Annotated in this window: 94 protein-coding genes (1 of these 94 only partly in view); 53 read left to right on the top strand and 41 right to left on the bottom strand. The window is 69.4% G+C overall.

Going from position 1 to position 115343, the window contains the following annotated elements; translation table 11 throughout:
* Positions 1 to 1290 carry the 5' portion of an FAD-dependent monooxygenase gene (locus tag J9315_RS11385; protein ID WP_198498342.1) on the bottom strand. Its footprint begins 537 nt before the window's first position, so the window shows 1290 of its 1827 coding nt (coding positions 1-1290); its start codon is at positions 1288 to 1290; its stop codon lies off the left edge, out of view.
* A 196-nt stretch (positions 1291 to 1486) separates the two neighbouring features.
* On the opposite strand from J9315_RS11385, the gene J9315_RS11380 reads away from it, so the two are divergent.
* The 6 genes from J9315_RS11380 (at position 1487) to J9315_RS11355 (ending at position 8398) form a co-directional block, all read left to right on the top strand.
* Positions 1487 to 2173, top strand: a complete 687-nt coding sequence (locus J9315_RS11380) for an FCD domain-containing protein (protein ID WP_198498343.1) — start codon at positions 1487 to 1489, stop codon at positions 2171 to 2173.
* A 69-nt stretch (positions 2174 to 2242) separates the two neighbouring features.
* On the top strand, positions 2243 to 3562 hold the full coding sequence (locus J9315_RS11375) for an amidohydrolase (protein ID WP_198498344.1): 1320 nt from the start codon (positions 2243 to 2245) through the stop codon (positions 3560 to 3562).
* 55 nt (positions 3563 to 3617) lie between these two features.
* Positions 3618 to 5123 carry a succinate CoA transferase gene (locus tag J9315_RS11370; RefSeq protein WP_198498345.1) on the top strand — a complete coding sequence of 502 codons (1506 nt, stop codon included), beginning with the start codon at positions 3618 to 3620 and terminating at the stop codon, positions 5121 to 5123.
* Between the two features lie 175 nt (positions 5124 to 5298).
* The gene (locus J9315_RS11365; protein WP_198498346.1) at positions 5299 to 6273 is read left to right on the top strand and encodes an alpha/beta hydrolase fold domain-containing protein; all 975 of its coding nucleotides are present in this window, start codon (positions 5299 to 5301) and stop codon (positions 6271 to 6273) included.
* A gap of 51 nt (positions 6274 to 6324) precedes the next feature.
* Positions 6325 to 7317: a hypothetical protein gene (locus J9315_RS11360; protein ID WP_198498347.1), complete on the top strand. Its 993-nt coding sequence runs from the start codon at positions 6325 to 6327 to the stop codon at positions 7315 to 7317.
* Between the two features lie 145 nt (positions 7318 to 7462).
* The gene (locus J9315_RS11355) at positions 7463 to 8398 is read left to right on the top strand and encodes an SDR family oxidoreductase (protein WP_198498348.1); all 936 of its coding nucleotides are present in this window, start codon (positions 7463 to 7465) and stop codon (positions 8396 to 8398) included.
* On the opposite strand, the gene J9315_RS11350 is transcribed toward J9315_RS11355, so the two are convergent.
* On the bottom strand, positions 8395 to 9702 hold the full coding sequence (locus J9315_RS11350) for an ArgE/DapE family deacylase (protein WP_198498349.1): 1308 nt from the start codon (positions 9700 to 9702) through the stop codon (positions 8395 to 8397). The genes J9315_RS11355 and J9315_RS11350 overlap by 4 nt on opposite strands.
* Positions 9703 to 10025: 323 nt before the next feature.
* Between J9315_RS11350 and J9315_RS11345 the strand changes: the two genes are divergently transcribed.
* The 3 genes from J9315_RS11345 to J9315_RS11335 all read left to right on the top strand — a co-directional run bounded on the left by J9315_RS11345 (position 10026) and on the right by J9315_RS11335 (position 14806).
* The gene (locus J9315_RS11345; protein WP_232623543.1) at positions 10026 to 10508 is read left to right on the top strand and encodes a nuclear transport factor 2 family protein; all 483 of its coding nucleotides are present in this window, start codon (positions 10026 to 10028) and stop codon (positions 10506 to 10508) included.
* Positions 10505 to 11893, top strand: a complete 1389-nt coding sequence (locus J9315_RS11340; RefSeq protein WP_332839520.1) for a cytosine permease — start codon at positions 10505 to 10507, stop codon at positions 11891 to 11893. The genes J9315_RS11345 and J9315_RS11340 overlap by 4 nt, the downstream gene beginning before the upstream one ends.
* Positions 11894 to 12553: 660 nt before the next feature.
* The gene (locus tag J9315_RS11335) at positions 12554 to 14806 is read left to right on the top strand and encodes an HNH endonuclease signature motif containing protein (RefSeq protein ID WP_211977886.1); all 2253 of its coding nucleotides are present in this window, start codon (positions 12554 to 12556) and stop codon (positions 14804 to 14806) included.
* A 26-nt stretch (positions 14807 to 14832) separates the two neighbouring features.
* On the opposite strand, the gene J9315_RS11330 is transcribed toward J9315_RS11335, so the two are convergent.
* Together J9315_RS11330 and J9315_RS11325 are read right to left on the bottom strand one after the other, a co-directional pair.
* Positions 14833 to 15534 carry a hydrolase gene (locus J9315_RS11330; protein ID WP_198498352.1) on the bottom strand — a complete coding sequence of 234 codons (702 nt, stop codon included), beginning with the start codon at positions 15532 to 15534 and terminating at the stop codon, positions 14833 to 14835.
* 473 nt (positions 15535 to 16007) lie between these two features.
* Positions 16008 to 17330, bottom strand: a complete 1323-nt coding sequence (locus tag J9315_RS11325) for an ABC transporter permease (protein ID WP_232623544.1) — start codon at positions 17328 to 17330, stop codon at positions 16008 to 16010.
* A gap of 123 nt (positions 17331 to 17453) precedes the next feature.
* Between J9315_RS11325 and J9315_RS11320 the strand changes: the two genes are divergently transcribed.
* The 4 genes from J9315_RS11320 (at position 17454) to J9315_RS11305 (ending at position 21512) form a co-directional block, all read left to right on the top strand.
* Positions 17454 to 18023, top strand: a complete 570-nt coding sequence (locus J9315_RS11320) for a TetR/AcrR family transcriptional regulator (protein ID WP_198498353.1) — start codon at positions 17454 to 17456, stop codon at positions 18021 to 18023.
* Between the two features lie 76 nt (positions 18024 to 18099).
* On the top strand, positions 18100 to 18696 hold the full coding sequence (locus J9315_RS11315; RefSeq protein ID WP_198498354.1) for a TetR/AcrR family transcriptional regulator: 597 nt from the start codon (positions 18100 to 18102) through the stop codon (positions 18694 to 18696).
* 112 nt (positions 18697 to 18808) lie between these two features.
* Positions 18809 to 20209, top strand: coding sequence for an amidohydrolase family protein (locus tag J9315_RS11310; protein ID WP_198498355.1), 1401 nt, complete (start codon positions 18809 to 18811; stop codon positions 20207 to 20209).
* A gap of 112 nt (positions 20210 to 20321) precedes the next feature.
* Positions 20322 to 21512 (top strand): M20 family metallopeptidase, encoded by a 1191-nt coding sequence (locus J9315_RS11305; protein WP_198498356.1) that lies wholly within the window; start codon positions 20322 to 20324, stop codon positions 21510 to 21512.
* Between the two features lie 43 nt (positions 21513 to 21555).
* On the opposite strand, the gene J9315_RS11300 is transcribed toward J9315_RS11305, so the two are convergent.
* The 4 genes from J9315_RS11300 to J9315_RS11285 form a co-directional block, all read right to left on the bottom strand.
* Entirely contained in the window at positions 21556 to 22293 is a 738-nt protein-coding gene (locus J9315_RS11300) for an MgtC/SapB family protein (RefSeq protein WP_198498357.1), read from the bottom strand.
* Between the two features lie 168 nt (positions 22294 to 22461).
* Positions 22462 to 23040: an NADPH-dependent FMN reductase gene (locus J9315_RS11295; RefSeq protein WP_198498358.1), complete on the bottom strand. Its 579-nt coding sequence runs from the start codon at positions 23038 to 23040 to the stop codon at positions 22462 to 22464.
* A gap of 49 nt (positions 23041 to 23089) precedes the next feature.
* Positions 23090 to 23812, bottom strand: a complete 723-nt coding sequence (locus tag J9315_RS11290) for a DsbA family oxidoreductase (RefSeq protein ID WP_198498359.1) — start codon at positions 23810 to 23812, stop codon at positions 23090 to 23092.
* Between the two features lie 191 nt (positions 23813 to 24003).
* Positions 24004 to 25056: an Rv2578c family radical SAM protein gene (locus tag J9315_RS11285; RefSeq protein ID WP_232623545.1), complete on the bottom strand. Its 1053-nt coding sequence runs from the start codon at positions 25054 to 25056 to the stop codon at positions 24004 to 24006.
* A 368-nt stretch (positions 25057 to 25424) separates the two neighbouring features.
* On the opposite strand from J9315_RS11285, the gene J9315_RS11280 reads away from it, so the two are divergent.
* Together J9315_RS11280 and J9315_RS11275 are read left to right on the top strand one after the other, a co-directional pair.
* Positions 25425 to 26912 (top strand): NCS1 family nucleobase:cation symporter-1, encoded by a 1488-nt coding sequence (locus J9315_RS11280; protein WP_249121081.1) that lies wholly within the window; start codon positions 25425 to 25427, stop codon positions 26910 to 26912.
* A 67-nt stretch (positions 26913 to 26979) separates the two neighbouring features.
* Positions 26980 to 27768, top strand: coding sequence for an aspartate/glutamate racemase family protein (locus J9315_RS11275; RefSeq protein ID WP_198498361.1), 789 nt, complete (start codon positions 26980 to 26982; stop codon positions 27766 to 27768).
* A gap of 7 nt (positions 27769 to 27775) precedes the next feature.
* On the opposite strand, the gene J9315_RS11270 is transcribed toward J9315_RS11275, so the two are convergent.
* Complete coding sequence (locus J9315_RS11270) at positions 27776 to 28471, bottom strand: GntR family transcriptional regulator (RefSeq protein WP_198498362.1); 696 nt, start codon at positions 28469 to 28471, stop codon at positions 27776 to 27778.
* A 93-nt stretch (positions 28472 to 28564) separates the two neighbouring features.
* Positions 28565 to 30244 (bottom strand): DUF885 domain-containing protein, encoded by a 1680-nt coding sequence (locus J9315_RS11265; RefSeq protein ID WP_198498363.1) that lies wholly within the window; start codon positions 30242 to 30244, stop codon positions 28565 to 28567.
* A 161-nt stretch (positions 30245 to 30405) separates the two neighbouring features.
* Here J9315_RS11265 and J9315_RS11260 point away from each other — a divergent pair, with 161 nt between their 5' ends.
* The 3 genes from J9315_RS11260 (at position 30406) to J9315_RS11250 (ending at position 33388) form a co-directional block, all read left to right on the top strand.
* The gene (locus J9315_RS11260) at positions 30406 to 31602 is read left to right on the top strand and encodes an MFS transporter (protein ID WP_198498364.1); all 1197 of its coding nucleotides are present in this window, start codon (positions 30406 to 30408) and stop codon (positions 31600 to 31602) included.
* 60 nt (positions 31603 to 31662) lie between these two features.
* Complete coding sequence (locus J9315_RS11255; protein ID WP_198498365.1) at positions 31663 to 32460, top strand: carbon-nitrogen hydrolase family protein; 798 nt, start codon at positions 31663 to 31665, stop codon at positions 32458 to 32460.
* A 151-nt stretch (positions 32461 to 32611) separates the two neighbouring features.
* Entirely contained in the window at positions 32612 to 33388 is a 777-nt protein-coding gene (locus J9315_RS11250) for a TetR/AcrR family transcriptional regulator (RefSeq protein WP_232623546.1), read from the top strand.
* 121 nt (positions 33389 to 33509) lie between these two features.
* Here J9315_RS11250 and J9315_RS11245 read toward each other — a convergent pair whose 3' ends face one another.
* On the bottom strand, positions 33510 to 33851 hold the full coding sequence (locus J9315_RS11245) for a hypothetical protein (RefSeq protein ID WP_232623547.1): 342 nt from the start codon (positions 33849 to 33851) through the stop codon (positions 33510 to 33512).
* On the bottom strand, positions 33848 to 35428 hold the full coding sequence (locus J9315_RS11240) for an acyl-CoA carboxylase subunit beta (protein WP_198498366.1): 1581 nt from the start codon (positions 35426 to 35428) through the stop codon (positions 33848 to 33850). Before J9315_RS11240 ends, J9315_RS11245 begins: the two co-directional genes overlap by 4 nt.
* A gap of 67 nt (positions 35429 to 35495) precedes the next feature.
* Between J9315_RS11240 and J9315_RS11235 the strand changes: the two genes are divergently transcribed.
* Together J9315_RS11235 and J9315_RS11230 are read left to right on the top strand one after the other, a co-directional pair.
* A complete protein-coding gene (locus J9315_RS11235; protein WP_198498367.1) occupies positions 35496 to 36509 on the top strand; it encodes a biotin--[acetyl-CoA-carboxylase] ligase in 1014 nt (337 codons plus the stop codon).
* A gap of 458 nt (positions 36510 to 36967) precedes the next feature.
* Positions 36968 to 38698, top strand: a complete 1731-nt coding sequence (locus J9315_RS11230; protein ID WP_269780018.1) for an adenylate/guanylate cyclase domain-containing protein — start codon at positions 36968 to 36970, stop codon at positions 38696 to 38698.
* 369 nt (positions 38699 to 39067) lie between these two features.
* On the opposite strand, the gene J9315_RS11225 is transcribed toward J9315_RS11230, so the two are convergent.
* The 3 genes from J9315_RS11225 to J9315_RS11215 form a co-directional block, all read right to left on the bottom strand.
* A complete protein-coding gene (locus tag J9315_RS11225) occupies positions 39068 to 41773 on the bottom strand; it encodes a DNA topoisomerase IV subunit A (protein WP_198498368.1) in 2706 nt (901 codons plus the stop codon).
* A gap of 180 nt (positions 41774 to 41953) precedes the next feature.
* Complete coding sequence (locus J9315_RS11220) at positions 41954 to 42508, bottom strand: TetR family transcriptional regulator (RefSeq protein WP_198498369.1); 555 nt, start codon at positions 42506 to 42508, stop codon at positions 41954 to 41956.
* Between the two features lie 270 nt (positions 42509 to 42778).
* On the bottom strand, positions 42779 to 45451 hold the full coding sequence (locus tag J9315_RS11215; RefSeq protein ID WP_198498370.1) for a bifunctional GNAT family N-acetyltransferase/acetate--CoA ligase family protein: 2673 nt from the start codon (positions 45449 to 45451) through the stop codon (positions 42779 to 42781).
* Positions 45452 to 45524: 73 nt separating this feature from the next.
* Between J9315_RS11215 and J9315_RS11210 the strand changes: the two genes are divergently transcribed.
* Together J9315_RS11210 and J9315_RS11205 are read left to right on the top strand one after the other, a co-directional pair.
* The gene (locus J9315_RS11210; RefSeq protein ID WP_137824148.1) at positions 45525 to 46112 is read left to right on the top strand and encodes a DUF5998 family protein; all 588 of its coding nucleotides are present in this window, start codon (positions 45525 to 45527) and stop codon (positions 46110 to 46112) included.
* Positions 46112 to 47290 (top strand): nucleotide pyrophosphatase/phosphodiesterase family protein, encoded by a 1179-nt coding sequence (locus J9315_RS11205; RefSeq protein ID WP_198498371.1) that lies wholly within the window; start codon positions 46112 to 46114, stop codon positions 47288 to 47290. Before J9315_RS11210 ends, J9315_RS11205 begins: the two co-directional genes overlap by 1 nt.
* On the opposite strand, the gene J9315_RS11200 is transcribed toward J9315_RS11205, so the two are convergent.
* Positions 47250 to 47843: a GtrA family protein gene (locus tag J9315_RS11200; RefSeq protein WP_198498372.1), complete on the bottom strand. Its 594-nt coding sequence runs from the start codon at positions 47841 to 47843 to the stop codon at positions 47250 to 47252. The two genes, J9315_RS11205 and J9315_RS11200, sit on opposite strands and share 41 nt — an antisense overlap.
* Before the next feature lie 216 nt (positions 47844 to 48059).
* On the opposite strand from J9315_RS11200, the gene J9315_RS11195 reads away from it, so the two are divergent.
* The 6 genes from J9315_RS11195 to manA all read left to right on the top strand — a co-directional run bounded on the left by J9315_RS11195 (position 48060) and on the right by manA (position 57268).
* Positions 48060 to 49283: a 5-(carboxyamino)imidazole ribonucleotide synthase gene (locus tag J9315_RS11195; protein ID WP_332839521.1), complete on the top strand. Its 1224-nt coding sequence runs from the start codon at positions 48060 to 48062 to the stop codon at positions 49281 to 49283.
* A gap of 1 nt (position 49284) precedes the next feature.
* Positions 49285 to 49824 carry a 5-(carboxyamino)imidazole ribonucleotide mutase gene (purE, locus tag J9315_RS11190; RefSeq protein ID WP_198498374.1) on the top strand — a complete coding sequence of 180 codons (540 nt, stop codon included), beginning with the start codon at positions 49285 to 49287 and terminating at the stop codon, positions 49822 to 49824.
* Between the two features lie 36 nt (positions 49825 to 49860).
* Positions 49861 to 51009 carry an acyl-CoA dehydrogenase family protein gene (locus J9315_RS11185; RefSeq protein ID WP_198498375.1) on the top strand — a complete coding sequence of 383 codons (1149 nt, stop codon included), beginning with the start codon at positions 49861 to 49863 and terminating at the stop codon, positions 51007 to 51009.
* Between the two features lie 250 nt (positions 51010 to 51259).
* On the top strand, positions 51260 to 52759 hold the full coding sequence (locus tag J9315_RS11180; protein WP_198498376.1) for an LCP family protein: 1500 nt from the start codon (positions 51260 to 51262) through the stop codon (positions 52757 to 52759).
* Between the two features lie 367 nt (positions 52760 to 53126).
* Positions 53127 to 55730, top strand: a complete 2604-nt coding sequence (locus J9315_RS11175; protein ID WP_249120890.1) for an NlpC/P60 family protein — start codon at positions 53127 to 53129, stop codon at positions 55728 to 55730.
* A 215-nt stretch (positions 55731 to 55945) separates the two neighbouring features.
* Entirely contained in the window at positions 55946 to 57268 is a 1323-nt protein-coding gene (manA, locus tag J9315_RS11170; RefSeq protein ID WP_232623548.1) for a mannose-6-phosphate isomerase, class I, read from the top strand.
* A gap of 716 nt (positions 57269 to 57984) precedes the next feature.
* Here manA and J9315_RS11165 read toward each other — a convergent pair.
* The 4 genes from J9315_RS11165 to J9315_RS11150 are packed head-to-tail and all read right to left on the bottom strand — an operon-like array spanning position 57985 to position 61366.
* A complete protein-coding gene (locus J9315_RS11165; protein ID WP_198498378.1) occupies positions 57985 to 58650 on the bottom strand; it encodes a CoA transferase subunit B in 666 nt (221 codons plus the stop codon).
* A 12-nt stretch (positions 58651 to 58662) separates the two neighbouring features.
* Positions 58663 to 59451, bottom strand: a complete 789-nt coding sequence (locus J9315_RS11160) for a CoA transferase subunit A (RefSeq protein WP_198498379.1) — start codon at positions 59449 to 59451, stop codon at positions 58663 to 58665.
* Positions 59439 to 60191: a hypothetical protein gene (locus tag J9315_RS11155; protein WP_198498380.1), complete on the bottom strand. Its 753-nt coding sequence runs from the start codon at positions 60189 to 60191 to the stop codon at positions 59439 to 59441. The genes J9315_RS11160 and J9315_RS11155 overlap by 13 nt, the downstream gene beginning before the upstream one ends.
* A gap of 35 nt (positions 60192 to 60226) precedes the next feature.
* The gene (locus J9315_RS11150) at positions 60227 to 61366 is read right to left on the bottom strand and encodes a coenzyme F420-0:L-glutamate ligase (RefSeq protein WP_232623549.1); all 1140 of its coding nucleotides are present in this window, start codon (positions 61364 to 61366) and stop codon (positions 60227 to 60229) included.
* A gap of 499 nt (positions 61367 to 61865) precedes the next feature.
* Here J9315_RS11150 and J9315_RS17615 point away from each other — a divergent pair, with 499 nt between their 5' ends.
* From J9315_RS17615 to J9315_RS11135, 3 genes are read left to right on the top strand one after another with little or no spacing between them, the layout of a single operon-like run.
* Positions 61866 to 62126, top strand: a complete 261-nt coding sequence (locus J9315_RS17615; RefSeq protein WP_332839545.1) for a WhiB family transcriptional regulator — start codon at positions 61866 to 61868, stop codon at positions 62124 to 62126.
* Entirely contained in the window at positions 62123 to 65677 is a 3555-nt protein-coding gene (locus J9315_RS11140) for a glycosyl transferase (protein WP_198498382.1), read from the top strand. The genes J9315_RS17615 and J9315_RS11140 overlap by 4 nt, the downstream gene beginning before the upstream one ends.
* On the top strand, positions 65674 to 67131 hold the full coding sequence (locus J9315_RS11135) for a DUF5719 family protein (RefSeq protein ID WP_198498383.1): 1458 nt from the start codon (positions 65674 to 65676) through the stop codon (positions 67129 to 67131). Before J9315_RS11140 ends, J9315_RS11135 begins: the two co-directional genes overlap by 4 nt.
* A gap of 58 nt (positions 67132 to 67189) precedes the next feature.
* Here the strand turns inward: J9315_RS11135 and J9315_RS11130 are convergent, their stop codons facing one another.
* Positions 67190 to 67558, bottom strand: a complete 369-nt coding sequence (locus J9315_RS11130; protein ID WP_198498384.1) for a metallopeptidase family protein — start codon at positions 67556 to 67558, stop codon at positions 67190 to 67192.
* Positions 67559 to 67673: 115 nt separating this feature from the next.
* Here J9315_RS11130 and J9315_RS11125 point away from each other — a divergent pair, with 115 nt between their 5' ends.
* The 3 genes from J9315_RS11125 (at position 67674) to ahcY (ending at position 71033) form a co-directional block, all read left to right on the top strand.
* Positions 67674 to 68036, top strand: a complete 363-nt coding sequence (locus J9315_RS11125; protein ID WP_344251340.1) for a DUF3499 domain-containing protein — start codon at positions 67674 to 67676, stop codon at positions 68034 to 68036.
* A gap of 32 nt (positions 68037 to 68068) precedes the next feature.
* Entirely contained in the window at positions 68069 to 69502 is a 1434-nt protein-coding gene (manB, locus tag J9315_RS11120) for a phosphomannomutase/phosphoglucomutase (protein ID WP_198498386.1), read from the top strand.
* A gap of 70 nt (positions 69503 to 69572) precedes the next feature.
* Positions 69573 to 71033: an adenosylhomocysteinase gene (gene ahcY / locus J9315_RS11115; RefSeq protein ID WP_198498387.1), complete on the top strand. Its 1461-nt coding sequence runs from the start codon at positions 69573 to 69575 to the stop codon at positions 71031 to 71033.
* Positions 71034 to 71113: 80 nt separating this feature from the next.
* Here the strand turns inward: ahcY and J9315_RS11110 are convergent, their stop codons facing one another.
* Entirely contained in the window at positions 71114 to 71962 is an 849-nt protein-coding gene (locus J9315_RS11110; RefSeq protein ID WP_198498388.1) for an RDD family protein, read from the bottom strand.
* A 75-nt stretch (positions 71963 to 72037) separates the two neighbouring features.
* On the opposite strand from J9315_RS11110, the gene J9315_RS11105 reads away from it, so the two are divergent.
* Positions 72038 to 73036, top strand: coding sequence for a stage II sporulation protein M (locus tag J9315_RS11105; RefSeq protein WP_198498389.1), 999 nt, complete (start codon positions 72038 to 72040; stop codon positions 73034 to 73036).
* A gap of 108 nt (positions 73037 to 73144) precedes the next feature.
* Here the strand turns inward: J9315_RS11105 and J9315_RS11100 are convergent, their stop codons facing one another.
* From J9315_RS11100 to J9315_RS11080, 5 genes are read right to left on the bottom strand one after another with little or no spacing between them, the layout of a single operon-like run.
* Positions 73145 to 74431 (bottom strand): DUF58 domain-containing protein, encoded by a 1287-nt coding sequence (locus J9315_RS11100; RefSeq protein WP_198498390.1) that lies wholly within the window; start codon positions 74429 to 74431, stop codon positions 73145 to 73147.
* Entirely contained in the window at positions 74432 to 75544 is a 1113-nt protein-coding gene (locus tag J9315_RS11095; protein ID WP_198498391.1) for a MoxR family ATPase, read from the bottom strand. It abuts the gene before it with no gap.
* Positions 75541 to 76776: a DUF4350 domain-containing protein gene (locus J9315_RS11090; RefSeq protein WP_198498392.1), complete on the bottom strand. Its 1236-nt coding sequence runs from the start codon at positions 76774 to 76776 to the stop codon at positions 75541 to 75543. Before J9315_RS11090 ends, J9315_RS11095 begins: the two co-directional genes overlap by 4 nt.
* Positions 76773 to 77480: a DUF4129 domain-containing protein gene (locus J9315_RS11085; protein WP_198498393.1), complete on the bottom strand. Its 708-nt coding sequence runs from the start codon at positions 77478 to 77480 to the stop codon at positions 76773 to 76775. The genes J9315_RS11090 and J9315_RS11085 overlap by 4 nt, the downstream gene beginning before the upstream one ends.
* Positions 77477 to 78532 carry a hypothetical protein gene (locus J9315_RS11080; RefSeq protein WP_198498394.1) on the bottom strand — a complete coding sequence of 352 codons (1056 nt, stop codon included), beginning with the start codon at positions 78530 to 78532 and terminating at the stop codon, positions 77477 to 77479. The genes J9315_RS11085 and J9315_RS11080 overlap by 4 nt, the downstream gene beginning before the upstream one ends.
* Positions 78533 to 78611: 79 nt before the next feature.
* On the opposite strand from J9315_RS11080, the gene mtrA reads away from it, so the two are divergent.
* The 5 genes from mtrA (at position 78612) to raiA (ending at position 84250) form a co-directional block, all read left to right on the top strand.
* Entirely contained in the window at positions 78612 to 79292 is a 681-nt protein-coding gene (gene mtrA, locus J9315_RS11075) for an MtrAB system response regulator MtrA (RefSeq protein WP_198498395.1), read from the top strand.
* The gene (gene mtrB, locus J9315_RS11070; RefSeq protein WP_249120889.1) at positions 79289 to 81061 is read left to right on the top strand and encodes an MtrAB system histidine kinase MtrB; all 1773 of its coding nucleotides are present in this window, start codon (positions 79289 to 79291) and stop codon (positions 81059 to 81061) included. The genes mtrA and mtrB overlap by 4 nt, the downstream gene beginning before the upstream one ends.
* The gene (locus tag J9315_RS11065) at positions 81058 to 82782 is read left to right on the top strand and encodes an LpqB family beta-propeller domain-containing protein (RefSeq protein ID WP_198498396.1); all 1725 of its coding nucleotides are present in this window, start codon (positions 81058 to 81060) and stop codon (positions 82780 to 82782) included. The genes mtrB and J9315_RS11065 overlap by 4 nt, the downstream gene beginning before the upstream one ends.
* Before the next feature lie 9 nt (positions 82783 to 82791).
* A complete protein-coding gene (locus tag J9315_RS11060; RefSeq protein WP_198498397.1) occupies positions 82792 to 83502 on the top strand; it encodes a ComF family protein in 711 nt (236 codons plus the stop codon).
* A 67-nt stretch (positions 83503 to 83569) separates the two neighbouring features.
* Positions 83570 to 84250, top strand: coding sequence for a ribosome-associated translation inhibitor RaiA (raiA, locus tag J9315_RS11055; protein ID WP_198498398.1), 681 nt, complete (start codon positions 83570 to 83572; stop codon positions 84248 to 84250).
* Positions 84251 to 84357: 107 nt separating this feature from the next.
* Here raiA and J9315_RS11050 read toward each other — a convergent pair whose 3' ends face one another.
* From J9315_RS11050 to J9315_RS11035, 4 genes are all read right to left on the bottom strand, one after another.
* Entirely contained in the window at positions 84358 to 85398 is a 1041-nt protein-coding gene (locus J9315_RS11050) for a DUF418 domain-containing protein (RefSeq protein ID WP_198498399.1), read from the bottom strand.
* 67 nt (positions 85399 to 85465) lie between these two features.
* The gene (locus tag J9315_RS11045; RefSeq protein ID WP_198498400.1) at positions 85466 to 86119 is read right to left on the bottom strand and encodes a response regulator transcription factor; all 654 of its coding nucleotides are present in this window, start codon (positions 86117 to 86119) and stop codon (positions 85466 to 85468) included.
* Positions 86116 to 87300: a histidine kinase gene (locus J9315_RS11040; RefSeq protein WP_198498401.1), complete on the bottom strand. Its 1185-nt coding sequence runs from the start codon at positions 87298 to 87300 to the stop codon at positions 86116 to 86118. The genes J9315_RS11045 and J9315_RS11040 overlap by 4 nt, the downstream gene beginning before the upstream one ends.
* A 36-nt stretch (positions 87301 to 87336) precedes the next feature.
* Positions 87337 to 87900: a hypothetical protein gene (locus J9315_RS11035; RefSeq protein WP_198498402.1), complete on the bottom strand. Its 564-nt coding sequence runs from the start codon at positions 87898 to 87900 to the stop codon at positions 87337 to 87339.
* A gap of 163 nt (positions 87901 to 88063) precedes the next feature.
* On the opposite strand from J9315_RS11035, the gene J9315_RS11030 reads away from it, so the two are divergent.
* The gene (locus J9315_RS11030) at positions 88064 to 89308 is read left to right on the top strand and encodes a crosslink repair DNA glycosylase YcaQ family protein (RefSeq protein WP_332839522.1); all 1245 of its coding nucleotides are present in this window, start codon (positions 88064 to 88066) and stop codon (positions 89306 to 89308) included.
* Between the two features lie 55 nt (positions 89309 to 89363).
* Positions 89364 to 92060 (top strand): preprotein translocase subunit SecA, encoded by a 2697-nt coding sequence (secA, locus tag J9315_RS11025; RefSeq protein ID WP_211977884.1) that lies wholly within the window; start codon positions 89364 to 89366, stop codon positions 92058 to 92060.
* A 6-nt stretch (positions 92061 to 92066) separates the two neighbouring features.
* Here secA and J9315_RS11020 read toward each other — a convergent pair whose 3' ends face one another.
* Together J9315_RS11020 and J9315_RS11015 are read right to left on the bottom strand one after the other, a co-directional pair.
* The gene (locus J9315_RS11020; RefSeq protein ID WP_211977883.1) at positions 92067 to 92525 is read right to left on the bottom strand and encodes an Rv3235 family protein; all 459 of its coding nucleotides are present in this window, start codon (positions 92523 to 92525) and stop codon (positions 92067 to 92069) included.
* Positions 92522 to 93361, bottom strand: a complete 840-nt coding sequence (locus J9315_RS11015; RefSeq protein ID WP_211977882.1) for a LysM domain-containing protein — start codon at positions 93359 to 93361, stop codon at positions 92522 to 92524. The genes J9315_RS11020 and J9315_RS11015 overlap by 4 nt, the downstream gene beginning before the upstream one ends.
* 138 nt (positions 93362 to 93499) lie before the next feature.
* On the opposite strand from J9315_RS11015, the gene J9315_RS11010 reads away from it, so the two are divergent.
* Complete coding sequence (locus tag J9315_RS11010; RefSeq protein ID WP_211977881.1) at positions 93500 to 94015, top strand: hypothetical protein; 516 nt, start codon at positions 93500 to 93502, stop codon at positions 94013 to 94015.
* Positions 94016 to 94031: 16 nt separating this feature from the next.
* On the opposite strand, the gene J9315_RS11005 is transcribed toward J9315_RS11010, so the two are convergent.
* Complete coding sequence (locus J9315_RS11005; RefSeq protein WP_137824735.1) at positions 94032 to 94253, bottom strand: helix-turn-helix domain-containing protein; 222 nt, start codon at positions 94251 to 94253, stop codon at positions 94032 to 94034.
* Positions 94254 to 94417: 164 nt separating this feature from the next.
* Between J9315_RS11005 and J9315_RS11000 the strand changes: the two genes are divergently transcribed.
* From J9315_RS11000 to J9315_RS10990, 3 genes are read left to right on the top strand one after another with little or no spacing between them, the layout of a single operon-like run.
* Positions 94418 to 95047 carry a hypothetical protein gene (locus J9315_RS11000; RefSeq protein WP_211977880.1) on the top strand — a complete coding sequence of 210 codons (630 nt, stop codon included), beginning with the start codon at positions 94418 to 94420 and terminating at the stop codon, positions 95045 to 95047.
* Positions 95048 to 95052: 5 nt separating this feature from the next.
* Positions 95053 to 96303 (top strand): DNA-binding response regulator, encoded by a 1251-nt coding sequence (locus tag J9315_RS10995; protein ID WP_211977879.1) that lies wholly within the window; start codon positions 95053 to 95055, stop codon positions 96301 to 96303.
* Positions 96304 to 96357: 54 nt separating this feature from the next.
* A complete protein-coding gene (locus tag J9315_RS10990; RefSeq protein WP_211977878.1) occupies positions 96358 to 96816 on the top strand; it encodes a hypothetical protein in 459 nt (152 codons plus the stop codon).
* A gap of 12 nt (positions 96817 to 96828) precedes the next feature.
* Here J9315_RS10990 and J9315_RS10985 read toward each other — a convergent pair whose 3' ends face one another.
* The gene (locus J9315_RS10985; RefSeq protein WP_211977877.1) at positions 96829 to 97293 is read right to left on the bottom strand and encodes a DUF2505 domain-containing protein; all 465 of its coding nucleotides are present in this window, start codon (positions 97291 to 97293) and stop codon (positions 96829 to 96831) included.
* A 143-nt stretch (positions 97294 to 97436) separates the two neighbouring features.
* On the opposite strand from J9315_RS10985, the gene J9315_RS10980 reads away from it, so the two are divergent.
* Both J9315_RS10980 and J9315_RS10975 read left to right on the top strand, forming a co-directional pair.
* On the top strand, positions 97437 to 102320 hold the full coding sequence (locus tag J9315_RS10980) for an NAD-glutamate dehydrogenase (RefSeq protein ID WP_211977876.1): 4884 nt from the start codon (positions 97437 to 97439) through the stop codon (positions 102318 to 102320).
* A 103-nt stretch (positions 102321 to 102423) separates the two neighbouring features.
* Positions 102424 to 103938, top strand: a complete 1515-nt coding sequence (locus J9315_RS10975; RefSeq protein WP_211977875.1) for a PAS domain-containing sensor histidine kinase — start codon at positions 102424 to 102426, stop codon at positions 103936 to 103938.
* Positions 103939 to 104481: 543 nt separating this feature from the next.
* Here the strand turns inward: J9315_RS10975 and J9315_RS10970 are convergent.
* Complete coding sequence (locus tag J9315_RS10970) at positions 104482 to 104730, bottom strand: WhiB family transcriptional regulator (protein WP_009374875.1); 249 nt, start codon at positions 104728 to 104730, stop codon at positions 104482 to 104484.
* A gap of 415 nt (positions 104731 to 105145) precedes the next feature.
* Here J9315_RS10970 and J9315_RS10965 point away from each other — a divergent pair, with 415 nt between their 5' ends.
* The 4 genes from J9315_RS10965 to J9315_RS10950 all read left to right on the top strand — a co-directional run bounded on the left by J9315_RS10965 (position 105146) and on the right by J9315_RS10950 (position 108957).
* Entirely contained in the window at positions 105146 to 105697 is a 552-nt protein-coding gene (locus J9315_RS10965) for a gamma carbonic anhydrase family protein (protein ID WP_198498413.1), read from the top strand.
* Between the two features lie 81 nt (positions 105698 to 105778).
* A complete protein-coding gene (locus J9315_RS10960) occupies positions 105779 to 107212 on the top strand; it encodes an NAD(P)H-quinone dehydrogenase (protein WP_198498414.1) in 1434 nt (477 codons plus the stop codon).
* A gap of 120 nt (positions 107213 to 107332) precedes the next feature.
* Positions 107333 to 107674: a YciI family protein gene (locus tag J9315_RS10955; RefSeq protein ID WP_198498415.1), complete on the top strand. Its 342-nt coding sequence runs from the start codon at positions 107333 to 107335 to the stop codon at positions 107672 to 107674.
* Positions 107675 to 107682: 8 nt separating this feature from the next.
* Positions 107683 to 108957 (top strand): sigma-70 family RNA polymerase sigma factor, encoded by a 1275-nt coding sequence (locus tag J9315_RS10950; RefSeq protein ID WP_198498416.1) that lies wholly within the window; start codon positions 107683 to 107685, stop codon positions 108955 to 108957.
* 27 nt (positions 108958 to 108984) lie between these two features.
* Here J9315_RS10950 and J9315_RS10945 read toward each other — a convergent pair whose 3' ends face one another.
* The 3 genes from J9315_RS10945 to J9315_RS10935 all read right to left on the bottom strand — a co-directional run bounded on the left by J9315_RS10945 (position 108985) and on the right by J9315_RS10935 (position 112560).
* On the bottom strand, positions 108985 to 110793 hold the full coding sequence (locus J9315_RS10945) for a biotin carboxylase N-terminal domain-containing protein (protein ID WP_211977874.1): 1809 nt from the start codon (positions 110791 to 110793) through the stop codon (positions 108985 to 108987).
* Positions 110794 to 110917: 124 nt separating this feature from the next.
* Positions 110918 to 111595 (bottom strand): Maf family protein, encoded by a 678-nt coding sequence (locus J9315_RS10940; RefSeq protein WP_198498418.1) that lies wholly within the window; start codon positions 111593 to 111595, stop codon positions 110918 to 110920.
* Positions 111592 to 112560 carry an SGNH/GDSL hydrolase family protein gene (locus tag J9315_RS10935; RefSeq protein WP_232623552.1) on the bottom strand — a complete coding sequence of 323 codons (969 nt, stop codon included), beginning with the start codon at positions 112558 to 112560 and terminating at the stop codon, positions 111592 to 111594. The genes J9315_RS10940 and J9315_RS10935 overlap by 4 nt, the downstream gene beginning before the upstream one ends.
* A gap of 66 nt (positions 112561 to 112626) precedes the next feature.
* Here J9315_RS10935 and J9315_RS10930 point away from each other — a divergent pair, with 66 nt between their 5' ends.
* Positions 112627 to 114042 (top strand): AI-2E family transporter, encoded by a 1416-nt coding sequence (locus J9315_RS10930; RefSeq protein ID WP_211977873.1) that lies wholly within the window; start codon positions 112627 to 112629, stop codon positions 114040 to 114042.
* Positions 114043 to 114176: 134 nt separating this feature from the next.
* On the opposite strand, the gene greA is transcribed toward J9315_RS10930, so the two are convergent.
* Both greA and J9315_RS10920 read right to left on the bottom strand, forming a co-directional pair.
* A complete protein-coding gene (greA, locus tag J9315_RS10925; protein WP_137824722.1) occupies positions 114177 to 114671 on the bottom strand; it encodes a transcription elongation factor GreA in 495 nt (164 codons plus the stop codon).
* Positions 114672 to 114913: 242 nt separating this feature from the next.
* The gene (locus J9315_RS10920) at positions 114914 to 115336 is read right to left on the bottom strand and encodes a DUF4307 domain-containing protein (protein WP_198498420.1); all 423 of its coding nucleotides are present in this window, start codon (positions 115334 to 115336) and stop codon (positions 114914 to 114916) included.
* Positions 115337 to 115343: the final 7 nt, after the last annotated feature.

Here is a 115343-nt window from a genome sequence, read left to right as displayed (position 1 = left end):
GATGCCGTGGGCGTTGAACTGGTAGTTCTGCAGCTCGATCGCCTCGGTGAGCTCCTGCCGGCGGACCGGGTCGTCGAAGAGGGACTCGAGGCTCGCCCACCCGTCCTCGGCCGACTGCCCGGGGGCGAAGCCGAGCGCCTTCGAGATCGGACCCATGTCGACGACGCTCTTCATCGCCCGGTCGACGACGCGCCTGCCCACCGGCTGCCGCTCCTGGTCGTACGTGTCGAGCAGAGCCTCGTCGGCCTCACCCCTGAGGACGGCGCTGAGCTTCCACCCGAGGTTGAAGGCGTCCTGGATCGACGTGTTCGTGCCCAAGCCGTTGGCCGGCGGGTGCCGATGCGCGGCGTCACCGGCGAGGAACGCCCGGCCCCGCCGGTAGGCGTCGGCGACGACGTGGTTGATCTGCCACTTCGAGACCTGCTTGATCGTCACCTCGACGTCGGGATCCCCGATCGTCGCGTGCGCCCGGGCGATGAGGGCCTCCGTGTCGGTGTCCGGTTCGCCCTCGGCCGGGTCGTACATCGCCAGCAGCACCCATTCGGTGAACGGCTTCACGCAGATCCACGTGCCCGACCCCACCCAGTAGTCGTTGCCCGGCTGCGCCATCCAGTAGAGCGTGCCGGGACGGTAGTCGCAGTACTTCGTGAGATCGGCCTCGAGCCAGACGTTGAGCGCGGCGCCGAGGTTGGACTCGCCGGTGAAGGTGAAGCCGAACTCCTCGGCGACGGTCGACCGGCCGCCGTCGGCGCCGACGATGTACGTTGCCAGGATCGTCGACTCCTCCCCGGTGTCCCGGTTCCGCACCGTCGCCTCGACGCCGTCGGCGGTCTCGACGGCGGAGACGAGTTCGGTGGAGAAGCGGATGTCGGCGCCGAAGTCGCGGGCCGCCTCGGCGATGACGGGTTCGAGGATGTGCTGGGGGATGTTGCACATCGCGCTGGGGCTCGCGACCTCGTAGTCGCCGGAGCGCGCGCTGCCGGTGCCCCACGTCTCGAGCCGTGCGATCTCCTGACCGGCGAAGCTCGTCGCCCACACGTTGTTGCGCATGTACGGGTTCGGGGTGGCCGCGGCGATGACGGCGTCCTCGCAGCCGAGGTCGCGGAAGACCTCCATCGTGCGCTGATTCGTGATGTGGGCCCGCGGCGAGTGCGCTGTCGTCGGGTACCGGGTGATCGTCAGCGCGTCGACGCCGTCACGGGCGAGGATCGCCGCGAGCGTCAGCCCGGTCGGGCCGGCCCCGACGACGAGGACATCGGTGCGGACGGGAGGCGTGGTACGAGTGCTCATTCGTCGTTCTCCTTCGGACGAGAATGCCGATCATGACCGTCTCAGCGCCGAGGTGCGAAAGCACGTCTCGCAATTCAGCATAATTAATCATGATTAATTGTTGGGAACCAGGATGCCGCGCGGATCGTCATGCTGTCAAGCATGGCGGTCGGGTACCCTCGGGACTGGCGGAGCACACCGGTGAGGGGAGGATGGCATGGTCACGACATCGCGGGGATCATCCTCGTCGGTCGATCGCGCCGTCGACATCGTCGCCGCCCTCGCCGAGGGTCTCGAACCCGGTCAGCGGCTGGGGACGAAGGGAGCGATCCAGGCCGAATGCGGTGTCTCGAAGGGCACCTTCAACGAGGCCCTGCGCCTGCTGCAGCTGCGCGGGATCATCACCCTGCGACCGGGACCCGGCGGCGGACTCTTCGCGGCCGCGCCGACTCCGATGGCGAAGCTCGGCAGCTCGCTCCTCGCCCTCGACGCGGACTCGTCGACGGTCGCCGATGCCATGCAGGTGCGCGACTCGCTTGAGCCCCTCATCGCCGCCGAGGCGGTCGACCACGGCTCGCTCACCGACATCCGCGAGCTCTGGCTCCTCATCGACGACATGCGCGCCGCCGTCGCCGCCGGCGACCCCCAGGAGTTCCTCGCGGCCAACTGGTGCCTGCACCGGCGCATCGCCGAGATCACCCCGAACCAGCTGCTGCGCCAGGTCTACCTCAACATCATGGCGATCATGGACGACCACACCGTCGATGTGCTGCCCGGCCCCGAGGTGCCGCTGGATGACTACATCGACGAGCGCCTCCAGCTCCACATCGACATCGTCGCGGCCATCGAAGCCCGCGACCACGCCCGAACAGCCGAGCTCATGCGCGCCCACAACGTCCACTGAACCCTGCTGACGGCCCAGACCACAGCGTCCACCGCTGACCGCCCGCCCCGATGCGAAGGAGACCTCCTGATGACACCTGCCCCGACGCTCTCCGCGGAGCTGCGGACGAATCTCACCCGCTGGCGCCGGGACTTCCACCGGCATGCGGAGACGGCGTGGACGGAGTTTCGGACCACCTCGGCGATCATCGGAGCACTCCGGGACCTCGGCTGGGCGACGATCTTCGGACCCGACCTCCACGAGGCCTCGGCCCGCCTCGGGGTGCCGACGACCGACGTCCTCGCCGGGGCCCGCGCACGGGCCGTCGACCAGGGAGCGGATGCGGAGCTCGTCGAGGCGATGGGGGAGGGCTTCACCGGGGTCCTCGGCGTCCTCGAGACGGGACGACCCGGCCCGGTCGTGTGCTTCCGCTTCGACATCGACGCCAATGACCTCAATGAGCTCGCCGACGACAGCCACCGGCCGTTCGCCGAGGGGTTCGCCTCGGTCAACGACGGCGCGATGCACGGCTGCGGGCACGACGGGCATGCGGCGATGGGGCTGGGGCTGGCGAGCGTGCTCACCGGCATGGTCGCAGACCTGACGGGCACCGTGAAGATCATCTTCCAACCCGCCGAGGAGGGGGTGAGGGGCGCGCATTCGATCGTCGCGGCCGGGTGGTTCGACGATGTCGACCTCTTCGTCGCCACTCACCTGAAGTCCGACGACGCCAAGGGCGGCGTCCTCACCGGCGTCGACGGGTACCTCGCCTCGACGAAGTTCGACGTGGAGTTCTCCGGGGTCGGCGCCCACGCCGGAGGCGACCCGGAGAAGGGACGCAACGCGCTGCTGGCGGCCGCCTCGGCGACCTTAGGGCTCCACGCGATCCCGCGCCATTCGGCGGGTGCGAGCCGGATCAACGTCGGCACGTTCACCGCCGGGGAGGGCCGCAACGTCGTGCCGCGCACCGCCCGCATCGCCGTCGAGACCCGCGGGGAGACGAGCGAGATCAACGACTTCATGGTCGCCCGCGCCGCCGACGTCGTCGCCGGTGCCGCCCTCATGCACGGCGTCGACCACAAGGTCACCGTCGTCGGACGTGCCGACACGGCGTCCCCGAGTCCGGAGCTGCTGCCATTCATCCGCGCCTCCTTCACCGGGGTGCCCGGGGTCGCCGAGATCCGGGACACCGGCGGTTTGGGCGGATCCGAGGACGCGACGGCGATGATGAAGCGGGTCACGGAGCGCGGGGGACTGGCCACGTACGTCCAGATCGGTATGGAGACCTCGTGGGGCCATCACACGGAGCGCTTCGACGTCGATGAGGACATGCTCGCCGTCGGTGTCGCGGCCGAGGCGCGGATCGCCCTCGACGCCCCGGAGTTCCTCGCCGGCCTCGGGCGGGCCTGAGCCGGCGGTCCACCCGCTCATCTCGGACGCCGGGGGCCTCGATAGACTGCCGGACATGTCGAGGATCACCTGCCCCACCCTGCGTCCCCGCGTCGTCACCGCCGCTGAGGCGGCCGCGCACATCAGGAACGGCGACCGGGTCGCCACGAGCGGCTTCACCGGGTCCGGATACCCGAAGCTCGTGCCGCCGGCGCTCGCGGCGCACGCGAAGGCCGAGCATGCCGCAGGCCGGGATTTCGCCGTCGAACTGTGGACGGGTGCCTCGACGGCTCCGGAGCTCGACGGGATCCTCGCCGAGGCGGGGGCGGTGAGCAGGCGTCTGCCGTTCCAGTCCGATCCGCGCATGCGGCAGGCGATCAACGACGGGCAGACGGAGTACATCGACACGCACCTGAGCCACTCGGCGCAGCAGGCGTGGTTCGGCTTCTACGGGAACCTCGACGTCGCGGTCGTCGAGGTCGCGGCGATCCTGCCCAACGGGCTGCTCGTGCCCGGCAGCTCGGTGGGGAACTCGAAGACGTGGCTCGACCTCGCCGACAGAGTCATCCTCGAGGTCAATGAATGGCATCCGCGGGCGTACGAGGGCTTCCACGACGTCTACTACGGGACCAGGCGGCCGCCCGAGCGGCTCCCGATCCAGCTCCTCGAGTCGATGCAGCGCATCGGCGATCCCTACCTGCGGGTCGACCCGGAGAAGGTCGTCGCGATCGTCGAGACGAACCACCCGGACCGGAACCTGCCGTTCAAACCGGCCGATGCGGATTCGCAGGCGATCGCCGCCCACCTCGTCGACTTCCTCCGCCACGAGATCCGCGTCGATCGCCTCCCGCCGTCCCTGCTGCCGCTGCAGTCGGGCGTCGGCAACGTCGCCAACGCGGTCATGGCCAACCTCGCCGACAGCGAGTTCGAGGGCCTGCGCGCCTACACCGAGGTGATCCAGGACGGCATGCTCGACCTCATCGACTCGGGCAAGCTCACCTCGGTGTCGGCGACGGCGTTCTCGCTCTCGGCCGAGCGGGCCGAGGCGTTCAACGCGAACATCGAGTCGTACAAGGGGCGGATCCTCCTGCGGACCCAGGAGATGTCGAACCATCCCGAAGCCGTCCGCCGCCTCGGCGTCGTCGCGATCAACGGGATGGTTGAGGCCGACATCTACGGCAACGTCAACTCGACCCACGTCATGGGGTCCTCGATCATCAACGGCATCGGCGGCTCCGGGGACTTCGCCCGCAACGCCTACCTCAACTTCTTCGTCTCGAACTCGCGGGCCAAGGGCGGGGCGATCTCCTCGATCGTGCCCTTCGCCAGCCACATCGACCACACCGAGCACGACACGCAGGTCCTCGTCACCGAACAGGGACTGGCGGACCTGCGCGGACTCTCACCGGTGGCCAGGGCCCGCCGGATCATCGCCAGCTGCGCCCACCCGGACTTCCGCGACCGGCTCACCGACTACCTCGACCGGGCGATCGCTGCGAACCCGCACGGTCGGCACACCCCGCACCTCCTCGCCGAGGCGCTGTCCTGGCACGAGAGGTTCCATGCGACCGGGCAGATGTGAGGCTCTGCCGTCGGGGGTGAAAGTGGTTGCGCAAGCGGCGGGGGAGCCGCGCGTCCAGGGCGGGGACCGCGCGATCGGCGGGGAGGGTCGGTCGGATCTGCCGCATCCGGCGGTTCCGGCCCGCTCCCTTCCGCGGTGAGGATGGATGAGACCACTCACTCACCGAGGAGGAACCATGACCGTGACCCGACCACCTCACGACCCCGAGCTCGATGCGGCGCTCGAGGTGATGCTCGAGTCCCTGCCCGCAGGGACGATGAATGCCGAGACCGCCGCCGCGATGCGCGATGCTGACGGGGCGCAGCTGCCCGGTCTCGACCCCGATGACCTCGCGGCCCTCGGAGTCATCAGTCGAGACGTCGTCATCCCCGTCTCCGACGGCGCCGAGCTCGCCGGGACGATCTTCTCCCGTGCCGATCACACCGGAACCGGCCCGGGGATCTACCACGTCCACGGCGGCGGGATGGTCACCGGCCACCGCCTCCTCGGCGTGCAGCAGACTCTGCCGTGGATCGTCGACCACGATGCCGTCGTCCTCACCGTCGACTACCGGCTCGCTCCCGAGCATCCCGACCCCTACCCGGTCGAGGACTCGTATGCGGGTCTCGTGTGGATGGCCGAGCACGCCGCTGACCTCGGCGTCGATCCCGATCGCATGATCATCGTCGGTGCGAGCGCCGGTGGTGGCATCGCCGCGGGCACTGCGCTGCTGGCACGCGATCGGTCGGGACCGCGGCTGGCCGGGCAGGTGCTCATCTGCCCGATGATCGACGACCGTGACGCCACAGCGTCGGCAGCGCAGATCACGGAGCGGACGACGTGGACGCGGGAGAGCAACCGCTACGGCTGGTCGAGCCTCCTCGGCGATCGGGTCGGCACCGAGGACGTCTCGATCTATGCCGCACCCGCGCGGGCGACGGACCTGTCCGGCCTGCCGCCGACGTACATCGACTGCGGCAGCGCGGAGGTCTTCCGCGATGAGGACGTCGCCTATGCGCTGCGGCTGTGGGAGGCGGGCGTCGATGCCGAACTCCACGTGTGGGCGGGTGGGTTCCACGGTTTCGAGATGCTCGCCCCGCACGCTGCGGTGAGCCAGGCGTCGCTTGCCGCGCGGGATTCCTGGGTGGCGAGGACGATCGGCGACCGTTGAGGTCCCAGCGATTCGCGCCCTACCATGGGGTCATCGGACAGCGGAGTTGATATGCGCGATCTCCTCGGAAAACTCACCGCCCTCGACCCGGAGGCGAGCGAAACGCTCAAGGTCGTCGGGTACTTCGACGCCCTGACCTCCCGTGGGGCGGGGCTCGGGAGTCTGCTGCGTGCCGCTGCGGCGCTCGCCGGCTGTCCGGCCGTCGCCGAGGTGGACGGCAGGGTGACCGCGTACGATCCCTCTGGCAGGCGCCTCGCCGAGGCGGCCGACCGTCCCCGCGGATCCGCAGTCGCCTTCCGGTCGGGTGCGGTGTGGCTGGTCCGCGAGGGCACCCCGCACGCCAACGATGCGATGATCACCGATCGTCTCGGCGTCGCCGTCGAGGGACTGACGTCCCAGCACTCACCGACGCGGGAGATCGAAGTGGTTGTCGATGCCGAACGGGCGGTGGCCGAGAGGAGGACGGCGCTCGTGCGGCTCGGGATCGATCCCGGCGCCTCTGTGAGGGTCATCCTCAGCGATGACGACCCGGGACCGCGCTGGACGAAGACCGCCCCGGTCCCGACTCCGCTCGGCGTTCTCCATGCGACCCTCGAGGTGCGCCCCGGCGGAGTCGCACCCGCTGACCATGCCTGGGACGGTCACTCCCGCGTCGGCATCGGCACGTGGACCCGAGCGGACTCGGCCCCGGACTCGTGGGAGGCTGCGCTCATCGCCCACCGCCTCCTCGGCGAGGGACCGGGAACCGTGCTCGACGCAGTAGATCTGGGGTCGATGCTCATCCTCGCCCGCGCCTATGATCCCACCACCCCTCACCCGGACGTCACAGCCCTGGAATCCCTCGACGCGGTGACCACGGAGATCCTGCGCGAACTCGTCGACGCCGACAGTCTGCGCGCGGCTGCGGGGAGGCTGGCGATGCACCATTCGACCCTGCAGGCCCGGCACGAGTCGATCACGACACGGCTCGGCTACGACCCGCGCACGACCGTCGGTCGACTGCGCTACATGAGCGCGGAGTTCCTGCGCCGCCTCGGCGGGTAGCCGGCCCCGCCCCACCGGCAGGCACCGGCTGACCCGGCGGTGCCCGCACCGGAAGGCACGCGCTGACCCAGCGGTGCCCGCACCGGCGGCCGAACAACCTGCGGCCGTCACGAAGAGAGATCACCGAGAGAAAGCGGTAAGAATCATGCCCGAAAACACGAGCAGCACAGCGACCCCCGGCACCGCGAGCGCGACCGCCCACACCGAGGAATGGCCGCGCGGGGAGGTCGCCTTCGTCACCGGCGCGGCCTCCGGCATCGGCCTCGGACTCTCCCGCGCCTTCGTCGCGGCCGGGGCCCGGGTTGGACTCGTCGACATCGACGACGCCCGCCTCGCCCAGGTGGCGGAGGAGCTGCGGGCGGCCGGAGGCACCGTGACCACGGTGCGCTTCGACGTCGGCGACCCGGATGCCTGGGAGGCCGCCGCAGATGCCGTCGAGGCCGAGCTCGGTCCGGTGACGATCCTCTGCAGCAACGCCGGTGTCAACGGCGGCAGCTCGGCGGAGGCCACCCCGTGGGAGGTGTGGCGCCGGGTGCACACGATCAACATCGACGCACAGTACCTCGGCGCCTCGACGTTCCTGCCGCGGTTCCGCCGCCTGGGCAGGCCCGCGCACATCCTCAACACCGCGTCGCTCGCGGGCATCATCCCGATGGCCGACGTCGCCGCCTACGCCTCCTCGAAGTTCGCGAGCGTCGGCTTCTCGATGGTGCTGCGCAGCGAACTCGCCGGCAGCGGCATCGGAGTCTCCGTGCTCGCACCGGGAAGCGTGTCGACCCGGATCGCCGAGACCGCGGCAGCGGGGCAGGCGGAGCTGCTCGGGGAGGAGGCGAACGCCGAGGCGGTCGCGGCGAATTCGGCGATGCTCGCTGAGGGTGCCGACCCCGACGCTGTCGGGCAACAGGTCGTTGAGGCGATGAGGGCCGGCCAGTTCCTCATCGTCACCCACGGGGAATGGCTGCCGCTCGTGCGCGCTGTCCATGCCGAAGTGGAAACCGCGTTCGCGGAGTTCGACGGGCGCCACGGCAGCGATCCGGCCGCCGCGCTCCTGGTCCAGGGCGTGAACCCGGTCAGCTCCTAGGCCTGTCGACGCTCGTCGATTCCGCACCACTGTGCGAGGAACAGGGCGATCGTCGTCGTGCAGCGGCGGATCGACTCCACGCTCACCCGTTCGTCGAAGCCGTGGATGTCCTCCGTCACCGGTCCGTAGACGAGCGCCGGCATGTTCGCGAAGTTCGCGAACACCTGGGCGTCGAGGTAACCGGGGGTGGTGAACGCGGTCAGCTCCTCGCCGGCGACCGAGGCGTGCGCTGAGGCGAGCACAGCCTCCGCATCGCTTCCGGGCTCGAGCACGTACCCCCGCGCATAGAACCCGTTCGGCGTGAGCTCCGCGGTGAACGCGGGCACCGGCGGGCCGCTCAGCGGTCGGTCGGTGCCGCGGGCCGCCTCGGTGACACAGTCGACGATCTCCGCCCATGCGTCGTCGGGATCAGTGCCGGGGTAGATGGCGACGCGGACCTGGAGTTCGCACCAGGCCGGGACGCTTGAGGGCCAGTCGCCGCCGCGGATGCCGCCGAAGTTGACGTTGATGGGATGGTCGAGGTCGGCGAAGTGCGGGTGGTCGGCCTTCCGCTCGTTCCACCTCTCCTCGAGCCCGCGCAGCGCGCCGATCACGTGGTAGGCGGCGTCGATGGCGTTGAAGCCGCTGGCCATCTCCCGCGGGTGAGTGGGTTCTCCGCTGACGAGGACCGTGAACCAGATGACGCCGACATTCGCCCGGACGAGTGCATCCTCCTCCGGTTCGGGAATGATGACGGCATCGGCGGTGTATCCGCGCAGCAGGGCCGCCAGCGAGCCGTTGCCGGTGCACTCCTCCTCGACGACGGACTCGATGTGCACCCGTCCGGTGAGGTCGAGCCCCGCATCTCGGACGGCGGTGAACGCGAAGAGATTCGCCATGAGCCCGGCCTTCATGTCGCCTGCTCCGCGCCCGTACATCCACCCGTCGCGGACCTCGGCGTCCCACGGTGACCGCGACCAACGGCCGGTCGGTCCTGCGGGGACGACGTCGATATGACCGTTGAGGATAAGGGAGCGGCCCCGGTCGCGTTCGGGGCGATAGGTTCCGACGACATTCGTCATCCGCGCGTAGTCGACCGTGGTCGGACCGAATCCGGGATGGTCGCGCAGCTCGGCCGAGTCGATCGTCCAGCGGTCGACGTCGAGGCGGAGGCCGCGCAGGGCGCGTTCGATGAGATCCTGCCCGGGTTCCTCGTCACCGCGAGTGGTCGGGAGCCCGACGAGTTCGGCCGTCACCGCCAGCTGTTCGGCGAAGTTGGCGTCGACGGCCGCTCTGATCCGGTCCGTCGCGTCGTCTGTGCCCATGTCTCCTCCGCGGTGAGTCGTGATGGGTGTCCCTTTCCAGGGTGGGCCCGGAAGCGCCTCGGCGTCGAGGGCCGAACCACCTGTCGAGACTGTGGGGAGGCGAGGAAGCCGGCGGCACCGGCGCCGCCCGGACCCACGGTCGCCTGCCGACCCCGCACCGCTGCCCCCGGCCCGACCCCGATGACCCCGCACGTATCCACGCTGGCGCGTGACCAGGAAAACTTGTCCAGGGCGGATAGTGCGTCCTGAATCTCCGTCATTAGAGTTGCTCAACAACCATCAACAGAGAGTTGCCGAGCATCATGACAGAGAAGTCGATCCCTGTGCCCTCAGACCCCTCCGCGCCCAGCGCCGAGGCCGTCGAACGCGCCGCCGCAGCCATCGTGCGCGCCTTCGCCGCCACCGACACCGCCGCGTACTTCGCCGGATTCGCCGCGGACGCCTCGTTCGTCTTCCACCCGGAGAACCACCGGCTGAACTCGCGCGCCGAGTACGAGGAGATATGGAACGGCTGGCTCGCCGACGGCTGGTCCGTCATCGACTGCGTCTCCAGCGATCCGCTCATCCAGACGTTCCCGGGCGGCGCCGTCTTCTCGCACACGGTCGACACGACCGTCGAGACCGGGGAAGGCCGGGAATCGTATCGGGAACGCGAGAGCATAGTGTTCCGCCACCTCGGCGATGGTGACCTCATCGCAATCCACGAACATCTGTCCCCGGTCCCGGACACCGCCGATATCCCTCCGGAGGGGGCCGGAGTCGCCGCCGAAACGGACACCACCACCGCCGAGGAGGTCGCACCGTGAACTGGTATCGCCGACTCGACGCCCGGTTGGCTGCGGATTCGGACGATTCGGGAGTCGTGCAGGGCAGGCTCGGCACCGGACGGATGTTCATGATCTGGCTCGCGGCCAACCTCGTCGTGACGACGATGCTCACGGGAACCCTCTTCGTGCCGGGCATCGACTACGGCACGGCGGCGCTGATGATCGCGGCGGGCACGGTGATCGGCACGATCGTCCTCGTGCTCATCGGCAACATCGGCACCCGGACGGGGCTCGCGACGATGGCCGTGACACGCGGAGCGTTCGGGGCGAAGGGCAGCTTCCTGCCGGTCGCGGCCAACGTCATCATCCTCATGGGCTGGAGCTGGGTGCAGGCGATGCTCGCCGGCATCAGCGTCAACTACGTCGTCGAGCAGACCACGGGCTTCTCCAACCCGGTCCTCTTCTCCGTCCTCTGCCAGGCGCTCGTCGTCGGTCTCGCGATCCTCGGCCATGAGGGCATCGAGAAGGCCGAGCCGTGGTTCGCACTCCTCATCCTCGTCGTCATGGCCTACATCTTCGTCACCGCGTTCATCGGCCACGCACCGAGCGAATACCTCACCATTCCCGCCGATGAGAGCCTCGGCTTCACCCCGGTCCTCGCGCTCGACATCGTCATCGCGACGGCGATCTCGTGGACCGTGCTCTCCGCCGACCTCAATCGGCTCGCCGGAAGCCAGCGCGCCGGCATCGTCGGTTCGGGGCTGGGATACATCACCTCGACGGTGCTGGCGATGCTGCTCGGGCTCACCGCCTTCAGCTTCATCCTCCTCGACGGGGGAGCGGCCGAGCCCTTCGACCCCACCGCGCTCGCCGACCGCTTCGGCTGGCCCCTCGCGATCGTCATCTTCCTCTCCGTCATGGCGACGAACACGATGGTCGTCTACGGCATGGTCAACTCCGTCATCGGCGCCAGGAAGCAGTCCCGGCTCCGCTTCCTGCCGGTGGCGCTCGTCCTCGGGGCGATCTCGATCATCGGGTCGACGTGGCTTGCGCTGCTCGACCAGTACACCGCGTTCCTCACCGTCATCGGGGCGTTCTTCGTGCCCGTCTTCGCGATCGTCATCGCCGACTACTACATCGTCAAACGGGGGTTCTACTCGAAGGACATCCTCCGTGACGAGGGCGGCATGTACGCGTACGTCCGCGGGGTGAACTGGGCGGCGGTCATCGTGTGGATCGTCGGGGCGTTCGCCTCCTACCTGCTCACCTATGTGTGGGCGAGCCCCGTGGGCGCGACGATTCCGTCGTTCGTCATCTCGTTCCTCCTCTACCTGGCCCTGTCGTGGTCGACGCGGCACCGCTTCGCCGAGGCGGCGCTGCGTGACGCACCTTCCCGCGGTTCCGTGGGTGGTCTGAGCGGCTGAGAAGGGACAGTCGAACGGGCAGATGTGGTGAAACGGGAATCATCGCAGGTCATCAGTGACGTCCGAGGTCGTGTCAGTGCCGAGTGCAACAATGGATCGCACAAGGAAATATCAGCGGGAAAGAGATCATGATCTTTTTCTCATGAATTGCAATCGGGCTATTCCATTTTATGTTCGAATAGTTTATCATTGACGTACGACGCACTATGATTCACAGATCGCTTCCCCGACGCTGTTGTCAGAGGCAGGTGAGCCAGCGTGAAAGACCTCCCCGGTGGAGACGGACGGCGGCCCGGTCGTGCCTCGGGCTCGCGGTTCGACGCAGCTGGTGCAGAAGCCGGTCCTCGGTGGCGCGACGCGCGCGATTCGGCTGCGACCACTGGGCGCGGTCCCGGTGAACGGTGCAGCACCGACGGCCTCTCTCCCGTTGATTCTGATTCCGCTCGACCGACGATTCGACTCGGGTCGAGGATCAGCGAACTCGCGGAGATCTCCGCACAATCCGATCAGATCCAGCTCCGCACGCTCGACGTCACGGCAGGCATCACGTTGGAGCGCGTCGTCCGGCATCTCGACGTCCCCCTGCCCGACGGCGACGCACCGTATCGCTTTGCCACGATCGCCGCATCCGTGCTCCGGCACGAAGTTGACGAGGCGGCTATGGATTCCGATCCCGCCACGCCGACCGACGAGACCGGCGAGGACGCAGCGGCACAGGGAACCGCAGCGAAGGGCACGTCCGCGAAGGGATCTCTCGGGCCGCGACGGAAACCGGCGCCCTCGACTCCCTTCGCCGCCGCATTCGACGCGATGGCAGCCGATGACGACGTGACCGCATCGACTGAGCTCGTGAGGGTGCCGCGCACGTCGACGACCGTGGCTCTCCGCGACCCTGCACTGCTGGCGTGGCGGCGGCGGTGCGAAGCGGCTCTCGCTCCGCCGTCGACGGAAATCGTCTCGGCCGAGACCGCGGAATCAGACGACGCGTCCGAAGCCCCCGATTTCCCGGGCTTCCGCCTCGACACCACTGTCTGCGAATGGGTGCAGGACAACGTTGCCGACGAGGACGTCATCGAAACCGCGACCATCCTCGGTCAGTCGATCGCCCGCACCTATCGGCACCTGCGCACGGCGATGACGATCATCCACGGGCTGCCGCGCTTCGCCGATCGCGTCCGTGCAGGCGAGTTCACGATCGCCCATGTCCAGGTCGTCGGCGACCTCTGCCGAACAGTGGCCCTCAGGTACCTCCCGGAGATCGACGAACACCTCGCCGAGCGCCGGGCCGATGTCACGAGCGACCGGCTCCGGACGGCCCTGCGGAAGTTCATCGCCGTGCTCGAACCGGCTGACGACCGATCGCAGACAGCCAAGGAGCGTCGCCGCGTCGATCTGCACACGTACAAGAACGGCTCGGCCTGCATGTCCCTGACAGGGCCGGCCGAGGAACTCCATGCGTGCTACCTGCGAGTCGAAGCGATGGCGCGCGCCATCCACTCGCGCAGAGGTGCGGCATTCGACCTGCCTCCCGGAGTCGAGATCATCGATGATCGCGCCTTCGACAACCTCATGTACGACATCGTCACCCGACCGCAGCCGAAGCTGAGCATCAAGGTGCGCCGCATCGACCCCGTGACCGGGGTCCAGTCGGTCGAGGAGGAACCGCTGCTCGACAACGACGGAAACCTGCTCTTCGACCTCGGACCCGACGGCACCATCATCATGAAGAACGCCACCTCGGTGAGCGACGCCTCAGCGGTCAGGGCCCCAGCGGACGGCACCGCGACGAACAGCTTCTCGGCGAACAGTGCAGGCGTGGAGGGACTGCCCCTTCCCGGGCACGGCACCGAGGCGGCCGATGCGGCCGATCGGGGAAGCGCGTTCGGCAGGGCCGGTGGCGATGAGACGCAGACCGTTGAGAGCTGGATCGCCGCGGAGATGCCGATGCACTCGTGGTGGATCGCGCTTCAGGCGACGATGGTCACCACCGTTCCCGTGATGTCCCTCCTCGGCGAATCGAACCTGCCGGGCACGCTGCCCGACGGTTCACCGATCCCCGCCGAAACCGCGCGGCGCATCGCCGGACACTGCTCCACCGTGACGAGGATCCTCACCGACCCGGCGACGGGCACCCCGATCGATGCCAAGGCCACGACGTACCGAATTCCCAATGATGTGCGCAAGACACTCATCGCCCAGTGGGAGTGCTGCAGCGTCCCCGGGTGCGCTCGCGCTGCCGTCAAGGCCGAGATCGACCATATCGTTCCGTTCTTCAAGCTCGATCCGCTCAAAGGCGGTCTCACTCGGTTCGGCAATCTCCATCCGCTGTGCAGGAAGCACCATGCCCTCAAGACCGCATGCCTGCTGCGGGTGCGGATGACGGAACCGGGCTGTGTCGAGTACGAGTTCCGACACGGAGTGACGGCGACCTCACGTGCTCCTGACCAGCCGATCGAGGTGGCCCAGGCGATGGAGCTCGCTGCGCTCAGTGGGATGAGACCCCACGTGGTGTGGAAGCCGAAGCATCCGGTCCCACCGCCGAAGTACATCATCGAGCTCGAACCGAACGAACAGCTGGTCAGACAGCGCCGCGAAGCGATGCGGAAATCCGCCGAGGAGACCGAACGCAAGCGCAGGATCCAGGAGAACTACGAACGCGCTCGTGATTTCGCCCGTCGGAAGAGGCTTGCCCAGCTGCTCAACTGGCGCAACGAGGTGTTCCCGCCGTGCCTGCCGCGAGGATCCGACCCGGTGACGATGAAGAGACTGATGCCCGGCCGCCGACTGTCGGTGAGCGATGCCCGGCGGCGTCGAGAAGACGCCGGTGATACCTGGGTGGAGCCGCTCGACCAGTTCTGGAGCGTGCCGATCACATGGCATCAGGACAACCGCGATGATCCTCCGCCGTTCTGACAGTCGTGACGTCGTCCTCTGCGAAGTCAGGTGAGATCGTCGTACTCGCCGGAGACCCACCGGGCATAACGGTCGGCCGAAGACTGCACTGCCGCGTGGGCTCCTCCGGTGATCGTCTGACCGAAGTTGCCGTACATGCGGTCGAAATCGAGATCCGACACCGAGGCGGCGATGCGCTGCACGACCGCAGCGGAGAGCGGCAGGTAGTTGGGGAAGCTGCGCATGAACGTCACCCACCCGTCGCGCACGACCGGCCCGATCGAATCGCCAGCGAGCATGACGCCGCTACCGTCTCCTCCTTCCCACAGGGCAAGCACACTGCCGGGGAAATGACCGCCGACTCGGTGCACCGAGACCTGGGGGAGCGGCTCGGTGCCGTCGTCGAAGAACTCGATGGCGGGACCTTGTCTCTGCAGCCATTCGCGATCTCGAGCGCAGACGTGCACCGAGGCATCATCGAACGCGGCGCTCCACGCGAGCTGCATGCCGAACATGTGCGGATGACTCGGGACGATCGCTGCGACTCCACCGAACGCGGCCACGGCCGCCACTGCTTCGGCGTCGATGTATGGCGGCACGTCGAAGAGAAGGTTGCCCTCCGACGTCTGGGCGAGATAGCACGTCTGCCCGATGCCGAGCCTCGGTTCGACGCGCAGAGCATGAAGCCCAGGTTCGCGCTCGTCGATGACGACACGGTGGCCCTCGGCCTCGAGGTCATCTCGGCTCACCCACTCCTGGCCCGAGCGCGGCACCCACTGGCGTTCATCGGCACAGATCGGGCACACCGCCGAGGGAGGAGGACTGGTCTCCACTCCGCAGTTGCGGCAGATCATCACGCCGGGGTCACTGGGTCCGCCGGGCGCGGGTGAGTCTCGTTCTGTTGCCTCGTCGCGTGGATCGCGTGCGTTCTCCGACGCGGGATCGGTCACTGTCTCACCCTCCTCGCTGAGTGTCTGAAGTCGCGGTTCGCTGTGGCACCAGTTCGCTGCGGAGCCGGTTCCGGTGTCGGTGCCGACCCTGCAGCGAGGTTCGCATGCCGACGACTTCGTCATTCATTCGAGCCTATGCCGTCAGTGCCCGAACCTCCTACCCCCAGCCTGCCCGGTCGCGGTGAGTCATCCCCGGAAGTGGAGTGCCGGCCCCGATGCGGTGGGTCACCGCATCCGGGCAGGCGAATGTCTGTCCCTCAAGCCGCGAGGGCTCAGCCCTTCCCGGCTTGCGCGGCGACGAGCTTCGCATGCGCACGCAGGTGGCCGATGAGGATGAGGGCGATGCCGAGGACGAACCACGCGACGAGCACCCACCACGACATCGCCATCGGCGCATCGGGGAAGTACGAGATGTCGCGGAGCAGTGTGCCCGCCGCGCCCGGCACGAAGAACTGGCCGATGTCGCCCCAGGCCCCGGCGAGGAACTCCTTCGGTTGAGTGAGCGAGGAGATCGGATTGCCGATGAACATCGTGAGCACGGCACCGATCGCGATGCCGCCCGGACCCATGAGCGACACGAAGCCGTTGATGATCGCCGCCGTCGACGCCACCGCCAGCCCGGCTGCGAGCGCATTCAGCCAGAACTCTCCCTGCAGGATGCCGAACCACGTCTGGAGGATGAGGGAGAGCGCAATTCCACCGAAGGCCCCATAGGCGACGACCGCGACGGCTCTCATCCGCCGCGAATGCACAAGAGTGCTGGTGAGAACACCACCGACGATGCCGCCGATCGACAGCGGCAGTCCCGCGATCGCCAGCCCGGCCCCTGTCGCATCGTCGTCGGAGAGCGGCACGACATCGGTGACCGTGACCTGCGGGACGTCCATCGCCGAGGCATCCGGCAGCGTGCCCGCACCCTCTCCTCCACCGGCGACGCTGGGAGCCTGACCCGGCGCCTGCGGGTTCTCGGCCGCCCGAGCAGCCGCCTCGAGTGCCTCCTGCATCTGCTCCATGCCGTCCTGCATCCCCGAGATCGCCTGGGAGTCGATGGACTGCTGCATCTGCGCGGCGAGGCCTCTCAGCTGTTGAGCCACCGCCGGCGACGCCGCCGAGGAGACGAGGATTTCCGGGTCCTCGCCACCGAGGACGAATGCCCCGTAGACCTCGCGCTCCCGGATCATCTGCTCCGCCTCGGCGCGGGTGTTCACGCGCTCGAGATCGAGCATTCCCTCCGGTGCACTGCTCGTGATCTGCTCGACCTGAGCGCTGTCGCCGACGGCGGCCATGGGCAGGTCCTTCGGGTCGGCCGTCACCGTCGGCCAGCTGAATGCCAGAAGGACGATGCTGACGATCGCCGCCGCGAACAGGGCGACGAGGATCGCGCGTCCGACACTGTGCTTCGGCAGCTCATCGCCGATCGCGCCGGGGGCGGGATCCGCTGCCTGGTCCCCGCTCGCACCAGCGGCTCTGCCTCGATCCCCGCCCTGATCAGCGGCTTGGTCCGCGGAGTCGGCGCCGAGGTGGTCGTCGTCGCCGTCGGTCCCCGGAGCACCGCTTCCGGAGTCGGAAGAGGTCCTGAGAAGTCTCGTGGTCATGGTCGTCCAATCCTCGAAAACGAATGCACGTTCATTTTTACGCCGTGGTCTACAATTAATCAAGAATGAACATTCGTTTTTGGGGGATCGGTGCCGAAGGTCACAGAGGAACACAAGGCTGCGATGCGCACGCGCATCCAGGACGCCGCGCTCGCATGCTTCGCGCGCAAGGGCTTCGCGGCGGCGTCGATGGCCGACATCGTCAAGGAGGCCGACCTGTCGGCGGGGGCCGTCTACCTCTACTACTCCTCGAAGTCCGAACTCATGGTCGCCGCCGGTCAGCGGATCATGGAGGAGCGCATCACCGTGCTCGGCGATCTCGATGACACCGAGGCGGTGCCGCCGCCCAGCGTCGTCTTCCCGCGGCTGCTCGATGCGATTCTCGACGACACCCCGTTCCCCTCTCTCGTCCTCCAAGTCTGGGGCGAAGCCGCCCGCGTGCCTGAGTTCGCGGCGATCGCCGAGAAGATCTTCGCCGAGGTGCAGGCCCGCTTCGAGACCTACCTCGCCGCCTATTTCCACCGCACTGCCGGTCTCGACGAAATGGTGGCGCAGGCGCGTGCACGCGAGACGTCACCGGCGGCACTCGCGATGGTCCAGGGCGGCATCGTCCAGACTGCCGTGCTCGGTCCGGCGGTCCGACCGCGCGTCACCGGGTCGATGGCCGCGCTCCTCGCCGAGCTCGAGAGCTGATCCCGCGGTCACCACGATCCGAGACAAACGATACGCAGTGTTGCGGAACGAGAGACCTGCGTGAAAGGCTCGGCCCATGACGCAGGCCACACCGAAGGGTCGACCGCTCGACCCCGAGCTCACCGACCGCGTGCTCGCCGCTGTGCGCGCCGAGGTCGCGGAGCACGGCTTCATGAACCTGCGCATCGAGAGCATCGCCACCACCGTCGGCTGCGGGAAGACGGCGATCTACCGCCGCTGGCCCACCAAACCCGAACTCGTCGCCGCCGCCATCCTCGACACCCTCGAACTCGGCGAGATGCCCGACACCGGCGACGTCGTCGACGATCTCGTCGCGCATGCGTGGCAGAACATCGAGAACTTCCGCCGCTCGCTCGGCGTCCGCACGCACGGAAACGGCCTCCTGCTCGCGATGTTCAACATGGACGTCATCCCCCTCATCTCCGCCGACTTCATGGAGGAGCGCCATGCCAGGGGCCGGGCGATCCTTGCCCGCGCCGTCGATCGCGGACAGATGAGCGCCGCGCTCGACCACGATCTCATCCTCGACACGCTCGCCGGACTCACCCTCTTCACGATGACACTCCGTACCGAGAGTCCACTGCCGGACGACGCTGCGCTCACGGACAGATACCGCACCCTGGCGAGATCCCTCGTCGGCGCGGAGCACTGAGACCGGCCGTGCCGGCGAGACCACCGCGCGATTGACCGCCACACGGCTGGCCGCCACACGGCTGGCCACCCGGCGATACGACCACCACTCGATACGACCCGAAAGGATCACCATGGCCGCGGCCCACCTGCCCGCCACCGTTCCGGGCACCGAGCACCTGCTGCTCACGGGGGCTCGACTCATCGACGGCACCGGACGGGACCCCGTCCTCGACGCCGAGATCGAGATCGACGGCGATCGCATCGTCTACGCGGGACCGGCACGCCGTGAACGGTCCGGACCGCGGGAGTCGGGAGCTGTGCCCGGCGAGCCTGAGCCGCAGCCGATGACCGGAGAACCGGGAACCGCCTCGGCGAGCGTCGGCCCCAGCGCCCATCGTCCCCGCACGGGCGCACGCACGATCGATCTGCGCGGGGCCACCGTTCTGCCCGGTTTCATCGACTGCCACGTCCATCTCGGTCTCTCCATCGAAGACCAGACCGCCGACGCCGACCGCTTCGCCACCGAGCGCACCCTGCGCACCGCCCTCAACGCCCGCCGCACCCTCATGGCAGGAGTGACCACGGCACGCGACCTCGGCGGCATCGACCGCGGGTTCCGCGACGCCATCGGGTACGGCCTCATCCAGGGCCCGCGCCTGCATCTGGCGATCTCCGCCCTCTCACCGACCGGCGGTCACACCGACTTCACGCTGCCCAACGGCCGCGAAGTGCCTATGCACCTGCCCGTCGACCCGATCATCGACACCGACGACGAGGTGCGGCGCACCGTCCGACTCCTCGTCCGCTCCGGTGCCGATGTCATCAAGGTCTGCACGACCGGCGGCGTCTCGAGTCCCTCCGACACTCCCGACGACCTCGGCGTCCCTGAGGAACACGTTCGTCTCATCGTCGCCGAGACCGCCAAACGTGCAGGTCAGCCCGTTGCCGCCCACGCCCAGGGCGCCGCCGGGATCAAGGCGGCGATCCGCGGGGGCGTCCGCTCGGTCGAACACGGCTACGGCATCGACGATGAGGGCATCGACCTCATGCTCACCAGCGGCACATTCCTCGTGCCTACACTCAGCAGCGCACTGCGCGTACCCGACCCCGCCGTCGTGCCCGCGTACCTCTACGAGAAGAAGGTGCGCTGGTCGGCGATCGCCCGCGAACGCGTCGCCGCCGCACTCGCCGCCGGAGTGAAGGTGGCACTCGGCACCGATGCCGGAGTCTGCCCGCACGGTGAGAACCTCCGCGAACCCGTCCACGCCGTCGAACTCGGCCTCACTCCGATGCAGGCGATCGTCGCCGGAACACAGACGGCAGCGCAGCTGCTGCGCCTCGACGACGAGGTCGGCACGATCGAAGCCGGCCGCCTCGCCGACCTCCTCGTCGTCGATGTCGATCCGCTCGCCGACATCACCCCGCTCGCCGATCCCGACAGCATCAGGGTCGTCATGCAGGGCGGGACCGTCGTCAAGGACATCGATGCGCGCCTCACCGACGCCCCCGTCCCGCCGCTGCTCGCACGCTGATCCGCCCGACCGGAAGCATTTGACCCGACCACCCACCGACCCGAGCACCGATCAACCACCGACCCGACCAATCACCGACCAGAGCACCCACCGCGAAAGGAACCACCCCACCATGACGATCGACTTCACCGCCGAGGCCGCCGCGATCGGCGCTGAACTCACCGCCCTCCGCCGGGACCTCCACCGGAATCCGGAACTCGGACTCGATCTGCCCTTCACCCAGCAGCGCATCCTCGACGCGCTCGAGGGCCTGCCGCTCGAGATCACCCTGGGCCGTGAGCTCAGCTCTGTCGTCGCCGTGCTCCGCGGCGGCCGGCCCGGTCCGACGATCCTCCTGCGCGGCGACATGGACGCCCTGCCCGTCGTCGAGGCCACCGGCCTCGACTTCGCCTCGACGAACGGGAACATGCACGCGTGCGGCCACGACCTCCACGTCTCCGGCCTCGTCGGCGCCGCCACACTCCTCGCCGCGCACCAGGACGAGCTCGCCGGCACCGTCGTCTTCATGTTCCAGCCCGGCGAAGAGGGGCAGGGCGGAGCGAAGATCATGATCGACGAGGGCATGTTCGACCTCGCCGGCCAGATGCCCGACGCCGCCTACGCGATCCACGTCGCCCCCGGCGTCCCCGGCACGTTCGTCACCCGCCCCGGCTCGATCATGGCCGGCGCCAACACCTTCCACCTGACAATGCACGGCAAGGGCGGCCACAGCTCCCGACCGCAGGACGCGGTCGATCCCGTCCGTCCCCTCCTCGAGTTCGGGCAGGCGGTGTACTCGATGATCACCGGGTCCTTCAGCGTCTTCGACCCCATCGTCGCCGAGGTGACCCTCCTTGACGCCGGCAGCGCCGTCAACATCATCCCGTCGACGGCGACGCTGGGCATGTCCGTGCGCACCCTGTCCCCGGAGACGACGCAGCGGTTCCCCGAGCTCGCGACCCGCCTGGCCGACTCGATCGCCGCAGCTCACCGATGCACCGCCGAGGTGGTGTGGAACGAGCAGTACCCCGTGACCGTCAACGACGCCGCGGAGGCCGCGTTCACCCTTGAGACGCTCACCGAGACCTTCGGCGCCGACCGCGTCGTCAACGCCCCCGACCCCGTCATGGGCTCCGAGGACTTCTCCTACGTCCTCGAGGAGGTTCCCGGCGCGTTCGTCTTCCTCTTCGTCACCCCCGAGGGCGTCGACCCCGACACCGCGGCGGTCAACCACTCACCAGAGGTCCTCTTCGACGACCGACACCTCGCCGATCAGGCCGCCGCTCTGGCCACCCTGGCCTGGAAGCGGTCGCAGCGCGGCTGAGGGGTCAGGCCGAGGAAGCAGGCTGAAGGGTCAGGCTGCGGCCTCAGACGGTGTCGCCGTCGGCATCGACGGAGTGGACGCGGTCCTCGCGCAGGGCCACCTTGTCGACCCCGTCGAGCTCCATGAGCAGCGGAACGAGGTGGTCGAGGGGGCGCTTGCCCTCGAACTTCACGTCGATGCGCACCATCTTCGCACCGTCTTCGGCCTCGAAGCGCTGGGAATCGAGGATCGTGTTCGAGAAGCCCATCGTGCTCGCCACCCCGAGGATCTCCCGCAGCACCCCGCCGCCGTCGCGGTAGACGATGCGCAGCAGTTTGCCGCGGTTGCGGTCGGGGATCCTGCGGATGAGCGGGGCGACGACGAAGAGCGTGAGCAGGTGCAGGCCGGTGAGCATCGTGGCCAGGGCGAGCATTCCCGCCCCGCACGCCATGCCGACGGCGGCGCACACCCAGATCGAGGCTGCGGTGGTCAGCCCGCGCACCATGTTCCGGCCCTTGAAGATCACTCCGGCGCCGAGGAAGCCGATGCCGGAGACGATCTGGGCTGCGATCCGCGAAGGGTCGAGCTGGACGTCGCTGTCGAGGACCCCGGCGAACCCGTAGGCGGAGACGAGGGTGAACGCGCACGTGCCGATCCCGACGAGGACGTGCGTGCGATAGCCGGCGCTCTTCTGCCGGAACTGCCGTTCGAAGCCGATGAGCGAGCAGAGCACGAAGCTCGCCAACAGCAGGGTGCCCTCGAGGAGGATGTTCGAACCGAAGATGTCGCCGAATGAGCCCATAGTCGCTCACCTTAGTCCGGTTGCCCCGTCGAGAGCACGGTTCCGGTCATCGCCGGGTGGGACAGCCGGGACAAGACGAGTGGGACAGCCGGGACACGGAGAACTCCGCGGATGATGTCATCCGCGGAGTTCGAAGAGGAAGGCTGGCCGGGCCGGAGCCCGGAGCGATCAGGACTGGGGGACGAGGCTGCGATCGAGCGCCCGCGCCGCGGTGCGGAGCTCATCGGCGTAGCCGGCGACGACCTCCTCGGCGTCGGTGAGTCGCCAGTCCGGGCCGTAGGAGTCGCGCGGCAGAGTGATCTCGACGTTGTCGCCGACGAGGTCGAGACCGATGAACTCGAGCACGGCACGCAGCTGCGCGCCGGACATCCCACCGCCGTGGCCGCCGTAGCTGATGATGAGCGACGGCTTGTCCTTCCACTCGGCGAAGAGGTAGTCGATGGCGTTCTTCAGCGACGCCGGGTAGCCGGCGTTGTACTGCGGGGTGACGAAGACGACCGCGTCGGACTCGTCGATGATCCGCGCCCATTCCTTCGTGTGCGCATTCTGGTAGTCGCCGAGCGCCGGCATCCGCGGCTCGTCGAGCAGCGGCAGGTCAAGATCGGCGAGGTCGATGATCTCGGTGCGCGCATCGGCGGCATCGGAGATGATCTCGGCGACGGCGGAGGCGATCTGGTCGCCGACGCGCACCGGTCGGACGCTGCCGACGATGATGCGGATGAGCGGGGTGGACGGGGTCTCAGTCATGGGTGGTGGTCCTTTCGACGTCTGTGGAGGTGATGGGGATGGAGCTGTGTCAGTTGCAGCCCTCGGGGCCGCAGACGGCACCCTCGGGGTAGTCGTCGGCGCCGTCGGTGCCGGTGCCGGTGAGCACGGTGAGCTTCCGGCTCTCGTCCCACGCGGTCTCGAGCGCCTGGGTGAAGACCGGCGGCTTCTGCGCGCCGGAGATTCCGTATTTGCGGTCGATGACGAAGAACGGCACCCCATTGGCGCCGAGCATCCGGGCCTGAGCGACATCGGCCTCGACAGCGTCGGTGTACGCGTCGGATTCGAGGACCCGACGGGTCTCGGCGGGATCGAGCCCGAGCGACTCACCCACCTCGGCGAGGTAGTCGATGCTTCCGATGTCACGACCGGACTCGAAATGCCCGGACATCAGCGCCTCCTCGGCGGCCGCCATGACACCGTGGCTCTTGGCGAAGTGGAGGAAGCGGTGGGCGGTGAAGCTGTTCGCGACGACGACGGAATCGAAGTCGTAGTTGAGGCCCTCGCGCGCCGCCTGCTCGCTCACCTGGGCGAACATCTGCCGCACCTGTTCGGCGGGCATGCCCTTCGACCGGCTGAGGTAATTCGCTTCCGACTCCTCGACATGGGCGGGAAGGGTGGGATCGAGCTGGAAGCTGCGCCACTCGACCTCCACGTCATCCTTGTGCGGGAAACCCTCGAGCGCGGTTTCGAAGCGACGTTTGCCGATGTAGCACCACGGACAGGCGATGTCCGACCAGATCTCAATTTTCATACACTTTTCAACTACCTGCCCATGGAGGTTATTCCCGCCGCGGGGCCGGGTGCGACCGTCGTCACATTCGACCCGGAGGCGCGACCCGCCGAGGTGTTTGTCTCGACCTGGAGGACCCGACCGTCGCGGACGATGGGGAGGCGACGCCGTCAGAACAGTGCCGTCACAGCAGCGGCGTCAGAACAGTGCTGTCAGAACAGTGCCGCCTGGGGATCGAGCAGGGCGGACTCGGCAGCGGCGTTCGGTGACGATTGCCCGCCGCCGGTGGTGCCGCGCCGGGTCCACCGCTTCGTCGCGGGATAGTCGTCGTCGCTGGTCCCGCGCAGCTCGTAGCGGTCGATGAGCGGATTGATCCGCGCCGCCAACCAGGTCCGGTACTCCTTCGAGGCATACGCCGAGTTCGCATACATGCGCCGGTAGCGGGGGAGAAGCTCGGGGTGCTCGCGGTCGAGCCAGGCGAAGAACCACTCGCGAGCGCCCGGGCGCAGGTGAAGGGCGCCGTAGACGACCCTGCTCGCACCGGCGTCCCTGATCGCCGCGAGCGCCGTTTCGAGATGCTCGCGCGAATCGGTGAGCTTGGGCAGCACCGGCATGATGAACACGGTGACTCGGAAGCCCAGTTCGGCAGCCGCGCGCACCGTCGCCAACCGCGCCGCGGTCGTCGGCGTCCCGGGTTCGATCGCCTGCTGGAGCTCGTCGTCGTACACGGCGATCGACATGCTGATCTCGACGGGCACGTCGCGGGCGGCCTCGGCGAGCAGCGGGAGGTCGCGACGCAGCAGGGTGCCCTTCGTGAGGATCGACAGCGGTGTGCCGTGTTCGGCGAGGGCGGTGATGATCCCGGGCATGAGGCGGTAGCGGCCCTCGGCTCGCTGATAGGGGTCGGTGTTCGTCCCGAGGGCGACGAGGTCGCGTGACCAGCGGGGCTTGGCGACCTCCGCGGCGAGCACCTCCGGAGTGTTGACCTTGACGATGACCTGCCGGTCGAAGTCGCCGCCGGAGTCGAGGTCGAGATACCGGTGGGTGCTCCGGGCGAAGCAGTAGACGCACGCGTGGGAGCAGCCCCGATACGGGTTGATCGTCCACGAGAACGGCATCGCACTCGATTGCGGGACACGGTTGAGCGCGGACTTCGCGAGGACCTCGTGGAACGTCATCCCCGCGAACTCCGGGGCGCGCACGGTGCGGATGAGCCCGGTGACTCCGAAGAGCCCGGCTGTCGGTTCCGTGTCATTCCATCTCACACCGGCATTCGAACACGTGTTCGAGTCGAAGTCAAGGGCGGCCCGTGCGCCGGCCGTGACCGCCGACGGTGATCCGATTAAATGGTAGGCCAAATATTCCACTACCGAGCGCCGCCGATCCGCCGGCATCATCCCAGGTCCGGCAGTCTGACTCGCGCACACCAGGCGTTGTCACTGCTGGACTGACGGCGATGACCCCATTGCGGAATCACTGTGACCCAGGTTACGCTCACGAGGTCAGCTCTCACCGCCGCGACGCCGGGAAGAACGACTTTGGTATTCCAGCGCCGCGCCCGTCTGATTCGAGAACTCCCATGGCCCACACCGTGACGTCCGACCAGTCCGTGCCCGACCCGCAGTCGAGCACCATGCCGCACCGGCTCGGACCGAGCCCGGAACAGCTCGCCGCGCACCGGATCAGCCCGCGCTTCTACAACGCCGATCTCGCGCCGAGCAGGAAGGAGGGCCGCAGCTGGACGGCGTACAGCGTCTTCTCGCTCTGGGCCAACGACGTCCACTCGCTCGGCAACTACGGGTTCGCCCTCGGCCTCTTCGCCCTCGGCCTCGGCGCGTGGCAGATCCTCGTCGCCCTCCTCGTCGGTGCGGCCCTGCTCTTCGTCCTCCTCACCCTCTCAGGGTTCATGGGTCACAAGACCGGCGTTCCCTATCCGGTGATGTGCCGCATCGCCTTCGGCATCCACGGGGCCCAGCTGGCCGCCTCGGTGCGGGGGATCGTCGCGATCGCCTGGTTCGGGATCCAGACCTACCTCGCCGCGAACGTCCTCAACGTCCTCCTCATCACCCTCATCCCCGGCCTCCAGGCGTGGACTGAGGTCGAGTTCCTCGGACTGAGCGGCCTCGGCTGGTTCTCCTTCACCCTGCTGTGGATCGTCCAGGTCATCATCGTCAGCTACGGGATGGAGATGATCCGGCGCTACGAGGCGATCGCCGGCCCGATCATCCTCGTCACCTTCCTCGCCCTGGCGATCTGGATGCTCGTCCGCGTCGACTTCCGCATCGCGTGGTCGATCGACGACCCGCTCACCGGGTGGCAGATGTGGACGAACATCCTCGGCGGAGGGGCTCTGTGGGTGGCGATCTACGGCACCTTCGTCCTCAACTTCTCCGACTTCACCCGGTCGGCGAAGAAGAAGGGCTCGATCGTCGTCGGCAACTTCTGGGGCATCCCCATCAACATGCTCGTCTTCGGCCTCGTCGTCATCTCGCTCGCCGGCGCCCAGTACTCGATCGACGGCACGGTCATCAGCTCGCCCGCCGACATCGTCCAGGCCATCGGCAATCCGGTCCTGCTCGCCGCCGCCTCGCTCTCCCTGCTCGTGCTCACGATCGCCGTCAACCTCATGGCGAACTTCGTCGCCCCGACCTACGCCCTGACGAACCTCTTCCCGCGCCATCTCAATTTCCGCCGGGCCGCGATCATCTCCGCGATCATCGGATTCGTCATCCTCCCGTGGAACCTCTACGACTCACCCGTCGTCATCGTCTACTTCCTCGGCGGCCTCGGCGCGCTGCTCGGGCCCCTGTTCGGCGTCATCATGGTCGACTACTGGCTCGTGCGGAAGACGAAGGTCAACGTCCCGCAGCTCTACACCGAGGCCCACGACGGCGAGTACTTCTACCACCACGGCGTCAACTGGCGGGCGATCGGGGCGTTCATCCCCGCCGCGATCCTCTCGCTCATCCTCGCCCTCGTCCCCGCGTTCTCCGGCGTCTCGCAGTTCTCCTGGTTCCTCGGCGCAGGGATCGCCGCGGTCATCTACTTCGTCATCGCCCGCCGGGACTTCACGTTCCGCGAGGTCGACGGCGAGGAGATCGCCGTGCCCACCGCCCACTGAGGCCCGCTCAGACGCTCACTCTGACACGCACCCCGACACCCCTCCGATCCTGCGAAGGACTTCGCCCATGAGAATCCTCGTCGTCAACGTCAACACCACTGCGGCGATGACCGCCGGCATCGCCCGGGCGGCCAGCGAGGCCGCCTCGGCGGGCACCGAGATCATCGGTCTCACGCCGACCTTCGGCGCCGAATCCTGCGAAGGCAACGTCGAGAGCCATCTCGCCGCGCTCGGCGTCATGGATGCCGTGCTCGGCTATGCCGGGGACTACGACGCCGTCATCCAGGCCGGGTACGGCGAGCACGGACGTGAGGGCCTCCAGGAGCTCCTCGACGTCCCCGTCGTCGACATCACCGAGGCGGGGGCGCAGCTGGCGATGATGCTCGGGCGCCGGTACGCCGTCGTCACCACCCTCGACCGCACCGTTCCCCTCATCGAGGACCGCCTGCTGCTCGCCGGACTCGACCGGCACTGCACGTCCGTGCGGGCGTCGGGGATGCCCGTGCTCGACCTCGAGGCCCATCCCGATCGGGCAGTGGCCGCGATCGCCGAGGCGGCCGCCGAGGCCGTCGAGACCGATCGTGCCGAGGTCATCGTCCTCGGCTGCGGCGGGATGGCCGACCTCACCGAGACGATCGTCGGCCGCTGCGCGGTGCCCGTCGTCGACGGCGTGGCCGCCGCGGTCAGGCTCGCCGAGGCGCTCGTCGGCTTGGGGCTGACGACGTCGAAGGTGCGCACGTACGCCCCGGCCCGCCCGAAGCGCCTCGACGGCTGGCCCTTCGCCGCGGCAGCGGGAGCGTCCCCGTCGGACCCGCAGACCGTGACGCGGCACGACCCCGTCACCCGGGCCTCCTGAGGCCCGGTCAGTCCGAATCCGCGGCCCCGCCGGGGTCGGAGATCTCCTGCGGTTCGTGCGCGAGACGTTCGCGGTGCTTGTCGTGCTGCTGCCGGCTCGTGTCGAGATGGTGGGCGGCCAGCGCGCGCACCCGTTCGAGGTCGCGGTGGGCGATGGCATCGAAGAGCTCGGCATGCTCAGCTGCGACGACGTCGAGCTCGTCATGCTGGCTCAGCTGCCACCGCATCCGCGAATCGAGGAGCTCGCCGACCTCGACGAGGAGCCGGTTGCCCGAGAGCTCGGTGACGATGGCGTGGAAGTCCGCGGCGGACCGATGCGCCCCCACGGCGTCTCCGGCCTCGGCCTGGCGGCGACCGGCCGTCATCGTCGCCTCGAGCCGCTCCAGCCCCTCGCGGGTGTGACGCTGAGCGGCGAGTTCGAAGGAGAGGAGATCGAAGGCCTGCCGCACCTCGGCGAGGTCGGCGACATCGCTGGGAGAGAACTCGCGCACCGTCGCCCACGTGTTCGGCCGGTGCGTCACGAGCCCTTCGGACGCGAGCTGCTTGAGCGCCTCCCGGATCGGGACCCGGCTCACCCCGAGCTCGGAGGCGAGGTTGCGTTCGACGAGGCGGCTGCCCGGCGCCCGCTGACCGTCGATGATCTCACCGCGCAGCACCTCGGTGACCCGCAGCGTCTCCGACCGGGGGGTGTCGTTGTTCTTCACGCGCTCATTCTCTCACTTCGCGGGGCACGGACACGGGTGCCCACCGTCGCGCGGACGGTGGGCACCCGATGCCGGACAGGCGGGGCCGTGACCTCAGCGCCGCATCGCCCGGCCGAGGGTGTCGAGACCGACGGATCCGAGACCCAGCGCCTTCGAATGGAAGGCCTTGAGGTCGAAGTCCTCGCCCGCCTCGGCGGCCGCCTCGTCGCGGAACTGCTCCCACAGGCGCTGGCCGATCTTGTAGCTCGGCGCCTGCCCCGGCCAGCCGAGGTAGCGGTCGAGTTCGAACGCGAGGAAGCTGCGGTCCATCGCGACGTTGTCGGTGAGGAACTGCCAGGCCTTCTCCCGATCCCACGTGCCCCCGCCGAGGCTCTCGGGGGCCTCGAGACCGAGGTGGAAGCCGATGTCGAGGACGACGCGGGCCGCCCGCAGACGCTGCGAGTCGAGCATCCCGAGGTAGTCGGCCGGGTCGTCGAGGTAGCCGAGGTCGGCCATGAGCTTCTCCGCGTAGAGCGCCCAGCCCTCGCCGTGCCCGGAGACCCAGCACATGAGCCGGCGCCAGCGGTTGAGGGTGTCGGAGACGTACGTCGCCTGCCCCACCTGGAGGTGATGACCGGGCACTCCCTCGTGGTAGACGGTCGTCTTCTCCTGCCACGTCGCGAACTCGGTGACCCCCTCGGGCACCGACCACCACATCCGTCCCGGCCGCGAGAAGTCGTCGGTCGGGCCCGTGTAGTAGATCCCGCCGGTCGACGAGGGCGCGATCATGCACTCGATCGTGCGCACGGGTTCGGGGATGTCGAAGTGGGTCTTCCCGAGTTCGGCGATCGCCTCGTCGGCGACTCCCTGCATCCACTCGCGCAGGGCCTCCTTGCCGACGAGCATCCGCTCGGGGTCCTTGTCGAGGGCCTTCATGACGTCGAAGAGGTCGACGCCGGGCATGATCTGCTCGGCGACGCGCCGCTGCTCGGCGTCGATGCGCTCGAGTTCGGCCAGACCCCACGCATACGTCTCGTCGAAGTCGATCTCGGCGCCGAGGAAGTCCCGCGAATGCAGGGCGTACGCGGCCCGGCCGGCCGCCTCGTTCTCCGGGGCGACCGGGAGGAGCTCGGAGGCGAGGAAATCGGCGAGTCCGGCGAATGCGGTGCGGGCCGCTTCGGCGTGGGAGGCCAGATCATCGCGCAGGGTCTGGGGCACCTCGGCGACGTCGTCGGCCCCGGCGATGACGGTGAGATACGGGGACTCGTCCCCGGCGATCGCCTGCACCTGGTCGATGACCTTCTCGATCTGGATGCGCGCGGCGACCTGCCCGCGGTCCTTGGCCAGAGCCAGCGACTCCTCGTACCCGGTCACCGAGGCCGGAATCGCCGCGAGCGTCTCGTCGACGGTCTCCCAGTCGGCGACGGTGGCCGTGGGCATGAGGTCGAAGATGTCGCGCATGTCCTGGACGGGGGAGGCGATGACATTGAGGCTGGCATGTATGAAGCCGGCGTCGTAGAGGTCCCGGTCGACGCCGAGGCGGTCGCGCATCGCGTCGATCGTCACCCGATCGATGTCGTCGAGGTCGGCGCTCGCCTCGACCTCGTCGAGCTTGGCCAGCGTCTCGACGGTGAGCTCGTGGTGGGCGGCGAGCCCGGCGGGGGAGAAGTCGTCGAAGCCTTTCGCCCCGTCGATCCCCAGGTAGAGGGCGAGCGAGGGGGAGAGGGCGAGGGAGCGATCGACGTACTCTTCGGCGACGGCGTCAACGGCCGACGGGGTTCTCTTCTCAGTCATGACCTCACCATATATGAGGCCGGACACACCCCGTGACCGGGCCGACAGCCTATGAGGAGAGGCACACGGCCACGGGCTGGAATGCGCCGTCTGGGAATTCGCTGAAGCTATACCCTGGTTGAGCCCGACCGCCGGACAACCGTGAATCGAGAGAAGAGAACGTGGCAAGAGCACAGCTGTGGACCAAGGACTTCATCGTGGGCATCGGCCTCAATCTCACGATGTCCATGGTCTTCTACCTGCTCATGACCTCGATGGCCGGATACGCGGTCGCGCGCTTCTCCGCCGGTCAGGCCGCAGCCGGCTTCGCCTCTTCGAGCTTCATCGTCGGCGCCGTCGTCGCCCGCATCCTCACCGGCAAGTACCTCGACTTCATCGGCCGCCGCACCCTGCTCGTCATCTCGATGGCCGTCTTCGTCCTCGCCTCCCTCGCCTACATCGCCGCCGACACCCTCACCCTCCTCATCGTCATCCGCCTCATTCACGGCATCGCCTTCGGGGCGGGGAACACGGCGATCATGACGGCCATCCAGTCGGTCATCCCGGCCTCGCGGCGCGGCGAGGGCACCGGCTACTTCGGCACCGCGACGACCCTGTCGACGGCGCTCGGGCCCTACCTCGGCGTGCTCCTGCCCGCCGAATTCGACTTCACCGTCCTCTTCATCGCCTCGGCGGTCATGTCGGCCATCTCCCTCGTCCTCTGCTTCTTCCTCGACCTGCCGAAGCAGGAGCTCACTCAGGCCCAGCGGGACACGAAATGGCATCTCCATCCGCGCACGATGGTCGATCGGGACGGACTGCGCATCGGGCTCATCATGCTCATCGCCGGTGTCGCGTTCGCTGCGGCCCTCGTCTTCCTCGCCGGCTACGCCGCCGACAACGGCGTGCCCGGCGCCGCGTCCCTCTTCTTCATCGCCTACGCCGCGGCCTCCCTCGTCGCCCGCCTCTTCATCGGGCGGATCCAGGACGCCTACGGCGACAACGTCGTCATCTACCCCGTGCTCATCCTCAACGCCCTCGGCAACGTCCTCCTCGCGCTGTGGCCGACGACGGCGGGCATCGTCATCGCCGGCATCCTCATCGGCTTCGGCTTCGGCTCCCTCATGCCGAGCGCGCAGACGATCACCGTGAAGTCCGTGCCGATGTCCCGGGTCCCGGTGGCCACGGCCTCGTTCTTCCTCCTCCTCGACGCGGGCTCGGGGATCGGTCCGATCATCCTCGGCGCGCTCATGCCGATCACCGGGGGCAGCGGGATGTTCCTGCTGTGCGCCGGTCTCGTCGTCGTCTCGATGCTCGTCTACCTCGTCGTCCACGGTCGCGGACGCGGTGGCCGGCCGGGACGCGAATTCGTCGGGTGACCTCGGCGGGTGATCCGAGTAGCCTGAGAGCACGTCACCGACTGCCCACGGAGGATGAGGATGAAGCTCGGACTCGCCCAGATCAACACGACCACCGATGTCGCCGGCAACCTCGAGAAGGTGCGCGACTACACGGGTCGGGCCGCTGCCGCCGGTGCCGAGGTCGTCATCTTCCCCGAGGCGACGATGTCGGCGTTCGGGTCGGGTCTGCGGGAGATCGCCGAACGCGAATCCGAGGGGTGGCGCGAGGCGCTCACCCTGCTCGCCGCCGACACCGACACGGCGATCGTCGTCGGGGAGTTCGCAGTCTCCGCCGGCAAGGTCGTCAACCTCCTCGCCGTCTACGCCCCGGACGGGACGCGCACCGAGTACGCGAAGATCCACCTCTACGACGCGTTCGGGTTCAAGGAGTCCGACACCGTCGAGGCAGGCGAGGACCCGGCGCTCGTCGCCCTGAGCGGAGAGGACGTCGGCATCGCCATCTGCTACGACATCCGCTTCCCCAAGCTCTTCGCCGAACTCAGCCGCCGAGGCGCGCGGCTGGCCATCGTCTCCGCATCGTGGGGTGCGGGGCCGGGGAAGGTCGAGCAGTGGGAGCTGCTGGCCCGGGCGCGGGCGGTCGACTCGAACATGTTCGTCGTCGCCGTCGGACAGGCCGATCCGCAGGTCAGCGGCGTGGCCGTGCCCCCGAAAGGACCGACGGGAGTCGGGCACAGTCTCGTGTCCGATCCGTTCGGGCACGTCATCGTCGCCCTCGGCGGCCAGGAGGCCCTCGAGATCGTCGACCTCGACCTCGGACTCGCCGATGAGGCCGCCGAGGCGCTGCCCGTCCTTGCGAATGCGAAGCTCGGGTACTAGACCCCACCGCGGACCCGCGGACCCGGGTGCGTGTGCAAGCGCCGGCGTGAGACCCGGTCGGCAGTGTGGGACCCGGGTCCTGCGTGAGACCCCGGTGTCCGTGTGAGCCGGGTGCCTGAGGGTGTGCCGCGCGAAGTGGGAGAATGAGGATATGGCGATCACCGACAGCCCTGCGCACGTCGACTCCGGAGAGGACTCCGTCGCCCCGAAGGAGGGGATGTCCCCGCGGGAGGGAGCTACTCCGCAGGAAGGCGCTGCCCCGAAGGAGGGCCTGCGCGAGCGGAAGAAGCGCGAACGCCAGCGCGCACTGCGTCGTGCCGCGATCGAACTGACCTTGGAGAAGGGGTTCTCGACCATCACGATCGAGGACATCTGCGAGCGCTGCGGGGTCTCCCGGCGGACCTTCTTCAACTACTTCGCGAGCAAGGAGGAGGCTCTCCTCGGGCGGGCCGACACGGTCTTCGACGACGAGGACGAACCGGCGATCGCCGTGTTCGAAGCCGGGGGACCGACGGGCCGGCTGCTCGAGGACCTCGAGCGGCTGCTCGCCGGCATCGTGCGCACTCGGCTCAGTCACCGGGAGGAGCGCCACCAGTACCATCAGATCCTCAAGCAGGAGCCGGCGCTCATGCAGGCGCAGATGTCGCGGATGGGCGAGAACGAACGCCTCTTCCGCGAGATGATCCAGCGACGGCTCGACAGGGTCGGTGCCGCCGAGGGGTCGGGCTGTGGGCAGAATCCGGGTGCCGTCGGCCGGTGCACGGTCGACGACGGACCGCCGGTCTCACCGAAGGCCGAGGTGCTCGCGGCGCTCGCGATGATGGCAATCAAGGCGACCTTCGTGCGTCTGCGTCGCGTCGAGGGCGATCCGGCGCCGATCATCCACGACCTCTTCGACGAACTGCGCACGATCTTCGACGACGGCTGACGACGCCCTCCGCGCAGAACAGTGACGCCCTCCGCGCCGAACAATCGTGCGGCGCAGAGGGCGGTTATCAGCGAGTGCTCAGTGGCGTCAGACGACAGCGCTCAGCGCCAGGCGGCAGCGCTCAGCGGCCGAGTGGCTGCGTCCACGTCTGCGGGAGACGCCTGCGGACGTTGCGGCGCGGAGCGTTGAAGCCCGCGCGGTCGTGCTTCTTCGTCTCCACCTCGGCGAGGGCTTCGGCCTGGTGAGCGGCATAGGCGAGGGCGACCTGGCGGATCGCGACGACAGCGGCCACCGCGGCGGCACTGGCCATCTCGTCGCTCACCGGCTGGCCGTCGTCGGCGCGCACCTGCGCGCGATCCTCGATCGAGGGCACGCTCGCAGACGCGCCCGCCTGGGCCGTCGCCGCCGGGTCGGCTCCGACCGCCTCGGCGCTCCGGGGATCTGACTGCGCATCCGTGCTCATAGGGGGATGTTACCGTGCTTGCGCGCCGGCGCGTCGACGTGCTTGTTCTTCAGGGCACGCAGTGCGCGGACGATCCGGTTGCGGGTCTCGCTCGGCTTGATGACGGCGTCGATGTAGCCCTCCTCGGCCGCGAGGTACGGGTTGAGCAGGGCGTCCTCGTAGTCCTGGATGAGGTCGGCGCGGAGTGCGTCGACGTCCTCACCAGCTTCCTCGGCGGCCTTGAGCCTGCGGCGGTAGACGATGTTCGCCGCGCCCTGGGCGCCCATGACCGCGATCTGCGCCGACGGCCACGCGAGGTTGATGTCGGCGCCGAGCTGCTTCGACCCCATGACGCAGTACGCGCCGCCGTAGGCCTTGCGGGTGATGAGCGTGATGAGCGGAACCGTCGCCTCGCCGTAGGCGTAGATGAGCTTGGCCCCGCGGCGGATGATGCCGCCGAGCTCCTGGTCGGTGCCCGGGAGGAATCCCGGCACGTCGACGAAGGTGAGGATCGGCAGGTTGAACGCGTCGCAGAGGCGGACGAACCGGGCCGCCTTCTCCGAGGCGTCGATGTCGAGGGTGCCGGCCAGCTGCATGGGCTGGTTGGCGATGACGCCGACGCTCACCCCTTCGACACGGCCGAAGCCGGTGACGACGTTCGGGGCGAAGAGCTCGGAGACCTGGAGGAATTCGCCGTCGTCGAGCACGGTGGTGACGACGTCGAGGATGTCGTAGGGCTGCGAGGGCGAGTCCGGCATGAGGGTGTCGAGCGCCTCGTCCTCAGGCGTGAGCTCGAGGTCGGACTCGAAGACGTCGGCGTCGGCCGGGTCGAGGTTGTTCTGCGGGAGGAAGGAGAGGAGGTCGCGGACGTAGTTGAGGGCGTCCTCCTCGTCGCTGGCGAGGTAGTGGGCGTTGCCGGAGACGGTGTTGTTCGTCCGCCCGCCGCCGAGCTCCTCGTGGCCGACCTCCTCACCGGTGACGGTCTTGATGACGTCGGGACCGGTGATGTACATGTGGCTGGTCTTGTCGACCATGATCGTGACATCGGTGAGGGCGGGGGAGTAGACCGCACCGCCGGCCGAGGGTCCCATGATGAGCGAGATCTGGGGGATGACGCCCGAGGAGGCGACGTTGAGGCGGAAGATCTCGGCGAACAGCGCGATCGATCCCACGCCCTCCTGGATGCGGGCGCCGCCGGAGTCGTTGATGCCGATGATCGGGCAGCCGAGCTTGAGCGCGAGCTTCTGGACCTTGACGATCTTCCGGCCGTTCGCCTCGGCGAGTGACCCGCCGAGCACGGTGAAGTCGTGCGCGAACACGGCCACGGTCTTCCCGTCGATCGTGCCCAGACCGCACACCACGCCGTCGCCGTCGGGACGGTTCTTCTCCATCCCGAACTGGGTGTTGTGGTGCCGGGCGAATTCGTCGATCTCCTGGAACGAGCCCTCGTCGAGGAGCTGGTCGATGCGTTCCCTGGCCGTCTGCTTGCCGCGCTTGTGCTGGTTCTCCACCGACTTCTCGTTGCCGGTGTGGGCCGCCTCGCGACGCGTCAGGAAGGCGTCGATGCGATCGGCGGTGGTGCGTGGAGTTTCCGTCATGCTCCCACCCTATCGAGGGGAGCCGAGTTCATTGTGCACTCCCACCAAAAGAATCTAGAGTGGTCTGGTGACCAGCCAACACGCGCCCTTCCTCGTCGATGTCGAATCGCTCCGCGCCCGTGCGGAGGCCATCGGAATCGACCTTCCGCTCGTCATCTGGGACGAGTCGTGCCCGTCGACGAACGATGCGCTCGCGGCCCTGGTCCACCATCCCGCCGAGGCGACCGCCTCCTCAGGTGTCGTCCGTGGCCTCGCCGGGGACGCCCCCGCTGCGGAGCTGGCGGAGCTGACGATCCTCGGCACCGATTTCCAGAGTGCGGGCCACGGCCGACTCGGGCGCACGTGGACCGTGCCGCCGCGCCGCTCGCTGACGTTCTCGATCCTCCTGGCCCCGACGACGCCCGTGCGCACGTGGGGCTGGATTCCGCTCATCACCGGAGAGGCGGTGCGCGCGGCGATCGCCGAGGCGGGGGTGCCCGCCGTGCTCAAGTGGCCCAACGATGTGCTCACCGCCGAGGGTAGGAAGCTGTGCGGGATCCTCGCCCGCATCGAGACGACGCCGGAGGGTCCGCGCATCGTCCTCGGGATGGGGACGAACACGCGCCTCGAGCCTGCGGACCTGCCGCGGGAGGACGCGAGCTCACTGGCGATCGAGCTCGGCGTCGCGGGTTCAGAGATCGATCATGAACGGTTGCTACTGTCGATTCTCGGCACACTTGTTCCCGGCCTGAGGGAGTTGGCAGAGTATGGAGAGGACTTCGGTCGCAGTCCGTTCGCCGCGAGAGTGCGCGCGGGAATGGTGACGCTGGGCACGCGGGTCAAGGTCGAACGACCCGACGGCAGCTTCCTCGTCGGCGAGGCCACCGGCCTCGACGCGACGGGTGACCTCGTCATCGACGATGCGGTCTCCGTGAGCGCCGGCGACGTCCACCATCTGCGCCCGGCCGCACCGGCCGAGGGGGCCGGTTCGGCGAGCGGGAATGGTTCGGATGGCGGGGCCGGTTCGGACGCAGGGGCCGCGAGTGCCTCGGACAGTGCGGCGAGTGCGACCCCGCCCGACAGTGGGACGACGCAGCGATGACCGGTGACGGCTCGGCTCGTCGGGACCGGACGGGCGGCATCGTCGAACGCGACCCGGAGTCGCGCCCCGTGGTGCGGGCGAGCAGCGGCGCGCACGTGCGCGGGGACGGCCGCGCGGACGGGTCTGTGCCACCCACCGGCACCCGACCTGAGGCCACCGGCACTCGACCCGAGGATGGTTCTGCGCAGGCATCCGGCACCCGACCCAAGGGTGACTCGCACGCCGCTGACCCGTCTCGTCGCCAGGACACGGGCGCTGCTGACAGCCGCGGCACCGCGCCTCCTGCGTCGACCGATCCGAGCCGGCCGACCGGAACCGACCCTGCAGCGGGCGAACCGAGTGCCGCACCGTCTGCGGAACGCGACGCGTCTCTCGACACCGTGAGCGAGGATCGCACACAGACACTGTCGGCTGACGCGCCGTCAGCTGCCGGGACGGCCTCGTCTGCAGCTACTCCTGTGTCGACCGATCCGAGCCGGCAGACCGGAACCGACACTGCAGCGGTCGAAGCTAGTGCCGCACAGTCATCGGCGACCGAAGCCTCTCCGACGTCGGAATCCCCGACCCCGGCCGCATCGGCGCCCCCGAAACCTGAGGTCGCGCCGGAACCGGTCACACCCGCCCCCGAACCGGTCACCCCCGCGGCCACGACCGCTGACTCCGCACCGGCGACCTCGATCGGTGATTCGACGCCGGCCCCGGTCGCGCCGGCATCAGCTGCCGACGCTGACAACTCCGCACCACGTGCCACGGCACCGAACACCGATGGCGACGCTGACGAGCCCGCGCACGGGGCCACGGCTACGGGCGACGATGACGACGTATCCTCACTCCATGTCACGGCACAGGACGCTTCGGCACAAGCCGCCGACGCTGACGAGCCCGCGCACCGGGCCGCGGCAGAGGACCACGATCACGGGCGCTCACCCCAGGCCACGGCCGATGCCGAACTGCCGGCCACCTCGGTGATGCCGGTCATCCGGTCAGCGGAGTCTGGCGAAGACGACGACGCCTCCGAGTCGAACACGACCGCACATCCGACCGGGAAGCCGAAGTCGTCCGACTTCTTCGGTGGCCTGCACGAGGATCCGCGCACCTCGGCGCTGAGCATCGTCGACGAGGACACCGACGACGATCCGATCTACGAGACCCGCAGCGCCGCCGAACGCCTCGAGGAGATCCTCCTCGACGGGAAGCGCGTGCTCGATCGTCGTGAAGCGGCGAAGCTCGGCGGCATCTCGACGGTCTCGGCGCGGAAGATGTGGCGGGCGCTCGGGATGTCGCAGACCGATGAGCATGACAAGGCGTACACGGTCAGCGATGCGCATGCGCTGCGGATGTGGGCGAAGCCGGTGGCCGACGGGCTCATCGATCAGGAGACGGCGCTGTCGCTGGCGCGCGCGATCGGGCAGACGACGGACCGCCTCGTCGTGTGGCAGATGGAGACGCTCGTCGAGTACCTCACCGAGGAGAAGGGCATGAGCGAGCCCGAGGCCCGGCGGGAGGCGCTCGAGGTCATCGAGGATCTCATCGATCCGATGCAGAAGATGCTCGTCTACTCGTGGCGGCGCAACCTCGCCGAGGTGATGGGCCGCCTCAACGTCAACGTGTCCGACGGTCTCGCGATGGACAACCGGCAGGGCTGGTACGACTCGTCGATGCCGCTGGCGCGGGCGGTCGGGTTCATCGACCTCGTCTCGTACACGCGGCTGTCGCAGAAGCTCGAGCCGAGGCAGCTGGCGAACATGGTCCAGGAGTTCCAGGGCATCTGCTACAACATCGTCGCCACCGGCGGCGGGCGGATCATCAAGACCGTCGGCGACGAGGTGTTCTTCGCCGCCGAGACCCCGATGGCCGGCGCCGAGATCGCGATGACCCTCATGGAGCGCGTGACCGCGGCCGCCGATCTGCCCCAGGCGCGGGTCGGGTTCGTGTGGGGGAGGGTGCTCTCCCGCCTCGGCGACATCTTCGGATCGAGCGTCAACCTCGCCGCCCGGCTGACGGCCGTCGCCGAACCCGGAACGATCTTCACCGACGAGGAGACCGCGCGCGTGCTGTCGACCTCCGACGCCTACGTCTTCGAACCCCGCGGATCGCTCACCTTGCAGGGTCTCGGGGAGACGGGCATCTGCCAGATGCTGCGCGGCACCGCGGCACGGATGAAGCTCGACCTCGACGACGAGAGCTGAGTTCCGGGTCCTGAGTTCCGAGGCTTGAGCCCGCAGTTGAGAGCGCGCCGCGCTCAGGTGTCCACGTCACGCGCCCCGCTCGGGTGTCCACGTCACACGCCGGGCTCGGGTGTCCACGTCACGCGCGGTGGTCGGGTGTCCACGTCACGCGCGGTGGTTGCGCTTTCACTACCGCCGTGCGCCGTCGCCATTGGCGCACGCGCCCCGCACGCGCAGCTCCATGAACAACCCGTGCACGTGGAGTGTGTCGAGCTGCGGGTGCCTCTCGCGAAGCTGCACGGTGTGCGTGAAGCTCCGGGTGCCTCTCGCGAAGCTGCGCGGTGTGCGTGACGCTGCGGGTAGTGATCAGCGCTCAGAGCGCCCTGGAACTCAGAAGAGCGCGGAGTCGCCGTCGTCGCCTGAATCGTCGTCAGCGTCGTCTTCGTCGTGGGAGACGATGACGCCGTTGTCGGTGTCGATGCGGGCGCGGGCGATCTCCTCCCGCGCGTCGTCGAGGTCGAGGTCGAAGCCGTCGAAGCTCGTCGCCAGGCCTCCCGTGCCCGGTGCCTGTGCCGCTCCGGAATCCGCCGCGGTGTCAGCGGAACCTGCACCGGCATCACCGACGCCGGCATCCCCGCCACCTGCGGAAGCGACATCATCCGGACCGCCGAGGCGGGGGAGCGTGCCGATGACATCGATCTTCGACTCGAGCGGGGAGCCCGAGCCGTCGCGCCTCGACATCTCGGTCGGCAGCGTCCGCGCACCGCCGGCGGAGGCCGCCGCCTGCGGCGAGTCGCCGACCCACGCAAGCGAGAGTTCGGTCTCGCCCTTGAGGAACTTGTGGGCCCGCACACCGGCGGTCGCCCGACCCTTCGTCGGGAACTCGACGAACTCGCTGACCTTGATCGACGACGACGGGGCACCGTAGAAGTTCTCGCCGCTGGCGATCGTCACGACCGACAGCGCCATCTCCTCATCGGGCTCGGCGGGGACGGCGCCGAAGAAGATCGCCGTCGCCTCGGCGGCGAGTTTGATGCCGGCGACGCCGGAGGCGTTCCAGCCCTGCGCCCGCAGCCCCGAGGCGTCGAAGGCGAGCAGCTGGGCGTTCGAGGTGACGAACACGGCCCGCGACGCATCGATGTCGCGCGGCTGGGCGATGCCGATGACGGCGTCCTTGCCCTTGAGGGCGATCGCATCCCAATCGGACTTGTTCGGCCGTCCGGCCACCGACACCCGCTTGACGACGCCCTCGGCGGTGCCGAGGAGGAACTCGCGGTCGAGGTCGATGAGCCCGATGACCTTCTCGGCCTTCTCCAGCGCCATGTACTCGGCGATCTTCACCCCGCCGGCGACATTGGGTCGCGCCGCCCCTGGCGGCAGCGCCGGAAGGTCGACGACATCGACCATGTGGAGCCGACCGGTCGAGGTTACCGCACCGATCCGGCCCTGCGTCGTCGTCACGATCTCCGAGACGAGCGCATCGTGGCTGGCCCGCTTGCCCGACCGGGCGAGCACCGCGGCATCGGAGGTCCGCGCGATGCGACCCGAGGTCGAGAGGAGGACCCGGGTCGGGGCGTCGGCGATCTTGAGGTTCTCCGGCGCCTTCTTGCCCTTGGCCGTGAGCTCCTTCATCGCCCCCTCGATGAGCACGGTCCGGCGCGGGGTGCCGATGATCTCAGCGGTGGCATCGAGTTCGGTGGCGACGAGCTCACGCAGCTTCGCCTCATCGGCGAGCAGACCCTCGAGGTACTCGATGCGGTTCTTGAGCTCATCGCGTTCGGCCTCGAGCTCGAGGCGCGAGAACTTCGTCAGGCGCCGCAGCTGCAGGTCGAGGATGTACGTGGCCTGGAGCTCCGAGAGATCGAAGACGTCCATCAGCCGGGTCCGCGCGGTCGCGGCGTCATCGGATGAGCGGATGAGCTGGATGACCTCGTCGATGTCGAGGATCGCGATGAGCAGACCCTCGACGAGGTGGAGGCGGTCCTTGGCCTTGCGCAGCTGGAACACCGTGCGCCGACGCACGACGTCGATGCGGTGGGAGAGGTAGACGGTGAGGAGGTCGCGCAGCCCGAGGGTGCGCGGCTGGCCCTCGACGAGGCACACGTTGTTGATGCCGAAGGACTCCTCGAGCGGCGTCTGCCGGTAGAGCTCGGCGAGCACCGCCTCGGGGTTGAACCCGTTCTTGATCCCGATGACCAGCCGCAGACCGTTCTTCCGGTCCGAGTAGTCGTCGATCGAGGCGATTCCCGTGAGCTTCTTCGCTCCGACCGCGTCCTTGACCTTCGCGACGACCTTCTCCGGGCCGACGAGATAGGGCAGCTCGGTGACGACGATGCCCTTGCGCCGGGCGTTGATGTTCTCGATCGAGACCGTCGCACGGGTGCGGAACGTCCCGCGCCCCGTCTCGTACGCCTCCCGGACGCCGTCGAGTCCGATGATCCGCCCGCCCGTGGGCAGATCGGGACCCGGGATGAAGCGCATGAGCTCGGCGAGATCGGCCTCGGGGTTGCGAATGAGGTGGCAGCACGCGGCGATGACCTCGCCGGGATTGTGCGGAGCCATGTTCGTCGCCATGCCCACCGCGATGCCCGAGGCGCCGTTGATGAGGAGGTTGGGGAACGCGCTCGGCAGGACTTCGGGCTGGGTGAGCGTGTTGTCGTAGTTGGGGACGAAGTCGACGACCTCTTCGTCGAGGCCGGCGATCATCTGCATCGACGCCGTCGTCAGCCTCGCCTCGGTGTAGCGGGGGGCCGCGGGACCGTCGTCGAGGGTGCCGAAGTTGCCGTGACCGTCGACGAGCGGGACGCGCATGATGAAGTCCTGGCTGAGCCGAACGAGGGCGTCGTAGATCGCGGTGTCACCGTGGGGATGGAGCTTGCCCATGACATCGCCGACGATGCGCGAGGACTTCACATGGCCGCGGTCGGGGCGCAGCCCCATGTCGCCCATCTGGTAGACGATGCGCCGCTGCACGGGTTTGAGTCCGTCGCGGGCGTCGGGCAGTGCGCGTGAGTAGATGACCGAGTAGGCGTACTCGAGGTACGAACTCTCCATCTCCGCCGAGACGTCGACATCGATGACTCTGCCTTCGGTCATGGAACTCCTTCGACACGTGGACCACTGCTGCGCCGCCGAGCGCTGACGGCACCCGTCGATTCTAGCGTTCGCGCGGGGTTCACCGGCTCATCTCCGCCGGTTCGTGTCGGATTCCGCCCATGACAGGCCGGCCGGACGGGCGGACCCGGGTGCGGCGAGGGCAGAGGGGCGGACCTCAGCTCAGGCGGAGGCGAATTCGGCGCGCAGCCACTTGTCGAGTTCGCTGATGAACTTCTCGACGCGCTCCCGGCTCGCGGTGCCCGAGATCAGCTCGGTAATCATCATGCCGAGCACCGAACTCGAGATCCGCTTCGCGAGCTCGGGCTCGACGCCGCTGAGCTGGGCGACGAAGGCGTCGACCTGGTCCATGTTCGCCTGCTTCGCGGCGACGGCCTCGGTCGGCAGCGCGGGATCGAGGCCGAGCATCACCGAGGTGTAAAAGCGGCTGCGGTCGGTGGTCAGCAGCTCCATGCACAGGCTGACCGCGGCATCGAGCTGGGTGGTCTCGTCGTTTCCTGCAGTGTCGAGGAGTCGCTCGAGGCGACGGGCGTTGAGTTCGCCGATCCTCTCCATGATCCCGGTGATGAGGGCGTCGCGGGTGCGGTAGACGTTGGACGTCGAACCGACCGGCAGCTCCGCCATCGCGTCGACGGCCCGATGGGTGAGTCCGCGGACTCCCTGTTCGGCGACGACGGCGATCGCGGAATCCGTGACGACATCTTTACGCGAAATCAATACTCTCAGCCTCGCTCTCATGCGGCTGTTCCCGATCAAGGGTGCCTGCTGACGGTGAAGGACGAACACTGCTCACTGCCATGTCACGTTTTCACCTTCTCGTTGAATGGCACAAAACGATAACTATTCATGGAGGAACGGAATCAGACACTACAGGTTCGGTGCCGGAATTGGTATAAGACGCGCCAAACTGCCAGTCGGTTCCCACTTATCGGGTCGAATTCGCAGGTCCGACGCGTTCTGTCCCGTTAAAGGTCCGTCTCGGCAAGGTCAGCTGAGCAGGCGCCTTGTCGTATCGATCCGCGTCGCGTCCGCCAGCAGCGAAATCCGCACGCTGAGGATGTAGCTGTCGGTCTCCGTCGCGACGATCGGGTGCATCTCGACGTCGAGGATCTGCGGATGGCGCTCGACGAGGACGGAGAGGCGCTCGAGGACGTCGATGAGCGGATCGATGTTGACCGGGGGCAGACCCCGGTAGCCGAACAGCCTCGGCGAGGATTTGATCGCGCGGATCATCTCTCCCGCGTCCTTGTCGGTGAGCGGGGAGACGCGGTGCTCGACATCGCCGAGGAGCTCGGTCGTGTCCCCGGCCAGCGAGAACGAGAGCATCGGCCCGAGCAGGCGGTCCTCGCCGGCGCGGATCACGCACGGCACCCCGGGCGGGGCCATCGCCTGGACGTCGACGAGGGGCTCCTCGTCGGTGCCGAGCGATTCGATGAGGGTCTGGAGGGCGGTGAAGTCCTCGACGAGTTCGTCGGGGGTGTCGATGTTGAGCCGCACCCCGCCGAGTTCCATGCGGTGGCGCAGGGCCTTCGTCACCGCCTTGAGCGCGACCGGGTAGCCGAGCGTCTCGGCCGCCGCGAGCCCCTCGTCCACCGAGGCGGCCGTGATGTAGGGCATCGTCTCGATCCCGTAGCAGTCGAGCAGCGCCCTGGCCTGGTCGCGCTCGAGGACGACGGGGCAGCCGGGCCGCGCATCGGTGAGCGCGGCGTCGACGATGTCGCGCACGCCCTTGTCGTCGAGGTCCTCGATCTCGAGGAAGTTGCCGTGATCGGCCGAGCGCCACCGGGCGTAGTCCGTCGCCCGCGCGAGCGCCCACACGGCGTCCTCGGGGCCGACATAGCTCGGCACGGTGTGGGTCACGCGCTTGCCGTCGGAGTCGGTGAGGAAGCTCGTGAGCTCGTCCTGGACGCCGAGGATGCCGAGGAAGCAGGCCACCGTCGTCTTCGACGACCGGGCGGCGGTCTCGGCGAGCACCGCGGCGATCTCGCTCTCCTCGGCTCCGGCCGAGGGCGTGAAGTTGACGATGACGGAATCGATGTCGTCCCGGTCGTACATCGCGGCGAGCTTCTCGCCGAAGGTCTCGGCATCGACCTCGGGGTGGAGGGAGACGGTCGCGGACTCGACGCTCAGCCCCTCGGCCCGGGCCCGCTGGACGATGAGGGTCGACAGGGCCGCGGAGTTCCCGATGACGCCGACCCGCCGCCCCGCCGGCAGCGGCTGGGTCGAGAACACCTGTGCGAGATCGAAGAGCTGGTGGACGGTGTCGGCCCTGATCACCCCGGCCTGGCCGAGCACCTGGTCGAGGGTGTGCGGGGCGAGCGAGGACGTGCGCACGACGTGGCCGGGCGGCAGCTCGCGGCCGGTGACATCGGACTTGACGACGATGACGGGTTTGACGCGGGAGACGCGCCGGGCGATGCGGGAGAACTTGCGCGGGTTGCCGATCGATTCGAGGTAGAGGCCGACGGTCTTCGTCGCCGGATCCTCCTCCCAGTACTGGAGGACGTCGTTGCCGGACATGTCGGCGCGGTTGCCGGCGGAGACGAACGTCGAGATGCCCAGGCCCCGTGTCTTCGCCGCCGCGAGCAGAGCCGTGCCGAGGGCCCCGGACTGGCTGAAGAGGCCGAGGGTGCCCGGTTCGGGGAGGAACGGGGCGAGTGAGGCGTTGAGGGAGACGTCCTCGGCCTCGTTGACGATGCCGAAGGAGTTCGGCCCGATGAGCCGCATGCCGTACGCCCGCGAGGTCGCGACGACCTGGCGCTGGAGTTCGGCACCGGCGCGGCCGGTCTCGGCGAAGCCCGAGGAGATGACGAGCACGCCCTTGGCGCCGTGGGCGGCGCACTCCTGGACCACCTCGGTGACGGATTCCGCGGGCACGGCGATGACGGCGAGGTCAGCGGTGCCCGGCAGCTCGCCGAGGCTCGGGTACGCCGGGACCCCGGCGACCTGGTCGGCCTCGGGGTGGACGACCCACAGCTCGCCCTTGAAGTCGGCGGAGACGATGTTGCGGATGAGGAGGTTGCCCGTGGAGTTGCGCTTGCGGCTGGCGCCGATGACGACCACCGAGGCGGGATGGAGGACGGTGCGCACGCTCTTGGCCTCCGCGCGGTGCTCGCGGGTGGCCTGGACCTCGAGCGAGCGCGCGGTGGGGTCGATGTCGAAGCTCACGGCCACGACCCCGTCGTCGAAGCCGCGGCTGACCTCGTAGCCGGCGGCCTGGAAGACCTGGAGCATCGAGCGGTTCTGGGGGAGCACCTCGGCGGTGAATTTGCGCAGGCCCGATTCGCGCGCGGCCGCGGCGAGGTGCTCGAGGAGGATCGAGCCGATCCCGCGGCCCTGGTGGGCGTCGGCGATGTTGAACGCGACCTCCGCGGTGCCCGGGGAGATCTTGTCGAAGCGGCCGACCCCGATGATGTCGTCGCCGATCGTCATGACGAGCGCCACCCGGTCGTGGTGGTCGACGTTGACGAAGCGGTCGAGATCGCGTTTGGGCAGCTTGGGCAGTGGCGCGAAGAAGCGGAGGTAGATCGACTCCGGCGACTGCGCCTCGTGCATCCGAGACAGCGCCTCGGCGTCGTCGGGAACGATCGGACGCAGGTGCGCGGTGCCGCCGTCGCGCAGAACGACGTCGGCCTCCCACGCGGCAGGATAGTCTTCCATACCCCAAGCATAGGTGCCCGACCGGTGCGTTCGCGGCTGGGATCGGGTGTGCGAGTACGGCACAATGGAGGGCATGTCTCTACCCGACGTCCTCGTCCGCGATCTCCAATCGGCCGGCTACTACCCGCAGCTCACCGAGGGGATCCTCGCCGACTCCCTCTACGACGAACCGGTGCTCAGCCACTTCGTCCACATCGACACCCACGTCGACATCGAATCGATCCACCGGCACGTCACGGCGTTCGTCCTCACCGAGACCCGACTCCTCCTCGCCCACGTCGACGATGATCCCGCCGTCGCCCCCGGCGGCAAGGCGCGGGCGGTGACGAGCAGCGAGGACATCGAACTCGAGCGCCTCGGCACCGTCATGGTCGGGCGCACCTTCGCCGACCCCGCCTCGTATGCGCCGGGCGATGCCCCGGTCGAGGTCTCGCTGACGCTGTCGTGGGGCGCTGCCCGGCGCATCGAGGCGTTCCCCGAGACCTGCGGTGACCCGGACTGCATGGGCGACCACGGGTACGGGGGATCGATCTTCGCCGAGGATGTCCTCCTCCGCGTCTCCGCCGAAGCCGAAGGCCAGGCCGCCGTCGACCGCATCGCCGACTTCGCCGACCGCCTGCGCGCCGCCGTCTTCCACGCCCGCCTCCGGTCGCGGCGCTGATGGCCGACCTCCCCTCGGACCAGGCCCCCACCGCGAGCCTGCTCGCTCCTCCCGACTACGGCAATCCCCTCCTCTCCGATGTCGTCCCGGCCGCGGCGCTCAGCCTCGGTGCCGGCGGCGTGCTCGATGACACCGCGGCCCTGCGCGCGCAGCGCCTCGGGTTCGACCGCGAGGTGCGCACCGCGATCGTCGTCCTCATCGACGGCCTCGGTGAGCAGCTGCTGTCCCGCGACAGCGGCTACACCCCCTTCTTCCGGTCCCTGGCCGGCCAGCGGCGGACCGTGTCGACGGGATTCCCGTCGACGACGGCGAACTCCCTGTCCTCGTTCGCCACCGGGCGGCTGCCAGGGGCCCACGGCGTCGTCGGCTACCGGCTGCTCGATCCCGCGAAGGACGCGGTGTTCAACCAGCTGACCTGGGATCTCGACGTCGATCCCGTGACCTGGGTGCCCGATGCCACGCTCTTCGAACGCCTCGAGACCGCCGACGTCGACGTCGTCAGCCTCGGTGAGGCGAAGTTCGCCGGACGCGGGCTCAACCGCGCTTCCCTGCGCGGGGGCCGGTTCCGGGCGTCGAAGACGCTCGAGGAGCGGTGTGCGCAGGCCCTCGCCGAGGTGCGGGCTCCGGGCACCCGGCTCGTCTACCTCTACTGGGGCGGCCTCGACAAGACCGGGCACGTCCACGGCTCGAACTCGGCGCAGTGGACCGAGGAGCTCGAACGCATCGACCTCGCCCTGTCCCGGCTCGCCCAGGACCTGCCGCACGATGCCGCGATGATCGTCACCGCCGACCACGGGATGGTCGACATCGACCACGACACGCGCCTCGACCTCGTCGACGCTCCCGAGCTCAAGGCCGGTCTGCGCCACCTCGGCGGGGAGCCGCGGGCCCTTCACCTCTACGCGCAGCCCGGTGCCGCCGGCGATGTCGCGGCGGCGTGGACGGAGACGCTGGGGGACCGGGCCCTCGTGCTGCCGCAGGCCGAAGCGGTGCGCCGCGACTACTTCGGTCCCGTCGATCCCCGGGTCATCGGGCGCATCGGGGACGTCGTCGTCATCTGCACCGACGGCTTCGCCGTCGTCGATTCGGAGACGGAGTCAGCCTCGGCGCTCGCGCTCATCGGCCATCACGGGGCGACTACGGCACGCGAACTCGAGATTCCGCTCCTCGTCGTCTGACGCCTGTCCGCGGGACCCGGCGGACGGTGGCGCCGGCGCTCTCGCCGTCGTTGGTCGCGGCGTTGACGTCGGTCGCGTCGTCGTCGTCGATCGCGTCGTTGTCGTCGGTCGGGACGATGGCCCGCCTCAGCGAGGCGGTGCCGGGGACGCGGTAGAGCACACGGCTGTACATGATGTAGCGGAAGATGTTGCCGAGCAGCACGCCGACGACGTTGGCGGAGATGTTGTCGGCCAGCGGCGAGGTCCAGCCCATGACGTAATGGCTGACGATGAGGCAGAGGCCGGCGATGCCGAGCCCGGCGAGATTGACGAGGAAGAAGCCGATCGCCTCGCGCCAGGGCCGGCTCGTGCGGCCGTCGCGGAACGTCCAGTGCCGGGAGCCGAGCCAGCTCACCGTCGTCGCCGCCGCCACGGACACGACCTTGGGGATGAGCGGGCCGATGTCGGTGGTGAAGAGGATGAGGTTGAAGACGCCGAGGTCGACGAGGAACGCGATCGTCCCGACGGCGGTGAACTTCGCCAGACGGGAGAGCTCGGACCGGGTGCGTCCCATGCCCCTCCTCATCTCGTGGATCGCGGTCTCGTGGATCGGGGTCCCTGACTCGTGGTCGCCGACCCGAGGTCATCCTACGACAGCCGGATCGGTGTTCCCTGCGGACAACAGAGCTCCCTGCAGACAGAGACGTTCTCTGCGGACAGGGGAGCCGACCGGAGCCGGAGGACTGCCCTCACGCACCGTTCGGAGCGGCCCCGCGATAGGATGGCAGGCGTGACTTTTCCTACCATCGGCGTCATCGGCGGCGGTCAGCTCGCCCGCATGCTCGCCCCCGCCGCCGAAGCCCTCGGCGTGAGATTCGCCGTCCTCTCCGAGTCCGCTGACGCCCCCGCCGCGCAGGTCATCCACGACGTCACGGTCGGCGACTACACCGACTTCGCGACGCTCAAGTCCTTCGCCGAGACCGTCGACGTCATCACCTTCGACCACGAGCACGTCCCGCCGGAGCACCTCGAGGCCCTCGTCGCCGCCGGGTACACCGTCCGCCCGGGACCGCGGGCGCTCATCTTCGCCCAGGACAAGATCCTCATGCGCCGGAAGATGGACGACCTCGGCCTGCCCAACCCCCGGTGGGCGGAGATCGGCAGCCTCGCCGATGCCGAGGCCTTCGCCGCCGAGGTGGGCCTGCCCTTCGTCCTCAAGACCCCGCGCGGGGGCTATGACGGCAAGGGCGTGCGCGTCATCTCCGACCTCGCCGAGGTCACCGATTGGCTCGCCGAGGTCCCCGTCCTCCTCGCCGAGGAGAAGGTCGACTTCACCCGGGAGCTCGCCGTCATGGTCGGCCGGTCCCCGATGGGCCAGACCGCCGTGTGGCCGGTCGTCGAGACGTGGCAGCAGGACGGCGTGTGCAAGGAGGCGATCGCCCCGGCCCCCGGGCTGCCCGGGCAGAAGGCGACCGCGATCACCGAGGCGGTCCTCACCGTCGCCGGTGCCCTCGACGTCACCGGGGTGATGGCGATGGAGATGTTCGAGACCCCGGACGGCTTCCTCATCAACGAATTCGCGATGCGCCCCCACAACACCGGGCACTGGACGCAGGACGGCTCGGTGACGAGCCAGTTCGAACAGCACCTGCGCGCCGTCCTCGACCTGCCGCTCGGCAGCCCTGCGGCCCGCGACGAGGTCTCGGTCATGGTCAACATCCTCGGCGCCGACCACGAGGACCTCTACCACCCCTACCTCCACGTCATGGCCCACGACCCCGATGTCAAGGTCCACCTCTACGGCAAGGACGTCAGCCCCGGGCGGAAGGTCGGCCACGTCAACGCGTACGGCGCCGATCGCGCGCTCGTCCTCGCCCGGGCCCGGCACGCCGCGGACTTCATCGCCGGCGTCGACGTCGACCCGCACCCGAGCCTGCCGACCCCGGCCGACCTCACCCCGGAGGGCGCGGAGGACACCGCGCCCCGCCAGACCTCACCCGAGGAAAGGGACTGACATGACCACCTCCACGCAGCAGACCGACGAGGCGGCCGCCTCGGCGAGCGTCCCCGTCGGGATCGTCATGGGCTCCGACTCGGACTGGCCGACGATGCGGGCCGCCGCCGAGGCGCTCACCGAACTCGGCATCGCCTCGACCGCCGAGGTGGTCTCGGCCCACCGCATGCCCGAGGACATGGTCGAGTGGGCGCGGACCGCTGCCGAGCGCGGACTGCGCGTCATCATCGCCGGGGCTGGGGGAGCGGCGCACCTGCCGGGGATGATCGCCTCGATGACGTCCCTGCCGGTCATCGGGGTGCCCGTGCCGCTGAAACACCTCGACGGAATGGACTCCCTCCTCTCGATCGTCCAGATGCCCGGCGGCGTGCCCGTCGCGACGGTCTCGATCGGGGGAGCGAAGAACGCAGGACTGCTTGCCGCACGGATCCTCGCAGCCGGCACCGACGCCGAGGCGGTCGCTCTCCGCGGCCGACTCGACGACTACCGGGCCGCCCTCCGCCAGGTCGCCCTCGACAAAGGGGCGGCACTCGGGCAATAATTATTGACTGAACGATCGATCAGTCAAAGGAGCACGATGTTCGACCTCTACCAGCCCAGTGAAGAGCACGAAGAGATCCGCGCGGCGGTGCGCGACGTCGTCGAGAAGCGGATCGCCCCCTTCGCGGCCGAGGTCGACGCCGAGTCCCGGTACCCGCAGGAAGCCCACGACGCGCTCGTCGAGACCGACTTCTTCGCCGCGCACATCCCCGAGCAGTACGGGGGAGTCGGGGCCGACGCGCTCGCGGTCGCGATCATCATCGAAGAGGTCGCGCGCGCCTGCGCCTCGTCCTCGCTCATCCCCGCGGTCAACAAGCTCGGCAGCATGCCCGTCCAGCTCGGCGGCGACGATGCGATCAAGGAGAAGTACCTCACCCCCGTCGCCCGCGGCGAGGCCGGGTTCTCCTACGGGCTCTCCGAACGCGAGGCCGGCTCCGACACCGCCTCGATGAAGACGCGGGCGACCCGTGACGGCGACGACTGGATCCTCAACGGCGTGAAGACGTGGATCACCAACGCCGGCGTCTCCGAGTACTACACGGTGATGGCCGTGACCGATCCCGACGGAGCCCGCGGACGCAACATCTCCGCGTTCGTCGTCGAGAAGTCCGACGAGGGCTTCACGTTCGGTGAGAAGGAGCGCAAGCTCGGCATCAAAGGCTCCCCGACCCGGGAGCTGCTCTTCGACAACGTCCGACTGCCCGGCGACCGCATCGTCGGCGCCCCGGGGGAGGGCCTGAAGATCGCGCTGCGCACCCTCGACCACACGCGCGTGACGATCGCCGCCCAGGCCATCGGCATCGCCCAGGGCGCCCTCGACTACGCGCTGGGCTACGTCAAGGAGCGCCAGCAGTTCGGCAAGCGCATCGCCGACTTCCAGGCCATCCAGTTCATGCTCGCCGACATGGGCATGAAGCTCGAGGCCGCACGCCAGCTCACCTACACCGCGGCGGCGAAGAGCGAGCGCGGCGACGCCGACCTCACGTACTTCGGGGCCGCCGCGAAGGCGTTCGCCTCCGATGCCGCGATGGAGATCACGACCGACGCCGTCCAGCTCCTCGGCGGGGCCGGCTACGTCGTCGACCACCCCGTCGAGCGGATGATGCGCGACGCGAAGATCACCCAGATCTACGAGGGCACGAACCAGATCCAGCGCCTCGTCATGGGTCGCCAGCTGCTCGGCTGAGACCCGGTGCGCCCGCTGTCGGCCCGACGTGTCGGCGGCGGGCGTCGGCGTGCCCGCTGGGGGCTGTCACCAGCGTGTGAGGAGTATCACTCGGCCGCCGCGACATGCGCAGATCCCAGGTGCGGGAATCCACGGCATCCACGCGACACAATGGATGAACACAGTGGACTCTGACGAAGCTTTGGCAGAGTGGTCACTGGCGCGGCCGCGAACGGCTGCTGCGAGAAGCGCGTGAGACGAAGGTGAGGCAGTGGCCGAAACGAGATACATCGACCCCATTCACTTCCCGTCGTACGCCTCGCAGCCGACGAGGGACGTCCGTGCGTGGTTGCTGCTTCTCGTCACCATCCTCCTGCCCGGCGGTGTCCAGCTGCTCTTCCGCAGCCGGCGCTGGGCGCGGATCTCGCTGTCGATCACCGCGCTCAGCTGGCTGCTCTTCATCGTCGCCGTCATCGCGATCCTCATCAACCGCACGTTCGCGTTCACGATCGGGACGAACCCGATCATCCTCACATTCCTCACGCTCTGGGTGCCCATCGTCGGGCTCAACTGGTTCGTCTGCCTCGTCGACACGATTCGCCGCATCCGGCTGGTGACGCTGTCGAAGAAGGCCCGTCCGCGCTTCCTCGCCGCCTTCTGCGCCCTCGTCCTCATCGTCGTCGGGCCGCTGGCGTGGGGCACGAACATGCTCAACAGCCAGCGCGGACTCGTCAGCGACCTCTTCGCCTCCGGGAAGGTCGCGAAGCCCGTCGACGGGCGCTACAACATCCTGCTCCTCGGCTCGGACGCCGGCAAGGGCAGGACCGGCATCCGACCCGACTCGCTGTCTCTTGTCTCGATCGATGCGGAGACCGGCAAGACCGTCATCATCGGCCTGCCGCGCAACATGCAGAACGTTCCCTTCGCCGAGGGCTCACCCCTGGCCTCGGTCTACCCGCAGGGCTTCAACTGCGGCAGCGAATGCCTGCTCAACGCCGTGTTCCAGCAGGGTGAGAAGTACAAGGACCGGTTCGAGGACCCGGAGCGGGCCGGCGAGCAGGCGACGATGGACGCCGTGTCCGCCGTCACCGGCCTTGAGGTCCAGTACTACGCGATGATCAACCTCAAGGGCTTCGAGAACCTCATCGACTCCCTCGGCGGGATCACCATCGTCTCGGGCAAACGCGTCCCGATCTCCTCGAAGGTCGACCCGACGACGGGCAAGCACGGGCCGGTCAAGGGGTGGATCGAGCCCGGGGAGCAGAAGCTCGACGGCTTCAACGCCCTCTGGTACGCCCGTTCCCGTGAGTTCTCGAGCGACTACGAGCGGATGATCCGGCAGCGGTGCGTCCAGGAGGCGATGGTCAAGCAGCTCGACCCGGCCACGGTGCTCACCCGCTACCAGGACATCGCGAAGGCGACCCCCGGAGCCCTGTCGACGGACATCCCGTCCTCACAGGTCGACTCGTTCGTCGATCTCGCGCTCAAGGTCAAGAGCCAGAAGATCGAGTCGCTTGACCTCACTCCGCCGCGCGTGACACCATCACAACCGGACTTCGCCGAAGCCCGTCGCCTGGTTGCCGAGAAGATCGATGCCGCCTCCAGGGACGCTGAGAAGCAGACCGAGGCGCTCGCGATGCCGGCAGGCGTCGGGGCGGGCGTGTCCGCGGGCATCGGCACCGGTGCCTCGGTGACGGCCTCCGGGGCCGGTGACACCACTCCTGACGAGGGCGAAGAGGCCGACGCACGGGCGATCTGCTACGTCCCGTGACGCTCCGGCGACCCGGTCGATGACGACCTGAGAACGTCCCGGCGAAAAAACTTTCGCACGGTGTGTCGCCTGCCAACACTGGGAACCACACCGGTGTAATTATCTTCATTCGTTATTTTTCCACTCTGACACGCCGGAAATGTGTAACAATTTTGAGATGTTGGGGTCGCCCACCGTATGCCGACGGTGAAGTGGACTCCCGGGCCTGAACTTCCCTGACTTCCTCGAAAAGGCTGTAACGATGAAATACATACTGCCCACAGTCGCGGGCTGCGCCTCTGTCGCACTCGTCGGCACCTTAGCGGTCACGGCGACGGACGCCTTTGCTGCCACCGTCGAACCGGAAGTGACCCAAGAAGCGCTCAATGTGAGCGAAGACGGACTCGACGTCCCCGGCGCGCGCGATTCGAGCAGCGCCGAGGCGAGCGTCTCCAACCAGAGCGCGACCAACCTTCCCGACATCTTCAAGTCCCAGTCGGCGCTGGCCGCCGCGCAGGTGCCTGAGACCGTCAACGTGAGCGCTCAGCCGGTCGCTGCGACCGTCGCCCCCACCTCGGCGGGCCTGACCTCCCCGGAGGGATCGCAGACTCCCGCACCGGCCGAGGGCACCGCCCCCGCCGAGTCCGGCGATGCCGGTGACGGCGGAGAGGCCGCCCAGGAGCCCACCGAGGGCTCGACCCCCGCCGACGACGCGCAGGACGACGAGGACATCTCCGGCACGGTGCGTCAGAAGACCGAGGACGGCGTCAACATCGCGCTCATCTCCGACGTCCTCGACGTGCCCACGAAGAACCCGAGCCTCGTCGGAGTCACCTTCGCCGATGCGCCGAGCACGATCCGCATCCAGGTGCGCGTCAAGAGCGACTCCGGGTGGGGATCCTGGCAGGATCTCGACGAGGACAAGCAGGAGGAGGCGAAGAACGAGGGCTCCGAGCCGTTCACCGTCAACGAGGCCAGCGGCGTGCAGCTGCGCATCCTCGGCGACAAGGCGCCCACGGATGCCGAACTCGTCCTCGTCGACCCCAAGTTCTCCGAAGCCGACGCGCAGGCGGTCGCGGACAACGCGCCCGTCCAGATCGATCCGGCCGCCTCGACCGACGAGTCCGGCTCGACCGCACCCGCCGTCGACGAATCCGGCACCACCGACACCGGCGCGACCGATGCCACGACGGTGTCGGCGACCGGTGCGGCCACGGTGACGACGCAGAACTACGTGCCCGGTGACGCGCAGGTCAACACCGTCGCGAAGTCGGCCAAGGTGCCCAAGCCCGACATCGCCTCGCGGAAGTCGTGGGGAGCGAAGTCGTACAAGGGCAGCCCCAGCTACGCGAGCAGCATCAAGCAGGCCGTCGTCCACCACACCTCGGGATCGAACAGCTACTCGGCTGAGGACGTTCCCGGCATCATCCGCGGCATCCAGACCTTCCACCAGAAGGGACGCGGATGGTCCGACATCGGATACAACGTCGTCGCCGACAAGTACGGTCGCCTGTGGCAGGCCCGTGACGGTGACATCTCGAAGGCCGTGGTCGGCGCTCACACCTCCGGTCACAACACCGGCACCTTCGGCATCTCGGTGCTCGGCACGTACAACAGCTCGGCTCCGCCGAAGGTCACCCGCGACGCCGTCGCCTCGGCGATCGCGTGGAAGTTCTCGATGTACGGACTGACGGCGAGCAAGTCGACGCTCGTCGGCCACCGCGACCTCGGCAGCACCGACTGCCCGGGCGATGCGTTCTACGCGAAGCTCGGCGAGGTCCGCGACACCGTCAACAACATCCTCAAGTCCGGCGATCTGCCCTCGGACAGCAGCGATGACGGCAAGAACGAGACCCCGAAGCCGGCACCGCAGACCGCGATCGAGAAGTACGCCGCGGACAACAACCTCGGCAAGGCCACCGGCAGCGAGTACGACGTCAAGGGCGTCGACGGCGCCAAGGCCCGCAACTACGAGAAGGGCGTCGTCTACTGGTCGCAGAAGACCGGCGCGTACCACGTCACCGGGGCGATCGCCTCGGCGTACAAGGGTGAGGCCATCACCCAGCTGGGGCTGCCCGTGAGCACGGAGAAGGGCGGCCTCAAGGGCGGGGGCGTCTACCAGACGTTCTCGAAGGGCTCGTTCCACTGGTCGCCCCAGACCGGGGCGGCCTACACCACCGGAACCCTGCTCAAGTACTGGAAGGACAAGGGCTACGAGCGCGGCCACCTCGGCTACCCGAAGTCCAACCCGGTGATCAAGGACGGCCGTGCCGAGCAGCTCTTCGAGGGAGCGAAGCTCGTGTGGGCCGAGGGCTACGGCACGACGGAGTTCTCCGCCAGGGGCTCGATCTCGGGCACCGCAGTCGATGAGAACGCGCCGGGCGACTCGCCCCCGCCGGGGGACAGCGCCGCCGATGGCGGTTCGGGTGCAGACTCCGGGGAAGGTGCTGCAGCCGACGGAAACGCGAACGGATCAGACAACGGCTCCGACAACGGCGGTTCGACCGATGAGCCGACGCAGGAGCCCACCCCTTCGGATCCGCCGAAGGAAGAGCCCAAGCCGACCGAGCCTCCGAAGGAGGAGCCGAAGCCCACTGAGCCGCCCAAGGAGGACAAGCCCTCGAAGGAGGAGCAGATCCAGGCGCAGCGGGACAAGGTCATCGAACAGGCGAAGAAGTACGTCGGGACCAAGTACGTCTGGGGCGGGACCACGCCGAACGGCTGGGACTGCTCGGGCTACACCCAGTACGTCTACGGCAAGGCGGGCATCGATCTGCCGCGCACGACTAGCCAGCAGCGCAATGCCGGCAAGGAGATCTCGATCAAGGACGCCAAGCCCGGCGACCTCATCTGGATCCCCGGTCACATCGGAATCATCTCCGAGACCAAGGGCCAGATGTACGACGCGGGTTCGACGCGGACGAACACGACGAAGCGCAGCTACGAGTGGATGCTCAGCCGCGGCGCCAAGGTCATCCGGGTCATCGGCTGATCATCGCGCAGTGATCACTGGGGAGTGACCACATCGGCAGCGGCCCCGAGACGCACCCGCGTCTCGGGGCCGCTGGCGTGTGTGCGGTGAACACTGTGTGACCGGGCCTGAACAGAAAGTGAAGTCACGGCGTCATCGCGGAATTCCGGCAGGCGCACACGCTACGGTTGAGGGATGGATGCGCGAGAGCGCACGGACGATTCGCAGGAGAGGTGATGCCAGTGCGTCGGCTGCACAACACCGTGAAGAACTTCGACTGGGGCACCCCGGACGCGATTCCCGCGATCCTCGGCACCGTCCCGGACGGCACGCCGTGCGCCGAACTCTGGCTGGGAGCGCACCCGCTCAGCCCCTCACGACTCGAACTCTCCGCCGCCCAGGGCACCCACGGGGCGGTCGGCTACGGACACGTCGGCTCGTCCTCGTCCGTCGATGTCCGCACCTCCGGGCGACTCGACCTCGGGCCCAACCTCATCGAATACATCGCCGGTGATCCCGAGGGACTTCTCGGACGCGACTCGCTCGAGGTCTTCGGGCCGCGTCTGCCCTTCCTCCTCAAGGTCCTCTCCGCGGAGAAGGCGCTGTCGATCCAGGTCCACCCCACCCCGGAGCAGGCCGCTGCCGGCTTCACCCGGGAGGAGGAGACGGGGCCGGATCTCGACGCTCCCGACCGCAACTACAAGGACGCCTCGGCGAAGCCCGAGCTCATCTACGCCCTCACCGAGTTCCACGCCCTCTCCGGCTTCCGCCCGCGCAAGGCCGTGCGGGCGACTTTCGAGCGGTTCCTCTCCCTGTCGCTGTCGGCGTCCTCGCTCGACCTCCTCGGCGAGATCCTCGCGTCGCTCAAGGCGCTCAGCGATGCCAAGGCGTTCGCGCGGACGGTCGAGCTCATCCTCGGCGACGACCGCGCGCCGGGACTCGTCGCGGAGATCGCGAGCCAGGACTTCGCGACCCCGCCGCGCGGGCACGCCTCCCAGCTCGGCACGGCCGTCGACCCGATGCAGACCTTCGTCGAGCTCGTCACCGACTATCCGGACGATCCCGGTGTCCTCGTCGCGCTCATGCTCTGCCGCGTCCACCTCCAGCCGGGCGAGGCGCTCGCGATGGAATCGGGGATCCTCCACGCCTACCTCGGCGGGACGGGCATCGAGATCATGGCCTCGAGCGACAACGTCCTGCGCGGGGGCCTGACGAGCAAGCACGTCGACATCCCCGAGCTCACCCGGATCGCGACGTTCACGGCCGCGCCCCCGCAGCTGCTCGAGCCCGACCGCGACGGCGTCCTCACCGGTGCGACCGAGGACTTCGCTCTCCAGGCCCTGCGGTGCCCGCGCCTGAAGCGCATCGACCGGCGCGGGGCGGCCATCGTGCTGTGCACCTCGGGGACGATCACCCTGACGTCGGTGGGGAACTCAACGACCCTGACGCGTGGGCAGAGCGTCTTCGTCGGCGCCAACGAACCCGCCGTCACGGCCGACGGTCACGGAGACCTCTTCGTCGCGACCACCGGACTCGATCGCGCGCTGCCCTTCGCCTGAGGCTGCCTCGCACCTCAGGTTTCCCCTCTACTGAGGCTGCCTCGCTCCTGAGCGGAGCGCGCGGGCGAACCCTGTCCCTGGAGCGGCTTTCACTACCCGTGCACACGGTGTGTTCGGGGCTGCGGGTGCCTCTCGGCGAGCCCAGTGTTGTGTGTGGGGCTGAGGGTTGTGCGTGACGTGCTGCGTTGTCAGGGCGGCTCCGGGTTGTGCGTGGCGAGCTGAGCGGCGCGTGATCGAGCGCGTTTCCGGCATCCCGCCTGTGGAGCGGCTTTCACTACCCGCGCACGCGGTGTGTTCGGGGCTGTGGGTGCCTCTCGGCGAGCCCAGTGTTGTGTGTAAAGCTGCGGGTTGTTCGTGACGGGTTGCGTTGTCGGTGCGGCTCCGGGTTGTACGTGACGAGCTGAGCGGCACGTGATCGAGCGCGTTTCCGGCATCCCGCCTGTGGAGCGGCTTTCACTACCCGTGCACGCGGTGTGTTCGCGGCTGCGGGTGCCTCTCGGCAAGCCCAGTGTTGTGTGTGGGGCTGCGCGTTGTGTGTAGAGCCCAGGGTTGTGCGTGAGGCCACGAGTTGCGTGTGAGGGTCGGCGTTGTCGGTGCGGATGCGGACTGCGATTTACGGGTCCGGGCTGCGCGTGGCGGGCTGCGGCGGGACAGCGCACAAGGCCGCCGCGCACCGACACTCCGAAGGAGCGTCAGTGGGCAGCGGCGCGCGCGACTCAGACGTCGGGGACGGTGATGGTTGCGACGTCGTCGGGGACGACCACCTCGGCGCCGGTCTTCTCCTTGACCTCCTCGACGGTGACTCCCGGTGCGAGCTCGACGAGGGTGAAGGCATCACCGGTGACGTCGAGGACGGCGAGGTCGGTGATGACGCGTTCGACGACGCCCTTGCCCGTCAGCGGCAGGTCGCAGGCGCCGAGCAGCTTGTGCGTGCCGTCCTTTGCGACATGGTCCATGACGACGATGACGCGCTTGGCGCCGTGGACGAGGTCCATCGCCCCGCCCATGCCCTTGACCATCTTGCCGGGGATCATCCAGTTCGCGATGTCGCCGTTGACCGCGACCTGCATCGCGCCGAGGATCGCGGCATCGATCTTGCCGCCGCGGATCATGCCGAAGCTCGCCGCCGAATCGAAGTACGAGGCGCCCGGCAGCATCGTCACGGTCTCCTTGCCCGCGTTGATGAGGTCGGGGTCGAGTTCGTCCTCGGTCGGGTACGGACCGACGCCGAGGAGGCCGTTCTCCGACTGGAGAACGAGCCGCACACCGTCGGGCACGTAGTTCGGGACGAGGGTCGGCATGCCGATGCCGAGGTTGACGTAGCTGCCGTCGGCGAGCTCCTGCGCCGCGCGCGCGGCCATCTGGTTGCGTGTCAGTGCCATGGTGGGCTCTCCTCAGGCGTTCGCGGCGGTCGGGGTCGGACGGAGGGTGCGCTTCTCGATCGGCTTGTCGGCGATCTGCTCCGCCGTCAGCGGGACGACGCGGTGGACGAAGACACCGGGCAGATGCACCTCGTCGGGATCGATGTCACCGGGTTCGACGAGCTTCTCGACCTCGGCGATCGTGATCCGACCGGCCTGCGCGGCCGGCGGATTGAAGTTGCGGGCCGAGGAGTGGAAGACGAGATTCCCGTCGCGGTCGCCGACGGCGGCGCGGACGAGGGCGTAGTCGGGGGCGAGCGACTCCTCGAGGACGTAGGTCTGCTCCTCGCCGAAGGTGTCGAAGACCCGGGTGTCCTTCGCCGGGGACTCCTTGATGACGTTGCCGTCCGCGTCGTACTTCCACGGCATGCCGCCCTCGGCGACCTGGGTGCCGGCGCCGGTGATCGTGTAGAACGCGGGGATGCCCGCACCGCCGGCGCGCAGCTTCTCCGCGAGCGTGCCCTGCGGGGTGAGCTCGACCTCGAGCTCACCGGAGAGGTACTGCCGGGCGAACTCCTTGTTCTCCCCGACATAGGACGCGATGATCCGCCGGATCCGATGGTCGGCGAGCAGCACCCCGAGCCCGCGGCCGTCGACGCCCGCGTTGTTCGAGATCACCTCGAGGTCCGTCGTCCCCTGTTCCCTGATCGCGCGGATGAGGAATTCCGGGACTCCGACGACCCCGAATCCGCCCACGGCGATCGACGATCCATCGGCAATATCGGCCACTGCTTCTGCGGGCGTGTCAACTACTTTGTCCATGTCCCCAGTCTGCCACGGACCTCACCGAGCTCCCGTGCGAGGTCCGCGATGCGAGCCTCATCGACTCCCGTGCCGAGCACGGTCTCACCCCCGCCGAGGAGGTGGCCCAGCAGGTCCGGCCACTGGTCCTCCTGCGGGGTCGAGTGGGAGACGAGGATCCCCGCGGGGGGACCCGCGGAACCGGTGGTCATCGCCGCGGTCCACGGGATCTCCGTCGTCCCCGCAGCCCCGAGGACGGCGAGGGTGCCCGAGCCGTCGAGGCGGCGCGGGGTGACGTCGGGATACGCCCGGATCGCGGAGTTGACGTCGATGAAGTCGGCATCGACCGGAGTGCTCAGCGCCAGTGCCGGGGGATTGAAGACGAAGATCTCCTCCGCCGAGGCGATCGCCGGGTCCGACTCGAACCCGACCGGGACGAGCGCGTGGAAGTCCCCGTCCGGGACGGCCGAGATGCTGCCGCCGGCTGAAGCGGTGCCACCGGCATCGCCCTGCTCGCCGAGGACGACGCGGCCACCGGCGAGGAGGACGCTGAGGATCGCGACGAGTTCGCGCCAGTGGAGACCGCCGGGCAGCGGGACGAAGAGGGTGAAGTCGGGGCCGAGATCGTAGTCGCCGAAGAGACCGACTCCCTTATTCACCCAGTTCGCGATGACCGGGCCGGTGAGGTCGAGGGTGTCGAAGTCGGGCCCGCGCCAGAAGAGCACGGGACCGCCGGTGCCAGCGAGGCGGGTGAGATCCATCTGTCCTGCTTTCTCGAGCGTGTGCTGTCGGGGGATCAGTGCGTGCTGTCGGGGGAGAGGAGTCCGATGTCGATCGTCACTCCTCGCGGGAAGCTGCCGAGGTCCCCCTCGGCCCAATGCCACTTCGTCGTCGCGGAGAGGTCCTCGGCGAAGAGCGCGGTGTGCATGCGCTCGACGAGGGAGCCGAGTCCGACCATCGCTTCGAGGATCGGAGGTCCGTCGGCCTGCGTCGTCGCCGGGGAGGTCGAGGGGCTCATGATGATCCGCGAGCCCGACCCCTCGATGCGCATCCGCCAGGCCGCATGGCCGGGGGTGCGCGCGTTGCCGCCGCGGACGACGCGGATGGCCCGGGAGACGCGCTCGAGGATGTCGTCGCCGCCGTCCCCGGCGGGAGCACGGCCGGGTACGGTATCGACGCCGAGCCCGCGCTGGATCGCCTCGACGTGACCGAAGCGGAACCAGTCTTCGCCGAGGTCCCGGCACAGTGCCTTCGCTCCGCCGCCGCCGTTGTCGAGGTAGCCGCCGGCACCGCGGATCAGCGCCATCGGCAGACCGCGGGCGGCCCCCTTGACGAGGTCGGCGGCGGCGGCGATCTCATCGCCGACGGCGCGCACGGTCACCGTCTGCACGCGCCCGTCGTCGTCGGGCAGTCCGCGCTGGTCGTCGAGGCCGGAGAACCCGGAGAGGCCGAGCGCGATGTCTCCGACCCCGACGCGCCACGGCCGCGATGTCGTATCGGAGACGACGACGCCGATGCGCACCGCGAAGGCCTCCTCGACACGGGCGCGCAGCTGAGCGGCGGAATGGTCGGCGTCGGCGGGATGGAGGACGACGTCGCCGCCGGAGTTCGACTGGTCGAGACCGGCCGCGGCCTGCACCGTGCCGGCCTGAGTCCGCACGACCTGGACCGTCGTTCCCGACGCATAGCTGCGTTCGGCCACGAGGTGGGTCGAGGACGCTCGGACGAGGTCCTCGAACTCGGCGCGGTCAGCCACCGAGGTCAGTCTCCCGTCGGCCTTCGACACGACCTTCGAGGCGATGACGAGGATGTCGCCGTCCTTGAGATCGATGCGGTTGCGCCGCAGACTGGTGATGAGGATGCCCGCGAGGTCCGAACCGGGCCGGATGTCGTCGTCGAGGGGAGGCGCGTAGACGGTCAGCAGTCTGTCGTTCATGCCTGCTCGCGGACCGTCACCCTGGCTCATTCCTCCATATTCCCATCCCAGCCGAACGAATCCGAAATTCTCACGATCCCATCAGGTGGACACCATGGATTGTGGCAGGTGCGCATGCCGGTCCCCATATCTTGTGTTGGCGGCGCGTGTGTATGTGAAGATGTGTTCGAATACGCGGTTTCTCCCCGCTTGATTACTGCACGAGGGCTTGACTCAGCGGTAATGACACGCGTGTAATTTATACCTAAGGGGAACGCGCTTAGCACGAATTCTCGGATTCGCATGGCACAACACGCTGAGCGTGAGAAAGGGGAGAACCGTGCAGAGCGCACAGAGCAAGAGACTAGAGGATGAGGAGTTCGTCTCCGTACCGGGGGTGACCTCCCGCAGCGCCGGCGACTGGTTCGTCGAACCCGGCGCCCGCACACCGGACACGCTGCCGGACCCATTGGCGATCGATCCGAACGATCTCACACCGCTGCCCGTCGACGATGCGGCAGTGTCGCCGCTCTCGCTCCTCCTCGGCGCCGCCGAGGACGGCGAGCTGTCGTGGCAGGACCAGGCGCTGTGCGCCCAGACCGACCCTGAGGCGTTCTTCCCGGAGAAGGGCGGATCGACCCGCGAGGCCAAACGCGTCTGCGAGTCCTGCGAGGTCCGCTCCGAATGCCTCGACTACGCGCTGGCCAACGATGAGCGGTTCGGGATCTGGGGCGGCATGTCCGAGCGCGAACGCCGTCGGCTCAAGAAGCGAGTCGTGTGAGACCTGCCGTCACGGTCGTCGTCATCTCCGGCGACGACTCCCGCAAGGCCGAGCTCGAAACCACCCTGAGCAGGATCCACCCCGAGATCCCCGTCGTCGATCTCGGGGGCCTTGCCGTCTCCGAGGCGCTCGCCCTGCCGGCCGTCGCCGGCAGCGACTACCTCTGGTTCCTCACTCCCGACTCCCGCCCCGCGCCGGGGTGCCTCGACGAGCTCCTCGACGCGATGAGTGCTGCGGACTCGGTCGCGGCGGTCGGGCCGAAGCTCTTCAGCGGCGAGCGGATCGTCTCCGCCGGGGTGACGACCACCTCGGCGGGGGTGCGCGTCAATCCCGTCGGATCGGGAGAGCTCGACCAGGGACAGCGGGACGGGGAGTCCGAGACGCTCGCGCTCGACCTGCCCGGGATGCTCATCGCCACCGCCGACCTCGATCGCATCGGCGCTCCCAGCCGCGGACTCGGCCCGGCCTACCGCGGCATCGAATACTCCCGTCGCCTCCGCGACCTCGGCCGGCGGGTGGCCCTGGCCCCCGGCGCTCGACTCGACATCTCCGCCGCCGAGGCGGCCCAGCTCGGCACCTCGGCCAAGCCCCCGACCGCGCGAGCGCAGGTGCGCACCGAACAGCGCTACCGGCTCAGCCTCGCCCGGCCCGGCCTCGTCCGGCTGCTCATCATCCTGGCCGCCACCCAGCTCGGCGCCGGGCTCCTCTCCCTGCTCGGCAACGACGTCCGGACCGCCGGCTGGCGCTTCGCCGCGCTTGTCGGCCTGCCCGCCGACGTCCGCGCCACCGCCCGCCTGCGCCGGGCCAACGCGCGGCGCGGTCGGCTGGCGAAGCGCGCGAACACCGCGCACCTGAACTCCCTGTTCGCCGACCCCGAGGAACTCGCCGTCCACCGGCGCAGCATGGCGGCCCGCCGGACCGGAACCGGTGCCGGCGATGGGGACCACGACACCCTCGACGAGGCCGACCTCAACCAGGTCGGTGACACCGAGGAGGCCATCGACTCGTTCTCCCGCCTCGAGGTCAGCGGCGGCGCCGGCATCTTCACGCACCCGCTCTTCTTCCTCATCCTCGCCGCCGGTCTGCTCAGCGGTCTCGTCTCCCACCGGCTGCTCGGTCCCGGCCACCTCGTCGGGGGTGCGCTGGGGTCGACCGACATCGGCTACGGCGAGCTCGTCACCCGGCTCCTCGGCGGCTTCCTCGACGCCGGCACGGGCATCGACACCCCGGCCGATCCGCTCCAGCTCGTCCTCGCGGTGCTCGGTCTGCCGTTCCTCGGCAACCTCGACGTCACGGTCCGCGTCCTCATCCTCGCTGCCCCGATCGCGGCGGCGATCGCCGCCTACGCGTGCGCCGGGATCCTCGTGTCCCGCAAGTGGGTCCGCGGGTTCGCCGGCCTCCTCTGGCTCGTCGCCCCGCTCTTCGTCATGGGGCTGTCGACCGGCCGCCTCGGCGTCATCCTCATGTGGATCGCCGCACCACTGTTCATCATCGCTCTCACCCGCAGTCTGCGCACCGGTTCGGTCTCGGCGGCCGCGGCGGCCGGGCTGCTCCTCGTCGTCATCATCGCCGGCGTCCCGCTCATGCTTGTCGTCGGCCTCGTCCTCACGATCGCCCTCGTGCTCCGCCGGCGGGGTCTGCGTCATCTCTGGCTGCTCGTCCCGACCCTCGTGCTCACGTGGCCGTGGCTCGTCGGGGTCGTCACCCACCCCGGCACCCTCTTCGTCATGCCCGGTCAGACACTGTCCCCGGGCACCGCTCCGACGTACCTCCTCGCCGTCGGGTTCCCCGCCCCGCTCGATCCCACGTGGCTGACAGGGCTGCTCGAACCTCTCGGGGTGACCGGCGTCAGCCAGCTGTGGGCGCTCTTCATCGTCCTGCCGATGCTTCTGCTCGCCTTCCTCACCCTCATCGAGGCCCGCATCCCGCTCACGGTGCTGACCTGGGCTGTCGGGCTCTACCTCACCGGCCTCGTCGTCTCGATCATCCAGGCGCACCTGCCCGCCCAGGTCGGCCCGTTCGCGCTCATCGGGTCGTATCCCGCGGCCGGAGTGACGCTGACGAGCATCGGCGCGATCGCCCTGCTCGTCCTCGGCGCCGACCGCCTCACCGCAGCCCCGCGCAGCGTGTCCCGGGTCCCCCTGCGCGTGCTCACCGGCCTCGTCGCCGTCGCCGCCGTCGGCCTCGCCGTGCTCGGCGCCGGTCCCGCCTCCGAGTCGGTGTCGACGACGGAGGACGGCACCGTTCCCGCCCTCGCCGCCGACCGGGCCGCCGGCCCCACGGAAGCCCGCACGCTGCGCCTCGACGCCGTCGACGGCGAGGTTCTCGCCACCCTGCTCTCGACCGCTGACGGCACCGTCATCGGCACCTCGACCGTGGCCTCCGCCGAGGCGGTCGGCGGTCCGCCGTGGGAGCGCCGGCCGCTGCCCATCGGTGAGGACGACGTCCTCGTCGCCCAGGCCGCGGCCGCGCTGTCGGCCGACGACGCCGGCGACGTCCGCGAGCTGCTCGGCCGCCTCGGCGTCGATTTCGTCCTCGTCGACGAGGACGACGCCGCGCTGCGCTCCTCCGTGGCCGCAGCGACCGGCCTCGTCGAGGTCGGACCGACGGAGGCGGGTGTGCTCTGGAACGTCGACAAGCCCTACAGCGGCCGCTTCCTCGTCCGCGAACCCGACGGCACGCTGTCGACGGCACCGCGCACCGGGGAGACGATCGACATCGCGCCCGGCGCGGACGGTCGCACGCTTGTCGTCGCCGAAACCGCCCACGGGATGACGGCGAAGATCGACGGAGAGGACCTCCCGCGTCCGGCCGAGCCGGATCAGGCATGGGATGAGGAGTTCACCCTCCCGGCTGCCGGCGGCACCGTCGAACTCGACGATTCGTCACCGCTGATGACGACGGGAGTCATCGCCGGCTGGGTGCTCGGACTCCTCTGCCTCATCGTCGCCCTGCCCATCGGCAGTCGCCGCCCCACCCCGAACCGGGCCGTGCGGCGCGGCGCGCCGGCGACCGCTCGAGGGGAATCCGGGACCGCGGACCAACCTGGGATCTCGGCGGACGGGTCTGACACTGCAGAGGCGTCCGCAGGCGCGGAGAACAGGGACTCCTCTGCGACCTCCGAGACCGAGACCGCTGAGACCGGGTCCGCGTCGGCGCAGCGACCGTCGGGAGGTGCCGCCGAGGCGGATGCCGCCGACACCGGGAGCGCCGCGGACACGGGGAGCGCTGCGGACACGGGGAGCGCTGCGGCGGACCCGCAGCCGGCGGCCATGACGCGGCGCGGTCGGCGGGCGAAATCCGGTCGCCGCGCTAAGTCAGGCCGCCGCGCTGAATCAGGAAACCGCGCGACGACCGCGCCGCAGCACGGGGAGTCGACACCGGACGCTGAGAGCCCCGACTCTGAGGGCACCCGCGCAGAGAACACCGCGCTACAGGACACCGAGGCACAAAGCGTCCACGCTGAGGGCACCCACCCAGACGACACCGCAGCACGGGACGGCTCGTCGGCTGACGGTGCCGCATCGGACAGGTCGGAGGAGAGAGCATGAGGCTCGGCCGCAGCACCGTGACATTCGCAGCGATCGCCGTTCCCGGCATCCTCATCGCCACGACGTCGTTCCTCACCCCGCTGCCCGCGGGCACGCTCAGTCGCAGCCCCGAACAGGTGCGCATGCCGACCGCGGACACCCAGGTGATCTGCCCCGGACCGCTGCTCACCGACCAGGCCGCCGAGGGCACCGACGCCGAGTTCGTCGACGACTCGAACGTCAGCACCCGCGTCGTCTCCGCGACCGCCCCGATCAGCGCCGCCGACGGCTCTGTGAGCGCCTCCCGCCTCCAGGTGGCCACCCTCGGCGGGTCTCCGGACTTCGACAACCCCGCATCAGGAGGATTCGTCTCCGGCGACGACCCGGTCGAGAACACGAAGATCATCACCGGCTTCGCCCGACCCGGTGCCCCCGCCCTGACCACGGCGCTCGAGACCGTCGAAGGCACCTCCGGGGACCTCACGGGGCTCGCCACGCTGACGTGCGCGGCACCGGCGGCGAACTTCCGGATCGTCGCCGGATCGGGTGAGGCGGGATCGAACTCGCAGCTGCTCCTGAGCAACCCCGGCAGCGTCCCCGTCCAGGCCCAGGTCCAGGTGATGACTCCCTCGGGATCGCGGGGCGAGCCGACCGAACTGAGCATCCGCGCGGGCTCCCAGCGGGCCGTCCGCCTCGCCGGCCTCGCCGCGGGCGCCCCCGAACTCGCCGTCGACGTCTCCGTCGACGGGGGAGTCCTCGCCGGGTCGATCCAGGAGACAAAGCTCGACGGGCTCACCCCGCAGGGCATCGACCTCGCCGCGCCGGGGGCGCCGGCCGCGAACCAGCAGGTCCTCACGGGACTCGACGGCAGGAGCGTGCGCGTGCGCGTGGCCAACCCCGGTGATGACCTCGCCGAGGTGGCCCTCAAGGCCTACGGTCCCGACGGGGAGGTCGACATCCCCCGGTCGGCGCTCACCGTCGTCGCCGGGGGCGTCGCCGAGGCCGACCTCGGCGAGCTCGCCGCCACGAGCCTCGTCCTCGATTCCGACCAGCCCGTCCAGGCCACCGCATCCGTGGCGACGAACCCCGACGGGGGAGCGGGCGACTTCGCGACGATCACCGCCACCGAAGGCCTCGCCGACGCTCAGCTCATGGCCCTGCCGCGGACCGGGACCGCGCAGCTCTTCCTCTCCCCGGGGCAGGGGCAGGTGCAGGTCAGCGGCATGCTCGACGACGGCAGCCTGACCGACCCGCGCGTCGTCGACCTCAACCCGACCGCGACGACGACCCTGGCCCCGGCCGAGGTCTCCGCCGAGGCGGTGCGCGCCCTCGTCATCAGCGGACAGGGCGCTGCCGGGGCAGCGGCCGACGGCGTCCACGCGAGCCTCCTCGTGACCTCGGATTCCGGGGTCTCCGCGGTCATGCCCGCGCCGGCCCCGGCCGGCGTCGCCTACCGCGACATCCGGCTCGACTGAGGAGCCGTCTCCGACCTGACCGAGGATCCGGCTCCGACTCCGCCGGAGACTGCGGCGCTCAGCCCTGCGCGCCGCGCAGCAGCGCGACCTGGTCGGCGATCACCTCGGCGATGAGGGTCTCCCGCGTCCCCCCGAGGCTGTGGTATTCGATGGGCCGACGGTAGAGGACGATGTGCGTGCGACGCTGCGGGGTCGCGGGGAACACCCGACCGAAGCTCGGCTCCGTCGACCCCGGCGGGGGGACGACATCGATGGCGAGGACCACCTCGGCGAGGAGATCGGGCTCCTGCTCGCGGTGCCGGGCGAACTCCTCGGCGGCGACCCGCGCGAAGGACTCCGCCCGGGTCGCGCGCGCGGGCACATCCGCGCGGAAGAGAGAGGACCGCAGGCCCCGTCCATGCCGGTCCCGGCGGCGTCTGACGTTCATGGTCGATGATTCTACCGAGACCGCTGTGAGGAAACCCGCAGAACTCGCCCGCCGCTCGGCCCGGCCACCGGGGAACGGGCAGCGGCAGCGTGTAAAGTGAACGACTGTGTCAGCCTTGCGAACGTGCTCGAAAGTCAGCTGCTCGCGCAGCGCCTCCGCGACCATGACCTACGTGCATGCGGACGCGTGTGTCGTCGTCGGTCCCCTCGCCCGCCGCGCCGAACCCGGCGCCCACGACCTCTGCGCCGATCACGCCGCCCGCCTCACCCCGCCGGTGGGCTGGGAGCTCATCCGCATCGGTGCGACCGAGGAACCGCCGGAGCGCACCCATGACGATCTCCTCGCGATCGCCGACGCGGTGCGCGAGGCAGCCGCGACCCCCGCACCCGGAAGCCGGCCGCGGGCCGTCGACGCCGATTCCGAGGCCGACACCGGACAGGGCCGCCGCCACGGACACCTGCGCATCATCGGCCCGTGAGCGCCACTGACGAACTCCACGAAGGACACCCCATGACCCTCCCCGCCTCCCGTGCCCGCGCCCTGGCCACCGCCGTCGGCGCCTACGACATCCGCGGGAGGATCCCCGACGAACTCGACGATGACATCCTCTTCGCCCTCGGCTGGGCCACGGCGACCGCGATGGCGGAGATCCACGGCAGCACCGAGGTCGTCGTCGGCCATGACATGCGCCCGAGCTCCCCGGGATTCGCCGGGGCCTTCGCCGCGGGCATCGCCGCCGCGGGCCGGTGCCCGGTCCTCCTCGGCCTCTGCTCGACCGACCAGCTCTACTACGCCTCCGGGATCTTCGACCTGCCCGGGGCGATGATCACCGCCAGCCACAATCCCGCCGACTACAACGGGATCAAGATCTGCGGACCCCGCGCCGGCGGAGTCAGCCTCGACTCCGGACTCGGACGGATCCGCGACCTCGCCCCCGACGCCCCGGCGCCCGATACGGACGCCGCCCAGGTGCCCGTCGACGAGAGCGCGGCGGCGACGATGCGGAGCAGCTATGCCCAGCGCATCCGTGAGCTCACCCACGTCGACGCGGTGCGCGGTCTGCGCGTCGTCGTCGACTGCGGCAACGGCATGGCCGGTCGTCTCCTCGACGAGGTCTTCGGCACCGCCGCGGGACTGCCCGAGCTCGACCTCGACGTCATCGGCCTCTACACCGAGCTCGACGGGACGTTCCCCAACCACGAGGCCAACCCCCTCAAACCCGAGAACCTCGTCGACGTCCAAAGGGCGGTCGTCGAGTACGACGCCGACCTCGGGCTCGCCTTCGACGGCGACGCCGACCGGTGCTTCTTCATCGACGAGACCGGGGCGACGCTGTCGGCCTCGGCCGTCGGCGCCCTCGTCGCCGAACGCGAGATCGCCCGCGCCCGGGCCGCCGGCGTCGAGACGCCCGCGGTCATCCACAACCTCATCACCTCCCGCAGCGTCCCCGAGGCGATCGCCGCCGCCGGCGGTCGTGCGATCCGCTCGAAGGTCGGCCACTCCGGCATCAAGACCCTGATGCGCGAGGAGAGCGCGGTCTTCGCATGCGAGCACTCCGCGCACTTCTACTTCGAGGAGTTCTACGGCGCGGATTCGGGCATGCTCGCCGCCTGTCACCTCATCACCGCTCTCGCCACCGCCGGCGGCCAGGCCTCGAGCCTCGTCGCCGCCTACGACACCTACCGCCAGTCGGGGGAGATCAACTTCACCGTCGCCGACCCCGATGCCGTCCTCGCCGCCTTCGCCGCGGCCGCCGCCGACTTCGGTCCCGGGCGCATCGAGGATCTCGACGGGATCAGCCTGCAGGGCGAGGACTGGTGGGTCAACCTGCGCAAGTCGAACACCGAACCGCTCGTGCGGCTCAACGTCGAAGCGCCCGACGAGGCGCGCGTGCGCGAACTCACCGACCTCGCCACCGTCATCGTCTCCGGCCGGGCCGCCTGAGCCTGCCGCACCGACCCGCAGCCGCACCGACTCTCAGCTGCACCGACACCCCACCGCACAAGGAGGCCCCGTGCTCGAACCCACCGACTTCCAGGTCGCCGATCTCAGTCTCGCCGAGGCGGGTCGCCATCAGATCCGGCTCGCCGAACGCGAGATGCCCGGCCTCATGGCCCTGCGCGAGGAGTACGCGGAACAGGCACCGCTGGCCGGGGCCCGCATCGCCGGCAGCCTCCACATGACGGTGCAGACGGCCGTGCTCATCGAAACGCTCGTCGCCCTCGGCGCGCAGGTGCGCTGGGCGAGCTGCAACATCTTCTCGACCCAGGACGAGGCCGCTGCGGCCGTCGTCGTCGGACACGGCACCCCCGAGTCCCCCGAGGGTGTGCCCGTCTTCGCGTGGAAGGGCGAGTCCCTGCCGGAGTACTGGTGGGCCGCCGACCGGATCTTCGACTTCGCCGAGGGACCCAACCTCATCCTCGACGACGGCGGGGACGCGACGATGTACGTCCTGCAGGGCGCCGCGGCCGAAGCGGCCGGGCGCGTGCCGAGCGCGGACGAGGACGACCCCGAGGAGTACAAGGCGTTCCTCGCCCAGCTCGAATCCGCGATGACCGCGGCACCCGGGCGCTTCACCGCGCTGGCCGCCGGCATCCGCGGGGTGAGCGAGGAGACGACGACCGGAGTCAACCGGCTCTACCGCCTCGCCGAGGCCGGGGAGCTGCCGTTCCCCGCGATCAACGTCAACGACTCAGTGACGAAGTCGAAGTTCGACAACCGCTACGGCATCCGCCATTCCCTGCCCGACGGGCTCAACCGCGCCACCGACGTGCTCATCGGCGGCAAGATCGCCGTCGTCGTCGGCTACGGCGACGTCGGCAAGGGCGCCGCCGAGGCGCTGCGCGGTCAGGGTGCGCGTGTCGTCGTCACGGAGATCGACCCCATCTGCGCTCTTCAGGCGACGATGGACGGCTACCAGGTCGCCCTCCTCGACGAGGTGGCCGCCGAGGCCGACATCGTCATCACGACGACCGGCAACACCCGGGTCGTCGGCGTCGAGACGCTCCAGCGGCTCAAGCCCGGGGCGATCGTCGGCAACGTCGGGCACTTCGACGACGAGATCGACCTCGCCGGCCTGCGCCGCCTGCCCGGGGTGTCGACGATCGAGATCAAGCCGCAGGTCCACCAGTGGACGGTGCCCGTGCCCGCCGAGCTCGGACTCGACCGGGAGACGACGGAGATCCTCGTCCTCTCCGAGGGCCGCCTGCTCAACCTCGGCAATGCCACGGGCCACCCGTCGTTCGTCATGAGCGCCTCGTTCAGCAACCAGGTGCTCGCCCAGATCGAACTGTGGGCCTCGGCCTCCGACTACGACAACGCGGTCCACCGGCTGGCGAAGGAGCTCGACGAGAAGGTGGCCCGCCTCCATCTGCCCGCCCTCGGTGCGCGCCTGAGCGAACTGACGAAGGAGCAGGCCGAGTACATCGGCGTCGACGTCGCCGGACCCTTCAAACCCGACCACTACCGGTACTGAGACGCCGGGCACCGGAAGGGAGCCGGGCGGCGACGACGCGGCCTCTTCAGGGGCGGACGTCAGCCGCCTTCGGGGTGTCGTCAGCCGCGGTGATCTCCCTGCGCGGTCCCGGACCGCAGCCGCAGGCCGTGCGGCAGATGGTCGATGCCGGCGCGGAACTGCTGTGCCTGGACACCTCGGCGCTGCTGTTTCGCGGCTTCGGTCAACCGCTGCCGGTGGGCGATCGCGGAGAGGAACTGCTCGGGCAGGGTGCCCTCCGGCGGGGCGGGGGCGACATGGGGATTGAGCTCCGTGGCGAGTTCGACGGCCCGCTGCCACCGTGACTCGTGCCCGAGGTTCGGGGCGATCGCGAGGAACGCGACGATGCGCCGGTGCAGTCCCGTCGGCACCGCGGAGACATCGGTCTCGCTCAGCCAGTGGGCGAGCTGCGGGGCGACGTGGGTGGTGACCGGCGGGGGCGGGCTCGTGCGCTCGCTCACCGCGAGCGTCCCGGCCAGATAGTCGCCGAGGCGCTTGGTCTGCGGCGAGACGAGACCGGAGAGCGCGGCGAGCCCGCCGCCGGTCGCGAGCACCTCGAAGGGCCACAGGAGCGCTCGGATGACGGCGTGCCGAACCCGGATCGCCCCGCCGTCGTCGCGGACGATGCGCAGACCGAGGATGAGCTTGCCGACCGACCGGCCCTTCGTGAGCACCTCGACGAGCATCGGCAGGAGGACGAAGACGCTGATGCTCATGATCGTCATCACCGATCCGAGGATGAGGGTGTTGACCTCGAGGATCCGCAGAAGCAGCCAGAACATGCCGATGAGCAGACCGATGTTGACCAGGGTGTAGAGGAGCCAGTCGATGGCGCAGCTGAGCGCCCGGGCGGCCAGGGCCGCCGGCTGGACGCTGAGTTCGACGGCTTCGCCGGTCACGAGAGTGCTCACCCCACCATCCTGGCACACCGAGGCGGTCGCCCGCGGCACAGACTCGTGCCGGGCCCGATCGTCTAGGGTGGAGGCATGGATCCGAACCTGCTGGCCGAGATGCACGGTGAGAAGTGGCGGGAGCTCGCGGATCTCGCGAAGCGCAATCGGCTCGATCCGGCGCAGGCTCAGCGCTTCCTCGACCTCTACCGGGCGGCGTCGAAGGATCTCTCCCAGATCATGACGGTCGCCCCCGACTCGCTCGAGGCGGCCCGGCTCTCGGCGATCGTCCACCGGGCGCGGAACCACCTCTCGTCGGTGCCGGCCGGCGGTCTGTCCGGTATCGCCCGCTACTTCGCCATCGCACTTCCGCTGTCGATCTACCGGCTGCGCTGGGACTTCGTCGTCATCGCCCTCGCCTTCCTCGCCGCCTCGGTGCTCGCCGGGGTGTGGGCCGGCACCCACCCGGAGGTCCTCGACACGTTCGGCGACTACGAGTACCGCCGGCAGTTCGCCGAACAGGACTTCGTCGAGTACTACAAGGAGAACCCCAACGGCTTCTTCGCCATCGGCGTGTGGACGAACAACGCGTGGATCGCCGTGCAGTTCGTCCTCCTCGGCGTCACCGGCGTCTTCGTCCTCCAGGGACTGTTCCTCAACGCCGTCAACGTCGGCTTCTCGGGGGCGATGATGTTCGAGTTCGACCGCGGCGCCGACTTCTTCCTCTACATCCTTCCCCACGGCATCCCGGAGATCAGCTGCATCCTGCTCGCCGCGGCCGCCGGCCTGCGGCTCTTCTTCGCCTGGGTGATCCCCGGTCCGCAGCTGCGCCGCACGAAGCTCGCCCGGGAGGCCCGCTCCCTCCTCGTCGTCGCCGGGGGGCTCGTCATCATGCTCTTCCTCTCGGGACTCATCGAGGGCTTCGTCACGCCCAATCCGCTGCCGCCCGCGCTGAAGATCGCGATCGGCGTCGCCTACACGGCCGCCATCGTCGTCTATGCGGGAACGCTCGGGAGGAGGGCCGCCCGGGCGGGGCTCTCGGCGGACCTCGAGGACCATGAGGCCGGCTACGCGATCGTCGCCACCGACCGGTGACCGCGCCGCAGCGGTGGGCTGGTCCCGCGCCGAGGCAGCATGGCAGTCAGTCGCCGAGGCGATGGGGCAGCCCCGCGCCGCGGCGGTGGGCAACAGTGTATCTGCGGCTCAGAGCCTGCCGGTGGCCTTGAGTCCGATGTAGAGGTCGGCGAGGGCTCCGGGCAGGTGTTCGGGGGTCGCTGCGACCGAATCGACGCCGATCCCGCGCAGCCGGGCACGCAGGGCCTCCACCGTGAGGAGCTCGGCGGCGGCCGCGGCAGCGGTGTAGACCTCGGTGGCGTCGCCGCGGCGCGCGGCGAGGTCGTTCAGGTCGGGGTCGGCGACGGAGGCGACGACGACGCGGTGACGGCTCATCAGGGTCGGGAGGACGGGGAGGATCTCCTCGGCCACGGTCGCCTCGTCGAGGGCGGTGATGACGACGACGAGGGCGTGCTGCCGCGAGGTCGCGAGCACGCTGCCGGCGATCTGCTCCCAGTCGGCGTCGTAGAGCTCGGGGTGGACGGGAGTGAGCGCGACGGAGAGGTCGTGGACCGGGTCGGAGGAGCGGTGGCTCGAGGCGGTCGCGCGCACCCGGGCATCGGCGACGATGACGTCGACGCGGTCCCCGGCCCCGGCGGCCAGCGCCGTGAGCAGGAGCGCGGATTCGAGGGCGGCGTCGAAGACCGTGCCCGCGCCGCTGCGGCGGGCCGCGAGCCGCGAGGAGTCGACGACGATGACGACCCGGCGATCGCGCTCCGGGCGCCACGTCTTGACGATGAGGTCCTGGGCGCGGGCGCTGGCCCGCCAGTCGATCGACCGGACGTCGTCGCCGTCGACGTAGTCGCGCAGGGAGTCGAACTCGGTGCCCATGCCGCGGATCATCACCGCGGACCGCCCTTCGAGCTCCCGCAGCTTCTGCATCTTCGACGGCAGCTCCCGACGGGAGACGAACGGCGGGAGGACCCGGATCGCGGCGGGGACGTCGAAGCTTCGCTGCCGCCGGACGAGGCCGAGGGCCGTCGCCGTGCGCAGCGTCACCTGATCGGCGGCGAGGGCACCGCGCCTGCGGGGCGTGAAGACGGTCGTGATCTCCCGCGTCTCACCGGGATCGAGGGTGAGCGCGGTTCGGGTGCTGTGGGCACCGGCGCTCGGGGCCCACGCGTCGCGCACCGAGAGCCGGATCCGCCGGGGCGAATCGTTGACGAGGGTGAGCGTGGCCGTGGTGTCCTCGCCGAGGCGGACCATCGGCCCCGGCGTGCGCTGGAGGCCGATGAGGCGCGGGGCGGGAGCGAGCCGCCAGTCGACGAAGGCGACGACGGCGATGACCCCGGCGACGATGAGCGCGCTCGTCCACCCCGGGACGAGCATGACCGGCACGATCCCGAGGAGGGTGAGGAGGAGCAGACGGGAGGTCATTCAGCGGGGGACCTCAGTGGTCGCGACGATCGAGTCGAGGACCTGGCCGACGCTCAGTCCGTCCATCTGCGCCTCCGGGCGGAGGATGACCCGGTGGCCCAAGGTCATCGGCACGAGGAACTTCACATCGTCGGGGGTGACGTAGTCGCGACCGGCCAGCCAGGCCAGGGCGCGAGCGGCGGCGAGCATCCGCGTCGCCCCGCGGGGTGAGACGCCGAGGGCCAGGGACGGCGCCTGCCGGGTGGCGCGGGCGAGATCGACGATGTACGTGATGATCTCCGGTGCGATGTGGACGGTCGCCACCGCCTGCCGGGCACGGGCGATCATGTCGCGGTCGAGCACGGGGCGCAGCCCCGCGACGTCGAGGCGGCCGGCGTCGAAGCCGTGGGCGTGCCGGTCGAGGATCTCGAACTCGCGGTCGCGGTCGGGCAGGGTGAGGACGAGCTTGAAGAGGAACCGGTCGAGCTGGGCCTCCGGCAGCGGGTAGGTCCCCTCGTACTCGAGGGGGTTCTGGGTGGCGGCGACGATGAACGGCTCGGGCAGGGCCCGGGAGCGGCCGCCGACGGAGACCTGATGCTCCTCCATCGCCTCGAGAAGGGCCGACTGCGTCTTCGGCGGAGTCCGGTTGATCTCATCGGCGATGAGGACGTTCGTGAAGACGGGCCCGCTGCGGAACTCGAAGTCCGAGGTGGCCGCGTCGAAGACGAGCGACCCGGTGACGTCGGAGGGCATGAGGTCGGGGGTGAACTGGATGCGCGTGTGGTCGAGGTCGACGGCCGTCGCGAAGCTGCGCACGAGCAGGGTCTTCGCCACCCCGGGCACGCCTTCGAGGAGCACATGGCCCTGGCACAGCAGGGCGAGCAGCAGACCGGTGACCGCGTCGTCCTGTCCGACGACGGCCTTGCCGATCTCACCCCGCACCGCGGCGAAGGCCGCCGCGAGCGGGTCGGCGGGAGCCTCGGACGGTGCCCGGCCGACAGGAGCGTCCGCCGGCGCCCGGCCGGCGGTGGCCTGGCCGTTGGCGGCCAGGTGGTCGTTCGGGGTGTCCGGCCCCGGCGCGGCCGGAGGCACACCCGGGGGAGTCGAGGGGCGCGCAGGGTGGCTGCTGGTCATGGGATCTCGCTTTCGATCGTGTCGATGAGGTCGACGACCTCGGTGAGTTCGCGGTCGGTGGCGGGGGCGGCGGTGGCGAACGCCCAGGTCACCTGCGTGGGATCGCGACCTGTGGCGCCGGCGACCCGGGTGAGGAGGACGTCGCGGCCGACCTCGGGACCGAGCGCGAGTCGCGCGGCGATGCGCAGCAGCGCCGCGGTGCGCAGCGCATGGAGGGCCCCGGCGCGGTCGCGACTGCGCTCAGCCAGTGCCGCCCGGCCGAAGACGGTCTCGACAGCAGGCACGACGACGGGCAGGCGTTCGACGGCGAGCGGTCCGAAGCGGCGCCCGAGGACGAGGAGGAGAACGAGGAGGCAGGGGACGAGCCAGGCTGCGCCGGCGAGGAACCAGCTGGGCACGAAGTCGATCGTCGACGGGGGAGGAGCGACATCGGTGCCCTCCCGCGGGTAGTAGACGACGAGGTTCGGAGTCTGCGACAGCGTCGAGAGGGACAGCGCCGCATTGCCGTCCTCGTCGATCTCGCCGTTGCTCAGCCAGCTGCCGTTGCCGAGGACCGTGAGGGGGACGTCGCCGCCGTCGTCGACGACGAGCTGCCCGGCGGGGTCATCCGGGTCCGCGATGATTCCGGGTCCGGTCTGCGGGTAGCAGATGCGGATCTGAGGGTCGCCGGGCTCGACGGCCGCGTAGAGGCTCTCACCCGTGCTCACGTCGCCGGCCGCCACGGCTGCGGGAATCCGACACGCAGGCGCGGACACGGGATCGGGATCGGCCAGCGGGGAATCGGAGACGGCGGTGGTGAGCCGATCGGTGAACGCGCCGAGGCTGATGCCGGGGTCGACGAGGACGAGCCGGTTGCCCTCCTCGCGCAGGGCCGAGGTCAGCCCGTCGACGTCCCCGGGACTGAGCACGTCGGCACCGGCGGGGATGAGCAGCGTCGTGTCGGGTCGGGCACTCGCCTCCCGGGCGGCATCGAGGCTCTCGGTCGTCACCACCTCGGTGCCGTGGTCGCGCAGGGTCTCGACGAGGGCCTTCATCCCCTCCCGGCCCACCCCGTCGTAGTGGAGCGGGTCCTCCGGGGCGCGGTCACTGGTCATGAGCAGCGTGGCGATGACGGTGATGAGGACGACGACGGCGCCGACGATCCACACCCCGGCCGAGCGCAGCCGGGCGCTCAACGGCACGACCGCGGTGCTCACGGTGCCGCGGGTGGCGACATCGATCGCCGCGCTCATCGTCGTCCCGCCTCGGCGGTCAGGGTCCGGGAGGGGTCGCCGCTCCGGGCGGGTGCGCCGCGGTGGGCGGGGAGGGCGTCGAGCTCGGCGTCGAGGGCGAGGAACTCGGCGTAGACGCCGGCGAGGTCGGTCGGCCCGAGCTCGTCGTCGGGTCCGAACATGAGGTCGTCGAAGACGCGTGAGACCCGCCGCAGGGCGGTCGCGTGCGCGGGCAGGGCAGTGCCGGCGACGCGGGTGATCTCATTCGCCGTCTGGGCGGCTTCGAGGTCGATGACGTGCTTGAGGCCGAGGACGGCGAAGATCGCCCGGGCCTCGTCGATGACCGCGGTCCGATGATCGCCGCGCTCGTGGGCGGCTCGGGCGCTCTCCCGCCACGGTTCGGGGCGCGGGGAGGTCACGACGGCGTCGAAGGCCGCCAAGGGCATCCGGGCCCGCCGCAGACCGAGGCGCCGCACCCGCCAGACGATGAGTCCGATGAGCACCGCGACTGCCGCGACGACGAGGAGGAGCAGCCACGGCGATTTCCCTCCCAGCGCCGCGGAGAGGAGCGCGGCCCAGACATCGCCGAGCCAGCGCCCGAGCTGTTCGAGCGGTGTGAGGTCGTTCTCCGCATACTCGCTGCGGCTGAGTTCGCGGTTGAGCCATTCGCGACCGGTGTCACGGTCGATGACCCCGGAGGCGGCGGCGACGATGGGCGGGATCATGACGCGGCCGCCTCCTCGGTGCGGATGACGACGAGGTCGAAGCCCTCGCTGCGCATCCGGGCATCGAAGTAGCTCACGCACACGAGGCAGGAGAAGTAGCCGTAGAGGACGGCGGAGGAGACCGCGGTGAGCGCGAGGACGACGGCACCTGCGGTGATCGCGATCGCCGCCATCACCGCAAGGTCCCCGCCGGAGGTCGAGAGGACCGCGGTGAGGACGATGGTGACGACGAAGACGAAGGGCGAGATGACGAGCTGGATGAGCTGATTGGCCAGCAGGTACCCGAGTCCGAGCTGGCCGAGGGTGCGCCAGAAGCCGCTGCCGGTCAGCCGCCACGAGCGGGCGAGTGCGCCGCCGATGCCTGCGTCCTCGGCGGCGATCGCCGCACCGGTGAAGGCCAGGCGCAGGTTGAGCCAGACGACGGCGAGCACCCAGACGCCGAGGAGGAGGAGTCCGATGACACCGCCGATGATCGGGGCGCCGAGGAGGCCGGCGGCCACGGCGGGGCCGGCGAGCAGCGCCAGCAGCACGGTGTCGATGCCGGTGATGAGCAGGGCCGCCCCGACGAGCCTGAGGCGGCGTCCGGTCAGGGCGCGCCAGGCCGCCGTCAGCGTCGTCCGCCGCGCCCCGAAGGAGTTCTCGGCTCCGGGGGCGAGCAGACCGGCGAGGAAGTGGACGAACCCGAGGCTGAGGAGGCCGAGGACGAACGACCCGAGCTGCGCCAGCAGCGCGAAGCCCGACATCGCCTCGTCGTCGGCCATGACGTCGGCGAGGAACGGCAGGAAGGTCAGCGTCAGCGCCGTGCCCGCCGCGGTCAGCGCCAGCGTGCCGAGGGTGACGACGATGAGGGGGGCGCCGATGGCCAGGGACGGGATGAAGCGGAGCAGGCGGAAGCCGGTGTCGAGGACCTCGAAGAACGTCAGGGGACGCTTGGGGAGGATGCCGCGGGGAAGCGGCGGTCGCCACGGCGAATGCCCCGGAGACGGACTGCGGGGCTGCCACCGGCCGGTTTGCCAGTCGACCTGCGAAGTCCATGCGTTCGTTCGTCCCATTGCAGACAATCCTGCCACGGATGGCCGACACCGGGTGTCCCGGTCGAAACTTCACATGACTTTAAGCGACAATGGAGGTATGAACGCTCGTATCCTCGTAGTTGATGATGACACGGCTCTGGCCGAGATGATCGGAATCGTGCTCAAAAGTGAGGGCTTCGAACCCTTCTTCGCCGCGACCGGCGACCAGGCCTTCGACGAGTTCCAGAAGGTGGGACCCGACCTCGTGCTCCTCGATCTCATGCTGCCCGGCAAGGACGGGCTCGAGGTCTGCCGGGAGATCCGCGACGTCTCCTCGGTGCCGATCATCATGCTCACCGCGAAGTCGGACACCGTCGACGTCGTCCTCGGTCTCGAATCCGGCGCCGACGACTACGTGCCCAAGCCGTTCAAGCCCAAGGAGCTCATCGCCCGGGTGCGGGCGCGCCTGCGCATCTCCGAGCCGCAGGCCCCCGAACTGCTCACCGTCGGCGATGTCGTCGTCGACGTCGCCGGTCACACCGTGACGAAGGGCGGGGCGCCGATCTCGCTGACCCCGCTCGAATTCGACCTTCTCGTCGCCCTCGCCCGCAAGCCCTGGCAGGTGTTCTCGCGTGAGACCCTGCTCGAAGAGGTGTGGGGCTACCGGCATGCCGCCGACACCCGGCTCGTCAACGTCCACGTCCAGCGCCTGCGATCGAAGATCGAACGCGATCCGGAGAAGCCGGACATCATCGTCACCGTCCGCGGGGTCGGGTACAAGGCGGGCCGAGCGGCGTGAACCCCACCTCCGCCGTGCGCGGAGCCCTCCGCACCACAGCGAACGGACTCACGAGCCTCTGGGCGTTCATCCGCCGGTCGTTCAGCTACTCCCTGCAGGTGCGGATCGTCGTCCTCACCGTCATCCTCACCTCGGTGGCGATCTTCGGTGTCGGCACGTACATGTCCCAGCAGATCTCCCGCGGGCTCTTCGACAACCGGCTCGACTCCCTGTCGAAGCAGGCGGCGACGATCGTCGCCGAACTGCGCAGCGTCGCCCCCGCCGACGGGCAGGCCGTGACCCAGGAGAACCTGTCCTCCCAGCTCTCCTCGATCTTCAACCGCTCGACCGGTTCGGTCTACGCGCTCACCCTGCAGCCGCGGGACCCGAACTCGTCGTTCTCGACGATCAGCGTCGGCATGGACTCCTCAGCCGAGTCGGCGGCGGAGATGCCGGTGAGCTCGGACCTGCGGGAGGCGATCGGGCAGGCGCCGACCGATGACATGCTCTACCAGTCGGTGAGCCTGCCGGGCGGGCAGGGGCCGGGCCTGCTCATCACGCAGGAGCTCACGGTCCCCGGCGCCGGGCAGTTCCAGCTCTACTACCTCGGCGATCTGACCGAACAGCAGAACACCCTCGACTTCGTCCAGCGGTCGATGCTCGTCGCCGCCCTCGTCCTCGTCGTCCTCGTCGGTGCGGTCGCGTGGATCGTCACCCGCCTCGTCGTCACCCCGGTGCGCACCGGTGCGGAGGTGGCCCGCCTCATCGCCGACGGCGACCTCGACGAGCGCATGCCCGTCCACGGCAACGACGAGATCGCGGTGCTCGGGGAGAGCTTCAACGACATGGCCGACACCCTCCAGCACCAGATCCAGCAGATGGAGCGGCTCTCGGTGCTGCAGCGGCAGTTCGTCTCCGACGTCTCCCATGAGCTGCGGACCCCGCTCGCGACGATCCGCGCCGCCGCCGACCTCATCTACGATGCGCGCGACGACCTCGATCCGGTGACTGCCCGCAGCGCCGAGCTGCTCAACTCGCAGGCCGAGCGCTTCGACGCCCTCCTCTCCGACCTCCTCGAGATCTCCCGCTACGACGCCGGGGCCGCAGCGCTGGTCGCCAAACCCGTCGACGTCGGCGCGATCGTCACCTCCGTCGTCGAGACCGTCTCGATGATCGCCGACCAGATGTCGACGCACATCGTCGTCCATGCCCCGTCCTCACCGGTCATGGCCGAGGTCGACCGGGTGCGGATCACGCGGATCATCCGCAACCTCGTCGTCAACGCCATCGAGCACGGGGAGGGCAAGCCGATCGACGTCTACGTCGCCTCGAACGCCGAGGCGGTGGCCGTGAGCGTGCGCGACCACGGCGTGGGCATGAATGAGGAGCAGGTCGAGCACGTCTTCGACCGGTTCTGGCGCGCCGACCCCGCCCGCAAGCGCACCCTCGGCGGGTCCGGCCTCGGCCTGGCGATCTCGCTCGAGGACGCCCACCTCCACAGCGGCTGGCTCCAGGTGTGGGGCAACCCGGGGGAGGGCTCGTGCTTCCGGCTGACGCTGCCGCGCCGTCCCGACCAGGAGATCACCTCGTCGCCGCTGCCGCTGCCGCCGCGGGACGCGCAGATCCGCGGCTCCGCGCTCGTCGCCGGCCCGATGTCCTCCGACGGCTCGGTGCGGATCCAGACCGGGTCGATCCCCATCGTCGTCGAAGCCGATCTCGCCGAGGCGGTCCCCGACCGCAGCGAACCCGCCGAGGCGGAGGAGAGCGAACTGCAGAAGGGAAGCTCATGAGACCGTCGACAGCCCGGATGCGCGTGGTCACGATCGTCCTCGCCGTCTGCGCGAGCCTCGCCCTGACCGCGTGCTCCTCGATTCCCACGACCTCGCCCGTCGGACACCTCCCGGCGGCATCGAACGAGGCCGCCGCCGGCAGCGCGCGGACCCCGGACGGGCCGAAGCCCGGTGACAGCGTCGGGGAGATCGTCCGCGGGTTCCTCGCCGCCGGCGCCGGGACCGGCAACAACTTCGCCGTCGCGAAGTCGTTCCTCACCGAGGCGGAGGCCCAGGAGTGGAACCCGCTCGCCTCGGTGTCCGTGCTGCCCGGCGACACCGACCTCGACTCGCTCAACTACGAGGTCACCTCCGACCAGAAGACGCTGACGATGTCAGCTCCCGTCGTCGGCATCGTCGACTCCTCGGGGATCTTCTCCTCGGCGACCCCGGACACCCGCTCGAACCTCGAGTTCTCGCTGCGCCAGGAGAACGGGGAATGGCGGATCTCCTCGGCCCCCGACGGCCTGCTCGTCACCCCGACGACGTTCCGCACGATCTTCCTCAGCTACTCGCTCGAGTTCTTCACCTCTGACTTCTCCTACCTCGTGCCCGACTCCCGGTGGTTCCTGCGCTCGTCGTCGACCCCGACGGCGATCATCAACGAACTCCTCACCGGGCCCGCGCCCTACCTCGCCGGGGCCGTCATCACGGCGGCCCCCGACGGGGCGAAGCTCAACGACTCGAACGTCGTGACGATCGAGAACGGCGTCGCCAACGTCTCCCTCGGCAATCTCACCCCGGCGCCGACGGACCGGGAGAAGGGCCTCATCCGGCAGCAGATCGCCTCGACGCTGCGGGCCATCCCCTCGGTCTCGAGCGTCGAGCTGACGATCGGCGGTCAGGTCGTGTCCGAGAGCCTGCAGCCGAAGACGGACTCCTCCGTCCAGGTCGACGGGCCGCCGGTCGTCATCGCGAACAACCGGATCTCGCGGATCTCCGGCACCACGGTGGCCCGGGCGGAGAACAGCCCCGACCTCAGCGATGCCAAGGCCAGCGACCCGGCCGTGTCCTTCGACGACTCGATCTACGCGTACCTCGAGGACGACGGGCAGCACCTCAAGCGGCTGCGCGCGGACTCCTCGGAGTCGCGCACCGTGCTCAACGGGTCGTCGCTCGTCGGGCCGAGCATCGACCGGTTCAACTCGATCTGGACGGGCGAGCGCGACAACAAGGGCGAGATCACGGCGGTCGGCCGCGACGATCAGGTCTACACCGTCGCCGCGGACTTCCTCTCCGGTCGCACCCTGCTCGATCTCGAGGTCTCCCGGGACGGCACCAGGCTGGCGGTGCTCAGCCGGCAGGGCGATCAGCCCGAGCGCATCGACGTCGTCGGCATCCCGCGCGACCGGGCGGGCAACCCCGCCGCCTCCCTCTCCGACGCCCCGCTGCAGGTCGGCTCGTACTTCTCCGGGATCCAGGACATCTCGTGGGGCGGGTCGACCTCGCTCGCGGTGCTCGCGCAGCTGCCGGGCGAGACCGTCCAGCCCTACCGGGTCCACGTCGCGGGTCCGCCCGAGCAGCTCGGCCAGCTGCCCGGCGGCGGCGACCGGATCGCGGCCGGCGAGGACGGTCGCTCGATCCTCGTGACCGGGACCGCCGGCGAGATCTACTCGTATAACTCGAACGCGTGGCAGAAGCTCATCGACGTCACGGCGAAGGATCCCGCGTATCCGGGCTGAGTCGCTGCGATGGGGCTGCTGAGCGAGTTCTCCGATCTCTTCCTGCCGCGACGGTGCGCCGGCTGCGGGCGGGAGACCGTCTCGCTGTGCACGACGTGCCTCATGCTCCTCGGCGGCGTTCCGCGCGCGATGGAGCCGCGGTACGGGACGCTGCCCGTCGTCGGGGTCTCGGAATACAACTCGCGGGTGTCCCATATGGTGGTCAATTTCAAGGACAACGGCCGTCGGGACGTCCTCGACCCGCTCGCCCTCGCTCTCGCACGGGCGATCGTCGCCGCCCTCGACCTCGTCGGTCATCCGGGCGGACCGGTGGGCGTCGTGCCCGCACCGAGTTCGCAGGCAGCTCTCCGCCGCCGCGGAGGATCGCACACCGCCGCCCTCGCCCGGCGGGCCGGGCAGCTCGCTCCGGACCTGTCGCTCGAGGTCATCGACGTCCTCGCCGCGCGCAGGCGCCACGACCAGGTCGGACTCGGGGCACACGAGCGGGCGCACAATGCGGAGAACTCGCAATTCCTCATCCCGAATCCGCCCTCCCGGCGGGTGCGGGAAATCGCTGCGGAGACCGCCACGGTCATTCTCGTCGACGATTTCTCGACCACCGGCGCGACCTTGGCCGAAAGCGCAAGAGTATTAACATCGGTGCAGGTCAGACCCGCTGTTGCCGCAGTCATCGGACTCGGTCGCGGGGGCACTCGATTTGTCTCTCCCTTTACTGTATAACGGTGTTTACCCATCCAAGGGAATGGGATCGGATTCATCCGAAGAACGAGTCGCCAAAGGACCCATCATGGACATTGTTGTCACCGGACGCCAACTGACCATCTCCGACAGCTTCCGCGCGCACATCGAAGACAAGATCGCCAAAGTCGAGCAGCTCGCGCCTCGCGCGCAGCGTGTCGAGGTCCACGTCGCTCACGATAAGAACACGAAGCAGCCCGAGACGAGCGAGCGGGTCGAACTCACGGTGGTGGCGAAGGGTCCGGTCATCCGCGCCGAGGCGATGGCGAGCGACAAGTACGCCGCCCTCGACCTCGCGTGGGCCAAGCTCGTCGAGCGCTTGAGGCGGGCCAGGGACAGGAACAAGGTGTCCCGCGTCGGCCGTCATCGCAAGGAGTCGACCGCCGAGGCGCTCGCGAAGATGCCCGTCGCCGAGCCGCTCGGAGGGACCGAGGCCGATGCCGACGCCGAGACGACCGCATCGACCCCCGACCAGACGAACGGCCGGATCAAGGCAGAGGGCGATTCGCCCGTGGTGCTGCGGGAGAAGTCGTTCGCGGCGGCGCCGATCGGCATCGAGGAGGCGCTCAACCGGATGGAGCTCGTCGGCCACGACTTCTACCTCTTCATCGACGAGGAGTCGTCGAAGCCCTCCGTCGTCTACCGCCGCAAGGGCTGGAGCTACGGTGTCATCGCCCTCGACGAGGACCTCGTCAGCGAAGAGGCGCTGCCGGAGACGGTCGCCGACTAGGCACCGCCTGACCCGACGACGCTACCGAGGCGGCACACCCCGTGAAGGGGAGTGCCGCCTCGGCGCATGTCCGGGAGGTGGGCTGTTCAGTGTTCGGCGCGGGAGGCTCAGCGCTCGGCGCGGGAGGGGCCCCACGTGACGATGCGCCACAGACGCTCGAGCGGGCCCTGCGAGAAGAACCGCAGCCACACGGCGGAGGCGATGATCTGGACGATGAGGATCGCCGTGCACACAGCCGCAGCCGCGACGTAGCCGCCCTCGCTGTCGAAGGCCGCGAGGTCGGGGACGAGGAAGCGGACGCCGACGAGGAGGAGCGTGGCGCCGATGTAGTTCGTCAGCGCCATCCGCCCCAGCGGCGCGAACACGGCCCGGAGGACCGACTCGGCGGGGGTGCGCATGAGGAGCAGGACGACGATGACATAGCACAGAGCCATCGTGATCCCCAGGCCCGCGGTGATCCACTGATCGAGCTGGCGGGTGAGGTAGTCCGTGGTGAGGAACCCGGTGACGGTGACGGCGGCGGCGAGCCCGCCGACGAGGGCGAGGCGGCCCGGGTGAGCCAGCGCCGTGCGGACGAAGTCGGTGTAGCCGATCGCGAAGCCGAGGAGGAAGAGGCCGGGAATGATCGCCATCCCGCCGCCGGTGGCCATTCCGGCGATGAGGAGGAGCGCGCCGAGACCCGAGGTGATCGCCGGGAGGACGCGGGCGGGCAGCCACGTCGAGGGCAGGAGGACGACGAGCGCGGCGAGAGCGTACGGCAGGAGCGCCTCACCGGGCTGGAGGAGCATGTGGAGGGCGCCGAGGGCGCCGAGGAAGAGGAATCGGCGCAGCAGGGCGAGACGGGGCCGGGGGCTGCGTCGGCGGGCGGAGTGCCACATGATGCCGAAGCCGATGCCGAAGAGGATCGAGAAGATCGGGAAGAACCGGCCCTGGACGAAGTCCTGGCTCGCGGCGTAGAACGGGAGCGTGTCGCCGCTGCCGTCGACCGAGCTGAGTCCGAACATCGGCGGCAGGTTGACGAAGATGATGCCGCACAGGGCGACGCCGCGCAGCACGTCGAGGGCGGCGATCCGGCGGGGACGGGTGAGCTGGTCGCCGGTCGGCTGCGCGGAAGCGGGTACCGGCGGGGTGAGTGCGTGTGAGTTCATGGCCTCCATCCTCGTCGGGGAAGCGGCCTGAGACATCGGCCGGGCGACCGGTTCGCCGGCTCCGCCCTCAGCCGTTCGGCTGATCCATCGCCCCCGACTCCCACATGCGGGCCGCGATCTCGACGCGATTGCGGGCGCCGAGGCGGGTCTGGATGTTCCCGAGATGCGTCTTGACGGTGCCGAGGGAGATGTAGAGCTCGGCACAGATCTCCTGGTTCGTCAGTCCCGTGGCGACAAGGGCGGCGACGTCGCGTTCGCGCTCGCTCAGGCTCTCCACCCGGTCGCGGCCGGGCCCGGCGTGCGGCTGCGCGGCCGGTGAGCGGCGGCGCAGGAGAGCGAGGGTGAGGGCGGGAGAGATGAGGGCCTCCCCGTCGACGGCGGCCTTGACCCCGGCGATGAGGAGGTCGGGTCCGGCGTCCTTGAGGAGGAACCCGCTCGCGCCCTGGTCGAGGGCGGCATCGACGTACTCCTCGTCGTCGAACGTCGTCACCATGATGACCTTCGTCAGGGGGGTCAGCCGCGGCAGCGCGGAGAGTCCGTCGAGGCGGGGCATGCGGATGTCGAGGAGGACGACGTCGGGGTGCTCCCGCTTGGTCAGCTCGATCGCATCGACCCCGTCAGCACCCTGCCCGACGACGGTGATGTCGGGGTCGGCATCGAGGATGAGCGCGAAGCCCATCCGGACCATCTCCTGGTCATCGACGAGGGCGACTCTGATCATCGGCGGGGCTCCTTCGGGTGGGTCGGCGGGGTCGGTTGAATCGGTGCAGTGAGCGGGATGCGGGCGCGGACCTCCCAGCCGCCGGCGACGGGACCGGCGGTCAGGGTGCCGCCGGTGCCCTCGACCCGGTGGCGGAGTCCGATGAGACCGGAGCCGCTGCCGCGTCCGATCCCCTCGGCCCCCGGTGCGTTGGCGATCGTGAGGATCACGGCGCCGAGGCGGTCGGCGGTGATGTCGTCGGCGGTGAGTCCGATCGTCACCGGCACGGCGGTGCCCGCGTGCCGGCGGATGTTCGTCAGGGATTCGACGAGGACGCGGTCGAGGACGGCCCAGACGGGGCCGGGGACCGCCTCGGCGAGGGAGGCATCGAGGTCGACGGTCACCGCAGTGCCCCCGGCCGCGCGGAAGGCCTCGACCCGATCGAGGAGTCCCTGGCGGCCGGTCGTCACCGGGGTCCGGGCGGCAGCGGCATCGTCGTGGGTGGCCGAGACGAGGGCGCGGATCTCCTCGAGCGCGCGGGTGCCCGACTCCTCGATCTTGCCCAGCGCCGTGTGGAGGATGCCGACGTCGTCGCTGCGGGCGGCCGCCTGGGAGAGGACGACGATGCCGGTGACCTCGTGGGCGACCATGTCGTGGAGTTCGGTGGCGATGCGGCGGCGCTCGTCGGCGACGGCGGTGGCGTGACGTTCGATGAGCGAGCGGTCGACCATCCGCAGGAGCAGGCCGAGGGCGAGGGCGGCGATGACCCCGGTCGAGGCGCCGAAGGCGAACGTGAAGCCGTCCCCGGCGGAGAAGCCGGCGGCGAGCCCCGGTGCGAGGACGGCGGCGACGGCGAGGACGACGAGCCCGGTGATCTGGAGCGGGGAGACGGCGACCCGACCGAGGACGGCGAGGACGACGAGGCTGAGCCACAGCACAGTGATGCTGATGCCGGAGCCCACGACGAGGACGAGCTGGGCGGCGACGAGGACGGCGACGACGATGAGCAGCAGGCGCGCCGTGCCCGGGCTGACCGCGGCTGCCGTGCGGGTCGTCAGCCGGGTGCGGATGAGGACGACGGCGCTGACCACGGTGGCGGCCACCGTGGTCAGCGCGGTGAGCAGTCCGAACGCGGCGAGGATGTCGAGTCCCAGGCAGAGCGGTACCGGCACGAGCCACAGCCAGGTCAGGACGGTCTTCATGTCTCGGAGTCTAGTCATCGCCGAGCGGTCGGGTCCTCAGGCGCGAGCGCACGTCGGGTCCGCGTACTCGATCTCCGCGGCGACGCCGTCGTTGTTGGCGAACACCGAGGTCAGCGTCGCACCGTTCGGCAGGTCGAGGCTGCCGATGCTGCGGTCGTCGGCGAAGACCTCGAGCTTGCCGTCACCGGCGGTGCCGGAGAACGTCACGGTCTTCCCGCCCATCGTCGCCTGGTCGGTGAACGCCCCGGCTTCGTCCTCGACGGGGCGCGCATCCGCCTGCGGGTAGTCGAAGGTGACGAAGCGGGAGACGCGGGCCGCCCGGCCGTCGCTGAGCTCGTGGACGATGAGCTGGTCCTTCTTCGTCCCGGCCTGCGGGGCGAGATCGACGTAGGTGAGCTCGGCCCGCTCGGCCATCGCCGAGAGGATGTAGGGGCGCCCGTGGACCTCGATGCCCGAGGCGGTGACGTCGCAGCCGCCGAGGTAGTCCTCGACCTGGGCTTCGAGCTGGGCCTTCGACCGGTACTCCCAGAAGAAGAGCGCGCCGATGCCGACTGCCAGCGCGGTGAGAACGGAGGTGAGGGCGATGATGACCTTCTTCATGAGAGGTCCTTCCTGTGTTCGAGGGACGGACCGGAGGGTGGTCCGCTGTGGGATCTCCATCCTGTCGCGCGGCAGGGGGCGGCGACCTCAGCCGTTCGGCCGATCCGACTCGGCCGAACGGGCAGAGCTGGGTCGCGTCAGTGGGGTGGCCTATCGTGGGGCCATGCAGACGATGTCACTGGCGGCGGCGCGGCGGACGGCGATCGCGGCGACCGGTCTCGACCGTCCCCGCCCGCCGCAGGTCACCGCGCGCCATCTCAAGGCGACGTTCGAGCGGATGGGATTGGCGCAGATCGACTCGGTCGCCCGAGTCGTGCGCTCCCACTACCTGCCCTTCTACTCGCGGTTGGGACCCTATGACCGCAGTCGGCTCGACCGGCTCCTCTACTCCGACCCGCGGATGGGCGCCGAGTACTGGGCGCACGCGGCGGCCTTCGTGCCCCCGGAGACGTGGCGCCACTTCGCCCGCAGCCGAGCGGAGTGGTGGCGCATCGACCACGGACAGCGCCACCCGGAGACCGGGGCGGCCTTTCGGGCCCTGCAGCGGTCCCTCCTCGAGGCGCTCGAGGACGGACCGCAGACCGCCAGGTCGGTCTCCGAGCTCGTCGACCATGACCTACCCGAACGCCACCGCGGGCACTGGGGGTGGAACCCGAGCCAGGTGAAGTCGGCGCTCGAAGCGCTCTTCGTCTCCGGGGCGGTGAGCTCCGCGGGACGCAATGACCATTTCGAGCGCATCTATGCGCTGCCGCGCGATGTCAGCCCCCTCCTCGGCGAACCGGTCCTCGCCTACGGCACCCCGGAGGCCCCGGACCTCGGGCTGCAGAGCGGCGCGGGCAAGCCCCCGCGGGGCGTGTCCGGGACGGCCAACGACGTGCTGGCCCTCACGCGCATCGCCGCCCGGGCTCTCGGGGTCGCGCGCCCGGACTGCCTCGCCGACTACTTCCGACAGCTGCGCGCCCCGACCGACGTCGCGATCGAGACGCTGCTCACCTCTGGCGAACTCGTCGAGGTCGAGGTCGCGGGCTCGCCCGCCCTGCGCTGGCATGCGGCGAGGACCCCGCGGGCGACGGCGGCCAGAGCCCTGCTCGCCCCCTTCGACCCGCTCGTCTTCCACCGCCCGCGCATCGAATGGCTTTTCGACTTCCACTTCCGCATCGAGATCTACACCCCCGCGTCCCGGCGGAAGCACGGGTACTACGTCATGCCGTTCCTCCTCGGCGACCGCCTCGTCGCCCGCGTCGACGTCCACCGCGACGGACCGGCGGGAGTGCTCCGCGCGCTCAAGGTGACCTGGGAGCCGGGGGAGGAGCACTGGGACGAGCTCACCGCCGAACTCACCGCGCTGGGACGGTGGCTGGGGGCGGGGTCGGTGGATGTGTGCGGGACTCACCTGCCATTAAGCTAGGGCCTATACAGTCATTCGAGTTGTCGTCAGGCGCCCCGCGCCGAATAGGAGAGAAGTGGCTAACATCCTCGAGAAGCTTCTGCGCACCGGTGAGGGCCGGACGCTGAAGAAGCTCCGCCGGTACACCGACGCCATCAATCAGCTGTCCGATGAGTTCAGCGAGATGTCCGACGCCGAGCTGCGCGAGGAGACCGACCGGTTCAAGAAGCGCGTCGCCGACGGCGAGTCGCTCGATTCGCTGCTGCCCGAAGCCTTCGCCGCGGTGCGCGAGGCCTCCGGACGGACGCTGGGCATGCGCCACTTCGACGTCCAGCTCATGGGCGGGGCCGCCCTGCACCTCGGCAACATCGCGGAGATGAAGACCGGTGAGGGCAAGACGCTCGTGGCCACCGCGCCGGCGTACCTCAACGCGCTGACCGGCAACGGCGTCCACGTCATCACCGTCAACGACTACCTCGCGACCTACCAGTCCGAGCTCATGGGCCGCGTCTTCCGGTTCCTCGGCATGGAGACGGGCTGCATCCAGGCGAACATGCCCTCGGACGAGCGCCGCAAGCAGTACGCCGCCGACATCACCTATGGGACGAACAACGAGTTCGGCTTCGACTACCTCCGCGACAACATGGCGTGGACGGCCGAGGAGCTCGTCCAGCGCGGGCACTCGTTCGCGATCGTCGACGAGGTCGACTCGATCCTCATCGACGAGGCCCGCACCCCGCTCATCATCTCCGGTCCCGCCGAAGGCGACGCGAACCGCTGGTACGAGGAGTTCGCGAAGGTCGTCAAACGGCTCAAGGTCGACCGCGACTACGAGGTCGACGAGAAGAAGCGCACCGTCGGCGTGCTCGAACCCGGCATCGAACGCGTCGAGGACTACCTCGGCATCGGCAACCTCTACGATGCGGAGAACACGCCGCTCATCAGCTTCCTCAACAACGCGATCCGCGCGAAGGAGCTGTTCAAGAAGGACAAGGACTACGTCCTCCTCGACGGCGAGGTGCTCATCGTCGACGAGCACACCGGTCGCGTCCTCAAGGGCCGTCGCTACAACGAGGGCCTCCACCAGGCCATCGAGGCGAAGGAGAACGTCAAGGTCCAGGCGGAGAACCAGACGCTCGCGACGATCACCCTGCAGAACTACTTCCGCCTCTACGACAAGCTCTCGGGCATGACCGGCACGGCCGAGACCGAGGCCGCCGAGTTCATGTCGACGTACAAGCTGGGCGTCGTGCCGATCCCGACGAACAAGCCGATGCAGCGCGTCGACCAGTCCGACTTCGTCTACAAGAACGAGATCGCGAAGTTCGACGCCGTCGTCGACGACATCGTCGAGCGCCACGAGACCGGTCAGCCGGTCCTCGTCGGCACGACGAGCGTCGAGAAGAGCGAATACCTCTCGAAGCACCTCGCCAAGCGCGGTGTCCGCCACGAGGTGCTCAACGCGAAGAACCACGCCCGTGAGGCGGCGATCGTCGCTCTCGCCGGGCGGAAGGGCGCGGTCACCGTGGCGACGAACATGGCCGGCCGCGGCACCGACATCATGCTCGGCGGCAACGCCGAGTTCATCGCCGTCGCCGAGATGGAGAAGCGCGGACTCGACCCCGTCGAGGACGCCGAGGAGTACGAGAAGCAGTGGCAGGACGTCCTCGCCGAGGCGGAGGCGAAGGTCGAGTCGGAGGCCGAGGAGGTCATCGAACTCGGCGGTCTCTACGTCCTCGGCACCGAACGCCACGAGTCCCGACGCATCGACAACCAGCTGCGCGGACGCTCGGGGCGTCAGGGCGACCCGGGGGAGAGCCGCTTCTACCTTTCGCTCACCGACGACCTCATGCGCCTCTTCGGCTCCGGTGCCGCCGAGCGGATCATGGCCACGGCCAATGTGCCCGACGACGTTCCGCTCGAGTCGAAGATGGTCACCCGGGCGATCCTCTCGGCGCAGACGCAGATCGAGCAGCGCAACGCCGAGCAGCGCAAGAACGTGCTCAAGTACGACGACGTCCTCAACCGCCAGCGCACCGTCATCTACGACGAGCGCCGCAAGGTCCTCGACGGCGAGGACCTCGCCGATCAGGTCGCGAGCTTCCGCGAACAGGTCATCGACGCGTACGTCCAGGCCGCGACGACCGGCCCGGTCGAGGAGTGGAAGGTCGACGAGCTCTTCGAGGCGCTCGGCAAGATCTACACCCCCTCGATCACGGAGGAGGACCTCGCCGAGGAGGTCGGCGGGCTGAGCAACCTCACGAAGAACCGCCTCAATGCGGAGATCCAGTCCGACATCGACGTCTTCTACGCCCAGCGCGAGGAGGATCTCGGTGAGGAGGCGACCCGTGAGCTCGAGCGCCGTGTCGTCCTCTCCGTCATCGACAAGCGCTGGCGTGAGCACCTCTACGAGATGGACTACCTCAAGAACGGCATCGGCCTGCGCGCGATGGCCCAGCGCGACCCCCTCGTGGAGTACCAGCGCGAGGGCTTCGAGATGTTCACGACGATGCAGGACGGGATCAAGGAGGACGTCGTGCGCCTCACCGACACCCTCGAGGTCACCGTCAACCGGCCGCAGGGCGAATCCGGTGAGGACTCGGAGGTCGAGGTCGACGCGGCAGAGCTGCGCCACACCACCCCGAAGATGCAGCTCTCGGCGCCGTCGGAGGACGGCGGCACCTCGGTGACCGAAGACGACGCCGACAGCGCGGACGACCCGGCACCGGCCAACCGCGCCCAGCGCCGGGCGAAGAAGAAGGCGAAGCGCTGACGGGTCTCACATAGTCTGCAGCGCCGTCATCGTCCAGCGGTTCGTCAGCAGTTCGAGGCGGATCGCCACCGCCCGGTAGCGCGCGGGCGTGCGGACCATGACCGTGACCTCGGCGACGGTCTCGGCGACGCGGCACACGCGGGAGCGCCCGGCAGTGAGGGTGCGTTCGGCGGCATGGTCGCGGACCGGTCTCGTCGGGGCGATCTCCGCTCGCAGCTGAGCACGCCGATCGATCTTCTCGAGCAGCTCCTTGTCGACCCAGCGGGCGATCGTGTCGCTGCGACGCACCCCGGAGAAGATCTCGAGGCACGCGATCGCCAGAGACGTCGCCGTCGCGGCGATCCGTTCGCCGTCATCGTCCGGCGGCATCGGCCGCGGGGGAGTCGCACCAGGAGTGCTGCGGGTCAGCCGCGTGGCCGGGGCAGCCGTGCGAGCCGGGCGCGTGAGGACGAGGGGTGCGCTCATGAGGGGATCTCCAATCGCTGTCCGGGCATGATGAGATCGGGGTCGGCGCCGATGACGTCCCGGTTGGCCGAGTGGATGGCGGCCACGAGCGTCCCGCGCGCGTCATCGGAATCGGTGAGACCGGAGGCGATCGACCACAGGCTCTCCCCACGGCTGACGATGTGCACCGTCGGCGTGGAGGCGTCCGGGCCGGGCGCGGCAGGGGCGTCGGGGTCGCGGGTGCCGGTGTCGGGCGTCTCGCCGTCCGTGTCATCGGCAGTGTCGGACGCACCGTCGGGCGGGTCCGTGCTCGTCGGCGGATCGGTGCTGTTCGGCGGATCGGCAGGGTCGGTCGTCGGCCATCCCGGGTCGAGCGGCGCACCGGGAGTCGTCGGCCATCCCGGGTCGGGGAGGTCCGAGGAGCTCACGGGTCCGCCGTCGACACCCGAACGATCGGTGACGCTCGCTGTCCTCGGAACGGCGGCGATGCTCGAGCCTCCGGCGACCCTCGCATCGTCACCGATGCTCGGACCGTCATTGCTGCCGAGGGCGGCGGCGCTCTGGGCCGCGCAGCCGATGGCGACGGCGGTGAGCACGCTCGACGCGAGCATCCGGGGCGCCAGCCGCACCGCTGCCGCACTGAGCCGAGTCCGCAGACGACCGGTCGGCAGCACGGCGATGACGAGCGCGAGGAGGGCGGTGATGCCGAGGCGGGCGAACGCGAGGACGGCCGCCCCGGCGAGCGTGAGGACGACGAGGTCACTGACCGTCCACGGCTGGGTGAGGGCCACCCACAGAGAGGCGAAGCCGCCGAGCAGAGACAGCCAGGAGATGGCACAGAGGCCGATGAGATACATTGTGAACATCCTTAAGCTTGAATGTTCAGCAATCATGCAGTTTGACTGTATTTGATGTCAATAGTATTCGTCGAACTACGACACTGTAGTTAGCTCAGTCTCTTGCGGACATCGCGGGACTCGGGCAAGCTTCACGATATGGACGAGCGGATCGACGCCTTCCTCGATGACCTCGAAGCCATGCACACATGGCGCGAGCGCCATGCCCGACGCGGCGAGTTCTCCGATGAGCTCGCGATGCAGGCCGCCGAGCGGACGCTCCTCGAGCGCCTGCGCGGCAGCCTCGGGGAGGAGGTCAGGGTGACGACCGAGAGTCGGGAGATCACGGGGACGGCGGTCTTCCTCGGTGCCGGGATCTGCGTCATCGCCGGGACGGAGGTGACGATCGTGTCACTGGCCTGTCTCTACGAGCTGCGGACCGGATCCCGTCGGCACGACCACGGGGCGGGGCCGCTGGAGAGGCTCGGCATGGGGTCGGCGCTGCGGCGTCTGGCCGCCTGGCATGAGGAGATCGTCGTCGAGCTGCGGGCGACGGGCAGGACGATCCGCGGGCGCACCGACATGGTCGCCGCCGACTACGTCGAGATCGCGGGTCGGATCATCCCGCTCTCGCGGATCGCCGCAGTGCAGGCGCGGGTGAATCCCTTTGCGTGAGGGGCGGCGCGGGAGATCAGTCGTCGAGGAGGCCGGCCTTGATCTCGTGCTCGGTGCGCTCGTACATCCGCTGGATGTACGCCTCGATCTCGGCCTTCTCGACGCGCCACTGCCCGCGGCCGCCGACCTTGATGGCGCGCAGGTCGCCGGTGCGCACGAGGGCGCGCGCCTGAGCGATCGAGACATTGAGCAGTTCGGCCACGTCGGTGAGTGGCAGGAAGCGGTTTTCGACGACCATGACGGTTCTCCCCAATTCCAAGCGACGGCATTGTTCCCAGCGATGACAGGGTCTCAAGCGACAACAGTTTTGCCTGAAATCATTGCTTTGACCCCATTTGATACTCGATACTATCACTCACCGGCAATTCCTGTTATGGGAAAATCCCCCGAATCGGAGATGCAATGGAGCTCTCGAGACGTTTCCGCCCGCCCCGCTGGACCGACGCCAGGCTGCTCGTCGGCGCCGTCCTCGTCATCGCGGCCATCATCGCCACCTATCTCCTCGTCAGCGCCGCCACGGCGACGACCCGGGTCTGGGCCAGCGCGGCATCCCTCGTCCCCGGTCAGGCGCTCGGCCCCGACGACCTCATCGTCGCCGAAGTCAACCTCGCCGACGTCGGGGACAAATACCTCTCCGCCGACACGCCCCTGCCGCAGGACTCGAGCGTGCGCTCCGTCATCGCCGAAGGGGAACTCGTGCCCGCCTCGGCGGTGACCCCGATGGCCGAACTCGAGGGCCGGATCGTCGCGATCGACGTTCCCGGATCGGTGCCCTCGGTCGTCGACCGGGGCAGCCTCGTCGACGTGTGGGCCCAACCGGAGTCGACGGGACTCGACGACGAGGCCGGCGCCCCCGAGCAGATCGTCAGCGGCGCCCCGGTCGCCCACATCACCCGTGACGTCGGCAGCTTCGGGGTCGGCGACGGGGCCCGGATCGAAGTCTTCGTCCCGGCCGCCGCGCTGTCCGGGGTGCTGTCCGCCCTCGACGGCCGCAGCGTCCTCTCCGTCGTCGGCGCCCCCGGCGGGAGCTGATCGCGATGCCCCAGGTGCTCCTCGCCGTCGACTTCGAGTACGACCTCATCCTCTTCGAACTGCTCAGCGACCTCGACGACGTCGACGTCGTCGCCCGTCCCGCCGACGACGTCGAACTCCTCGCCCTGTGCCGGACCGGCAGCGCCGACATCGCGATCGTCGGCGAGTACTTCCCCGGTCTCGACGCCGATGTCATCGCGGCCGTGCTCGCCACCGGGACGAAGGTGCTCGGCGTCGGGGCCGATGAGACCGCCCTGGCCCGCCTCGGCATCACGACGGCGGTGCCCGCCACCGCCGATGCCGTCCGGGTTGCCCGCGCCCTCGACGACGTCACCCGCAGCGCCGTCGTGCCGCCCCGCCCGGCGTCCCCGCCGGGACGCACCGCACCGGCCGGGCGGATCATCACGGTGTGGGGGACCGGGTCGTCTCCGGGGCGCACGCTCACCGCCGTCAACCTCGGCGATCAGTCCTCCCGTCTCGGACACCGCACCGTCGTCGTCGATGCCGACACGGTGGGGGCGATGGTCGCCACGACGCTCGGGCTGACGGAGGAGTCCTCGCACCTGGCGAGCCTGTGCCGGCTCGAGGCGGAGAAGTCCCCGCCCACCGACATCAGCGGGGTGCCGCACGCGGCGATCCGCGACGACTTCCACGTCATCACCGGACTGACCCGGCCCGAACGGTGGCCGGAGGTGCGGGGGGCCGTGCTCCGCTCGGCGCTGCGCGACCTCGCGGGACTCTACGATCTCGTCGTCGTCGACGTCTCCGACCGCCTCGACCCCGACGACGACTTCGCCGATCCGTTCTACGACCGACACTGTGCGACCCGGGCGGCCCTCGACGCGGCCGACGATGTCCTCGTGCTCGCGACCGGCGATCCCATCGGTCTGCAGAAGCTCGTGCGGCTCCTCGGTACCGAACGCTGCGAGCAGATGCGCGAGACCCTGCGGATCGGGATCACGAAGGTGAGGGCCTCGGCGGTCGGGCACCCGGCGGAAACGCGGATCAGGGAGGCGCTCGGCCGCTTCGCCGGACGCGAACCCGACTTCGTCTTCAGCGACGACCGCACGACCGTCGACGCGGCACTGCTGTCGGGGCGCACCGTGGCAGAGGTCAGCCCGAAGTCGGCGCTGAGCCGGCAGTTCGCCGAGGTCGCCGCCGGGCTCCTGCCCACGCGCCGGCGGATCCGGCACCGGTCCGGCAGTGCCCGGGGCGGGAGCGGTCGCGGCATCGCGGCCCGGCTCCGGTCGCTCTGAGCCCCGTTGGTCGACTGCGGGTGCGATGGGCGCGCTTCACCCTAGGATGGAGGCATGGCTGTTCGCTGCTACATCCCGACCACTCTCGCCGCCCTCGCCGCCGGACTGCAGACCGCGACCGCGGTCGCCCCGGACGCCGCTGCCGCCCAACTCCGCGGTGAGGACCTCGACGAGGCCGAGTTCACGGCCATGAGCATCGCCGCGGCCCTCGCCGCCGACGAGGCGCTGGGCTCCGGCGCGGAGTCGGCGTCCCCGCGAGCCGTCGTCGCCTACGACGCGCCGGCGACGAGCGGTCGGGAGCCGCTCGCGCCGGGATTCGACGCGCTCACCCTCACCCGAGTCGACGCGGACCGCATCGTCAGCGTCCACCTCGACGAGGCCGCCGAATGGGACGCAGCGCTCGAGCTGGCCGCGACACAGGGCACCGAGGCGGCCGGCGACCGCCTCGGCGACTCCGATCTCCTCTGGTACGACCGGACCGAGCTGGGCGACCTGCTGCGCGATCGCACCTGAGCGGACTCCGGCTCAGACGGCGGCGAGCCGGTCGAGTCGCTCGCGCAGCTGGGTCTCGAGGATGGGCACGAGCGCCTGCTCGATCATCGACCCGAACATCGGCACCGAGGAGCTGATCTCGGACCGCACCGTGGCCGCCGTTCCGCCGCCCTCGGAGACGAGGGTGAGGAGGGAATCGATCTCGACGGGCACCCCGGCGGCGTGGGCGGTCATCCGGACCTCGGCGCGATCGCCGATGACGTCCCCGGGAACCATGTAGACCTCGACGAGCTCGGCACCCGACGGCAGGCGCGAGGCCAGGGTCGCCGGCAGCTCACTGGCCGGCACAGCGGTGCGCACGGTCACCTCGGTGTCGGGATCGACCCGCTCCGTCGTCGCCGCGGAGCCGAGCTTCTCCCACGTCGCGGCATCGGCGAGCAGGGCGAGGAAATCGGTGAGTCCGATCGCATAGTCATGGCTGAGTGTCAGTGTTCTCATGCCCTCAGTCTGCCAGCCCGTCGACGCCGTGCCGCGGCAGGCTGACCGGCGTGCCTTTCTCGCCGATTGAGCATAGTGTGGGGGATGGCGGTTCGGAGTCGAGCCGACAACATTATTTGTGCGCTGATCGTAGAGGTGTAAAGGTGTCTCAGGTCTCATATTCGGACATTGCTGGAGAGTGGAGGAAGCAGAAGGGGCAGGCCGCTCCGGAGAATTTCATCGAAGCGTACTATCCCCGATTCGAACCGGGCACCGCCGAGGCGGGCGCCGAAGGTCTCGCCGCAGCGGCGGCCACCCACTACGCTCTCGGCCTCGAGTATGACGGCACCGCTCCGGTTCTGCGCATCTACAACCCCTCGGTCGACTCCCCGGAGTACCTCGACAACCACACCGTCATCGCGATGGTCCTGCCCGACATGCCTCACCTCGTGTCCTCGATCGTCTCCGATCTCGCGACGAGCGGACGGGCCATCCGCCTCGTCCACCATCCCATCCTCGCCGTCGAGGGGCACGGCTCCGACCTCACCGTCCTCTCTCCCGCCGAAGCGCCCGCCGTGTCCGCCGACACCGCGGGCATTCCTGTGGTCACCGAGGCCGCGGAGCCGACCGGTGACGCCCCCGACCAGCAGTCGTGGATCCGCATCGAGGTCGACCGGGTGCCGCCGGAGGACCACGACGCGCTCGAGAAGCAGCTGCGCAGCGTCCTCGACTACGTTGCGGCCGCAGCGCGCGATGCCGACGCGATGTCGGCGAAGGCCAAGGAGATCGCCGGTGAGCTCCAGGCGCGTCCGCCCCGCCCCGAGCTCGCCTCCGAGGCGGAAGCCGCCGCCGAGCTGCTGACCTGGCTCGACGGTCATTTCACGTTCCTCGGCTACCGCGAGTACGACTACTCCCACGACGCCGAGTCGAGCAGCCTCGAACCGATCGAGCACACCTCGCTGGGCATCTCCGCGCTGCGCCCGCTCGCGAAGTCGCCGCTGTCGAACGCCGTGGCCGCGAAGGCGGCCGAACCCCACGTGCTCGTCCTCACGAAGGCGAACTCCCGGTCCCGGGTCATCCGCGGCTCGTTCATGGACTACATCGGGGTGAAGACCTTCGACGAGAACGGCGAGATCGTCGGCGAGCGACGCTTCGTCGGCGTCTTCAAGCCCGAGTTCTACAACGACAGCGTGCTGAGCATCCCGGTGATCAACCGCAAGGTGCGCAAGATCCTCGCCTCGAGCGGATTCCCCGCCGGATCCCACTCGGCCAACGAGCTCCTCGGCATCCTCGAGACGTATCCGCGCGATGACCTCATGCACGATGACACCCAGTCGATCTTCGACGTCGTCATGCAGATCGTCGACATGCAGGAGCGCCGCCAGTCGCGGGTGTTCGTCCGCGAGGACCCCTACCAGCGCTACGTCTCCGTCATCCTCTACCTGCCCCGCGACCTCTACGACACCGCGGCCCGCCAGCGCGTCCAGGATGTGCTGCGCGAGTTCTACAACGCCGAGAGCGTCGACTTCGATGTCCTCCTCACCGAGTCCGCGCTGGCCCGCATCCACTTCGTCGCCCGGGTCGCCCGCGACGCGGAGCTGCCGGAGATCGATCCGGCGGTCGTCGAGAAGCGCATCGTCGCCGCCGTGCGCTCGTGGAACGAGGACGTCCACGCCTTCCTCGCCCCGACCGAGCGCGGCGACAGCGGACGCGCCATCGAACGCGCCGACCTGTGGTCGAAGGCGTTCCCACCCGGGTACGGCGAGTACCACACGCCCGCCGACGCCGTCGCCGATGTCGAGCGCTTCGAAGCGCTGAGCACCGGTGAGGGATCGGCCGTGCGCCTCTACACCCCGGAGGACGCCGACGATGCGCCGACGCGGCTCGCCCTCTACCGCGACGGTCGGGTCGGCCTCTCCGAAGTGCTGCCGTACCTCACCGCGTTCGGCGCCACGGTGCTCGACGAACGTCCCTACGAACTCGATCTCGCCGACGGCACGCACCGCTACATCTACGACTTCGGCGTCCGCTTCGACACCGACCTCGACGAGGCGGCCAGCGAGCGCATCGCCGACGCGTTCATCGCCGGCTGGGACGGCCGCAAGGAGGCAGGCGTCTTCGACCGCCTCGTCGTCTCCGGTCTCGACTGGCGGCAGGTGACGATCATCCGGGCGCTCGGGAAGTACCTGCGCCAGGCCGGGTTCACCTACTCCGACGCCTACGTCGGGGAGGTCTACAGCGACAATCCGGAGATCTCCCGCCTCCTCGTCGACTACTTCTTCGCGAAGTTCGACCCCGCGGCCGACGACGCCGGGCGCGAGGCCGCCACCGCGGCGATCGACGAGCGGATCGAGACCGCCCTCGGCGACGTCGCCAGCCTCGACGCCGACCGCGTGCTGCGCTCCTCGCTAGAACTGCTGCGCGCGACCCTGCGGACGAACTACTTCATCAACCCCGACGGCGAACTGCCGACGGCACTGGCCCTGAAGATCCGCCCCACCGAGCTCAGCTTCGTGCCCAAGCCCCGGCCGGCGCTCGAGATGTGGGTGTACTCCCCGCAGGTCGAGGGCGTCCACCTGCGCTTCGGCACCGTCGCCCGCGGCGGCCTGCGCTGGTCGGATCGCCGTGACGACTTCCGCACCGAGGTCCTCGGCCTCGTCAAGGCGCAGATGGTCAAGAACGCGCTCATCGTGCCCACCGGCGCCAAGGGCGGATTCTTCCCCAAGCAGCTGCCGCCGATGAGCGACAGGGACGCGTGGATGGCCGCCGGTCAGGCCGCCTACGAGGTCTTCATCGAAAGCCTCCTCGAGGTCGCCGACAACCTCGTCTACGCCGAGGACGGCAGCCAGAAGGTCGTCCACCCCGACCGCGTCGTCCGCCACGACGGCGACGACTACTACCTCGTCGTCGCCGCCGACAAGGGCACCGCGCGCTTCTCCGACGTCGCGAACGCGATCTCCGAACGCCGCGGATTCTGGCTCGGTGACGCCTTCGCCTCCGGCGGCTCGGTCGGCTACGACCACAAGAAGATGGCGATCACCTCCCGCGGTGCGTGGAAGTCCGTCGAACGCCACTTCCGCGAGCTCGGCCTCAACACCGCCGAAGAGGACTTCACCGTCGTCGGCATCGGCGACATGAGCGGCGACGTCTTCGGCAACGGCATGCTCCGCAGCGAGCACATCCGCCTCGTCGCCGCCTTCGACCACCGCGACATCTTCCTCGACCCCAACCCGGATGCGGCGACGAGCTTCACCGAGCGGCAGCGCCTCTTCGACCTGCCGCGCTCGTCGTGGCAGGACTACGACCGGGACCTCATCTCGCAGGGCGGGGGCGTCTTCCCGCGGTCGGCGAAGTCGATCGATCTCAGCCCGGAGGCCGCCGCGGCCCTCGGCGTCGATCCCGGCCGGCGCAGTCCCGCCGAGCTGATGTCGGAGATCCTCGCCGCTCCCGTCGACCTCCTCTACAACGGCGGCATCGGCACGTACATCAAGTCCTCCGGGGAGAGCCACGCCGACGTCGGGGACAAGGCCAACGATGCGATCCGGATCGACGGCGACGACGTCAGGGCACGGGTCATCGGGGAGGGCGGCAACCTCGGCGTCACCCAGCTGGGACGCGTCGAAGCGGCACTGAGCGGGGTCGCGATCAACACCGACGCCGTCGACAACTCCGCCGGCGTCGACAGCTCCGACCACGAGGTCAACATCAAGCTCCTCCTGCGCACCCTGCTGCACAAGGGAGCGTTCGCGGCCGAGGATCGGGAGAAGGTGCTGCTCTCCTTCACCGACGACGTCGCCGACCGGGTGCTGGCGAACAACTACGCGCAGAACGTCGTCCTCGGCGAGGCGCGCTCGCAGACCGAGGCGATGTCGGGCACCTACGGCCGGATGCTCGCCTACCTCGAGAAGCACGCCGACCTCGACCGCCACGTCGAGTTCCTGCCGAACGCCGAGGAACTGGCCAAGCGCGAGTTCAGCTCGTACGTCTCCCCGGAGCTCGCGGTGCTCCTCGCGTACGCGAAGATGCACGCCGTCGACGAGATCCTCGACAGCGTCGTGCCCGATGAGCCGTGGATGAAGCGGGAGCTCGCCGGTTACTTCCCGGACGCGCTGCGCGAGCAGTACGGCGACTACATCGCCGAGCACCCGCTGCACCGGGAGATCGCCACGGCGAAGCTCGTCAACCGGATGGTCGACCGCGGTGGGCTCACCTACGTCTACCGGATGCTCGAGGAGACCCCGGCCTCGGTGCCGCAGATCGCCCGCGTCTTCGTCGTCGTCTCCGAGATCTTCGGCCTCGATGACTTCTTCGACCCGGTCACCGCGCTCGACAACAAGGTGCCCACGGAGGTCCAGGTCAAGCTCCAGCACGACTACGTGCGCCTGCTCGACCGGTCCTCGCGCTGGCTCGTCCAGCAGGCCCCGGACACCCTCGATGTCGATTCGGGCATCGAGCTCTACGGGAAGGTCGTCGCGGCTCTGCGCGAGCGCGTGCCCGCCCTCGTCGACGGCTTCGACGCCGAGGCGATGGCCGCCAAGGCGCAGGAGTACATCGACGACGGGGTCCCCGAGGAGCTCGCCTGGCGGGCGGCGGCGCTGCTCGACGAGTTCGCCCTCCTCGACATCACCCAGCTCGCGGCGCGCACCAACGAGTCCGCCGAGGACGTCGCCGAGGTCTACTACGCCGTCAACGACAAGTTCTCCGGGTCGCAGGTGCTCGCCCTCATCGGCGATCTCGACCGGTCCGATCGCTGGTCGGCACTGGCCCGCGGCTCCCTGCGCGATGACTTCTACTCCGCGATCCTCTCGGTCGCCGGTTCCGTCATCGCCGCCACGGATTCGCCGATCTCCGGGACCCCGGACGAACGCGCCAAGCAGCGGCTGACCGAATGGCTCGAGCGCAACGAGACGGTCGCCGCGCGGGTGCTCGAGACGATCGAGACGGTCATCGCCCTCGACACCGTCACACAGGCTCCGCTGTCGGTGCTGCTGCGCATGATGCGCGGTGTCGTGCGGTCCTCGGCCTGGGAGTCCGAGCACAGCGCCTGATCCGCACGGCCTGGCCGAGCGTCATCGGTGATAGCGTCGATCTCAGCGGGCTCGAAGACGACCTTCGGGCCCGCTGAACACTCCCCACCCGGAAGAGGGACCCGTGCTCAACGAACAACTGGCAGCCGAAGGCATCACCGATGAGGCGGATGCCGAATACCTTCACCTCCTCGTCGGGGACTGGCAGCTCATCGCCGATCTCTCGTTCGCCGACCTCGTCCTCTGGGTGCCGTCGGCGAGCGGAGCGTTCACGGTCGTCGCGCACGCGAGGCCGACGACGGGGGCGACGCTGTTCAATCGGGACCTCCTCGGCGCGCGGGCGACCGGGCTCGAACGCGAGCTCCTCGAGGCGGCGGTGGAGACCCGGACCATCGTCACCGAGGTGGCCCCGGCCAAGGACCTCGGCGTCAACGCGGGCACCGAGGAGACCGAGGTGAGCGCCGAGGCGGTGCCGCTCGTCCGCCGCGGTGAGACGCTCGCCGTCATGGTCAGGTACTCCGAGGAGATGCGCCGGCGCGGAACCTCGCGGCTCGAGAAGCACTACCGGGACGCGGCGAAGGCGCTGCTGACGATGATCGCCCAGGGCGCGTTCCCCGATCGGGAGGCGCCGAGCGGAGTGCGCCACGGCGAGCCGCGGGTCGGTGACGGCATCTTCGTCCTCGACCGTGACTCCCGGGTGCAGTACGCCTCCCCGAACGCCGTGTCGCTGATGAATCGCCTCGGGCACGGCGGGGAGATCGAAGGCTCCTACCTCTCCGAGGTGGTGTCGAGCCTGAGCACCGAGCTGCGCCAGGTCGATGAGACCCTGCCGCTCGTGCTCACCGGACGCGCGCCGTGGCGGACCGAACTCGAGGTGGGCCGCACGAGTGTCTCTCTGCGCGCGATTCCGCTCACCGACGACGGTGAGCGCACCGGGGCGATCGTGCTGGCCAGGGACGTCTCGGAGATCCGGCGGCGCAAGCGGGAGCTGCTCTCGCGCGACGCGATGATCAAGGAGATGCACCACCGGGTGAAGAACAATCTCCAGACGGTGTCCGCTCTGCTGCGCCTGCAGACGCGGCGCATCGACAATCCCGCGGCGAAGGCGGCGCTGTCGGAGGCGATGCGGCGGGTGTCGATCATCGCCGTGGTCCACGATGTGCTCAGCCAGGGAGTCGAGTCCGAGGTCGACTTCGACGAGGTCGTCGACAAGGGACTGCGACTGACCCCGGAGCTGACGAGTCCGCTCGTCCAGATCTCCCTGCAGCGCCAGGGCAGCTTCGGGACGATCTCATCCGCCGACGCGACGTCCCTGGCGCTGGCGATCACCGAGCTCATCACGAACGCGATCGAGCACGGCTTCCCGCTCGAGGAGCAGGAAGGGCTGGCGCCGGGGGAGACGCTCACCGGTCATGTGTGGGTCGTGCCCGAGCGCGACGGCGACCACCTCCACGTCACGATCGCCGACGACGGCGTGGGGCTGGGCGACCAGCAGAGCCCGGGCAACGGCCTGGGCACGCAGATCGTGCGCACCCTCGTCTCGGCGGATCTCGCCGGGTCGATCCAGTGGCGGGAGCGTGAGGGCGGGGGCACCGAGGCGATCCTCGACGTCCCGCTCCGCCCCGACTCCTACGACTGACGGTCCGCCTCGGTGCCCCGTCCCGGCTGCTGCTGGGTGCGCACCCCTACGCGGAGCGTCATACCCTACGCGTGCACGGGGTGGTTATCGCGCTGTGCGGAGGAGATGCGAAGCTGCGGGTTGTGTGTGCGACCCAGGGTTGTGTGTGCATGTCCAAGGTGTGCATGCGGGGGCCGGTTGTGTGTGCGGCTGCGGGGCTGAGATGCGCGCCGAGGTGGTGCGTCTGAGTGTCTGCGCCCGACGGATTGCGCATCCCTACGCGGAGCGCCATACCCTACGCGTGCACGGGGTGGTTATCGCGCTCCGCGGAGGAGATGCGAAGCTCCGGGTTGTGTGTGCGACCCAGGGTTGTGTGTGCGGCTGCGGGGATGAGATGCGCGCCGAGGTGGTGCGGCGGGTGCGGGCACGACAAAGTCCCCAGCTCGGATCGCGAAGATCGTGGTTCGAGCAGGGGACTCTGGCGAGGTTCGGACTGTGGAACTGCGCTGCGAGTGCGGAGGAGCGGAAGTGCTGCGGTATCGGTGGTGCAGAACGCAGCCGAGGTCAGCCGGCGCGGCGGGCGCGGGCGGCGCGACGCTTGAGGGCGCGGCGCTCGTCTTCGCTGAGGCCGCCCCAGACACCGGCGTCCTGTCCGGATTCGAGTGCCCACTGGAGGCAGGTCTCCGCCACTTCGCAGCGACGGCACACAGTCTTGGCCTCTTCGATCTGAAGCAATGCCGGACCCGTGTTTCCGATGGGGAAGAACAGTTCGGGGTCCTCATTGAGGCATGCAGCGCGATGACGCCAATCCATGGTGGCCTTTCGACGGTGATAAGTGAAAGCGGTGTGCGCGCACGACAGCAGCGGCGCGCAACTCTCACAGTCAAGGTTCACATAACCGCAAAAGGCACACAAGAGTCTGGCAGTGTGAAGTTTCTGACAAATATTCTGTCCATTTTCCTGCTAAGGCGTGCTCGTTGCAAATCCGTCCAAAACGCGTCTCACTCTGCAGAAGCACGGTGTCGCCAGGATGAACGGAGAGGGGAGGGACCGTGAAGTCGCACGTCCCCGCAGGAGGACATCCCGCGGCAGGCGGAGAGCACCGCCACGAGGTGGGCGGAGACTATCACTGCGAGGAGAACTGCACGTGAGACGCCTGCCGCAGGAACCACCGCCGTGGGTAGACTGGCAGGCACCCGAACCAGCACCGAGAGCCGATGGAGGACTCATGACGGAATCGCAGGCACGCATCATCTCTGTCGGCGGGCACACCCCGCAGATCGATCCCGAGGCCTTCGTTGCCGCCGGTGCCACCCTCGTCGGGGACGTGCGCGTCGAACGCGGCGCCGGCATCTTCTACGGCTGTGTGCTCCGGGCGGAGAAGGCCCCGATCACCATCGGCGAGGACTCGAACGTCCAGGACAACACCGTCATGCACACCGACGAGGGCAAACCGGTCGTCGTCGGCCGCCGGGTCTCGATCGGCCACCAGGCCCTCGTCCACGGGGCCACCGTCGACGACGATGTGCTCATCGGCATGCATGCGACGGTCCTCAACGACGCGCACATCGGCTCCGAGTCGCTCATCGCCGCCGGCACGGTCGTCCTCGAAGGCACCGACATCCCGCCGCGCTCACTCGTCGCCGGCGTGCCGGGCAAGGTGCGACGCGAGATGACCGACGACGGCGTCGAGAAGGTCAGAGCCAATGCGCAGGCCTATGTCTCCCTCTCCGCGCTCCACCGAGACACCGCCGAGGCGGTCGACCCCGCCGGTTCCTGACCGGCGCCGCCCGCCTGACGACGCACTTTCCGCCCCGAGAGTTCATTCGCTCCCGGGGTGGCGATTTGAGAGGATTGAGCCGTGAACGAAGAATTTGAATCCGCAGCAGATCGTGTCGTCGTCATCGGCGGTGGACCGGGAGGCTACGAAGCCGCTCTCGCCGCCGCACAGCTGGGCGCCGACGTCATGCTCATCGAGCGCCACCGCACCGGCGGCGCCGCCGTCGTCACCGACGTCGTGCCCTCGAAGTCGCTCATCGCGACGGCGGAGATGATGGACGAGATCACGCGCTCGTCGAGTCTCGGCATCAGGATCACCGGCAAGGACGAGACGACCGAGGAGCACCCGGACCACGACCGGGTGACTGCGGACCTCAAAGCGGTCAACGACCGCATCCTCTCGCTCGCCACCGCCCAGTCCGACGACATCTACGACGGTCTCATCCGCGCCGGGGTGAAGATCATCAAGGGCAGCGCGAAGCTCGTCGACCGCGATCGGGTCGAGGTCGTCGAGGAGAGCGGCACCGAATACACCCTGCGGGCCTCGACGATCCTGCTCGCCGTCGGCGCCCACCCGCGCGAACTCGACACCGCCAAGCCCGACGGCGAGCGGATCCTGTCATGGACCCAGCTCTACGAACTCGAGGAGCTGCCCGAGCACCTCATCGTCGTCGGGTCGGGTGTCACCGGTGCCGAGTTCGCCTCGGCGTACCGCGCCCTCGGGGCCAACGTCACCCTCGTGTCCTCCCGCGAGAAGGTCCTGCCCGGGCAGGACGAGGACGCCGCCGACGTCCTCGAGTTCGTCTTCCGCAACAAGGGCATGAACGTGCTCTCCCGCTCCCGCGCCCAATCGGTCGAGCGGACCGACGACGGCGTCGAGGTCACCCTCGCCGACGGCCGCCGGGTCCAGGGCTCGCACTGCCTCATGGCCGTCGGGTCGATCCCCAACACCGCCGACCTCGGCCTCGACGCCGCCGGCGTCAAGGTCAACGACTCCGGGCACATCGTCGTCGACGGCGTCTCCCGGACCAACCGCCCCGGCATCTACGCCGCCGGTGACTGCACCGGCGTCCTGCCCCTCGCCTCGGTGGCGGCGATGCAGGGGCGCATCGCGATGTCCCACGCCCTCGGCGATGCCGTCCAGCCGCTCAAGCTGCGCAACGTCGCCTCGAACGTCTTCACCGCCCCGGAGATCGCGACCGTCGGCTTCACCCAGCAGAACTACCGCGAGAACCCCACCGACATCGACACCGTCATGCTGCCGCTCGACACCAACCCGCGGGCGAAGATGCTCGGCATCGAGGACGGCTTCGTCAAGATCTTCGCGCGTCGCGGTTCGGGCTCCATCCTCGGCGGAGTCGTCGTCGGACCCCGCGCCAGCGAGCTCATCCTCCCCATCACGATGGCCGTGGAGAACCGCCTGACCGTCGATCAGCTCTCGGCATCATTCGTCGTCTACCCCTCGCTCAGCGGATCGCTCACCGAGGCGTCGCGGCGCCTCCACCGGCACCTCTAGAGATCTTTTCGCCTCCCGGTGTCGATATCCTGACCTCAGGGACGTCACAGTGGTGTCGGACGATCCCGTCCGGCGCCACCGGGTGCGCGAGGCGCATCCGCAAGCGAAGGGGAGTCAGAGATGAAATACGCACTGCTGCTCATGGGCAGGACCGCCGACGCCGACTGCGGTGAGGACGGCGGACCCGACCCGAGCGAGTTCATGCGCTTCGACGAGGAGATCAGCGCCGCCGGCATCGTCGTCGGCGGCTTCGCCCTCGAAGGCCCCGAGCACGGGGTGAGAGTGAGCGAAGCGGAGGGGCAGGCGCTGGTCACCTCGGGGCCGTTCGCCGAATCGAGCGAGTTCGTCGGCGGCAGCTACGTCATCGAGGTGCCGACGATCGACGATGCGATCGGCTGGGCGAAGCGCAGCCCCGGCGCGAAGTTCGGGCACATCGAGATCCGGCCGCTCGCCGACTACTGAGTCCGGCAATGGCCACCGAGTCCGCGGCAGCCGCCCGAGCCCTCACCGCGATCGGCGAGGAGGACCACGGGCGCCTGCTCGCGGCTCTGGCCCGGACCTTCCACGACCTCGATCTCGCCGAGGAGGCCCTCGCCGACGCGATCGTCCGCGCTGTCGAGACCTGGCCGGACAGGGGAGTCCCCGCCAGCCCCCAGGCGTGGCTGATGACGACGGCGAAGAACCGCGCGATCGACCTCATCCGCGCCGATGCCCGCAGAGCACGGCACCTCGCACGGCTGCGGATCGAGGATGAGCGGCGTCCCGGCGATCACGAGGACCACGCCGACCGCCTCGGCGCAGACCTCGATTCCGCCCGCATCCCCGATGATCGGCTCGGTCTCTTCTTCACCTGCGCGCATCCGACCCTGAAAGAGCCCGAGCGGATCGCCCTCATCCTCCGCTTCCTCGCCGGACTGAGCACCGCCGAGGTGGCTGCCGCCTTCCTCGTCGACACGACGACGATGCAGCAGCGGATCGTGCGGGCGAAGAAGCGGATCACGGTGACGGGGATTCCGTTCGGCACCCCCACCGAGGAGGTCCTCGGTGACCGACTGCCCGGGGTGCTGCGCGTCGTCTACCTCATCTTCACGCAGGGGTTCGCCGCGACAGCCGGACCGGTGCATGCGCGCACCGACCTGCAGGAGGAGGCGATCCGGTTGGCGCGCCTGCTCGTGCGGCTGCTGCCGGACCGGACGGAGGCCCGCGGTCTGCTCGCCCTGCTCCTGCTCACCCGGGCTCGGGCGGAGGCGCGGGTCGATGAGCACGGGCGCCCGATCCCGCTCGCGCACCAGGACCGGCGGCGCTGGGATTCGCGGCTCATCGCCGAAGGCCTCGGGTTGGCGCAGGCAGCGGCCGGTGAACAGGGCGCGGGGGCGTACACGGTGCAGGCGGCGATCGCGGCCGTCCATGCCGAAGCACCGACGTTCGCCGAGACCGACTGGCCGCAGATCCTCGTCCTCTACCGGCTGCTCGAGCGGTTCGAGCCGACCCCGGTCGTCGCCCTCAACATCGCGGTGGTGCGGGGGAAGGTCAGCGGTCCGGCGACGGGGCTTTCCGCCCTCGATGCGCTCGGCGGGCAGGCGCAGCTGCAGCGTCATCGTCCCTATCACATCGCCCGGGCGATCACGCTGCGTGAGCTGGGACGTGAGGACGACGCCGAGGCGGCGCTGCGCAGCGCACTGGCGTGTCCGGGCAATGATGCCGAGTCCGACTACCTCACTGCCCGGATCACCGACGACGGGTGATCCGGGCAGTGAGTGAGCGCAGCGGACTCAGGCGGCGAACCGGATGATCGGCTCTCCCGACTTCACGGCGGTGCCGGCGTCGACGAGGACCTCGGAGACCGTGCCCGAGTGGCCCGCCTTGAGCGGCTGCTCCATCTTCATCGCCTCGATGACGGCCAGCGTGTCCCCGGCCTCGACGGTGTCGCCGGCGGCCACGGCGACGGAGACGATCGTGCCCTGCATCGGGGCGTTGAGCGCGTTCGACTCGTCGGTCAGCTGCGCGCCCTTGCGGCGCAGGTTGCGCTTGCGGCGGGGCACGCTCGGGCTCGGGACGTGACCGAGGTCGGAGATGACGTCCTTGGGAACCGACACGGTCATCCGGCGGCCGTCGACCTCGACGACGACACTGAAGCTGTCAGCGGTGGTGCTCATGTGATCTCCTGTGGTCGGTGCGGCGAGCGGATTGACGAACGCGGTTTCGAGCCAGTTGGTCCACACCGCGAAGTCTCCGGCGAATGCCGGTTCCGAGGCGAGGATGCGGTGGAGGGGCAGCAGGGTGGAGACCCCGTCGATGCGGTACTCGCTCAGGGCGCGACGCGAGCGCGCCAGCGCCTGGTCGCGGTCGGCGCCGGTGATGATGAGCTTGGCGAGCATCGGGTCGAAGTCGGTGCCGACGACGCTGCCCTCGCCGATGCCGGAGTCGAGGCGCACCCCTGGCCCGGCCGGCGCCCGGTAGTTCTTCACGGTGCCGGTGGCGGGGAAGAACGTCGTGGGATCCTCGGCGTTGATGCGGAACTGGATCGCGTGTCCGCGCACAGCGGGGAACGTCTCGGGGAGGCGCTCACCGGAGGCGATGCGCAGCTGCCAGCCGACGAGATCGACGCCGGTGACCTCCTCGGTGACGGTGTGCTCGACCTGGATGCGCGCGTTGGCCTCCATGAAGATGATCGTCCCGTCGGTGCCGAGGAGGAACTCGCACGTGGCGGCGCCGACGTAGCCGACGTGGGCGAGCACGCGGATCGAGGCCTCGGTGACGATGCGCTCCTGCTCCGCGGTGAGGAACGGGGCGGGAGCCTCTTCGACGATCTTCTGGTTCCGGCGCTGCAGCGTGCAGTCGCGGGTCGAGAGGACGCGGACGTTGCCAAAGGAGTCGGCGAGGCACTGCGTCTCGATGTGCCGGGGGTGGACGATCTGCTTCTCGATGAGGCATTCGCCGCGCCCGAACGCGGCCAGGGCCTCGCGGGTGGCCGCGGTGTACGCCGCTTCGAGGTCGTCGGCGGTCGGGCAGGCGCGGAAGCCGCGGCCGCCGCCGCCGTGGACGGCCTTGATGACGACGGGATAGCCGATGCGCTCGGCGACCGCGGCGGCCTCGGCGAGATCGGCGACGGCGCCGTCGGAGCCCGGTGCGACGGGAGCGGAGACCGCCTCGGCGACCTCACGGGCACCGGACTTGTCGCCGAGGAGCTCGATGGCGGCCGGGGGAGGGCCGACCCACGTCAGCCCGGCATCGATGACAGCCTGCGCGAACAGCGCGTTCTCGGCGAGGTAGCCGTAGCCGGGGTGGATGGCATCGGCCCCGGAGCGCGTGGCGAGGTCGAGGATCTTGTCGATGTCGAGGTAGGTCTCCCCGGCGCCGGTGCCCTCGAGCAGCCAGGCGTCGTCGGCGAGCGACACGAACTCGGCGTCCGCGTCGGCTCGGGTGTAGACGGCGACCGCTTTGATGCCCAGGTCGTGAGCCGCCCGGATAATGCGCAGGGCGATCTCACCGCGGTTGGCGATGAGGACGCGGCGCACGGGGGCCGTGGGGACGTGGGTGGACAGCGAATCGGTCGTCTCGTCGGGGAGAACTGTGGTCATGGCGCTCCTTTTGTATGATCTCAGATCAATTTAGGGATCGCCGCAAACCGTTTGTAGGCCAGCGATAAAAACCTCATGAGAAAACTTCAAAGGCGCCGGGCGTGTCCGCTCGACCGCTTCGAGTCTAGTCCCGGACGGACCAGAAATCGGGCCAGAACAGGCCCATGTCACGCGCGAGATCCCTCACAACCGGCAGGCTGAGCCCGAGCACCGTGAGATGGTCCCCGTCGAGCCGGTCGACGAAGGCACCGCCGAAGCCGTCGATCGTCAGGGCACCGGCGACGTGGAAGGGCTCCTCCGTGGCGATGTAGGCCTCGAGCTCCTCCGGGCTGGGGGTGCCGATGAGCACCGAGGTGGCCGACCGCTGCGAGCGGAGGTCGCGGAGCCGGAAGGGCGCAGCGAGGTCGGTGCGGTCGAGCAGCGCAAGCGAGTGACCGCTGTGCAGCGTCGTCCAGGCGCCGGCCATCGACGCCCAGATCTCGCGTGTGCGCTCCGGTGTGCCCGGTTTCCCGATCGCCGCGCCGTCGTGTTCGAGCAGGGAATCGCCGGCGATGACGACGCAGGTCAGGGCCCCGCGCAGCGATTCGGGCAGGTCGGCGGCAGGCATCGTCTCGAGTCGGGCGACGACCGCCCGGGCCTTCGCCGCTGAGAGCTCCGTCGTCAGGTCCCCGACGGACCCGGTGAAGGACTCCTCGATCGCGCGCTCGTCGACCTCGGAGACGATGACGGTGGGGTCGATGCCCGAGGCAGCGAGGATCTGCCGGCGGGAGGGGGACTGGGAAGCGAGGACGACCGGGATCACGGGGCCGTGCCCTCGGAGGCCGGCGGCGTGGGGTCGGCGGGTGCGGTCGCAGACGCGTCCTCATCGGCGGCGCGGCCCTGTCCTGGGATAAGGTCGGCAGGCTCTTCGCGCGTGTCGTCGGGGATGTCCTGCGAGCGGTCGACGGCGATAGGGGCGGCGATGCGCTCGGCGATCGCGGCGAGCACCGTCGACGCGAGCTGGGCGTAGCCGAGGGCGCTGGGGAACCGGCCGGACTCGTTGAGCAGCGACTTCCGGGTCGTGCCCGTCAGCGATCCGGTGGCGAGCAGCGGCACAGCGCGGGCCGACAGGGCCGCCAGCCACTGCGAGCCGGCGAGCACGCGGGACGAGCGCCGCAGCGTCGTCTTCAGCGGGTCGCGCAGCCCCGGAAGACCGCCGAGGTTGGGGCAGACGAGGACGAACACCGTGTACCGGCCCTCGCGTTGGAGCCGGTTGATCGCCTGGGTGAGCGCCGGCACGCCGATCGGGCCGTGGATGGGATGGATGACGTCCCCGGTGCCGATCGAGATGATCGCGAAGCGACGGTCCTGGGTCCACGACTCCGCGCCCTGCCGGGCGAGTCGGGACGAGCGGAGGATCTCATCGACCTGTGCCGAGAGCTGATCCGACAGCGCCGAGGGACGGGCGGTCGACTCCACCCGGACCGTGGTCCCGAGCAGCCTGCCGAGGCCGCGGGCGATGAGCATGGCAGGGGTCTGGGCGGGATCGTCGATGTCGACGCCGCACAGCCACGAATCGCCGATGACGGCGAGGGAGGCCACATCCCCGTCATCGGTGCCCGGTGGAGGAACATCCTCGGCGACGGTGATGTGGCGACGGTCGGCGTCGGCGTCGAACCCCCGACGCAGGGACGAGGCCTGGCGGCGGAGCAGCCCGGCGGCCGATGCGCCGATGCCGACAGCCGCCCCTGTCATGGTGGCGGCGGCGTAGAAGATGCGCTTTCTCACAAAGAATCCCTTCCTGTGCTGTCATCATTCCACCTCACAGCCATGCTCAACAACTATTGTTGGAGCATGTCAGACAACGAGAACACCGAATCCCGATTCCGGTTGAAGGGGGCATGGAACTCCGCCCGCGGAGATCGCAGCCGCTCTCGCCGGAGCAATGACGACGAAGCGGTGCGCGCCGGGGACGTCAGCGCCACCGACGTCGCGCACGCTCGCCTCGACGCCAATTCCGAACCGTACGTCTCCCCGGGCCTGCGAGTCGCCGCCGCGTGGTCATGGCGCTCGATCGTCGTCCTCGTCGGCATCGGCGTGGCCTTCTGGCTGCTGTCGAAGGTCTGGGACGTCCTCCTGCCGGTGCTCATCGCGCTGCTGCTGGCGGCACTGCTCGGTCCGCTCACCGATTGGCTCGCGAAGCGGATGCCGCGCGGTCTCGCCGCCGCCATCTCCTTCGTCGGCTTCATCGTCGTCGTCGTCGGGCTCTTCACCCTCGTCGGACAGCAGATCTACTCCGGCATGCCCGATCTCATCGATCAGGTCATCACCGGGTTCTCGAGCATCAGCGACTGGCTCGCGCACAATCCGTTCGGCATCGACTCGGGAACGATCTCGACCTACATCGACGACGCGGTCCAGTCGGCGACCCAGTTCCTCCAGAACAACGGCTCGCAGCTGCTCGGCGGAGCGGTCCAGGCGACCACCTCGGTGGGGTCGTTCCTCGCCGGTCTCCTCATGACCCTGTTCGCGACGTTCTTCTTCCTCTACGACGGCAAGCGCATCTTCGGGTGGGTCGCGAACCTCCTCCCGATCCCCGCCCAGCCGGTCGCGATCGGCGCCGCCCGTCGCGGCTGGACGACGCTGACGCAGTACGTGCGGGTGCAGATCCTCGTCGCCGCCGTCGACGCGATCGGCATCGGCATAGGCGCCGCGATCCTCGGCGTGCCGCTCGTCATCCCGATGACGCTGCTCGTCTTCCTCTCCTCGTTCGTCCCGATCGTCGGTGCGGTCGCCTCGGGCATCGTCGCCGTCGTCGTCGCGCTCGTGTCGAACGGGCTCGTCTCGGCGATCATCATGCTCGCCGTCGTCATCGGCGTCCAGCAACTCGAAGGCCATGTCCTCCAGCCGTTCCTCATGGGCAAGGCCGTCTCCGTCCACCCGCTCGCCGTCGTCCTCGCCGTGGCCGCCGGCGGCTTCCTCTTCGGCATCGTCGGCGCCCTCTTCGCGGTTCCGCTCGTCGCCGTGCTCAACACCGTCGTCAGCTATATCGTCCACGCCAACGGTCCGCGGGGAGGTGCGGCACCCCCGGAGGAGAGACCGGACACCACCGAGGCGGACGCCGTCCTCGACTCCGCACAGTCCAAGGTCGACGCGGCGGAGGCCAGGAGCGCCGCAGAGGGCCGCGATTCGGCCGAACCCGAGGACCTCCCCGGATCGGAGACCCCGAGCGGTCGCAGCGGCGCCGGCCGCGACGATCCGCAGCGCTGAGTCCGCCCGGTGCTGAGCGGCCTCGACCGCTCAGCACCGTGTCGTGGGGCGTCGTCCGCACGCGGAGAAGAGAAGACCGGTGGGCGGGTGCATGATGCACCCGCCCACCGGTCTTCGCTGCATCGCAGCCGGTCTCAGCCGGAGAAGGCCTCGATGTCGACGACCTCGACGGAGATCTCCTTGCCGTTGGGGGCCTCGTAGCTCGTCTTGTCGCCGACGGCGACACCGAGCACGGCCGCACCGAGCGGCGACTTCTCCGAGAACACGTCGATGTCGGAATCGCCGGCGATCTCGCGGCTGCCGAGCAGGAAGCGCATCTCGTTGCCGGCGACCTTCGCGGTCACGACGGACCCGGGGGACACCGTCTTGCCGTCGCTCTCGCTCTCTCCGACCTTCGCGGACCGGAGCAGCTGTTCGAGCTGGCGAATGCGGGCCTCCTGCTTGCCCTGCTCTTCGCGCGCCGCGTGATAGCCGCCGTTCTCCTTCAAGTCACCCTCGTCGCGGGCGGCTTCGATTTTCTCAGCAATCTCTGCACGTCCCGGTCCGGAGAGGTGTTCCAGTTCCTTCGACAGACGGTCGAAGGCTTCCTGTGTCAACCATGTCTCTTCCTGGGTGACATCCTCGGTCATGACTTCTCCTTCTTCGGTTCGGTGCACTGACGGCACGTCAGGCAACGAAAAACCGGGCGTGGGGTACGCCCGGGTGGTGAATGAAACTACAGTCTAACGCATCTGCGGCGAAATACGATGATCTGGATCACCATCCGGACACTGAGATCGTCCACGTCAGACCGCCTCGGCGAGGAATCAGTGGGAACAGGTGACCTTGCGGCTCAAGGGCGGGGCAGAGTTCGCGCTCAGTGCCGGCCGGCTCACTCGAACCAGCAGGCGTCGGCGTGTCCCGAGGCCGCGAGCTGCGTCGTCGCGAGGGTGACGTCGATCTGCTTGGGCGAGGTGGGGTCGGCCTGCGGGTCGGCCTCGAGGCTGACCTCGGTGAAGCCGACGATCGCCTCGCGATCGTTCGTCGCCTGCACGATGCAGTGCACGCTGCGGGTCTGATCAGGGTAGATGGCGACGCTGACCTGAGTCTTCGCGGAATCGACGATGGCATAGTTGAGCGTCCGGGGATCCGTGGGCTCCTGCGACGGCTGGAAGTTGATGACGCCGATGACGACGACGGCCACGGCGATGACCGCTGCGCCGATGATCGTGGCCCGGCGGCTGAGGCGGCGCTGCGGAGTGCGGCTGCGGCCGTACCGGTCGCTCTGGGGGTCTGCGGCTGTAACCTCAGTCATTGAATTC

Source organism: Brevibacterium sp. W7.2, from assembly GCF_018137945.1.
Taxonomy (GTDB): Bacteria; Actinomycetota; Actinomycetes; order Actinomycetales; family Brevibacteriaceae; genus Brevibacterium; species Brevibacterium sanguinis.
This window is presented reverse-complemented; position numbering and strand designations above follow the sequence as displayed.

What these genes read in the sequence shown, in the direction of transcription:
- J9315_RS11250 (WP_232623546.1), top strand. Translation starts at nt 32,612, where the DNA reads ATGGCGATCACCGACAGCCCTGCGCACGTCGACTCCGGAGAGGACTCC.
- J9315_RS11375 (WP_198498344.1), top strand. Translation starts at nt 2,243, where the DNA reads ATGACACCTGCCCCGACGCTCTCCGCGGAGCTGCGGACGAATCTCACC.
- J9315_RS11160 (WP_198498379.1), bottom strand. Translation starts at nt 59,451, where the DNA reads ATGGACAAAGTAGTTGACACGCCCGCAGAAGCAGTGGCCGATATTGCC.
- J9315_RS11225 (WP_198498368.1), bottom strand. Translation starts at nt 41,773, where the DNA reads ATGACCGAAGGCAGAGTCATCGATGTCGACGTCTCGGCGGAGATGGAG.
- greA (WP_137824722.1), bottom strand. Translation starts at nt 114,671, where the DNA reads ATGACCGAGGATGTCACCCAGGAAGAGACATGGTTGACACAGGAAGCC.
- J9315_RS11065 (WP_198498396.1), top strand. Translation starts at nt 81,058, where the DNA reads ATGAGACCGTCGACAGCCCGGATGCGCGTGGTCACGATCGTCCTCGCC.
- J9315_RS10990 (WP_211977878.1), top strand. Translation starts at nt 96,358, where the DNA reads ATGGCTGTTCGCTGCTACATCCCGACCACTCTCGCCGCCCTCGCCGCC.
- J9315_RS11185 (WP_198498375.1), top strand. Translation starts at nt 49,861, where the DNA reads ATGTTCGACCTCTACCAGCCCAGTGAAGAGCACGAAGAGATCCGCGCG.
- J9315_RS11085 (WP_198498393.1), bottom strand. Translation starts at nt 77,480, where the DNA reads ATGATCCCGCCCATCGTCGCCGCCGCCTCCGGGGTCATCGACCGTGAC.
- mtrA (WP_198498395.1), top strand. Translation starts at nt 78,612, where the DNA reads ATGAACGCTCGTATCCTCGTAGTTGATGATGACACGGCTCTGGCCGAG.
- J9315_RS11210 (WP_137824148.1), top strand. Translation starts at nt 45,525, where the DNA reads ATGTCTCTACCCGACGTCCTCGTCCGCGATCTCCAATCGGCCGGCTAC.
- J9315_RS11035 (WP_198498402.1), bottom strand. Translation starts at nt 87,900, where the DNA reads ATGAAGAAGGTCATCATCGCCCTCACCTCCGTTCTCACCGCGCTGGCA.
- J9315_RS11350 (WP_198498349.1), bottom strand. Translation starts at nt 9,702, where the DNA reads ATGGGCACAGACGACGCGACGGACCGGATCAGAGCGGCCGTCGACGCC.
- J9315_RS11365 (WP_198498346.1), top strand. Translation starts at nt 5,299, where the DNA reads ATGACCGTGACCCGACCACCTCACGACCCCGAGCTCGATGCGGCGCTC.
- J9315_RS11320 (WP_198498353.1), top strand. Translation starts at nt 17,454, where the DNA reads ATGCGCACGCGCATCCAGGACGCCGCGCTCGCATGCTTCGCGCGCAAG.
- J9315_RS11245 (WP_232623547.1), bottom strand. Translation starts at nt 33,851, where the DNA reads ATGAGCACGGATGCGCAGTCAGATCCCCGGAGCGCCGAGGCGGTCGGA.
- J9315_RS11050 (WP_198498399.1), bottom strand. Translation starts at nt 85,398, where the DNA reads ATGAACTCACACGCACTCACCCCGCCGGTACCCGCTTCCGCGCAGCCG.
- J9315_RS11000 (WP_211977880.1), top strand. Translation starts at nt 94,418, where the DNA reads ATGGAGCTCTCGAGACGTTTCCGCCCGCCCCGCTGGACCGACGCCAGG.
- J9315_RS10985 (WP_211977877.1), bottom strand. Translation starts at nt 97,293, where the DNA reads ATGAGAACACTGACACTCAGCCATGACTATGCGATCGGACTCACCGAT.
- raiA (WP_198498398.1), top strand. Translation starts at nt 83,570, where the DNA reads ATGGACATTGTTGTCACCGGACGCCAACTGACCATCTCCGACAGCTTC.
- J9315_RS11290 (WP_198498359.1), bottom strand. Translation starts at nt 23,812, where the DNA reads ATGAAAATTGAGATCTGGTCGGACATCGCCTGTCCGTGGTGCTACATC.
- J9315_RS11165 (WP_198498378.1), bottom strand. Translation starts at nt 58,650, where the DNA reads ATGGCACTGACACGCAACCAGATGGCCGCGCGCGCGGCGCAGGAGCTC.
- J9315_RS11355 (WP_198498348.1), top strand. Translation starts at nt 7,463, where the DNA reads ATGCCCGAAAACACGAGCAGCACAGCGACCCCCGGCACCGCGAGCGCG.
- J9315_RS11130 (WP_198498384.1), bottom strand. Translation starts at nt 67,558, where the DNA reads ATGAACGTCAGACGCCGCCGGGACCGGCATGGACGGGGCCTGCGGTCC.
- J9315_RS11275 (WP_198498361.1), top strand. Translation starts at nt 26,980, where the DNA reads ATGAGAATCCTCGTCGTCAACGTCAACACCACTGCGGCGATGACCGCC.
- J9315_RS11215 (WP_198498370.1), bottom strand. Translation starts at nt 45,451, where the DNA reads ATGGAAGACTATCCTGCCGCGTGGGAGGCCGACGTCGTTCTGCGCGAC.
- purE (WP_198498374.1), top strand. Translation starts at nt 49,285, where the DNA reads ATGACCACCTCCACGCAGCAGACCGACGAGGCGGCCGCCTCGGCGAGC.
- J9315_RS11090 (WP_198498392.1), bottom strand. Translation starts at nt 76,776, where the DNA reads ATGAGCGCGGCGATCGATGTCGCCACCCGCGGCACCGTGAGCACCGCG.
- J9315_RS11150 (WP_232623549.1), bottom strand. Translation starts at nt 61,366, where the DNA reads ATGAACGACAGACTGCTGACCGTCTACGCGCCTCCCCTCGACGACGAC.
- J9315_RS10950 (WP_198498416.1), top strand. Translation starts at nt 107,683, where the DNA reads ATGGCCACCGAGTCCGCGGCAGCCGCCCGAGCCCTCACCGCGATCGGC.
- J9315_RS11240 (WP_198498366.1), bottom strand. Translation starts at nt 35,428, where the DNA reads ATGACGGAAACTCCACGCACCACCGCCGATCGCATCGACGCCTTCCTG.
- J9315_RS11015 (WP_211977882.1), bottom strand. Translation starts at nt 93,361, where the DNA reads ATGTATCTCATCGGCCTCTGTGCCATCTCCTGGCTGTCTCTGCTCGGC.
- J9315_RS11095 (WP_198498391.1), bottom strand. Translation starts at nt 75,544, where the DNA reads ATGACCAGCAGCCACCCTGCGCGCCCCTCGACTCCCCCGGGTGTGCCT.
- J9315_RS11080 (WP_198498394.1), bottom strand. Translation starts at nt 78,532, where the DNA reads ATGGGACGAACGAACGCATGGACTTCGCAGGTCGACTGGCAAACCGGC.
- J9315_RS11045 (WP_198498400.1), bottom strand. Translation starts at nt 86,119, where the DNA reads ATGATCAGAGTCGCCCTCGTCGATGACCAGGAGATGGTCCGGATGGGC.
- J9315_RS11030 (WP_332839522.1), top strand. Translation starts at nt 88,064, where the DNA reads ATGCAGACGATGTCACTGGCGGCGGCGCGGCGGACGGCGATCGCGGCG.
- J9315_RS11040 (WP_198498401.1), bottom strand. Translation starts at nt 87,300, where the DNA reads ATGAAGACCGTCCTGACCTGGCTGTGGCTCGTGCCGGTACCGCTCTGC.
- J9315_RS10955 (WP_198498415.1), top strand. Translation starts at nt 107,333, where the DNA reads ATGAAATACGCACTGCTGCTCATGGGCAGGACCGCCGACGCCGACTGC.
- J9315_RS11205 (WP_198498371.1), top strand. Translation starts at nt 46,112, where the DNA reads ATGGCCGACCTCCCCTCGGACCAGGCCCCCACCGCGAGCCTGCTCGCT.
- J9315_RS11010 (WP_211977881.1), top strand. Translation starts at nt 93,500, where the DNA reads ATGGACGAGCGGATCGACGCCTTCCTCGATGACCTCGAAGCCATGCAC.
- J9315_RS11380 (WP_198498343.1), top strand. Translation starts at nt 1,487, where the DNA reads ATGGTCACGACATCGCGGGGATCATCCTCGTCGGTCGATCGCGCCGTC.
- J9315_RS11370 (WP_198498345.1), top strand. Translation starts at nt 3,618, where the DNA reads ATGTCGAGGATCACCTGCCCCACCCTGCGTCCCCGCGTCGTCACCGCC.
- J9315_RS11005 (WP_137824735.1), bottom strand. Translation starts at nt 94,253, where the DNA reads ATGGTCGTCGAAAACCGCTTCCTGCCACTCACCGACGTGGCCGAACTG.
- J9315_RS11265 (WP_198498363.1), bottom strand. Translation starts at nt 30,244, where the DNA reads ATGACTGAGAAGAGAACCCCGTCGGCCGTTGACGCCGTCGCCGAAGAG.
- J9315_RS11310 (WP_198498355.1), top strand. Translation starts at nt 18,809, where the DNA reads ATGGCCGCGGCCCACCTGCCCGCCACCGTTCCGGGCACCGAGCACCTG.
- J9315_RS11280 (WP_249121081.1), top strand. Translation starts at nt 25,425, where the DNA reads ATGCCGCACCGGCTCGGACCGAGCCCGGAACAGCTCGCCGCGCACCGG.
- J9315_RS11135 (WP_198498383.1), top strand. Translation starts at nt 65,674, where the DNA reads ATGAGGCTCGGCCGCAGCACCGTGACATTCGCAGCGATCGCCGTTCCC.
- J9315_RS11255 (WP_198498365.1), top strand. Translation starts at nt 31,663, where the DNA reads ATGAAGCTCGGACTCGCCCAGATCAACACGACCACCGATGTCGCCGGC.
- J9315_RS11295 (WP_198498358.1), bottom strand. Translation starts at nt 23,040, where the DNA reads ATGACTGAGACCCCGTCCACCCCGCTCATCCGCATCATCGTCGGCAGC.
- J9315_RS10965 (WP_198498413.1), top strand. Translation starts at nt 105,146, where the DNA reads ATGACGGAATCGCAGGCACGCATCATCTCTGTCGGCGGGCACACCCCG.
- manB (WP_198498386.1), top strand. Translation starts at nt 68,069, where the DNA reads ATGACCCTCCCCGCCTCCCGTGCCCGCGCCCTGGCCACCGCCGTCGGC.
- J9315_RS10945 (WP_211977874.1), bottom strand. Translation starts at nt 110,793, where the DNA reads ATGACCACAGTTCTCCCCGACGAGACGACCGATTCGCTGTCCACCCAC.
- J9315_RS11100 (WP_198498390.1), bottom strand. Translation starts at nt 74,431, where the DNA reads ATGACCTCCCGTCTGCTCCTCCTCACCCTCCTCGGGATCGTGCCGGTC.
- J9315_RS11325 (WP_232623544.1), bottom strand. Translation starts at nt 17,330, where the DNA reads ATGACCACGAGACTTCTCAGGACCTCTTCCGACTCCGGAAGCGGTGCT.
- J9315_RS10995 (WP_211977879.1), top strand. Translation starts at nt 95,053, where the DNA reads ATGCCCCAGGTGCTCCTCGCCGTCGACTTCGAGTACGACCTCATCCTC.
- J9315_RS11315 (WP_198498354.1), top strand. Translation starts at nt 18,100, where the DNA reads ATGACGCAGGCCACACCGAAGGGTCGACCGCTCGACCCCGAGCTCACC.
- J9315_RS11200 (WP_198498372.1), bottom strand. Translation starts at nt 47,843, where the DNA reads ATGGGACGCACCCGGTCCGAGCTCTCCCGTCTGGCGAAGTTCACCGCC.
- J9315_RS11305 (WP_198498356.1), top strand. Translation starts at nt 20,322, where the DNA reads ATGACGATCGACTTCACCGCCGAGGCCGCCGCGATCGGCGCTGAACTC.
- J9315_RS11300 (WP_198498357.1), bottom strand. Translation starts at nt 22,293, where the DNA reads ATGGGCTCATTCGGCGACATCTTCGGTTCGAACATCCTCCTCGAGGGC.
- J9315_RS11020 (WP_211977883.1), bottom strand. Translation starts at nt 92,525, where the DNA reads ATGAGCGCACCCCTCGTCCTCACGCGCCCGGCTCGCACGGCTGCCCCG.
- J9315_RS10920 (WP_198498420.1), bottom strand. Translation starts at nt 115,336, where the DNA reads ATGACTGAGGTTACAGCCGCAGACCCCCAGAGCGACCGGTACGGCCGC.
- J9315_RS11105 (WP_198498389.1), top strand. Translation starts at nt 72,038, where the DNA reads ATGGATCCGAACCTGCTGGCCGAGATGCACGGTGAGAAGTGGCGGGAG.
- J9315_RS10970 (WP_009374875.1), bottom strand. Translation starts at nt 104,730, where the DNA reads ATGGATTGGCGTCATCGCGCTGCATGCCTCAATGAGGACCCCGAACTG.
- manA (WP_232623548.1), top strand. Translation starts at nt 55,946, where the DNA reads ATGCCAGTGCGTCGGCTGCACAACACCGTGAAGAACTTCGACTGGGGC.
- J9315_RS11060 (WP_198498397.1), top strand. Translation starts at nt 82,792, where the DNA reads ATGGGGCTGCTGAGCGAGTTCTCCGATCTCTTCCTGCCGCGACGGTGC.
- J9315_RS11360 (WP_198498347.1), top strand. Translation starts at nt 6,325, where the DNA reads ATGCGCGATCTCCTCGGAAAACTCACCGCCCTCGACCCGGAGGCGAGC.
- J9315_RS10930 (WP_211977873.1), top strand. Translation starts at nt 112,627, where the DNA reads ATGTCAGACAACGAGAACACCGAATCCCGATTCCGGTTGAAGGGGGCA.
- J9315_RS11335 (WP_211977886.1), top strand. Translation starts at nt 12,554, where the DNA reads ATGGATTCCGATCCCGCCACGCCGACCGACGAGACCGGCGAGGACGCA.
- J9315_RS11155 (WP_198498380.1), bottom strand. Translation starts at nt 60,191, where the DNA reads ATGGATCTCACCCGCCTCGCTGGCACCGGCGGTCCCGTGCTCTTCTGG.